This is a genomic window from Ralstonia sp. TCR112, assembly GCF_007997035.1.
In the GTDB taxonomy this organism is placed as follows: domain Bacteria; phylum Pseudomonadota; class Gammaproteobacteria; order Burkholderiales; family Burkholderiaceae; genus Ralstonia; species Ralstonia edaphi.
The window spans coordinates 1-92,015 of record NZ_VOSS01000030.1 but is presented as its reverse complement, the minus strand read 5'-3'; the positions used below and the strand labels follow the sequence as shown (position 1 = coordinate 92,015).

Here is a 92,015-nt window from a genome sequence, read left to right as displayed (position 1 = left end):
CCGATGCGTGGATCGTCGAAGACGATTACGACAGCGAATTCCGCTACGGCAGCCGCCCGCTGCCCTCACTGCAAGGGCTGGATGAAGGGGGGCGCGTCCTCTACATGGGCACGTTCTCGAAAGTGCTGTTCCCGAGCTTGCGGATCGGCTATCTGGTCGTGCCGCCCGCGCTGGCCGATGCATTTACGACGGGCTTGTCGGAGATGTTCCGCGGCGGCCAGATTCTCACGCAGGCGGTGCTGGCGGACTTCATTGCGGAGGGCCATTTCGTCTCGCACATCCGGCGCATGCGCGGTGTGTATGCGGAACGGCGTGAAACGCTGCTGGCTTCCATCAACCGCGAGTTTGGCGACGCGCTGCCCGTGCACGATGGCGCGTCCGGCCTGCATCTCGTGCTGGGCTTGCCGGCCGGCACCGACGATGTGGCCGTGGCGGATCTGGCGCTCGCCAACGACGTCGTCACGCGGCCGCTCTCACGGTATTACCAGGACGATGCGCGCCGTCTGCCTGGGCTGCTGCTGGGCTATGGCCACGTGGAAACGGAGCAGATTGCCGCGCGGTTTCATACCTTGGCGGAAGCGATACGCACCGTGGGCTGACCTACGGCGCGCGCAACAAAAAGCCCCGCATTGCGGGGCTTTCTTTTAGATGATGCGGCTCAGGCCAACAGCACGCGCAACTGCGCATCCGCACCTTCCACCGGAGACTTCCGGAAACCGCTCTTTGCATACCGATGCCAGCGCCCCAGCACCGCGCAGACGAGCAGGTTGGCACGCGACGCGATGTCGGTATCCGCCGGCCAGGCGCCCTGCGTGACCGCCATGCGCAGGCTCTGCTTGAGCGATGCCTCGATGCGATCCAGGCATTGCGCCATGCGCTCGGGCAGGCGCTCGTCTTCGCCGACCAGCGCATCGCCCACCAGCACGCGCGTCATGCCCGGATTCTTGTCGGCAAACGACAGCAGCATGTGCGCGATGGCATGCGCCTGCCGCAGGCCATGTTCTTCACGTAGCGTGATCTGATTGATGAGGCCGAAGACGGTCTGCTCGATGAATTCGATCAGCCCTTCAAACATCTGCGCCTTGCTGGCGAAGTGGCGGTACAGCGCCGCTTCGGACACATCCAGCCGTGCAGCCAGCCCAGCCGTTGTGATCTTTTCACCACGCGGATGCTCGAGCATGCCGGCGAGCGTCTGCAGAATCTGCACGCGGCGCTCGCCTGGGCGGGGCCGTTTGCGTACTGGCGGTGCTTCTATGGCGACGTCCGCGACCGGCTCGGCGGTCGGAAACTCCGTTTGCGCGTTGCTCATGACTTCCTGGCCCCTCTCCCGTTCTGAGCGCGGAGTTACCACTGCCTAGCCGCGTCGAACAAGCCTTCGTTTTAGTTGAAGCACCGATTTTACTTTCACGCTCACATAGCCGGGCCGGTTGGCGAACAAAATCGGTGTGGCGGCCGGTTGATGTGGTGAATTTGCACGCGCGCCAACGGCCGCAGCTTGCATTGGATGCAATGCGTCGGCAGCGGACGTCGGCTGCACGCCGGGCGGCACCCGCCGCAGGTAGCCCGTCACCCACACCGTGCCGATCCCCAGGCGCCGATAGCGTTTGAGGTGAGAAAGCGTGTCTTCGACGAGGATGGCGCGCGATGGCGCAATACGCTCGCGGGCGAGCAAGCGGCGCAGCATCAGCGGATCGGGTTTCGGGCGCAGGCGCCGGTGCACCCACATGTGCTCGACGGCAATTTCGCGCAGGAACGCGCGTTTCAGGCCGATCAGCCGCAGCACCTCGCGCGCGTAGGCAACCGGGGCGTTGGTCAGCAGGATCTTGCGACCGGGCAGGGCGCGCAGCAGTTGGGCGAGGCCGCGTTCGGCGCGCACCATGGCGCGCAGGTCTTCAAAGCGGTGTGCCTCGGCCAGGAAATCATCGGGGTCGACGCCGTGATGGCGGACCATGCCGAGAATCGTGGCGCCGTAGCGGCGCCAATAGTCCACACGCACCTGGCTGGCCGTGGCGTCATCCGTGCCGAGCACGCGCGCCACGTACGCCGTCATCAGCCGGTTGATCTGCGGAAAGATCGCGTGGGAAGCGTGGTGGAGGGTGTTGTCGAGGTCGAACAGCCAGACCGGCTGCCGGGCGGGCGCGGAGCCCGCCGGCACCTCGCGCGGGAAGGTGCGCGCAGCATGACGCACCCGCACCGCCCGGGTGGTTCGCATCAGTGCGAGCGGATCATCGTGCCGAACGCCTGTTCGGTGAGGATTTCCAGCAGCAGCGAATGCTCGATGCGGCCATCGACGATGTGCACGGAGTTCACGCCGCTCTTGGCAGCATCCAGCGCCGACGAAATCTTCGGCAGCATGCCGCCCGAGATCGTGCCGTCGGCAAACAGCTCGTCGATCTCGCGCGCCGACAGATCGGTCAGCAGGTTGCCCTGCTTGTCCATCACGCCCGGAATGTTGGTCATCATGACCAGCTTCTCGGCCTTCAGGATCTCGGCCATCTTGCCGGCCACGACGTCGGCGTTGATGTTGTAGGCCTGGCCTTCGTCAGAGAAACCGATGGGCGAAATGACCGGAATGAACGCGTCGTCCTGCAGCGCCTTGACCACGGCCGGGTTGATCGTCTCGATATCGCCCACGAAGCCGATGTCGATGAACTCGCCCGGCTTCTCCCGGTCCGGCATCTTCAGCCTCTTGGCGCGGATCAGCCCGCCGTCCTTGCCGGTCAGGCCGACCGCCTGGCCGCCGTATTGGTTGATCAGCATGACGATGTCCTGCTGGACTTCGCCGCCGAGCACCCACTCGACCACTTCCATGGTCTCTTCGTCGGTCACGCGCATGCCCTGGATGAAGGTGCCTTGCTTGCCGACCTTCTTCAGGGCTTCGTCAATCTGCGGGCCGCCGCCGTGCACCACCACCGGGTTCATGCCGACCAGTTTGAGCAGGATCACGTCGCGCGCGAAACCGTGCTTCAGCTTCTCCTCCGTCATGGCGTTGCCACCGTACTTGATGACGATGGTCTTGCCATGGAACTTGCGAATGTAAGGCAGGGCCTGCGCAAGAATTTCAGCCTTCAACGCCGGCGCAATGTGTGCGAGTTCGGGGGCGAGGCCAGCAGGGTCGGGGGCAGCAGAAGCGGTCATGACGGTGACATCCGGGAATGGGCGGATTGAGGCGGGTATGATGGAGCGCCGAATGTCGCGTGCCGCACAAAATGCAGCAGCCCATTTTCGGCAGGCGCGATTTTACAAGAAAAGCTAGCGCGGTCCTGGCCGCAGCTTGCGTGCCTGACAAACCGTTGCGGACAAAGAACACCCTGGGGAAACATGGCCATCGCACCCGACCAACTCGACGCGCTGCGCCCTCACCTGCTGCGGTTTGCGCAACTGCAATTGCGCGACACGGCCCTGGCAGAAGACACGGTGGCCGACACCATCCTGGCCGTGCTTGAGCACCCGGAGCGCTTTGCCGGCAACGCCTCGCTCAAGACTTACGTCATCGGCATCCTCAAGCACAAGATCATCGATGCGATTCGCTCGGGGCGCCGCGAAGTGCGCGTCTCGCTGCTTGCGGGCGGTGAATCCGACGAGGCCGGCATGCGGTCCGACGAGGCTGTCTTCGACAGCCTGTTCGCCGCCGACGGCCACTACACCAGCCCGCCGTCCGACTGGGGCGACCCGGATGCCGCGCTGTCGCGGCGCGAGTTCTTCGACGTGCTGCAGATGTGCGTTGATCGGCTGCCGCCACGTGTTGGCCGCGTCTTCATGATGCGCGAGTGGCTGGAGCTCGAAACCGACGAAATCTGTCAGGAATTGCAGATCACCGCGACCAATGCCTGGGCACTGCTTTACCGTGCCCGCATGCGCCTGCGCGAGTGCCTTGATCTGCACTGGTTCGGCAATCAGCCCGCCGCCGCCTGAATCGCCCGTAGGCGCACCTAAGCCGCATCACAGAGAACAACCATGCCGAACCGCTGGGGATTGCCCACCTGCAAAGAAGCCCACCGCATGCTGGTGTCGAAGATGGACCGCGACCTCTCCACAGGCGAGCGGCTGCGCCTGCGCGTGCATCTGTTTGCCTGCGATGCGTGCACGCGGTTCTCGCATCAGATGGGTTTTTTGCGCCAGGCGATGCACAAGCTTGGGCAAGACGAAGACGGGAGCAGCCAAGGGTGACCTCGTCTGCCGCCAACACGGTATGCGCGGTCTGCGGCGCACAGATGCGCTGCGGAGCGATCGGCGACGGTAAGCAGCCCGACGCGACGTGCTGGTGCATGACCGAAGAAACGCTGCCGGCCAGCGCGCGGCGCCCCGGGCAGGGCTGTCGCTGCCAGCGTTGCCTGCGCGAAGCGATTGCGCAGGCGCGGGCAGCGTCTGAAGCGACCTGATCAGTCTTTGTCTTGGCTGTCGTCGTCCAGCGTGCGGAGGGCGCGGCGGACCTCGGCCCGGCCGCGCTGGCGCTCTGCGTGACCGCCTTCGGTGTGGGCGCCGGCCTTGCGGCCGCGCGCGAGCGGCACGAGAACGTTGCGCGGGCGCGCAGTGCCGGCCTTCGTTGAAGGCTCGATGCGGAACGTCAGTCTCTGGCGAGTGCCCAGTGTCTTGTTAGCCATGGGAATGCTTCCTTGCTTGGCTTGAAGCGACACTCGCCGCAAGCCATCAATGTTTGTGTTCGCCGCCGTGGTTCATGGCGGGCATGTTGCCGGCGGTCAGGTCGCGCACACGCGCCTCGACCTTCTGCTCGACGACGCGCTTGTCGGCCAGCTCCACCTTCAGCGTGAGCGGCACGGTGGCGTCCTTGGCGAGCGGCTGCTTGAGGTCCATGAGCATGACGTGGTAGCCGCCCGGCTTGAGCTGCACCGTCTGGCCCTTCGGCAGCTCCAGCGACTGGACGGCGCGCATGCGCATGACGTTGCCTTCCATCTTCATCTCGTGAATCTCGGCCGTGCCGGCCACGGGCGTCGACACGCCCACCACCTTGGCACCGTCGGCCGATTGCAGCGTCATGAACGCGCCGCTGGACGTCTGGCCCGGCACCGTGCCGCGCACCCAGGCGTCCTGCACCGTGACCTGTGCGAAAGCGGCGGCGCTGGCAAGCAGGCCAGCAGCAAGCACAGTCAGGCGAGCGGAAGAACGGATCGATCGGGACGTCATCATCAAGGGCTCCTGTCGGGACAAACGTGCTGCGCATTAAAGCACAGCGTTTGTGGGGAGATAGGTTGGGTGCACAATTGTGCGGCTGATTGACGCATCGCCGCACGGAGAACCGCGCGGTGCGCACGTTTACACTTGTCCACCATGCTTTCCACCCTGTCTCTTGCCGCGCCACTGCTGGACGCATCCAGTCTGCGCCGCCTCTTCTGGCTGCGATGGAGCCTGCTGGCCACGCAGTTGGTCCTGATGCTGCTCGCACCGCTGGTATTTGGCGTGCAACTGCCGGTGGTGCCGCTGCTGAGCGTGATGGGCCTGCATGCGCTGTTCAACCTGCTCACCGGATGGCGGGTGCGGCGCAACCGGCCCGTGCAGCATATCGAGATCACCGTTCAGCTGCTGGTGGACCTGACCGCGCTGTCCGCCCTGCTGTATTTCACGGGGGGCGCGACCAACCCGTTCGTCTCGTTCTATCTGCCGGCGCTGGCGATTGCTGCGGCCATGCTGCCGATCGCGCATGTGGTGGGCCTGACGCTCTACGCGCTGGCCGCCTACAGCATGATGCTCGGCAACTACATCCCGCTGAAACTGGCAAACCAGGCCGATGCGGTGGCGTATCACCTGGCCGGCATGTGGATCGATTTCGTGGCCAGCAGCGCGATGATCGCCGGCTTTACGGCGCGCCTGTCCGCCGCGCTGCGCGAGAGCGAGGCGCAGCTGACCGAAGCACGCGAGCGACTGCTGCGCGAGCAACGCATCGAAGCCTTGATGTCGCAAGGCGCGAGCGTGGCGCACGAGATGGGCACGCCGCTGTCTACGGTGGCCGTCATCACCGGCGAGCTGCAGCACGACGCGAAGCAGCCCGATTCTCCGCTCGGCCCGTACCGCGAAGACCTGCGCGCCATCGAACAGCAGCTCGAACTGTGCCGCGCCGCCCTGGCGCGCCTGCAGCGCAAACCCAGCGACGGCGGGCCCGAACCGCTTGGCCAATGGCTTCCGGATTTCACGCAGACATGGCAGTTGCGGCATCCGGACATCCGCCTTCACACTGAGACGTCGCCTGCCGCGCAAGCGGTGGCGTTGGATGCAGTGAACGTCGGCCAGATCCTGACCATCCTGTTGGACAACGCCGCCCGCAGCCAGCACCACGCCGGGCGCGACCTCGTGCCGCTGCTGCTGACCGCCAAGATCGACGCCAACCCGGACGTGCTCCGCGATATGCCGCCGCAGATCGTGCTGTCGATCGTGGATACGGGGTTGGGTCTGCCGGAAGACCTGCGGACGTCGCTCGGCCGCACACCGGTGCCCAGCCGCCACGGCGGTCACGGCATCGGACTGTACCTGGCCTCGACCACCGCGCGCCGCCTGGGTGGTACCGTGGTGCTGCGTCCGAACCCGCCGCAAGGCGCCATTGCCGAACTCCGACTGCCGGTCGGCGGTCCGATGGAACACGCGGCCGCGCCCATCATGGGCGCGCCCACCCTCTTCACATAACGAGACGGCCTGACGCAGCCCCGTGCGCGTACGGCCCCGGAGAACACCATGCAGCAGCCCGCCCCCTTTCTGATCCTCGACGACGACGATGTCTTTGCGCAGACACTGGCGCGCGCGCTCACGCGGCGCGGCTTTGCTCCGCAGATCGCCCACACCGGCGGCGAGGCGTTGGCCCTGGCGCGCCAGACGCGGTTCTCGTATGTCACCGTCGATCTGCATTTGGCCGCCAGCGACAAGGGCCTGATGCCCCATGGCGGCACGGATTCCGGCCTGCATTGGATTGCCCCGCTGCGCCAGGCGCTACCCGACGCGCGCATGCTGATCCTCACGGGCTACGCGAGCATTGCCACGGCCGTGCAGGCGGTCAAGCTCGGGGCTGACGAATACCTGGCCAAGCCGGCCAATGTCGATTCGATTCTGCTTGCGCTGCAGGTGGGCGTGTCTGAAGCCGTGGCCGAGCAGACCATGGAAAACCCAGCACCGCTGTCCGTCGCGCGCCTGGAGTGGGAGCACATCCAACGCGTGCTGGCTGAACACGGCGGCAATATCTCCGCCACGGCGCGGGCGCTGAACATGCACCGGCGCACGCTGCAGCGCAAGCTGGGCAAGCGACCGGTCGCCAAATAAGCGCCGGCCGCGAGGCTACATCAGCGCGGCATCACCAGCGGGTGTCGCGCTCCCACGCCTTGAGTTCGTCTTCGGCGCGCTCCTTCGTGTAGCCGTAACGTTCCTGGATCTTGCCGGCAAGCTGGTCGCGCTTGCCGCGGATCACGGTCAGGTCATCGTCGGTGAGCTGGCCCCACTTCTCCTTGACCTTGCCCTTGGCTTGATCCCATTTACCTTCGATCTGGTCCCAGTTCATACGTCCTCCGTTGCGAGTGAGAGATTGAAACAAAACATGGGCGACCCGCAGGCCGCCCGTGTCGACCTTTCAGGGTGGCTTACTTCTTGAACTTGGCAGCCACGTCGTTCTGGCACTTCGTCTTGGCATCGCCCGACATGGCGTCGCAGCGCTCCTTCGCGGCCTTGTAATTGGCGTCGTTGGTGTCCTTGACGGCATCGCGGCGCGCTTCGCTGACGTCCTTGGCGTCGCCGGTGGCCTTGGCATGGCTCACTTCGTCGCCGGCCTTGGCACGCGTGTAGGCAGCCTTCGCGTCCTTCACACAGGTGTCCTTTTCGTTGCCCTTCATGGCATCGCACTTCGTCTTGGCGACGTCGTAGTCGGCCTCCGCCTTTTCCTTGGCGGCGCGGTTGCGGGCGGCTTCAGTGCCATCGCGCTCCACCATCGCGTTGGCTTTGGCGACGTTGTAATCGCCCTTGGCCTGCGCGCGGCAGACGTCGCGGTCATTGCCCTTCATCGCATCGCACTTGTCCTTGGCGGCCTTGTAATTGGCATCGGCTTGTTTGACGGCACTGTCGTAAGCGGCGCGCTTGGCATCGTTCGGTGCGGAGGCACCGGCGGGGCCGGTCGGCGCGGGAGTGAGTTGGGCGTGGGCAATGCCCAACGGGGCGCAGGCGAGCACGCAACACAGGGCCAGGCGTTGGATCGGTTTCATACGCTTCTCTCCTTGTCGTGATTGGAATCGCGCACGCCAGGTGCGCGGCGCGCATTGTCTGTGCGGCACCACCTTCTTCAGCAGATAACGGACCCGACCCCGGGTGATTCTGAGCAAACCCTTGCTGCGCCTAGGTTTGCGGCCTCCAAAGAAAACGCCGCATCGTCTCCGATGCGGCCCGAAATGCATATGGAATGCGTTGCTTACATGCTTACAGCACGTAGCGCGACAGATCTTCGTTGCCCGACAGCTCGTTCAAGCGCTCGTCGACGTACGCGGCGTCGATGGTCACGGTCTCGCCTGACGATTTGTGCGCATGGAACGACAGGTCTTCAAGCAGCCGCTCCATCACCGTGTACAAGCGGCGAGCGCCGATGTTTTCGACCTTCTCGTTGACCGAGCAGGCGATCTCGGCCAGGCGGTGGATACCGTCTTCGGCAAACACAAGGTCGACACCTTCCGTCTTCAGCAGTGCCTGATATTGCTTGGTCAGGCTCGCGTCCGTCTGCGTGAGAATCGCCCGGAAATCCTCAACCGACAGCGAATCCAGCTCCACGCGAATCGGGAAACGGCCCTGCAGTTCGGGAATCAGATCGCTCGGCTTGGACAGATGAAACGCGCCCGACGCGATGAACAGGATGTGATCGGTCTTGATCATCCCGTACTTCGTGTTGACGGTCGTACCTTCCACCAGCGGCAGCAAGTCACGCTGCACGCCCTGGCGCGATACCTCGCCGCCGCCGTATTCGCTGCGGCTCGCGATCTTGTCGATCTCGTCCAGGAACACGATGCCGTTCTGCTCGACGTTGGCGACCGCCTTCTGCTTCAGCTCATCTTCGTTCACGAGCTTCGCGGCCTCTTCGTCGATCAGCAGCTTGAAGGCTTCCTTCACCTTCATCTTGCGACGGTTCTTTTTGCCCTGGCCCAGGCCCGCGAACATCGAGCGGATCTGCTCGGTCATGTCTTCCATGCCCGGCGGTCCCATGATGTCCATGCTGGGCACGCCGGCCGACACTTCCAGTTCGATTTCCTTGTCGTCGAGCTGGCCCTCGCGCAGCTTCTTGCGAAAGGTCTGGCGCGCGGTCGAATCCTTTTCTTCCGGCTGCGCAAAGCCGATGTCGCGGGGCGGCGGGATCAGCACGTCAAGGATGCGATCCTCGGCCGCATCTTCGGCCTTGGCGCGCACCTTCTTCATCTCGGATTCGCGCGTCTGTTTGACCGCCATCTCGGCGAGATCGCGCACGATGGTGTCAACGTCACGGCCGACGTAGCCGACCTCCGTGAACTTCGTCGCCTCGATCTTGATGAACGGTGCGTCGGCCAGCTTGGCGAGGCGCCGCGCGATCTCGGTCTTGCCCACGCCGGTCGGCCCGATCATCAGGATGTTCTTGGGCGTGATTTCCTGGCGCAGCGGGTCTCCCACCTGCTGGCGGCGCCAACGGTTGCGCAGCGCCACGGCCACAGCCTTCTTGGCCTTGTGCTGGCCGATGATGTGCTTGTCGAGTTCGGAGACGATTTCCGACGGCGTCATGGTTTCAGACATGGGAATCCTGTCGATGGGGGCGTTCGTTATTCGAGCGTCTCGATCACGAAATTGGTGTTGGTATAGATGCAGAGTTCGCCGGCGATCCGCAGCGATTTTTCCACCACATCGCGCGGGGCGAGGTCGGTGTTCTCCATCAGGGCCTTGGCGGCCGATTGGGCATACGAGCCGCCCGAGCCAATGGCAGCAATGCCGCCTTCGGGGTCCAGCACGTCGCCGTTGCCGGTGATGATGAGCGTGGCTTCGCGGTCGGCGACGATCAGCATCGCCTCAAGGTGGCGCAAGGCGCGGTCGGTGCGCCAGTCCTTGGCGAGATCGACGGCGGAGCGCAGCAGGTTACCCTGATGCTTCTGCAGCTTGGCTTCAAAACGGTCGAGCAGGGAGAAAGCGTCGGCGGTGGCGCCGGCGAAGCCGACCAGCACCTTGCCGTCGTAGATGGCGCGCACCTTGCGGGCCGAGCCCTTCATGACGATGTTGCCGAGCGTGACCTGCCCGTCGCCGCCGAGCGCAACCTGGTTGCCGCGCCGCACGCTGACGATGGTGGTGCCGTGATACTGTTCCATGCGCTTGTTCCTAGGGTCCGGCTTGGCGCGGCCCCCAGCGGGCCGGCCAAAGAACTTCATACTTGACGCCAGCCCGGAGGATTTCAAGCCTGATTTCCGCCACAACGCACACTTTTTGTGCGCCGGAAATCGCTTCTTACGCCGTTTGCTCCCCGCTTAGCGCGTGACGTCGAAGGCGTAAGTGCGCTCATCAAGACGCGGCATCACCGTGTAGCCCTTGCGCGCCGCCCACACGTTGATGTTGAAGTAGAGCGGAATCACACCGTAATCGCGCATGCCGATTTCCGTGGCTTCCTGCAGGAGCCGCTCTCGCTTGCTGTCGTCCAGGGTCTGCAGCGCTTCGGTCAGCTTGGCGTCGAGTGCTGGGTTCGAATAGCGCCCGCGATTGGACGCACCCCAGCCACGCGCCGGGTCGTACGTCGCCAGCAGCGCTTTCAGGCTGGAACTGGCTTCACCCGTATCCGCGCCCCAGCCGGCCTGCAGGAACGAAAAGTCCAGCTTGTTCGCCCGCGTGAAGAATGACGCCGACGGCAGCGTCTCCACCTTGGTGGCAATGCCAACCCGGGAAAGCATCGATGCGACCACCTGCGCGACGCGGTCATCGTTCGGATAACGGTTGTTGGTGGCGTGCAGCGTGATGGCAAAACCATCGGGGTAGCCGGCCTGGGCGAGCAGCTTCTTCGCTGCGGCCGGGTCTGCCGCGGGTGCCTTCAGGCCAGGCACGTGGCCAAACAACGCGCTGTTGACGAGTTGCCCGGTCGGCTCGGCCGCGCCTTCCATCACGCGGTCGACGATGGCCTGGCGCGAGATCGCCAGCGAGATCGCCTCGCGCACGCGTGCGTCCTTGAGCGGATTCTTCGGCAGTGGCTTGCCTGCCTTGTCGGTCACGAACGGCGACACATCGCGGTTCGAATCCATATGCAGATACATCATGCGGAACACCGGCATCTTGAACACCGTCACCGCCGGGTTGGTCGACAGCTTCTTGATGTCGGAACTCGGCACGTTCTCGATGACCTGCACGTCGCCAGCCAGCAGCGCCGCCACGCGCGGTGCGTCCGCCGTCAGAATGCGCAGCGTCACGTGCTGCCATTGCGGCTTCTTGCCCCAGTAACCGTCGAAGCGCGCGAGTTCCACGCGATCGCCCCGGCTAAAGGAGACGAACTTGTACGGCCCGGTCCCGACCATGGCGCGGCCATTGTTGAAGTCGTCCGGGCCAGCTTTTTCAACGGCTTTTTTCGACACCATGTAGATAGTCGACAGGTCGTTCGGCACCAGTGGGTACGGGCCGTTCGTGGTGATGCGCACGGTCAGCTTGTCGACGGCCGTCACCTCCTTGAAGCCCCGCGTGTAGATCGTAAACGGCGACGGGCTGTTCTTGATGGTGGCCGGGCGCGCCAACGAATAGACGACGTCGGCCGAGGTGAACTCGCTGCCGTCATGGAAGTGCACGCCCGGACGCAGCTTCACCTCCCACACCGTATCGCTCAGGGCTTTCCACGACATGGCGAGGCCGGGCTTCATGCGCATCTTCTCGTCCTTGGCGATCAGCGCCTCGAACATATGCTCGGCAACGTTCGAATTGGGCGTGACGTTGTGGAAGTGCGGATCGAGCGATGTGATGTCGCTCGACAGCCCAATCACCAGCGTGGAGGCCGGCTGGGCATGCGACGCGATCGGCGTGAGCGCCGAAAGCGCCGTGGCAAAAGACAGCGCTGCGACCAGGTTTGCGGCGCGCAGCAGACGCAGGACCGGCATGACGACTCCCCGATGGTTCGTGACGAAAGCAAAACGTTCGGGGATTGTCAGGACCGGACGACGCCGGTGTCAACGTCGATGAAGCAGGGGGTCTGCGTGCTCAGTGATGGTGCCCGCAGTCGCAGTCGTCACCGTGTTGGTGATCGTGATCGTCGTCGCCGTCGTCATCGTCGTGGTCGTCGTAGGCCCACGCCGGGAATGGATCGGGCAGCGCGGCCCACGCTTCGGGCCCGGCGGCCAATTCAGCGTCGGTCAGCAGGCAGGTGTCGAGTTGCGCGATGAGCGCAGCTTCGTCCAGGTCCGTGCCGATAAACACGAGCTCCTGACGGCGGTCGCCCCACTGCGCGAGCGCACCGTTGTCGTGCATCTTGTCCGCGATGTCTGCACGGGCTTCTTCCTCGTCGGGCCACTCGGCTTCATCGACCGCAGCCCACCAGGCGCCCGCGCCGCCGTGGCGCATGACGCCGCCCGCCTGCCCCCAGCTGCCCGCCGTGTCCATCCGCGAAGCGAGCCAGAAATAGCCCTTCGAACGCAACACGCGGCCGTGTTCGCGCAGCCACTCGGTATGCATCAGGTCCCACAGGCGCTGCGGATGAAACGGCACCCGGCGGCGATAGACAAAACTGCCGATGCCGAGCGCTTCAGTTTCGGGCACATGTTCGCCGCGCAGCTCGGCCAGCCACGCAGGCGCCGCCGATGCGGCATCGAAATCGAAACGATGCGTATTGAGGATTTCGTCCAACGGCACCTTGCCGAACGATGCCGGCACGATGCGCGCCCGCGGGTTCAATGAATGCAGAATGCCGGCGAGGCGTTCGCGCTCGGCGTCGCTCACGAGGTCGATCTTGTTGAGCACGATCACGTCGCAAAACTCCACCTGTTCGATCAGCAAGTCGACGACGGTGCGGTCGTCGTCTTCGTCGCGTGCCTGGCCGCGATCGGACAGAAAATCAGCGGCGTCGTAGTCGGCCAGGAAGTGCTGCGCATCAACGACGGTGACCATGGTGTCCAGCCGCGCGAGGTCCGACAGCACGTCGCCTTCAGCATCTTCAAACGTAAACGTCTCGGCAATCGGCAGCGGCTCGGCCACGCCGGTCGATTCGATGAGCAGATAGTCAAAGCGGTCTTCACGGGCCAGGCGCGCGATCTCGTCGAGCAGGTCTTCACGCAGCGTGCAGCAGATGCAGCCGTTGGACAGCTCCACCATGCGCTCGTCGGTGCGCGAAAGCTGCGCACTGGTGGCCGTGCCATCACCGACAAGCTGCGCGTCGATGTTGACGTCCGACAGGTCGTTGACGATCACGGCCACGCGCTTGCCCTCACGGTTGGCGAGCACGTGGTTGAGCAGCGTGGTCTTGCCGGCGCCCAAAAAGCCGGACAGCACGGTAACGGGAAGCGGACGGGACATGATCAGCGGCCTCGGTTCGTGGCCAAACAAAGCAAACAGCCCGGTGAGTTACCGGGCTGCCAAATCAAATGAATGCGTCAGACAAATGCGACGCGTGCGTCAGTCACCCATCAACTTCTGGCGCTTTTCGCGGCGCTCCTGCGCCTCCAGCGTCAGCGTGGCCGTCGGGCGAGCCAGCAAGCGCGGAATGCCGATCGGCTCGCCGGTTTCGTCGCAATAGCCGTAGTCGTTGGCATCGATGCGGGCGATCGACTGTTCGACCTTCTTGAGCAGCTTGCGCTCGCGATCGCGCGTGCGCAGCTCCAGCGCGTGCTCCTCTTCGATGGTGGCACGGTCTGCCGGGTCCGGCACGATCACGGTCTCGCGCAGGTGCTCGGTGGTCTGGTTGGCGTTCGCGAGAATTTCGTCGCGCATTTTTACAAGCCGGTCCTTGAAGAAGGCGAGCTGCGCCTCGTTCATGTAATCCTTGTCGCTCATCTTCAGGATTTCGGCTTCGGTGAGTAGTTTCTTGCTGCTCATGGTTGCTGCAGATGATCCTGGTAAATCGCGCGCCGTCTCGGCTGTCGCGTCGTCCTTGCGCGGGGATGCGTCGGACTCATTCTGGCTGGCGGCGGACTTGCCGCCCCGCGCGCCTCCTTTTGCCTCTCCCGCAGCGGCGCCCCCTGCCGCTTTTTTTCGGGTGGCTGGCGCAGCCTGGGCTGCTGCCGACTCCATGATGGACCGCCCGGCACCGCCGTTGGCGCCGCGTCCTTCCTTGGTCTTAGTCACCATCGCCTGCTCTCCTATCGGACGTGCTTCGGACGACGTGCTTCTAAATCGACCTATTGTAGCTGAACGATATTAACTGAACTATCGGAGAAACACGGACAGGAAATCCGGCCCGGATTCTGCCTGAAAGCGCGCGGCGGGGCCACCCAAAAGGAGGGGGAAAGCGGTCGGATCAGGCCAGACAGTTCTCCAATCCTTTCAGAATCGTTTCGCGCGGCAGGTCGACACCGATGAACACCATCCGGTTGGAAGGGGTCTCGCCGTCCCATTTTCCGCCCACATCGCTGCCCATGAGCTGGTGCACGCCCTGGAATACGACCTTGCGGTCGACGCCTTCCATGTAGAGCACGCCCTTGTAGCGCAACAGCTTCTCGCCGTAGATGTTCAGCACGCCGGAGAGAAACTCCTCCAGCTTGGTGTAATTGAACGGCCGTTCGCTGCGGAAGACGAACGAGGCGATGCGGTCGGTATGGTGCGCATGCCCGTGATGGTGGTGATGGCCGTGACCGTGGTGCTCATGATCGTGGTCGTGATCGCAATCGGCCGAGCAGGCGTGGTCATGATCGTGATCGTGGTTGTGATCATGACCGTCTTCGCGCAGGAAGTCGGGGTCGATCTCCAGCTTGGCATTCAGATTGAAGCCGCGCAGATCGAAGATGGTGTCGATCGGCGCGTCGCCAAAATTGGCGGTGCGGATCGGGGCGCGCGGGTTCATGTGCAGCAGGCGGTGGCGCAGCGCGTCAACGTCTTCGGCGGACACCAAGTCGCTCTTGGTGATGAAGATGGCGTCGGCAAAGCCCACCTGGCGCTGCGCCTCTTCCTGCTTGTCGAGCTGCATGTTGCCGTGCTTGGCGTCGACCAGCGTGATGACGGCATCCAGCAGGTAGCGGCTGGCGATCTCGTCGTCCATGAAGAACGTCTGGGCAACGGGGCCGGGGTTCGCAACGCCGGTGGTTTCGATGACGACGCGATCGAACTGGATCTGGCCGTTGTCGCGGCGCGTGAGCAGATCGGACAACCCCTTCACCAGATCGCCGCGGATGGTGCAGCAGATGCAGCCGTTGCTCATCTGCACGATCTGCTCGTTGCCGTCCTGCACGAGGATGTCGTTGTCGATGTTCTCTTCGCCGAACTCGTTTTCGATCACGGCGATCTTCATGCCGTGCTGTTCGGTCAGGATGCGCTTGAGCAGCGTGGTCTTACCGCTGCCGAGAAAGCCCGTCAGGATGGTGACCGGGATCATTTTGGACATGATGCGTTTCCTGTCTTGTGATGAGACGCCAGATGCCCGCAATCCGCGCAAGCGCCCTTGATGGTGAGTTCGGCATGGTCGGCTGCGAAGCCGGCGGGCAGGGCGGCCTTGGGCATGGCCGGCGGCTCGGCACCCTCCAAGCAGAAGTCGCGCCCGCATTGCGTGCAGTGGAAGTGACTGTGCGAGCGGTGCGCCGCTTCGCGCGCGGCGTCGTGCTCGGCCAGGCTGAAGCGGAAGACACGATCGGCCCCGGCCGTCTTGTGGACGATGCCGCCTGCCACGAGCCAGTCGAGCACGCGGTAGACCGTCACGCGGTCGATGCCGGAGTCGTCCGGCAGCGCATCGCATACCGCCTGGTGCGAGAGCGCATCGGCGCCCTGCATCAGCACGGCCAGCACGCGCACGCGGGGCTCGGTCACACGGCTGCCCAGGCCGCGCAAGCGTGCGCGGGCAGCCTCTTCAGGCGAACTGGATTGCGAAGTGGCGAGATCGTCGCGCGGGGCCGGCGTGTTCATGCGCGGGATTGTCCCACGGGGCGCGGGTTGCTGCAATTGAGTTGCAATTGGGCGGCCTTGCACCGCCCAGGGTTTCTTTTCGCGCGGCGGCAGCGCCTATGTCGCAAATGCCAGACACACCGGCGTCGGCACCTTCGCCACCACCGCCGGCTGGTCCAGCTTGCCGGTTTGCCCGTCGATGCGCAGCCGCAGGATGGTGTCGCCCTTCTGGTTGAGCACGTAGAGGTGGCTGCCGTCGGGCGCCATCGTCATCGCCCGCGGAAAGTGCACGCCCTCGCTCCAGTATTGAAGCGGCGCGAGCCTGCCTGAGGCATCGATGCTGAATGCGGCCACGCTGTCGGCCAGCGGGTGGTCGGACTTCAGCTTCCGGTTGCTGGCGTAGAGGAACCGCCCGGACGGGTGCATCAGGATCTCGGCGCCGCTCTTCTGGCCGGTGTAGTCGGCAGGGGTGGTGGAAATGCGCTGACGCTCTTCCTGCACGTGGCCGGTGGCGGGGTCGTAACCGTGACAGGCGACCGAGCCTTCCAGTTCGTTGATGACGTAGAGCAGCTTGCCTTGCGGATGCAATGCCAGGTGGCGCGGGCCGCTGCCGGGCTTGAGTTGCGCACGGTCACGCGGGGCAAGCTTGCCGCCCTCAATGGCAAACACGTTGATGCGGTCGGTGCCCAGGTCGGTGCCAATCACATGCTGGCCGGTGGTGTCGAACAGCATCATGTGCGCGTGCGGCGCCTCCTGTTCGGGGCGGGGGCCGGAGCCGGTGTCCTTGAAGATGCCGGAGACGGTGCCGAGCTTGCCGTCCTCGCCGATCGGCAGGAGGTTGTACGCGCCGCCGCTGTAGATCGACACGCACAGGTGCTTGCCATCCGGCGACACGACCACGTGCGCCGGGTTCGTGCCCGACAGTGACAGCGGCTGGCGGTTCAGCAGCGTCAACCTGCCGTCGCGCGCGTCGATCGCATAGGCCTCGGCGCTGCCGTTCGGCCGGCCTTCGTACACCTCAAGTTCGTTGATGGCGTACAGGAACCGCTGATTCGGGTGCACGGCCAGGAACGACGGATTGGCGCTCTCGACGACCTGCACCTGCGTCCACGCATCGCCGCGCGGTGCCAGCACATAGATGCCGCGCGCGGCCGGGCCACCGGCGGTGCCGCCCGGCGCGTTGAACGTGTACGTACCGACATAGGCAAAGCGGGGAGCGCGTGCATTGCCTGCGGGCTGCGCGCCCGACGCGGCGGGTTGCTCGCCCGCCTGGGCCATGACGGTTTTGGGAAGAGCGCCCAGCAAAGGCAAGCTACCGGTCCACTGCATGAAAGTTCGACGAAGACGATTGGTCATTGGATGGCTCCATCAAACACGCACGGACATGGCGTGGTGGAAGATGTTGTTCGGATCATACCGGCGCTTCACATCCTGCAGAAACGCGTACAGGTCGCCACTGCCGTAGTAGAGCTGCGGCCAGAACGGGTAGGCGAGCATGTCGACGTCGGGGTAGTTGATGTAGCAGCCCTCGTACCGGTCGCCCGGGTACGGCGTGCCGCTGTGCGGCGCGGGCACATCGGGCGCGCCGTAGACGTCGCGATAGAAATCGCTGATCCAGCGCAGGTGGCCGGCGTCATCGGTCGCGGACGTCCAATACGTCTGGTACTGCAGCTTCATGATCGACGCCCGCTGCGGCACGGCGGTGTCGCCAATGCGCTCGGCCTTGTTGACGGCGCCGCCGTATGAATCGACTTGCAGCAACGACTGGCTCAGATCGACGCCCGGCATGGTCCGCGTGAGGTGGGCGTAGATACGCTGCGCCTCGCGCGCCGTGAAGCCGCGCTTCATGTAGGCCGATTTGTACTTGCCGCGCTGATTGGCCCCCGAGCCGTTCAGGTACTGCGTGGCCGTCAGCCAGTCGTATTGCACGATGGTGTGCGGCTTGGAGCAGAGCAGTTGCCCCACGCCCTGCTTGTGCGCAGGGCCGTAGCCGGGCGGGCGCCCCTTGACCGGCGTCGGCGCGCAAGCCTGGAAGCGGCCCAGAAAATCATTGAGGACGGAGAGATCGCGGCACGTGCGTCCGGGTTGCAGAACTGCGTGAGCAGCACGATCTGCCCCGACGATTTGTGCGTGAGTTTGAGCAGCGAGAACATGCCCCACGTGTCCGGATCCTTGCCGCGCGTCTCCCAGTACTCGCCGTAGATGCGCAGCAGTTCGGCAAAGCGCTGCGGCGTCATGGTCGCCCAGTCGAACGCCACGGTGGCGAGCGCCACTTCCTGCGGCGCCTCGGGCAGCTTGGCGAAGGTGTAACCCGTGATGACGCCGAAGTTGCCGCCGCCCGCGCCGCGGCATGCACGAAACAGATCCGGATCGTGCGCCGCGTCGACCGTGCGGGCAGCCGCCTTGCCGGTTTTGTCCACGGTGACGATGTCCACGGCCGAGAGCCAATCCACCGTCAGGCCCTGCAGCCGCGAAAGCAGCCCGTACCCGCCGCCGCAGATATGCCCGCCCGCGCCCACCGAATAGCAGGAGCCGCCGGGCAGCGTCACGTTGCGGCGCTTGTACAGCTCCAGGTAGCCGTTCCAGTTCTGCGTGCCGGCCGGAATGCGCACCGACCCGTCGGCGCGCACTTCGGGCGTGGCGAGCAGGCTCAGGTCGACGATCGTGCCGTCGGGGTTGTTGGAGACGAAATCCTCGTAGCAATGTCCGCCGCTGCGCACGGTCGGGCGCTGGCCCGCGTTGATGATGCGCTGCACGGCGGGCGCCACGTCGTCGGGCTTTTCAATGAGGGCGATGCGGCTCGCGGCCTGCGCGTCCGTCGACGGCCAGCGCAGGTTGAAGCCATGTTTGAGCGTGTTGTAGCGAGGGTCTTTGCGCGTCACATCCAGTGTCATCGACGACTCCCGGTGAGGGCGTTTGCGCAACGCTTGCGCAAACGGAGTTGGATTCGGACGCATGGCGTCCGGCGGTTCCAACTTAGTCGTTCGCGGGCCCGGCTTCCATCAGACGATGTCGAGGCGATCGGCTCATCGCGCCACGTGGGCGAACCAGCCCACACCCGCGTTGCCGTGGCCGCCCACAGCGGCCGCACCAGCCAGCATGCCGCGACCCACGCCAGCGTCACCACGATCAGGTCGCAGCGGCCGCTCTTCCACAGGTTCAGCGAATGGCGCCCCCAGATCCAGGGCACACCCAGCGGATTGGGCCAGTCCGCCAGCAGGTGCATCAGCCCACCGCACGCGAAGCCGAACAGCAGCGGCGCCCACAGGTGCGCATGGCCCAGCGCCTGGTACGACAGAACAAGCACCGCCAGCCAGCCGATGCCCCAATGGGTGGCGGTGCGGTGCGTGATCCAGAGCCGGCGCGCACGGGTCCACCAAGCCACTTCCATCCAGTCGGGCGCGGTGCTGCCGGCCACCGCCGCGCAAAACGCCAGGAGGCTGCCGAGATGTTCGAGGGAAGTGTGCGAAGCCTGTGCGACGAGGGTGGCGGCAATCAGGCCTGCTGCCCAACCCGTCGCGTGATGGGCAGCGTTGGAAGCCATCGACGTGATGCGGAAAGCGAAGGACGGCATCTTCGCAATGGCGGCTTGCCGGGACAAGCCAAAAATTGCGACAAATTGCTAGCCGACTTGCAGCAGCAGGCCCTTGAGGTATTCGCCTTCCGGGAAGCTCGTCAGCAGCGGGTGGTCGACGCCGCCCGCCAGCCGGCGCTGGATGCGCGCCGTCACCTTGGCATCGGCCGCCGCACCCGCGACGATCTTCTGGAACAGGTCTGCGTCGATCGCGCCCGAGCACGAATACGTAAACAGCAGGCCACCCGGGCGCAGCAACTGCATGCCGACAAGGTTGATCTCCTTGTACGCCCGCGCCGCGCGATCAACCTGCTGCGCCGAGGCCGCAAACTTGGGCGGATCGAGCACGATCAGGTCGAACTGGCGGCCTTCCGCGCGGAAGTTGCGCAGCGACTTGAAGACGTCCGCATCCAGCCACTCGGCGCGCGCCGGATCGAAGCCGTTGAGCGTGACGTTGCGCTCTGCCACCGCCAGCGCCTCGCCCGACGAGTCGATCGACACCACCGAGCGCGCCCCGCCCTTGAGCGCCGCCAGCGAAAACCCGCCGGTATAGCAGAAGCAGTTCAGCACATCGCGATCGCGCGCCAGGGCGCCGACGAGCGCGCGGTTGTCGCGCTGGTCCACGTAGAAGCCGGTCTTGTGGCCTTCGCGCACGTCCACGTAATAACGCACGCCGTGCTCGGTGGCGGACAGATCGGCGGGCGGCTCGGCGCCGGCCAGCACACCGGTCATCTGCTCCAGGCCTTCGCGCTCGCGCACGCTCACGTCCGACCGTTCGTAGACGTTCGGGCAACCCGTCTCTTTGATGAGCGCGGCGACGATCGCCTGCTTCCAGTGCTCCACGCCCGCGGCGCTGAACTGGCAGACGAGCTGGCCCGCATCACCTGTGCCGTACTGATCGACGATCAGGCCGGGCAGGCCGTCGGCTTCGCCCATGACGAGGCGCACGGCGTCGGTGTCGTGCACCCACGCGCGGCGGTACGCCACGGCCGCGGCAATGCGGCGCTTGAAGAACGCGTGGTCGATGGGCTCCGATTCATCAAAGCTCCACACGCGCGCGCGAATCTGCGAAACGGGGCTGAACGCGGCGCGCGCCAGAAACTGGCCGTTGTGCGCGCGCACGATGACGGTCGCGCCGGAGGCCGGCTTGCCCTCCACGCGATCGATGGCGTTGGCGAAAATCCACGGGTGCCGGCGCAGCAGCGAGCGCTCCTTGCCGGGCTTCAGAATCAGGGTTTGCATACGACTGGGGATGGGGTGCCCGATGGCTCGGGCAATGCGCTACTTCTTTTTTGCGCGGGGATGCGCCTGATCGTAGATCTTGGCCAGGTGCTGAAAATCGAGCGAAGTATAAACCTGCGTGCTGGCAATGCTGGCGTGGCCGAGCAGTTCCTGTACCGCGCGCAGATCACCGGACGACTGCAGCATGTGCGTGGCAAACGAATGCCGCAGCACGTGCGGATGCACATCCGCCGGAACACCCGCCGCGATGGCGTTGCGCTTCATGCGCAATTGAATCTGCCGCTGCGCCAGCCGCTTGCCGCGCGGCGAGAGAAACAGCGCGTGCGCGTCTTCGGGTGCTGCGTCGGGCTTGGCAAGCTGCTCGCGCACCGCCAGCCATGCAGCCAGCGCCTCCGCCGCCTTGGTGCCCACCGGCACGGTGCGCCGCTTGCTGCCCTTGCCGAGCACCTGTACCTCGCGCGCCTCCAGATCGAGCCAGCTCGCCGATTCATACACGCCGGCCTTCACGTGACGCAGGTCGAGGCTGACCAGCTCAGAGAGCCGCAGGCCGCATGAATAGAACAGCTCGTTGACGGCGCGGTCGCGCACCGTCTCCGCATCGTCGCCGGGCAGTTGCTCCATCAGCGCGACAGCCTGCTCCACGGACAACGCTTTCGGCAGCCGCTTCGGGCTCTTCGGGGCGCGCACGCCATCGACGGGATTGGCGGTGACGGCGGCATCGCGCAGTGCCATCCATTTGAACCAGCCGCGCCACGCCGACAGCGCCCGCGCAATGCTGCGGCCCGACAAACCGTCGCCGTGCAGCTGCGCCATCATGCGGCGGATATGGTGGGACTGCAGTTGCGTGAGATCGACGTTGGCGGCGTGCTGGGCACCGAGGCGCTGCAGCACGGCCAACTCGCGGGTGTAGCTCTCCAGCGTGTGGGGCGAGAGCTGCCGCTCGAACTTCAGCGCGTCAAGGTACGCCGCAATCTGCGGATGCGGCGGCCGAGCGCCATGGTCATCGGCGGATGCAGATTGCGGCATGCGGCGGGCTGCGCTCAGTCGCGCAGGCGGTTGAGCGCGGCAGCGGCCAGTTCGCCGATCTGCGCAAGGTAGGTCGTGCCCATGCCGTCATGGAAGCGACGGGCGTCCGGCGAACCCAACACCAGCAGGCCGAATGCCGGCGCGGCGCTGGCATCGGCATCGCCACGCACCGGCACGCGCAGCGTGACGATCGCGAGCGATTCGATCGGCGCGCCGCCGGTATCCGACGTATCCAGCCAGCCGGCCGCTTCAAAGCCGGCATTGGCGCCGCAATACGGGGCGCGCAGGCCCGCTGCAAACAGGCGCACTTCCTCGCTCACGCCCTGCGCGACTTCCAGGTGTGCAAATTCTTCGCCCACCTGCCACACGCGCAGCGCCACAGCGGGCACGTCAAAGATTTCGCGCAGACCATCCTGCACGGCGTACGGCAGCGCATGCGTGTCAGCCTCGCCGAGCAGGCGCGTCGTCCAGGCGTGCACGCGCTGCTGCGTGCGGTCGTTCTCGTTGCCGTGGCGCATCAGGTCCGACAGCTTGAGTTCGAGGTGCTTGTTCTTGTCGCGCAGGATCTCCATCTGGCGCTCCTGCAGCGACACCGCGCGGTGGCTGTGCGGGCTCGTCAATTGAATGGCGGCCAGCAGCTCGGCGTGCTCTTCAAAGAAGGCCGGATGCGCCTGCAGGTAGTTGGCGACGTCTTGTGCGTTCATCGTGGAGGTGCTCATCAGGCTGCGCCGAGTTTCTTCTTCAGCAGTTCGTTGACTTGTGCGGGGTTGGCCTTGCCGCGCGTGGCCTTCATGGCCTGGCCGACCAGCGCGTTGAATGCCTTCTCCTTGCCGGCGCGGAATTCCTCGACCGACTTGGCATTGGCGGCCAGCACGTCGTCGATGATCTTCTCCAGCTCGCCCGAATCCGACATCTGCTTCAGGCCCTTCTCGGCGATGATCGCGTCGGCATCGGCGCCGTGTTCGCCGGCCCACATGGCGGGGAAGACGTCTTTCTTGGCGGTGTTGTTGCTGATCGTGCCGTCGGCAATGCGCGCCAGCAGCTTGGCGAGCTGCGCAGGCTTGACCGGTGCGGCATCGATTTCCAGGTCGGCGCGGTTCAGGTTCGAGGCGACCTCGCCCATGATCCAGTTGGCCGCGGCCTTGGCGTTGGCAGCGCCGGCATCCGCCACGACGGCTTCGAAATACGCAGCTGTCGCCTTGGTGGCGGTGAGGATGCTCGCGTCGTACTTCGGCAGGCCGTAAGCCGATTCGAAGCGTGCGGCCATGGCGGCCGGCAGTTCGGGCAGCGTGGCGCGCACGCGCTCGATCCAATCGTCGCCAATGACGAGCGGCAGCAGGTCCGGGTCGGGGAAGTAGCGGTAATCCTGCGCGTCTTCCTTGCTGCGCATCGAGCGCGTTTCCTTGCGGTCCGGATCGTACAGGCGCGTTTCCTGCACCACGGTGCCGCCGTCTTCGATCAGTTCGATCTGGCGGCGCACTTCGTAGTTGATCGCCTCTTCCAGGAAGCGGAACGAGTTGAGGTTCTTGATTTCGCAGCGCGTGCCGAACGGCGCATCCGGGCCCGGGCGCACCGACACGTTGGCGTCGCAACGGAAGCTGCCTTCCTGCATGTTGCCGTCGCAGATGCCCAGCCACATCACCAGCGCGTGCAGCGCCTTGGCGTAAGCAACGGCTTCGGCCGCGCTGCGCATGTCGGGCTCGGTCACGATTTCCAGCAGCGGCGTGCCGGCGCGGTTCAGGTCGATGCCGGTCATGCCGGCAAAGTCTTCGTGCAGCGATTTGCCCGCATCTTCTTCCAGGTGGGCGCGCGTGAGCTGCACGGTCTTCTCATAACCGGGCTGGCCGTTCTTGCCTTCCACCTGGATGGTCAGCGTGCCGCCCTGCACCACCGGAATCTCGTACTGGCTGATCTGGTAGCCCTTGGGCAGATCGGGGTAGAAGTAATTCTTGCGCGCAAAGATGCTCTTGGGCGCGATCTTGGCGCCGATGGCCAGGCCGAACACGATGGCGCGCTCGACGGCGCCCTTGTTCAGCACCGGCAGCACGCCGGGCAGCGCCAGGTCAACGGGCGCCGCTTGCGTGTTGGGCGCCGCGCCAAAGGCGGTGGACGCGCCGGAGAAAATCTTCGAGACCGTCGAGAGCTGCGTGTGCGTCTCGAGGCCGATCACCACTTCCCATTGCATGTTGCGTGTGTCCTGTCGATTGTTGTGGTGTGAATGTCTAGGTACTCAGGTGTTCAGGTATTCAGGTGTTCTTGCCTGGCTGCGATCAGGGATGCGCCGCATCGAGCCACGCCGCGAGCTTCGCAAACGCGGCCTCGCGCGCTGCCGGATCGCCGCCGACCGTGACCGTTCCGTAGCGACGTCCCTTTGGGATGCCGTTGCGCTCCTTGACTGCTGCCGTGCCGTCAAAGCCGTGATACGCGCCGCCAAACATGTCCAGCTCGAAACGCGCCTGCGGCTGCCGCGCCAGGACGGCGGTCTGCAGCGCCTGGCAGTGATCGGCCGGCGTCCAGTCGTCGTCGCCGCCAGCCAGCAGCAGCAATGGCGCGTTGAGCCGATAGTCCGGCCGCTTCTGTGCCGACGCACAGCCCGGATAGAACGCCACCGCGCGATTGACGGCAGGCGTATCGGCCGGCCAGGCGCGGCTGGCATCCACCGCCTCCAGCACGGCCTGCGCACCGTTGGACCAGCCGAGCAGCACGATGCGGCGCGCATCCACGCCAGGCTGCCCCGCTACCCAGCGGATCGTGGCCAGCACGTCGGCGCGGCGCACGGCACCGTTGATATCGCGCGTGGCGGTGCGTTCGGTGCAGATGCCGTGCGGTTTGCCGCGCGGGCCGAAACTGTCCGGAAACACCACCGCGTAACCACGCGCGCCAAGCCACTGCGCATAGCCGCGATACCGCGAGCCCAGCGCCTTGGCATCTGCCCCGGCCTGCGTATAGAGGCCGCTGCAGCCGTGCAGCGCGATCACCACCGGCGTGCCGGCCGCTGGCGCCTTGAGCGGCGACGCGACCCAATAGCCGGTCACCGTTTGCGGTGCATCCTCGGCGTCTTTCACAGACGCACGCGGAATCTCCACCGTCTGCACGCCCAGCTCGGCCGACGACGGCGCACGCGCCGCCGGCATATCCGGCAGGGCGCCTTCGGCGTCGGGCGTCGGCTGTGCAGCGGCGTGCAGCGCCAGGGCGCAAGCCAGCGCCGCGACGACGCGAAGCGATAGGCGCATCACCGGGCATTCCGGGCGCATTGGCCCGTTTGCGGGTCGAACATCACCGGCCAGGCTTCTTCATAGATGCCGGGCGTGCAATGCGCTTCGCAGTTGGCATGTGCCAGCGTGACGCGGCGCGGGTCCTGCCAAACCATCAGCGTGCAATTGCCGTAGCGCTCGCGCAGCTCGATGCTGGGGCGGCGCTTGGTCTGCTGGAACGTCGACAGGTCGAATTGACACGAACCGCGCCGGCCGACCCACAACTGCCATTGCATGGCGTTGACGTTGTTGTCGGCCACGGTAAGCGTCGCCTGCTCGCGGAAGCCGTCTTCTTCGGTCTGGCTGCAGTAGCCGTTGATGTCGATGCGGCGGTCGGAAATCGGCGGCGGCTTCGACGGCCGGCTGATGCCCGGAATCGACGGCAGCGGAATCGGCACGCACGCCGCCAGCAGGCCGGCGGCAAGCGCCAGCCCGAGTGCAGTGCGGATGCGGTGGTTCATGCGTGCCTCCTGCGTGGAGCGGTACGTCGGAACTGGCCTCAGGCCGCCGGCTGGCGGTTGTGCCAGTCGGTCGCCTGCTGGAACGCATGCGCGATCTGCAGCATGCGTGCCTCTTCAAAATAGTTGCCGATGATCTGCAAGCCAACCGGCAGAGCGTTTGCGCCGAAACCGGCCGGCACGCTCATGCCCGGCAGGCCCGCCAGGCTGGTCGATAGCGTGAAGATGTCTTCAAGGTACATCTGCACCGGATCATCGCTCTTCTCGCCGATCTTCCAGGCCACGGTCGGGGCGACGGGGCCCATGATCACGTCGCACTGCGCGAATGCGTTCTGGAAATCCTGCGCGATGATTCGGCGGATCTTCTGCGCCTGGAGGTAATACGCGTCGTAATACCCGTGGGACAGCACGTACGTACCCACCAGGATGCGGCGCTTGACCTCCCAGCCGAACCCTTCGGCGCGGGACTTGCGGTACATGTCGGCCAGATCGCGGTATTCCGCCGCGCGGTGGCCGTAACGCACGCCGTCAAAGCGCGACAGGTTGGACGAGGCCTCGGCCGGGGCGATCACGTAATACGTCGGGATCGACAGTTCGGTCTTCGGCAGGCTGATGTCGACCAGCGTGGCGCCGAGCTTTTCCAGTTCGGCCAGCGCGGCGCGCACCGTGGCGCGAACGTCGTCGGCCAGGCCCTCGCCGAAATACTCCTTGGGCAGGCCGATGCGCAGGCCGGCCAGGGGGCGGGTGGCATCCGCGCCTTGCAGGGGCTGGCCGAGCAGGCGGCTGAAATCTTCCACGTCGCCACCGCGGCCGGGTTCCAGGCTGGTGGAATCGCGCGGGTCAAAGCCGGCCATGGCAGACAGCAGCAGCGCGCAATCCTCGGCCGTGCGGGCCATCGGGCCGCCCTGATCCAGCGACGAGGCGAAGGCGATCATGCCGTAGCGCGACACCCGGCCGTACGTCGGCTTGATCCCGGTAATGCCCGAGAACGATGCCGGCTGGCGGATCGAGCCGCCGGTGTCCGTTCCGGTTGCAGCAGGCGCCAGATCGGCCGCCACCGCTGCCGCCGAGCCGCCCGACGAGCCGCCCGGCACGTGCTCGAGGTTCCACGGGTTCTTGACCGCGCCGAACGCCGAGTTCTCGTTGGACGAGCCCATCGCGAATTCGTCCATGTTGGTCTTGCCCAGCGTCACCATGCCGGCCGCGCCCAGGCGTTCGACCACGGTGGCGTCAAACGGGCTGACGTAGTTGCCGAGCATCTTGGAGCCCGCCGTGGCACGCCAGCCGCGGGTGACGAACACGTCCTTGTGCGCGATCGGCACGCCGGTCAGCGGCGCCGCGTTGCCGGCCGCGATGCGCGCGTCGGCGGCCCGCGCCTGGGCAAGCGTCGCCTCGGCGTCGACATGGGTAAAGGCGTTGAGGTGCGCCCCGGCCTCGATGCGCGACAGGTAGTGGCGCGCCAGTTCCTCCGCCGAAACCTCCTTGGCGGCGAGTTGGGCAGACAGGGCTTTGATCGTGGATGCGGTCATCGAATACGTTCGGATGGGCTGCCGGCAGCGGCCGGCGACGTCGAATGGAGTGGGCTCAAGGCGGGCGCAGGCGCGCCGTTTACGCGGATTACCGCGGGTTACTCGATCACCTTGGGCACGAGGTACAGGCCGGCTTCGGTGGCCGGCGCGCATTGCTGGTAGTCGGCGCGGCGGTCGGGCTCGGTGACGGCGTCGTCGCGCAGACGCTGGGCTTGCGCCTGAACCTGCTCGATCGGGTGGGCCATCGGCTCAATGCCGGTGGTATCCACGGCCTGCATCTGCTCGACCAGCGAAAAGAACTGGTTGAGCTGCGTGAGCGTCTGCGCGGCCTCGCCGTCGGAGACTTCGATGCGGGCCAGGTGGGCGATGCGTTTGACGTCGGAGAGTTCGAGTGCCATCGGAGTGGATCAGTGAGTGCAGCGGCGGGCGGGCAGCATGCGCGGCTGCGGCAAGCGACGGGTACTGCGCGCAATGCACGCGCAGCGGGGCCCCGAGTGTGCCGATTGGCCGCAAATTTGGAGGTAAACGCCCGCGAAACGCACGAATTATAAGGTATGATTGCCGACTAAATTTCTAAGTCAGCAGGCGACTTCGTGCAGTCACGGACCCTCTGATTAAGTACCCCGGGAACCTCCCGGCAGTCGCACCGTCAGCATCAGGCGACACTTAATCAAAGGTTCCTTGGGGGCCCCCTCTCCGGGCGGCCCAGCCTCGGCAGGATGGCCAGTGCCACGGCACCCCACCGTCGACCACCACGGAGCCCGCGACATTCCCGGGAGCGCAGTAGCAGGATCGGACCGCATGGCATGCCCTTGCGACGTCCGCGCGTTGGTGCAGCCGTTGCGCCGCAATCCTGCTGCTGGGCCGCCCATGACACGAAAAACAGGATTCATTCGATGTTCGGCTTTTTGCGCAGCTATTTCTCCAACGATCTCGCGATCGACCTCGGCACCGCCAACACCCTGATCTACGTCCGCGACAAGGGCATCGTCCTTGACGAGCCGTCGGTGGTGGCCATTCGCCAGGAAGGCGGCCCGAACGCCAAGAAGACCATCCAGGCGGTCGGTAAGGAAGCCAAGCAGATGCTGGGCAAGGTGCCGGGCAATATCGAGGCGATCCGCCCGATGAAAGACGGCGTGATCGCCGACTTCACCGTCACCGAGCAGATGCTCAAGCAGTTCATCAAGATGGTGCACGACACCAAGCTGCTGCGCCCGAGCCCGCGCATCATCATCTGCGTGCCGTGCGGTTCGACCCAGGTCGAGCGCCGCGCCATCCGCGAATCGGCGCTGGGCGCCGGCGCATCGCAGGTCTACCTGATTGAAGAGCCGATGGCGGCTGCCATTGGTGCCGGCCTGCCGGTGTCGGAGCCGTCTGGCTCGATGGTGGTGGACATTGGCGGCGGCACCACCGAGGTGGGCATCATCTCGCTGGGCGGCATGGTCTACAAGGGCAGCGTGCGCGTGGGCGGCGACAAGTTCGACGAGGCCATCGTCAACTACATCCGCCGCAACTACGGCATGTTGATCGGCGAACAGACCGCCGAAGCCATCAAGAAGGAAATCGGCTCGGCCTTCCCGGGTTCGGAAGTGCGCGAGATGGAAGTGAAGGGCCGCAACCTGTCGGAAGGCATTCCGCGCGCCTTCACGGTGTCGTCCAACGAAATCCTGGAAGCGCTGACCGACCCGCTGAACCAGATCGTGTCGTCGGTGAAGATCGCGCTGGAACAAACCCCGCCGGAACTGGGCGCCGACATTGCCGAACGCGGCATGATGCTCACGGGCGGCGGTGCGCTGCTGCGCGACCTCGACCGTTTGCTGGCCGAAGAAACCGGCCTGCCGGTGCTGGTGGCCGAAGACCCGCTGACCTGCGTGGTGCGCGGCTCGGGCATGGCGCTCGAGCGCATGGACAAGCTCGGCAGCATCTTCTCGTACGAATAACGGGACCATGCGCCACGCCGCTCCGCGTTCCGCTGTTGCGACCGATTTCGTGACCGCCGTTCTGGTCACGCCAGCCGCCTTCGCGGACCGCTGAGATGCGTCTCGCGCCGGTGCGCCGTGCTCCGCCCGTCCAGGGCTCGGGCACCGCACCAGCGCCACACCCAATCTGTTGCCGGCAGGCCGTTGACCTTGACGTTGACCGTCACGCGTCTGCCGTGCCCATTTGAAGCGTCCGGGTCATGGATTACTCCCCGCCGCCCCTCTTCAAGCAGGGCCCGTCCGCCACCGCGCGGCTGGTCGCCTTGCTCGCGCTTGCGCTTGCGTTGCTGGTGATCGATGCCCGCATGTCCGTGCTGGGCGTGGTCCGGCAAGTCGTGTCGGTCATCCTGTACCCGGTCGAGCGCCTGGTGCTGATTCCACGCGATACGGCACGCGCCGCGCTCGATTACACGCAGTCGTCCACCAAGCTGGCCGTCGATAACCGCACTCTGCGCGAATCGGCCGTTGCCCAGGCGCAGCAATCGCTGCGCGCCTCGCAACTCGAAGCCGAGAACCGCAATCTGCGCACGCTACTGAATCTGAAGCAGCACGCGGCGGTGCCGACGGTGGCGGCCGAAGTCCTCTACGAAGCACGTGACCCTTATACGCAGCGCATCGTGATCGATCGCGGCTCGAAGGACGGCGTGCGCGCGGGCTACCCCGTCATCGACGACCGCGGCGTGGTCGGCCAGGTGACGCGCGTGTCGCTGTTCGAATCGCAAGTCACGCTACTGACGGACAAGGACCAGGCGATTCCCGTGGAAGTGGTGCGTAACGGCCTGCGCAGCGTCGCCTTTGGCGGTGCCCGGCCGGGCGCGCTGGACCTGCGCTTCATGGCCGCCTCGGCCGATTTGCAACAGGGCGACCTGCTGGTCACGTCGGGGCTCGACGGCGTCTATCCGGCGGGCCTGCCGGTGGCGCGTATTTCGCAAATCGAGCGCAAGGCCGACACCGCGTTCTCGCGCGTGATCTGCGAGCCGGTGGCCGGCATCCGCAGCAACCGGCATCTGCTGATCGTGAAGTACGAATCGGGCTTCCCGCCGCCGACGGATTTGTCGCCCGCGCCAGCGCCCAAGGGCAAGAACGCTGCCCGCGACGCCCGCGAAGAAAAGGACCGCGCCGCACGCGCCGCCGCCGAAGCCAATGTGCCGGCACCCGCGGCCGCAGCCGAAGAAAACACCCCGCCGCCGCGCCCGACCGACGCCGACGGCAATCCGCTGGACACCGATTCAGCGCAAAAACGTTGAAGCGAGGCCATCGATCATGAACTCGCCTCAATACCTGCTGCGCCCGGTCAACCCCGGCTTCATCGCGTTCAGCTTCGTGCTGGCGTTCCTGTTCAACCTGATGCCGTGGGGCCACATGCAGTGGATTCCCGATCTGGTGGCGCTGGTGCTGGTGTTCTGGAACATCCATCAACCGCGCCGTGTGGGCATGGTGGTGGCTTTCCTGCTGGGCCTCCTGATGGACGTGCACGAAGCGCGTCTGCTGGGCGAACACGCGATGGCCTACACGATGCTGTCGTATTTTGCGATCACGATTCACCGGCGCGTGCTGTGGTTCTCGGTGCTGTCGCAGGCGCTGCACGTGCTGCCGCTGCTGGTGCTGGCGCACGCCGTGCCGATCATCATCCGCCTGCTGATGGGCGCACACCTGCCGGACTGGCAGGTCATCCTGCCGCCGCTGATCGAAGCTGCGCTCTGGCCGTTCGCCAACGCCTTCCTGCTGGCGCCGCAGCGTCGCCCGGAAAGCGTCGACGAAACTCGGCCCATCTAAGGCGGCCGATCTGATGCACCCCGCTATTCGCCTTCACCTGGCATGACCGAAATCCGCAACGTCGAACAGGAGCTGTCACGCTTCCGCCTGCGGCTGGCGGCGGCCGCCCTGTTCGTGCTGATCTGCTTTGGGCTGCTGCTGGCGCGGTTCTTCTGGCTGCAGCAGGTCAAGCACGAGCAGTACTCGGCCAAGGCGGAAGACAACCGCATCTCGGTCGCGCCGATCGAGCCCAACCGCGGCATCATCATGGACCGCAACGGCGTGGTGCTGGCGCGCAACTATTCGGCGTACACGCTGGAGATCACGCCGTCCAAGCTGCAGGACACGCTCGACAACACGATCGACCAGCTTGCCCAGGTGGTCGATATCCAGCCGCGCGACCGCCGCCGCTTCAAGCGCCTGATGGAAGATGCGCGCAGCTTCGAAAGCCTGCCGATCCGCAGCCAGCTGACGGACCAGGAAGTCGCGCGGTTCTCGGCGCAGCGCTTCCGCTTTCCGGGTGTGGACGTGCATGCGCGGCTGTTCCGCCAATACCCGCTGGGCGACTCGGCGTCGCACGTGATTGGCTACATCGGCCGCATCTCCGAGCGCGATCTGGACCGCATCGACAACATGAGCGATGCCAACAGCCAGCCCGGCGTGGCGTACGACCCGCGCAAGGATTCGAACAACTACAGCGGCACGGAATACATCGGCAAGGTCGGCATCGAGCAGAGCTACGAAACCGAACTGCACGGCCTGACGGGTTACGAAGAGGTGGAAGTCAGCGCGGGCGGGCGGCCGATCCGCACGCTGTCGACCTCGCAGGCAACGCCGGGCAACAACCTGATCCTGTCGCTCGACATCAACCTGCAGCGGCTGGCCGAACAGCTCTTCGGCAACCGGCGCGGCGCCCTCGTGGCGATCGAGCCGGAGACGGGCGACATCCTGGCCTTCGTCTCGAAGCCGACGTTCGATCCCAACCTGTTCATTGAAGGGATCGACAGCACGACCTGGAACGAGCTGAACAACTCGCCGGACAAGCCGCTGCTGAACCGCCCGCTGCGCGGCACGTATCCGCCCGGCTCGACGTACAAGCCGTTCATGGCGCTGGGCGCGCTGGAGCTGGGCAAGCGCACGCCGCAGTGGGGCATGGCCGATCCCGGCTCGTTCACGCTGGGCAACCACACCTTCCGCGATGACGTACCGGGCGGGCACGGCTGGGTCGACATGTACCGCTCCATCGTGGCGTCGTGCGACACGTATTACTACCGGCTCGCCAACGACATGGGCGTCAATGCCATCCACGATTTCATGAAGCCGTTCGGCTTCGGGCAGGTCACGGGCATCGACATCGAGGGCGAGCGTACCGGCATCCTGCCGTCCACCGAGTGGAAGCGCAAAGCCTACAAGCGCCCCGAGCAGCAGAAGTGGTACGACGGCGAAACCATCTCGCTGGGCATCGGCCAGGGCTACAACAACTTCACCATCCTGCAGCTCGCGCACGCGATATCGACGCTGGCCAACAATGGCGTGGTGATGAAGCCTCACCTGGTGAAGGCCGTTGAAGATTCGCTGTCCAAGTCGCGCTCGCTGACGGTGCCGACGGAGAGCTACCGGATTCCGCTCAAGCAGGCCAACATCGACGTGATCAAGCGCGCCATGGTGGGCGTGAACCAGGCCGGCACGGCGGCCAAGGCGTTCATCGGTGCGCAGTATGTGTCGGCGGGCAAGACCGGCACGGCGCAGGTGTATTCGCTGGGCAAGAACGAAAAATACAACCACCACGCCATTCCCGAAAACAAGCGCGACCACGCGTTGTTCGAAGCGTTTGCGCCGGCGGACCATCCGAAGATCGCACTCGCGCTGATCGTGGAAAACGCGGGCTTCGGCGCTGCATCGGCCGCGCCGATCGCACGCGCGGTGATGGACTATTACCTGACCGGCAAGTGGCCCGCGGAGCTGGCTGCCACCGCGCCGAAACCGCAGCAGCAACCGCCGGTGGATACGCCGAGCGTGTTCTCGACCGGCAAGACGGCCACCATCGCCAGCGCAACGGCTGCACCGCCGGTGGCGGTTGAGCCGGCATCCGGGGTCGCTGCCGCTTCGGGCGTGGCCGCTTCCGCCGCCGGTGCTGCGACCGCCGCTTCGGCGCCGGCTGCGTCGTCCGTGGCGGCAGGCGGCACGCGCAGTGCGCCGCCGCTGTCGCCGGACCTCGTAGCACCGGCCCTGCGCGAGGCCGGCACCAGCGCCGAGGCCGTCGCCCCGGCCACGCTCGACGCCCAGGTGCTGCAGGCGCTGTCGCATGCGCAACCGGCGCCAGAACTGCCGCCGCGCGGACGAGGCAACGCTGCCGCACCGGCTTCGGCGCCGGCCACCGCCCCCAAGGGGGCGAAGGACGCCAAGCCCGGCAACAAGCCGGCACCGAAGCCCGCGCAGAAACCGGCCTCCAAGCCGGCCGCGCCCTGATATTTGCGCTTGAGGATTTCGCCATGGACAAACTGGACAAGCGCCGCATATTCAACGTCATCAAGTCGCTCTTCACGGGCTTCGATGGCCCGCTGGCGCTGATCGTCTTCCTGCTGCTCGGCACCGGATTGATCGCGCTGTACTCGGCCGCCATCGACATGCCGGGCCGGGTGGAAGACCAAGTCCGCAACATCCTGCTGTCGTTCGTGCTGATGTGGATCATCGCCAACCTGCCGCAGCAGACGCTGATGCGCTTTGCGGTGCCGCTCTACACCGTCGGCGTGGCGTTGTTGATTGGCGTGGCGGCGTTCGGGCTCATCCGCAAGGGCGCGCGGCGGTGGCTCAATATCGGCGTGGTGGTCCAGCCCTCCGAGATCATGAAGATCGCCATGCCGCTGATGCTGGCGTGGTACTTCCAGAAGCGCGAGGGCGTGATCCACTGGTACGACTATCTGGCGGCCGCCTTGCTGCTGCTGATTCCCGTCGGGCTCATCGCGAAGCAGCCGGACTTGGGCACCGCGCTTCTGGTCCTGGCGGCAGGCATCTACGTGATCTACTTCGCCGGGCTGTCGTGGCGGCTGATCGTGCCGGTGCTGGTGGTTGCTGTGACGGCGATCACGCTGGTGGTGTCGTTCGAGTCGCGCATCTGCGCGCCGGGCGTGAACTGGCCGATCCTGCACGACTACCAGCAACACCGCGTCTGTACGCTGCTCGACCCGACCACTGACCCGCTCGGCAAGGGCTTCCACACCATCCAGTCCATCATTGCGATCGGCTCGGGCGGCGTGACGGGCAAGGGATGGCTGAAGGGCACGCAAACCCACCTCGAGTTCATCCCCGAGAAGCACACCGACTTCATCTTCGCGGTGTATTCCGAGGAATTCGGGCTGGTAGGCAACGGTGTGCTGCTGTTCCTGTATCTGCTGCTGATCCTGCGCGGGCTCTTCATTGCCGCCAACGCGGGCACGCTGTTCGGGCGCCTGCTGGCCGGGTCGATCACGCTGATCTTCTTCACCTACGCCTTCGTCAACATGGGCATGGTGAGCGGCATCCTGCCGGTGGTCGGCGTGCCGCTGCCGCTCATCAGTTACGGGGGGACGGCGCTCGTCACGCTGGGCATGGGCATCGGCATCCTGATGAGCATCGCCCGACAGAAACGCTTCGTGCAGACCTGACAAAACGGCCGCCAGAATTTGGCGGCGTTTCGTTTTTCAGGCGGCGATGGCGTCTTCGCGCAGCAACCTTCGCAGCACCTTGCCCGTCGCGGTAGCGGGCAGCGCATCATGGAACTTCACGCGCCGCGGCACCTTGTAGGGCGCCATGTTGTCGCGCGACCAGGCAATCAGCTCGGCTTCCGAGAGCGTCACGCCGCTCATCGGCACCACGTGCGCACAGACGACTTCGCCCTTGTCGGGATCGGGGATGGGCGTCACGGCCACTTGGCGGATGCCCGGGTGGCGCGACAGCAGCGCCTCGACCTCCTCCGGAAACACGCTGTAGCCCGAGACCTTGATCATCTCCTTGATGCGGCCCTGCCATTGAAGGTAGCCGTCGGGCGAGACCTGGCCGATATCGCCGGTCCGCAGGAAACCGTTGTGCAGGACGGCGCGCGTGGCCTCGTCGCGCTGCCAGTAGCCGCGGAAGACGCCGGGGCTGCGGATGGTGATTTCGCCGGCCTGGCCCGGCGGCAGTTCCGCGCCGGTGTGCGGATCGACGATGCGTACCTCGGTCTGCGGGACGATCTTGCCGTGCCAACCCCAGCGCGGGGCATCCGCAGGGGTGATGGCATCGCAGGTGTGCGTTTCCGATAAGCCATAGGCGGCTTCATAGATGCGGCACTGCGGGCCTGCAAAGGCACGCCACCGGTCGGCGATGGCTTCGGTCAGCGTGACACCGAAGCTGGTGCATGGGTTGGCCACCAACGATTCCATGCGGTATTGCGCGGCATCCGGATGCGCCATGACCGCCAGGTTCATTGGCGTCATGCTGTACCAGCGTGTCACGCGATAGCGGTCGATGGCCTGCAGCACAGCCAGGGGATCGAACCGATAAAGCAGGATGGTCGTCGCGCCGGAATACAGCATCACGTTCATGCCCATCAGCATGCCGGCGATATGCGACAGCGGCGCCACCGCCAGCATCACGTCCGATGCGTGGATGCCGCTGACCTGCACCGTGACGGCCGTTTTGTACAGCGCGTTGCGGTGCGTGAGCATGGCGCCCTTCGGGCGTCCGGTGGTACCGGAGGTGTAGACCATCAGCGCAACGTCGTCCAAGTTCACCTGGATGGCGGCCACGGCGTTGCGCTCGGCCACATCCACGGGTTCGGCCATCAGCTGCATGAGGTCGAGCTGCGCGGCGCCCGGCTTGTTCTTGAGCGGCGGCGCAGACGAGGCATCGGCGGCAATCAGCTCGGGCGGCACAGCCAGCGCCTTGCGGCACGCAGGCTGTGAGGGCTGCAGATCGGCATAGCGCGTGGTGATGACGGTCGTGACCGACGTGCCCGGCCGCGCGGCCTCGACAATCGGCATCAGGTCAGCCGCGGCCACCAGAATCTTCGCGCCGCAATCGGCCAGTTGGTCGCGCAGTTCATGCTGACGCGACAGCGGCCCGCACGGCACGACGATGCCGCCCAGCTTGGCCGTGGCCAGATGGGCCACGATGGCTTGCGGACAGTTGTGCAGGAACAGCGCAACGCGATCGCCGCGTGACACGCCCAGCCGCTGCAATTGCACGGCCAGCCGCGTCGACGCCTGATCCAGCTCGCGCCAGCAGATTGTGCGGCCGTACCACAACAGGGCGATGCGCTCGGGCGTTTGCTGCGCATGGTGGGCGCAATACCGGTGCAGAGGCATTTCGCCCGCCAGATAGTGGACCGGTTCGCGATTCTGGATGGTCATGTGGTGTCTCCTCGGCCGTCGGCATCGCGGGGCGATACATCGGCCGTGATGGCTGCCCTCGTTGCGGGGCGCTCATGCGGGTCAGGGTTCGCGGCATCCATCGTTCAAGTATGGCGAGGCCTTCTGACCACCGCCGCACCGATTTGCGCAAGACTGCGTTCCACCCACGATTCGGGCCAAACATGACCTGGCACAAGACGAACCCACGAAAATCTACCGCTCGGTATAGAGTCTCGACGCAAATCTGCTGTTGCGTCAATCGGTGAGAAGTCGGATACGCAGCCTCGGCAACGAAATATCTCAAATGGAGCTGGGGCGGCATTCTCACATGAGCGTGTGCTCACATTCAAGAATTACCCCTAGGCAGTGAATTGCTTCTGACAATATTAAATATTTGCTGTCACGACAGATTTGTTCTATTTTTGACAACAAATTATGTGAGAGGCCGGAATGGATCGTTTGCAGTCGATGCGGGTGTTTTCCAAGGTGGTGGAGCTCGGCAGCTTCGCCCGGGCGGCACAGCATCTGTCAATGAGCAATGCCGTGGTCACGCGTTACGTGGCCGACCTCGAGGCGCATCTCGGCACGCGCCTGCTCAACCGCACCACGCGCAGCCTGTCGCTGACCGACGTGGGCGAAACCTACCTGCAGCGCTGTGCGCAGATCCTGCTCGACATTGACGAGGCGGAATCGCTCGCCACCTCGCGCAGCCAGGCGCTGGTCGGCGGCCTGCGCATCGTCGCCCCCGTCATGTTCGGGCTGCACGTGCTGCCGATGCTGCTCGCGCGTTTCCAGCAGCTCTATCCCGAGGTGACGTTTGACGTGGCGCTGTCCGATCGCCCGATCGACATCGTCGAGGATGGCCGCGACGTCGGCATCATGGTTTCAGAACTCGGCCTCGGCTCGCACCTCGTCGCACGCCGCATGATTTCCGCCGAGATGGTCATGGCCGCCACGCCGGCCTACCTCCGCCAGCATTCCACGCCGCAGCGCGCCGAAGATATTGCCGAGCACCGCGTCATCGCCATGTGGCACCCGCAGCTGCGTCACGAATGGGAGATGAGCACGCCCGACGGTCAGTCGATTTCGGTGCCGGTGCAGCCATCGCTCGTCACGAGCAATGCCGAACTGATGCACCGCGCCGTGCTCGCCGACATGGGCATCGCGATTCTGTCGTCGTACATGGCGCGGCCGGATCTGGAATCCGGACGACTGGTGCGCGTGCTGCCGCAATACAAGCTGCCGCATCGGTCGCTGTCGCTGGTGTACCCGAGCCGCAAGTTCCTGCCGACGAAGGTCCGCACGTTCATCGATTACATGCTGGCCCAGGCGATGGAAGTGAAGCACAGCGAGGCGCGCGCCGGCCGTGGCCTGAGCGAAGCCGCATAAGCCGAGCCGCATCGCCAAAACAAAACGGAGGACAGTGTCCTCCCGTTTGCATTGATGCCTGCGAAACTGCGTTCAGGTTTCGCTGGTGCTTTCCTCGTCGGCCTCGGCTTCAGCGGCTTTCTTGCGCGCCGGGGTCTTCTTGGCGGCCGTCTTGCTTGCGGTCTTGGCGGGCGCCTTCTTGGCAGCGGGCGTCTTGGCAGCGGCCGTGGTCTTCTTCGCCGCGGTCTTGGCGCCGGGCTTGCCCTTGCCTTCGCCACGCGGCTCGAATTCGAAGCCGATCTTGCCGTCCGGCTGCTTGACGAGGAACGCCTTGAAGTTGCGGCCGGTGCGCGCCGACTTGAAGCCTGTCAGCAGGTCGGTCTTGCCTTCGGTCAGCAGCTTGGCCAACTGCTCGCGGCTGATCTCCTGCTGCAAGATGATCTTGCCGGTGGTGAAGTCGCAGGTCTTGGGCTGCGCCACGGCGTTCTCGCACACGTACTTCAGACCGTGCTCGTAGACATTGCCGTTGCACTTCGGGCAGTGACCGACGCTTTCCTGGCCAGAGAAATCGACCGGCTCGCCGTCGTCTTCGTCGTTCTGGCCGAAGTCGAACTCCATCTTCCAGTGACCGTCTTCCTGCGCCAGCTTGAGGATGGCCGCAAACGGCCGGCCCATCTTGCTGCGGAAGCCCTGCAGCGGGCCGATGGTCTTGTTGGTCAGCAGCTCTTCCACCTCGTCCAGCTCGAACTGGCGGCCGCCCGGAATCTTGCTGATCGAGAAGTCGCAGTGGCTGCAGGCGAAACGGCGGTAGTTTTCTTTGACCACGTGGCCGCACTGCGGGCACGGCGTGGAGAGCGTCGCGTAGTCGCCAGGGATGGTGTCGCTGTCGTATTCCTTGGCGCGCTTGACGATCTGCTGCGTCATCTGCGCGATCTCGCGCATGAATTCGTCGCGCTCCAGCTGACCACGTTCGATCAGGGAAAGCTTGTGCTCCCAGCCGCCGGTCAACTCGGCTTGCGTCAGTTCTTCCACGCCGAGGCCGCGCAGCAGCGTCATCAGCTGGAAGGCCTTGGCCGTTGGGATCAGCTCGCGGCCCTCGCGCACGAGGTACTTTTCCGTCAGCAGACCTTCGATGATGGCCGCGCGTGTGGCTGGCGTGCCCAGGCCCTTGCCGGCCATGGCTTCGCGCAGCGCGTCGTCGTCGACGAGCTTGCCGGCACCTTCCATGGCCGACAGCAGCGTCGCTTCGTTGTAGCGTGCGGGCGGCTTGGTGGTCAGGCCGACCGGCTCGACCTTGTCGGTCTTGACCTTCTCATCCTTGGCGACCGGCACGAGGTTGGCGTCTTCGCCCTGCGCCTCGCGGCCGTACACGACCAGCCAGCCCGGATTCACCAGCACCTTGCCTTCGGTCTTGAAGTGATGCCCGGCCACCTCGGTAATCCGCGTGGTGACCTGGTATTCGGCGGCCGGGAAGAACACTGCCAGGAAACGGCGCACCACCAAGTCGTACAGTTTCTGCTCGGGCTCCGAGAGGTTCTTCGGTGCCTGCAGCGTCGGGATGATGGCGAAGTGATCGCTGATCTTGCTGTTGTCGAAGATCCGCTTGTTCGGCTTGACCCACTGGTTGGCGAGGATCTTCTTCGCGTGCGTCAGATAGTTGGGCGAGCTTTCGCCCAGCATGTCCAGCGTCTGCTTGACCGTGCCCATGTAGTCTTCGGGCAGCGCGCGCGAATCGGTACGCGGGTAGGTCAGCACCTTGTGCTTTTCATACAGCGCCTGCGCCAGGCCCAGCGTGTTCTTGGCCGAGAAGCCGAAGCGGCCATTGGCCTCGCGCTGCAGGCTGGTCAGGTCGAACAGGGCCGGCGACATCTGCGTCGACGGCTTCGATTCTTCCGTCACGGAACCCGGCTTGTCGCGGCACGCAGCCACGATGCTCTTGGCCTCGGCCTCGCTCCACAGACGCGAATCGCGCTGCTCTGGATCGAACTCGTTCTTCTTGAACTTCGGGTCAAACCAGCGGCCTTCGTACAGGCCGGCCGCGGCGATGAACTCGGCGCGCACTTCCCAGTAATCGCGCGGGACAAAGCGTTTGATCTTCTCTTCGCGCTCCACCACGATCGACAGCGTGGGCGTTTGCACGCGGCCCACGGTAGTCAGGAAGAAGCCGCCGCCCTTGCTGTTGAACGCGGTCATGGCGCGCGTGCCGTTGATACCGACCAGCCAGTCGGCCTCGGAACGGCAGCGGGCAGCATCGGCCAGCGGGATCATCTCTTCGTCGCTGCGCAGCTTGGCAAAGCCGTCGCGAATCGACTGCGGCGTCATCGACTGCAACCACAGACGCTTCACCGGCAACTTGGTGTTTGCGTGTTGCGCGATCAGGCGGAAGATCAATTCACCTTCGCGCCCCGCGTCACATGCGTTGATCAGGCTGGTGACGTCCTTGCGCTTGATCAGGCGTGTCAGCACCTTCAGGCGTGATTCCGACTTGGCGATCGGGCGCAGGTCAAAGTGCGGCGGGATCACGGGCAGATGCGCGAAGCTCCATTTGCCGCGTTTGACTTCGTATTCATCCGGCGCGGCAATCTCGACCAGGTGGCCAACCGCCGACGAGAGGACGTAGTCGTCGCTCTCAAAGTACTCGTCGTGCTTGGTGAAGCCACCCAGCGCGCGCGCGATATCAGCGGCGACCGACGGTTTTTCGGCAATGATGAGAGCCTTGGACATGTGAGCGGATCCTGGCGATCGCAAGTAATCGGGTAAAGAAGAAGTCGCTTTTCTATAACGACCGTTCGCGTGTTTTTTTAGAGTCTTATGGCAACGCCTGCCGACTTCAAGTGCCGGCGACGCTTGTCAGCGCGCCCATTTGGGCGTCCTCAATGTTCGGCCGGCCCAAATTTGGCCGCCAATCATAAGCGCGGTTCCTTTTCAGGCGCAATAGAGTGGCGCATGCGGCGCTTGGCGTTGTCAAGGCCTGCAATCACGCCGATTCCAGCAGCCAGCCTCGCAAGTCGGGGGCCGCAACTACCGCGGAAGCCGTGCTCAGATCACGCGAAAGCAATCCCTCAACAACGCCCGCATGAGGCAAGACGGGGCCGAAAAACAACACATCGCTCCCTCGCTGCACCAGCAGGGTCGGAAAGTTTTCCACGTCGAAATCGCCCAGCGCGTCGGCATGGTCTTCCACATCGACCCAGACAAAGCAGCACTCCGGATGCCGCTGCGCCAGTTCAGTGAAGGTCTTGCGATAGGCGCGGCACGTGCCGCACCACTCCGCGCACAGGCACGCGACCAGCAGTTGCCCGGAGCGGATGCCCGCGTGCAGCGCAGCGGCGTCGGTGTCGGGCGAGAGCAGTGGCATGAAAAACGGGGCTGAACGATCAGCGGAGTGGCGGACGGGTCGCGCCTATTGTAGGCACGCTTTCACGGAAGCCGCAGGAAGCGTCCGCCCGGCTGACGCTCGACGCGGCCATCCAGCTCCAGCGCCAGAAGCTGTGCGGAGAGCGCGGCCGCTGCCTGGCCGGTGCGCTCGCACAAGGTATCCAGATCGACAGGGTCAAAGCCAAGCGCGTCGAGCAATGCGGTTTCGGCAGCACTTGACTCTTGGCGAACGGGGACCGATGCGGCCGCGGACGCCTCGGCCGCTACCCCACGCGTCGCCCGTTTGGCCGGCGCTGCAGCACGCCCCCAGCCAAGTTCGTCGAGGATATCGGCGGCGGTTTCCACCAGCTTGGCGCCTTGCTTGATCAACAGATGGCAGCCCTTGGCCAGCGGCGAATGGATCGACCCGGGAATCGCAAACACATCGCGCCCCTGCTCGGCCGCCAGCCGCGCCGTGATCAGCGAGCCGGACTGCGCCGCCGCTTCCACCACCAGCAGCCCGCGCGCCAAGCCGGAGATGAGGCGGTTGCGGCGCGGGAAGTTCTCGGCCCGCGCGCCCATGCCGAGCGGGTATTCGGAGATGATCACGCCAGCCTCGGCAATGCGATGCGCCAGCGCCCGGTTGCGGGCCGGGTAAACAATATCCAGCCCCGTACCCACGACTGCGATGGTGCTGCCGGGGCCGGCCAGCGCGCCTTCATGCGCCGCCGCATCGATGCCGAGCGCCAGGCCCGACACGACCGTCACGCTTGCCGCCGACAGCGCCTGGGAAAATGCCCGGGCGTTGTCGATGCCGGCCGCCGTGGCGCTGCGCGCACCGACCACGCCCACCGCGGCCGCGCGCAGCAGGGAGGCGTCGCCCTTGGTGTACAGCAGGGTCGGCGGGTCCGGCAGTTCGAGCAGGCGGGGCGGGTAGCCCCGATCGGCCAGTGTGAAGATGGCATTGCCCGGCTCGTTCACCCAGGCGACGGTGCGCTCGATCAGCGCTGACAGCGTCTCGTCGGGCTCGGCGAGCACCGCACGCGCCTGACGCTCGGGAAGCACCTTGGCGAGCGCGGCATACGGCTGGGCGAAGATGTCTTGCGGCAATCCGAAGGCCGCCAGCAACTGCCGCGCGGCCACAGGCCCAACGCCCGGGGTTTCAGTCAGACGCAGCCACGCGGCCAGTTCAGCCGGATCGCGCGTACAGGAAAGGGAAGCAGTGGAATCGGCCGCAGCGGACGCCGCGGCCTGGGATGCATCGGTCAAATCGAGGACTGCGGTAGCGCGTAGTTCAGGGTTGCTGCGACATCGGGTTGCTGACGCTGTCGCCCACTTCCACGGCGTTCGACGCGTCCGTCACCAGCGCATAGGCCACGTGCGGGAACACGCGGAACACAAAGGCGAGGCCGTAGCGCTCTGCGGGCAGTTGCACGGCTTCGTTGCCAGCGGTGGCGTCTTTCACGAGTGCGCCAGCGCGCGCCAGCGACAGCACGTGGCCAGGCTCCAGCCCCTGCTGACTGCCGATGTTCAGCACAACCACCTGGTCGGTGCCGCCGAAGCGCACACCGCCGGTCACCTTGGCGACCGCGCCGTGCACGTCACCTTCCGGCGCATGCGGCACATAGCGCACCGGCACGCGCGGCGGCAGCGGCATCAGTTGCGAGCCGACGCCCATTTCTTCCTTGGACGACAGCACCTCCATCTTGGTCACCGCCTGCGGGCCGGTCGCCGCACGCACCACGCGCAGCGTGCCGAGGAAGTCGGCTTCGTAGCCGAGCACGTTGCCCGTGACCGGATCCTTGAGCGGACGGACTGGGCGATACGCCTGCCATTCGGTGCCAGCCTGCCCGCCTTCGCCTTCCGGCAGGCCGCGGGCGTAGGCGTTTTCGCCCTTGCCCAGATAAACGCGGCCTTCGGGCAGCGAGAAGATGCGCGCCGGCGTGGCCAGCGTTTCTTCATCCACGACGATCGGCTGGGTGAGGAACGGCTCGATGGCGGCGGCGGGAATGCTGGAGATGGCGTCACCGTCCTGCCCCGACACGCGGGTATGCGGCGACAGGCGCACCGTGCTGCCATCCGCCGACGCCGGCGAACTCGACAGCCACGCGCGGCCATTGGCGTGATGCAGATACAGGATCTGGCCCGGATAGATCAGATGCGGGTTGCGGATCTGCTCGCGGTTCATGCCCCAGAGTTCGGGCCAGCGATAGGGCCGCTTGAGGTACTTGCCGGAGATCGCCCAGAGCGTGTCTCCACGGCGCACGGTGTACTGCGCAGGCGCGGTGGGGGACAGTTCGGATTCGGGGATGCCCGCTTGGGCAGCCGTCGCGGCCTGCGCCTGTTGTGCCGGCGTCACAGTGCGCTCGGCAGCGTGGGCGGCGCCCATGCAGAAAAGCGCTGCCGCGGCAACCGCCGACAGGGCGCAAACGTAAGACTGGCGCGCTTTCATGGCGGTTTGCATGGCGGGCTGGGAGTGCATCGGTGTGTTACGATGGCGCATTATTCTATGAAGAATCGGCGAGTGGTCCGCGGGCCTGTTCGACGCCTCACCGCCGCAGCTGTACGCAGTTCTGCGCTGCAGCAAGAGGGGTATGGCATCCAACATTCGTCAGGCTTTTTCCTAAGCCATGTGGCGGATAGCGCCCCCGATTCTGCATGACATTCCAAGCGATCGCAATTGAAGGCAACCCCTCGTTAGCGTGGCCTTCTGCAACCGTTGTTGCCAAGCATCATGGCCCTACTGAATATCCTGCAATACCCTGATCCGCGGCTGCACAAGGTCGCCAAACCGGTCGCCGTGGTGGATGACCGCATCCGCAAACTGGTGGCCGACATGGCCGAGACCATGTACGAGGCGCCGGGCGTCGGCCTGGCCGCCACGCAGGTCGACGTGCACGAGCGCGTGATCACCATCGACGTGTCGGAATCGCGCGACGAGCTGCGCGTGTTCATCAACCCGGAAATCATCTGGGCCAGTGATGAGCACAAGGTCTGGGACGAAGGCTGCCTGTCGGTGCCTGATATCTATGACAAGGTCGACCGCCCGGCCCGCGTGCGCGTGCGCGCACTGAACGAGAAGGGCGAAACCTTCGAGCTGGAGGCCGACGATCTGCTGGCCGTGTGCATCCAGCATGAGATGGATCACCTGATGGGCAAGGTCTTCGTCGAATACCTCTCGCCGCTCAAGCAGACGCGCATCCGCTCCAAGCTCAAGAAGCATCAACGCGACGCCGTGCCCCAGCGTTGAACGTGTTCCCATGCCTGGCGACGCCGACGCGCGCACCCGCTCCATCCCGCTGATGCCGATCGCTCCCGCCGACGCAGGCGCTAACGTAAGCCCACGCCGCCTGTCGGCGCTGCTGGTGCGGCACTGGCGTGCCGTCGTCGTGCTGATGCTGTGCGCGTATTTTGTGGCGGGCACGTTCTGGCGCGCGCCATGGAAGGCGGACGAGCCGTATTCCTTCGGCATCGTCATCAACATCATCGAGCGCGGCGACTGGGTCGTTCCCAACGTCGCCTTCGAGCCGTTCGTCGAAAAACCCCCGCTGATGTACTGGACGGGCGCACTCGCCGCGCTCGCGCTGCCCGACATGCCGCCGCACGAAGCCGTACGCGTGGCGGTGCTGTTCTGGATGGCGCTGACGTGCTGGGCCGTCTGGCGCACGGCGCGCCTGCTGCGCAGCGAAGCGCGCGACTGGCGCTTGCGTGTGGGCGCAGACTTGGCCCGGGGGCGCCCCGGGCTGACGTTGGCCGCACGCCGTGAAGCCGGCCTCGACGCCGGCGGCGCGGCACTGCGCGACTATGCGCTGGGCGCGCTGCTGCTGTTTGCCGGCTGCGTGGGACTGGTCGAGCACGTCCACAAGTTCATTGCCGATGTCCCGCAACTGGCCGGCACGGCGCTAGCGCTGTACGGCCTCGTGCGCTTCGTCAAGGAGAGCGAAACCGGCGGCGCCAAGGGCGTCGACGTCCTGCGACCCGCACTGTGGTTCGGTACAGGCATCGGCGTGGCGTTCCTCGGCAAGGGCGTGCTCGTACCGGGGCTGTTCGCGATCACCCTGTTGGCAGCGATTGCGCTGCTGCCAGATTTCCGCAACCGGCAGGCATGGCGCTTCTATGGCCTCTCGCTGCTAGTGGCACTGCCATGGCTGGCGATCTGGCCGGCCATCTTCTGGCACGAATCGCCGGATCTGTTCATCGAATGGTTCTGGGTCAATAACCTCGGCCGCTTCTTCGGCTTCTCGCATCTGGGCGGCGAGAAAGGTGCGCTGACAACGACCATCCGCTCGATCTTCCTGACCGGCACGCCGGCTGTGTGGCCGGCGGTGGCCGTGCTCGGCGTGTCGCTGTACAAGCTCGTGCGGCAGCGCGGGCATGGCGCGCGCACGGCGTGGCTGTTGCCGTATCAAGGGCACCTGGTCGTTGCGCTGTTCGTGTTGGCGACGATTGCCGTGGTGCTGCGCTCGGCGGTGCTGCGCGATGTCTACCTGATGCCGCTGCAACCGGCGCTGGCCCTGCTCGGCGCGCCGATGCTGCTGCTGATCGCGCCAGCGTGGCGCGCGCGCGCATGGGGCGCGGCGGTGGCGTTGTTTGGCGTGGTGGGTCTGGTGGTGTGGGCCGTGTGGGGCGCGCTCGTGACGAGCGGCGGGCAGTTGCTGCCGGGCTGGCTGGCCAAGATGCTGGGCCGCGTGCTGCCATTGCCGTACGACATGCTGGTCCACCCGTTCGCCGTCTTGGCGGCGGCTGCCATCACGGCGCTATGGGCCGCCTGCGTCTGGCTGCGGCCGGCGCGTTCCGGTGTGGTCGCATGGGCGGCCGGTCTGGGGATGGTGTGGGGTCTGCTGGGCACGCTTTTGATGCCCTGGGTGGACGACGCCCGCAGCTACCGGCCGCTGTTCCAGGCCATCAAGCCCGTGCTCGAATCCGCGCAGATCTGCGTCGCCACGCGCGGCATGGGCGAAAGCGAGCGCGCACTGATGCACTACGAAACCGGCGTACGCCCCGTCAAATGGCTGCTCGGCCACAGCGGTGCCGGCGACGATCACCGCCCGAACCCGACCGCCCGCACCTGCGACCTGATACTCGTGCTCGAAAAACGCCCGGAACACGCCCGGCGACGCCCGCACGGCAACAACTGGGAAATGGTGTGGCGCGGCAGCCGTCCGGGCGACACCAACGAAACCTTCTCGCTGTTCCAGCGGCGCGGCAATGGCGTGCCCGAGGCACTGCCGTCGCCGGAGCCCATCGTGCCGCTCACCGACACGCCGCATCGCGGCCGTCGCTAAGCCAATGCGCTACGCTGTCGTGTAGCGCGCTTCCCCTCGATTTCGGTTTTCCATCCATGACGTCCACCCTTCGCGTAGCGTTTGCCGGCACGCCTGAATTTGCGCAGATTGCCCTGGCGGCGATCCACCAGGCCGGCTTTCCCGTCGTTGCCGTGCTGAGCCAGCCCGATCGCCCCGCAGGCCGCGGCATGCAATTGCAGGCAAGCCCCGTCAAGCAATACGCCGTCACACATGGGTTCGCGCCGATCCTCCAGCCGCCGTCGCTGCGCCGCACGGGCAAGTATCCGCAGGAAGCCGCGGAAGCCATCGACGCCTTGGCCGCCCAACGCCCCGACGTGATGGTCGTCGCGGCCTATGGCCTGATCCTGCCGCAGGAAGTGCTCGATCTGCCGCGCTTTGGCTGCATCAACATCCACGCGTCGCTGCTGCCGCGCTGGCGTGGCGCCGCGCCCATCCACCGTGCAATCGAAGCGGGCGATGCCGAATCGGGCATCACGCTCATGCAGATGGATGCAGGCCTGGATACCGGCGACATGATCGCCATGGAGCGCGTGCCCATCGGCCTGACCGACACGACCGGCACGCTGCACGACACGCTGGCCGCGCTCGGCGGACGCATGGTCGTGGAGGCGCTCACCAAGCTGGCGCAAGACGGCAAGCTCGACGCCACGCCGCAGCCCGCCGAAGGCATCACGTATGCCGAGAAGATCGCCAAGGACGAAGCCGCGCTCGACTGGTCGCGCCACGCCGCCGCGTTGCTGCGGCAGGTGCATGCGTTCAATCCGTTTCCCGGTGCATCGGCTGCGCTGGATGGCGTGGCGATCAAGTTCTGGCAGGCTGAGGCGCTGGCCGATCGCCCGGCTGACGCAGAACCCGGCACGGTACTCGCCGCCAACGCGGAGGGCGTCACCATCGCGTGCGGCGCCGGCGCGCTGCGCGTGACGCAGTTGCAGAAGCCGGGCGGCAAACGCCTGCCGGCGCGCGAATTCCTGCAAGGCCTGGCGATCCAGCCCGGCCAGCGCTTCGCATCGCGCAGCTGACCACGCCATCTATATAGAAGAGGATTTCGCCATGACCGCGCTGGGCATCGTCAATCTGCCGCTCTTCATGCTGGCTGTGTTTCTGCTGAATGTGACGCCAGGGCCCGACACGGCCTATATCGTCGGGCGCAGCGTTTCGCAAGGACGCGCGGCGGGGCTGCTGTCGTCGCTGGGGGTATCGGCGGGCTGCTGCGTGCACGTGCTGGCGGTCGCCTTCGGCCTGACGGCGCTACTGGCAGCATCCACCGTCGCGTTCACAGTCATCAAGGTGGTGGGCGCGGCGTACCTGATCTACCTGGGCGGCCGCATGCTGCTGGCGCCGCCCGAACGCGAGGACGCCCCGGCCGAAAAAACGGAAACGCCCGCCGCCAAGCGCCCGCGTCCGCTCAAGTCGCTGTTCATGCAGGGCTTTCTCACCAATGTGCTGAACCCCAAGGTGGTGCTGTTCTTCCTGTCGTTCTTCCCGCAATTCGTCGATCCGCACGCCGCCCACAAGGCGCTGGCATTCCTGGCGCTGGGCGCGGTGTTCATCGTCATGTCGACGATCTGGAATAGCCTCGTGGCGTGGGTGGCCGCCAGCGTCACTCGCAGCGTGGCGGGCAAACCTGGCATCAAGCGCTGGCTCGATCGCGTGGTCGGCACGGCGTTCATCGGGCTGGGCGCTCGGCTGGCGTTCACCACCCGTTGATGCGTCAAGCGTCATCTGCGGCGAAATATCGCGCAACTGCCGCGCAAACCCTTGAATTTTCAGCGATTATCGCGATCTAACGAACTCGCAAAACCCAACACCCACAGGAGCCACACCCCCATGTTCAACTGGATCAAGACCTTCATGTTGATGGCAGCGATCACCGCGCTGTTCATCGTCATCGGCGGCATGATCGGCGGACGCAGCGGGATGATGCTGGCGCTGCTGTTCGCGCTGGGCATGAATTTCTTCTCGTACTGGTTCTCTGACAAGATGGTCCTGCGCATGTACAACGCGCAGGAAGTCAACGAGACCAGCGCGCCGCAGTTCTATCGGATGGTGCAGGAGCTTGCCGGCCGCGCCGGCCTGCCGATGCCGCGCGTCTACCTCATCGACGAAGCCCAGCCGAATGCCTTCGCCACCGGCCGTAACCCCGAGCACGCCGCCGTGGCCGCAACCACCGGCATCCTCAACATCCTGTCGGAGCGCGAACTGCGCGGCGTGATGGCGCACGAACTGGCCCACGTGCAGCACCGCGACATCCTCATCTCGACCATCTCGGCCACCATGGCCGGTGCGATCTCGGCGCTGGCGAACTTTGCCGTGTTCTTCGGCGGCCGCGACAGCGAAGGCCGCCCCGCGAATCCGATCGCCGGGATTGCGGTGGCGATCCTCGCGCCGCTGGCGGCGTCGCTCATCCAGATGGCGATTTCCCGCGCACGCGAGTTCGAAGCCGACCGCGGCGGCGCGACCATCAGCGGCGACCCGCAGGCGCTGGCTTCGGCGCTGGACAAGATCCATCGCTATGCGGCCGGCATTCCGTTTGCCGCGGCTGAAGCCCACCCGGCCACCGCGCAAATGATGATCATGAACCCGCTGCATGGCGGCGGCCTGGCCAACCTGTTCAGCACGCACCCGGCCACGGAAGAGCGCATCGCGCGCCTGATGCAGATGGCGCAGACGGGGCAATATCCGGCGTAAAAGCGGCAGCCCGGCCGGGCGCTTCCTTTATACTTCCGCAGTCCGCACGAGCCCGCCCATCGCGGGCTCGTTGCATTTTGTCCGCCTGATTTCCTGTTGCCCGATGCGCCTGCCGCCCGATTCCCTCGCCCACGCCTTGTCGCTTGCCGCCGCCGCCCTGGGCAAGCTGCGGCAGGGCACGGCATTGCCGCAGGCCATCGATGCCGTCTGCCAGGGCCAAGCCGCACCGGTGCGCGGCGCCGTGCAGGATCTCGCCTACCGCGCCACGCGCTGGCTGGGCAGCACCGACTGGCTGATCCGCACGCTGATCCCGCGCCCGCCCGCCGAAGGCGCCGCCAATCTGCTGCGCGTGGCGCTTGCACAATTGCTGGACGAACCGCTGCCGTACGCGCCGTTCACCGTCGTCGACCAGACCGTCACGGCCGCCTCGGCCGACCCGAAGCTTTCGCACGGCAAGGGCATGATCAACGGCGTGCTGCGCCGCTTCCTGCGCGAGCAACAGGCGCTGGTCGCCAACATGCAGGCGGACCTACCGGCCGCCACCAACTATCCGATGTGGTGGATCGACGCCGTACGCAGCGCGTATCCCGAGGCATGGCAGTCCATCCTGGCCGCCGGCAACCGCCGCCCGCCGATGATGCTGCGCGTGAACCCGCACCGCATTGCCGTCGACGCGTATCTCGCGCGCCTGGCCGAAGCCGGCATCGACGCCGAGCGGATCGGCGAGCAGGCCGTACGCCTTGCGCGCGCCGTGCCCGTTGCCGAACTGCCGGGTTTTGCCGACGGCGATGTCTCCGTGCAGGACGCCGGGGCGCAACTGGCTGCAACGTTGCTCGACGTGGCCCCCGGCCAGCGCGTGCTCGATGCCTGCGCCGCGCCGGGCGGCAAGACCGGCCATCTGCTGGAGCTGGCCGACGGCCTGGACGTCACGGCGCTCGAGTCGGATGCCGCGCGCGCCGTGCGCATCACCGAAAACCTCGCACGCCTGGGCCAGACCGCTACGCTCTGCGTCGGCGACGCGGCAAAACCCGACACCTGGTGGGACGGCCGACCGTTCGACCGCATCCTGGCCGATGTGCCGTGCTCGGCCGCGGGCATCGTGCGGCGCCATCCGGACATCCGCTGGCTGCGCCGCCCCGCCGACCTCAAGGCGCTGGCCGGGCTACAGCGCGACATCGTGCGCGCCCTCTGGGCATGCCTGAAGCCGGGTGGCAAGTTGGTTTATGTCACGTGTTCGATTTTCCCGACGGAAGGCGAGGACCAGGCCCGATGGTTTGAACGCCATCTGGAAGATGCGATACGATTGCACGCGCCCGGCCAGTTGCTGCCGGTCTCGCCCGACGCGGCGCAGACCAGCGGATTCGCCGCCGGCGCGTCGCCCTTGCCGCTCGATCACGACGGCTTCTTTTACGCGGTTTTCCAGAAACGGCCTTGATGCACCGACCGTTGTGACTGTCATCCTTCGCCCATCGATCCGGCTGCTGCAAACCCGGTTCCGGCAGATTCTGCAACGGCTGGTCGCGCTGGTCGCATTGGGCATGCTGCTTTGGTGGCCGGTCGCGGCGCCCGCACAGTCCATCGAAATCAACCGGGCCCAGCTCGAATACGCCGACGGCGGCTGGAACCTCTCCGCCGATTTCGATTTCGACCTGCCCAGCAACCTCGAAGACGCAGTGAACAAGGGCATCGCGCTCTACTTCCTCGTCGAATTCGAGCTGATCCGCCCGCGCTGGTATTGGTTTGACGACCACGCCATCAGCGCCACGCGCGTGGTACGGCTGTCGTATCACCCGCTCACACGCCAATACCGGGTATCGACCGGCGGCCTGCAGGTGCCATTCTCGCGGCTGAAAGACGCCGTCGATTTCATGCAGCACGTACGGGGCTGGCGTGTGTTCGAGCAGCGCGCAGTCAAGGCCGGCGAAACCGTCCAGGCCGAAGTGCGCATGCGCCTGGACGTGACGCAACTGCCCAAGCCGTTCCAGATCAATGCCGTCAACACGCGCGACTGGAATCTCAGCTCGGAGTGGAAACGCTTCAGCCTCCTGGTGCCGAACGAGCCCCCGCCGGCTCCAGCACCCGCGCCCGCTGCGCCGCCGGCCAGCGCACCGGCATCGACCCCGCCCGCTTCGGGCTCGGCCGGCCTGACGCCCAATCCAGGCTGGGGCATGAGCGCCGGCCCGTCGAGCGCAGGCACGTTGCTGGCGCCCGCCAAATGATCTTCGATCGCAGCTACAAGCGGCTGCTCTATCAGGTGGTGGCCGGCACCATCGTCTTTCTGGCCATCGTGCTGGTCGGGCTGCTGGCTGCCGCATCGGCCAACACCGAATTCTTCGACCGGTATTTCGCGCTGCTCTACAAGATCAACCTCGTCATCGGGGTGCTGCTGGTGGTGATCATCGGCGGGCTGATGCTGGCGCTGGCGCTGCGCGCGCGGCGCGGCAAGTTCGGCACGCGGTTGATGACCAAGCTCGCGGTGTTCTTCGGCGTGGTCGGCGTGCTGCCGGGGGTGCTGATCTACCTGGTGTCGCTGCAGTTCGTGTCGCGCAGTATCGAATCGTGGTTCGATGTGAAGGTCGAGTCGGCGCTGGAGGCCGGCCTGAACCTTGGCCGTTCGACCATGGATACGGCGCTGGCCGATCTGCAGAACAAGGGCCGCCTGATCGCAGAGCAGGTCGGCGATGGGTCGGCCTCAGCCACGGCCATCACGCTCAATCGATTGCGCGAGCAGTTCGGCGTGCAGGAGGCGACCATCTTCACGGCGAGTGGCCGCGTGATCGCCACCGCGTCAAATAGCTACGACACGCTCGTCCCCAACCTCCCCGACCAGGCCGTGCTCGAACAGGCCCGTGCGCCGGGAGGCTATGCCAGCCTGGAAGGCGGCAGCGATAACGATACCGGCAGCGCCTCCGCGCTGGCCGCCTCGGCGCCAGCGGCACGCAACACTGGCCGCCGCAACGATCTGTACCAACTGCATGTGGTGGTGGCACTGGGCACATCTTCCCGCGACGAGCCCGGCCTCGGACTGAACACGCCCGCACGCAAATGGGCCGGCACCGGTTTGCTCGCAGACCGCCGGCCGGAAGATGGCAGCACCTCGCGTGGCTTCGGCCTGATCGGCGAAACCGGTCGCGACGAGCGCTTCCTGCAGCTCGTGCAGCCGGTGCCGCAGGCGCTCGCCCGCAACGCCGACGCCGTCCAGCGCGCCTACCAGGAATACCAGGAGAAAGCGCTCGGCCGCACCGGCCTGCGCAAGATGTACATCGGCACGCTCACGCTCACGCTGTTCCTGGCGGTGTTCATTGCGGTGATGCTCGCGCTGCTGCTCGGCGCCCAGCTGGCACGGCCGCTGCTAATGCTGCTCCAGGGCACGCGCGAAGTGGCCGAGGGCGATCTCTCGCCCAAGCGCGAACTGCATACGCGCGACGAACTCGGTGTGCTCACCCAGCAGTTCAACCAGATGACGCGGCAGTTGGCCGACGCGCGCCGCGCCGTGGAGCAGAATCGCGCGGCACTCGAGCAATCGAAGGCCTATCTTGAGAGCGTGCTGACCAACCTGACCGCGGGCGTCTTCGTGTTCGACCATCGCTTCGTTCTGCTGACCGCCAACCCGGGTGCCGAGCGCATCTTCAAACAGCCCTTCGGCGCGTGGGTCGGCCAGTGCCTGACCAGCATCACGCCGGTGGCGGCCTTCGCGCCGGTGGTCGAACAGGCCTTCGCCGAACAAGACGCAAGCACGGCCGCCGGCGGCGCGGTGGCCCACTGGCAGAAGCAGGTCGAAATTCCGCTCGAAGACGAAGACGAGCCCCTCACGCTGCTGGTGCGCGGCACGCGTCTGCCCGGCCCGTCGGTGGGCGCGCATGGCACCGAGCGCGGCTACGTGGTGGTGTTCGACGATATTTCCGACGTGATCTCGGCGCAGCGCTCCGTGGCGTGGGGCGAGGTTGCGCGGCGCCTCGCGCACGAGATCAAGAATCCGCTCACGCCCATCCAGCTCTCGGCCGAGCGCCTGGAGATGAAGCTTTCGCCCAAGCTATCTGAGGCGGACGCCGACGTGCTGCGGCGCGGCGCCACCACCATCGTCAACCAGGTCGCGGCGATGAAGCGCATGGTCGACGACTTCCGCGACTACGCCCGCACGCCGCCCGCCATGCTGCAGGAGCTGGACCTGAACGCCCTGGCCGCCGAGGTGCTCCACCTGTACGGCATCGATCACCCTGACCGCAGCGACCACCCCGTCATCGAGGCCAGGCTGGGCGCCAATCTGCCGCTCATCAAGGGCGACCCGACGCAGCTGCGCCAGGTCATCCACAACCTGCTGCAGAATGCGCAGGACGCCGTGGCAGAGAACGAAGCGGCCGGGCGACCTGCTCCGCATGTCATGTTGCAAACTGACACGGTAGAATACGACGACGCCTCGGGCGCGCGGCGGCAGGCCGTGCGGCTTGCGATCGCGGACAACGGCGGCGGGTTCTCTTCCCGCATCCTCAACCGCGCCTTCGAGCCGTACGTCACGACCAAAGCCAAGGGCACAGGATTGGGCTTGGCCATGGTGAAGAAAATCATGGACGAGCACGGGGCACGCATCGAATTGCGCAACCGCCAATCCAGCACAACATCGGGCACATCGGGTACCGACACCGTCGGCGCCCAGGTTTCCATACTGTTCGTAAAACTCGCGTAGCGCGGACGGCAATCCCGCCGCACATAGAGGAAAAGCATGGCCACCATCCTCGTTGTCGACGACGAAATGGGTATCCGGGAGTTGCTCTCCGAAATCCTCGGAGACGAAGGGCACGTTGTTGAAGTCGCCGAGAACGCGCAGCGCGCGCGCGAATACCGCGCGAACGCAACGCCCGACCTCGTCCTGCTCGATATCTGGATGCCGGATACCGACGGCGTAACGCTGCTCAAGGAATGGGCATCGCAAGGTCTGCTGACCATGCCCGTCATCATGATGTCGGGCCACGCCACAATCGACACCGCCGTCGAGGCGACCAAGATCGGGGCGCTGAATTTCCTGGAAAAGCCGATCGCGCTGCAAAAGCTGCTGACGGCGGTGGAGCAGGGCCTGTCGCGCAGCAAGGAAAAGCCGCGCTCGGCAACACCTGCAGCCGCACAGGCGGCGGGACTCGCCGGCGCCATGCCAAGCGCCGCAGTCGCAGGCACGCCCGCCGCGCTCGATCGGACGGATATCAACGGCGCGCCCGCCCGTGCAGCGGAAGGCGGTGGCATGCAGTTCTCGTTCGACATGCCGCTGCGCGAAGCGCGCGACCTGTTCGAGCGGGCCTATTTCGAATACCACCTGCAACGCGAAGGCGGCAGCATGACGCGCGTGGCAGAAAAGACCGGTCTCGAGCGGACCCACCTGTATCGCAAGCTCAAGCAGCTGGGCGTCGAACTCTCGCGCAACAAGGGCGAGCCGGCGGCCTGATCATCAAAGTGCTTGAAGGTACTTGACGACTGGGCGCACACCCTGTCATACTTGCTTTTCTTTGCTTGGCCCGGTAGCTCAGTTGGTAGAGCAGCGGATTGAAAATCCGCGTGTCGGTGGTTCGATTCCGCCCCAGGCCACCAAAATTCTTCGCCCTTCAAGATCAATCGATTTTGCAGGGCAACAAAAAAGACCTCCTCGCGAGGTCTTTTTTCATTTCTGCGACGCCGTTCGCGCGTCCCGTCATCTCCCATTTGTCGCGCCACACGCCGATCTGCGGCGCAGTGTCGCACGCACAAAAAATGTACCCGAGCCTCTTGACGCAGCGCAGCTCAGGGTATACCTAGCGGCGCAAACTGCGCCAAACTGTCGCAGGTCTCGGTATAGTGACTCAACGCTATCAAACGGCAAGCACAAGGAGATTCTCCATGGCACTCGTTGGCACCGGTCACCACCACTTCCATTTCCACGCTTTCGACGGCATCAGCCGCAAGACGCGGTTGACGTGGTTGCGCAATGCCGCCGCGCTGACGTGTTTGATGGCCCTGGTCGCGGCGATGTGGGTAGGCGGCAATCTGTCGGCCCTGACGCACACGCCACTCATGAGCGGGGTTTCGTCGGTAGGTGCGGTGATGATTCTGGCCTGCACGTGCATGGCGCTGAGCCTGCTGGGGCTGATTGGCGCCGGCTTCTTCCAACTTCGCATGGAACAGCTCGACGCGCCGGCAACCTGAGACGCACGCATCACACACAGGACGGAGGCTTAGGCCTCGTTTTTATTTGCCGAGACGGCCGCATTCCTGGGATGCGCGTTTTTGCGTTCGCCCAACGACTGAGGTCAATCTGATCTTGACTCATTTGTTTCAATTACGTAGTTTACGAAACAGTTGAATCACCTCGGCCACCTCATGACGTTCGATGGGCTCATGCAAACGCTGCGCGACCGCGCCGGCGATCTGTCTCCGCAACTGCAGCGCGCCGCCATGTTGCTGGAGACGCACCAGCACGACATCGCCCTGCTCTCGATGCGGGATCTTGCGCGCCGCTGCGACCTGCCGCCGGCCACGTTTTCGCGCCTGGCACGCGCGCTGGGCTTTGACGACTTTGCGGCGCTGCGCGACATCTGCGTGAACCACCTACGCCAGCAAGCCGATGGCTTTACCGGCCGGGCCAACGCGCTGCAAGGCGACGATGCAGCGGGCGCGTCGGAGGCCGAGCGCATCGGCCTGGCGATCGGCGCGCATGTGCAGTCGGCGTTTTCGCCGGCCAACCTGGCGGCACTGGACACCGTGGCCAGCGCCCTCTGCAAGGCGCGCCGTGTCTTCCTGCTGGGCGCACGCAGTTGCCTGGCGCTGACGCATGCATTCGGCTATGCCGCCCAGTTGTTCGACGACAAGGTCACGCTGTGCGCCGGCAGCGGCAACACGTTGGCCGACCCGCTGCGCTTTTGCGGCGAGGGCGACATCGTCGTGGCCGTCACGTTCGATCCGTACACGCGCGAGGTCATTGAAGCGATGCAGTACGCGCATGCGCGCGGGGCGCGCCTTGTGTACGTGACCGACAGCGCCATCGCCCCCGGCGCTGAACTGGCGTGGCAACACCTCGTCGCCCCCGTCGCCATTCCTTCGTTCTTCCATTCGCTGGCGGCGCCGATGGCGCTGCTCGACGCGCTGCTGATGACGTGGTTCCGCCACGCCGGCCCGACCGCGCTCGCCCATCTGGCCGACAGCGACGCCCAGCTCAAGCAACAAGCCGCCTACGTGCGCAGCGCCCGCCGCAGTGAAGCGGCTGTCGCCGTGCCGCCCACCCAACGTTGACCGTTCACGACCGCTCATGACACCGTCCACCACATCCGTCTTCCACCGCGACCCGCGCAAGACGCTGCCCACCGCTGTCGGCGGCGAAGGCATGACCCTCATCGACTCCGACGGCAAGCGTTACCTCGACGCGTGCGGCGCGCCGCCGTTTCGTGCCTCGGCCACGGCCACCCGCGCGTGGTCGACGCCATCTGCAAGCAGGTGCGCGCGCTGGCGTATGCGCACACATCGTTCTTCACCACGGACGTGGCGGAGGAACTGGCCGCGCGCCTGGCCGCGGCGGCGCCGGGCGATCTGGACCACGTGTATTTCGTCTCCGGCGGTTCGGAAGCAATCGAAGCGGCGCTGAAACTTGCACGCCAATACTTCGTTGAAATCGGACAGCCGCAACGCCGGTACTTCATCGCGCGGCGTCAGAGCTATCACGGCAACACGCTGGGTGCACTGGCGATTGGCGGTAACGCATGGCGCCGCGAGCCGTTCCTGCCGCTGCTGGTGCCGGCTCACCATGTTTCGCCGTGCTATGCGTATCGCGAGCGCCTGGATGGCGAGAGCGACGCGCAATACGTGCAGCGCCTGGCCGACGAGCTGGCCGCGAAGATCGTCGAACTCGGCGCCGAAAATGTCGCGGCCTTCGTCGCCGAAACCGTGGTGGGCGCCACGGCCGGCGCGGTGCCGCCGGTGGGCGATTACTTCCGTAAGATTCGCGCGGTGTGCGACCGCCACGGCGTGCTGCTGTTGCTCGATGAGGTGATGTCCGGCATGGGGCGCACCGGCTACCTCTTCGCATGCGAGGAAGACGGCGTGGTGCCCGACATGATCGCCATTGCCAAAGGCCTCGGGGGCGGGTATCAACCGATCGGCGCAACGCTGGTGAACCGCCGCATTGTCGACGCGATCACGAACGGCAGCGGCTTCTTCCAGCATGGCCACACCTACATTGGCCACGCCACGGCATGCGCGGCGGCGCTGGAAGTGCAGAAGGTCATCGCAGAAGAGAACCTGCTCGCCAATGTGCAGGCGCGTGGCGAACAACTGCGTGCAGCGCTGCGTGCGCGCTTTGCCGACCACGCACATGTGGGCGACGTGCGCGGCCGTGGGCTGTTTGTCGGCGTGGAGCTGGTGGCGGATCGCGCCACCAAGGCGCCGCTGCCGCCTGCCCGCAAGACGCACGCACGCGTGAAGGCCGAAGCGATGCAGCGCGGCCTGATGGTCTATCCGATGGGCGGCACGATTGACGGCCAGCGCGGCGACCACATCTTGCTCGCGCCGCCGTTCATCGCCACCGCGCAGGACATCGACGCCATCGTCGAACGCCTGGGCGACGCTGTTGACGCCGCCACCGCCGCCACGCTGGAGGCCGCGTGGTGACCCAGCCCATCGCCATCGCCGTTGCGCCCAACGGTGCGCGCAAGACGCACGCCGACCACTCCGCATTGCCGATCACGCCCGACGAACTGGCCGCCTGCGCGCGCCAATGCGTGGATGCCGGCGCCGCGATGCTGCATCTGCACGTGCGCCGCCCCGACGGCACGCATAGCCTGGAGCCCGACGACTACCGGCCCGCCATCGCCGCCGTGCAACAAGCCGTGGGCGATGCGCTCGTGATTCAGATCACCACCGAGGCCGTCGGCATCTACACGCCCGAACAGCAGATGGCATCGGTGCGCGCGCTGCAGCCGGAAGCGATTTCCGCCGCGCTGCGCGAGCTGGCGCCCGATGCCGCGCACGAGGCGGAAGCCGCGCGCTTCTTTGGTGAGCTGGCCGCGGCGCGCACGGCCATCCAGTACATCCTGTATTCCGCCGACGACGTGGTGCGCTACCGCGACCTGCGCACACGCGGCGTGTTGCCCGATACGCCGCACTGGGTGCTGTTCGTGCTCGGCCGCTACAGCGCGGGTCAGCGCTCCGACCCCACCGACCTGCTGCCGTTCCTGCAGGCGTGGGCGGAGGGCGGCGACATCACCGCCAACGTGCCCTGGGCGATGTGCGCATTCGGCCCGCGTGAAGCCGAATGCGCGCTCACCGCAGCGCTGCTCGGCGGCCATGCGCGCCTGGGATTCGAAAACAACATGGCCCTGCCCGACGGCAGCACAGCGCCCGACAACGCAGCGCTCGTCACCAACCTGCGACGGCATCTCGAGGCGCTGCACCGGCCGCTGGCCAGCGCCGCCGATCTGCGTAGCTGGTTCGGCCGTTAAGACGTTCCGCATTCATCGCCACGAAGCCAAAGCACAGACGGCCGCAACACAACAGGCCGCGCACCACAACCATTGGAGGAAGTATGCGTTTGACCACCCGCTGTATCCGGATCATCCCGCTGGCGCTGACGAGCCTGCTCGCGATCGGCGCGCACGCGCAAGCCCTGGACGGCACGCTCAAGAAGATCCAGGACAGCAACACGATCCTAATCGGCGTGCGCGAATCGTCGATTCCGTTTTCTTACCGCGACAGCAAGAACGAGATCGTCGGTTTCTCGGCTGACCTCTGCTCCCGCGTGATCGACGCCATCAAGAAGAAGACGGGCAAACCCAACCTCGACATCAAGCAGATTCCGGTGACGTCGCAGAACCGGACGTCTCTGGTGCAGAACGGCTCGGTCGATCTGGAGTGCGGCGTGACCACGCACCTGAAGTCGCGCGAGCAGCAGACTGCTTTTTCGACGACCTTTTTCATTGCCGGCACGCGCCTGCTGACCAACGTGAAATCCGGCGTGAAGGATTTCCCCGACTTGGCGGGCAAGTCGGTCATCACCAACGCGGGCACCACGTCGGAACGCATCCTGCGCAAGATGAACGACGAGAAAAAGATGAACATGAACGTGATCAGCGGGAAGGATTACGGTGAATCGTTCCTCACGCTGCAGAGCGGCCGCGTGGCGCGTTCATGATGGATGACGTGCTGCTGGCCGGCGCACGCACGCTGGCGCAGAAGCCCGACGACTGGGTCGTGACCGGCACGCCGCAGTCGTTCGAAGCGTACGGCTTCATGCTGCGCAAGGACGATCCCCAGTTCAAGAAGCTGGTGGACGACACCATGACCGGCGTGATGAAGAGCGGGGAGATCAAGACGCTCTACGCCAAGTGGTTCGAAAAACCGGTGCCGCCCAAGAACCTGAACTTCAACTTCCCGATGAACGATCAGTTGAAGGCGCTGTACGCCAATCCGAACGACACGCCGTTCGAGTGAGGGGCCGCACGGCCGGCGCTGGATGCCAACCTAGACGCCGGCCAGCGCGACAGCTTCGATGCGCGCCTGATGCACGGCCTGCTTGATGTGCGCCGGGTTGTCGGCATAGCGCTTGGCGACGGCGCCGGCATCGATGGACGATGCAGCCGCCAGCGCGCGCAGCAGGCGTTCCGTCTGCGGATAGCTGCGATCTTCAAACCCGAGCCGGCCACGTGCGTCGGCCTCGCACGCCTGCAGGGCCTGACGGAAACGGTCCGGCTTGCGCAGCGCATCGCAACGCTCGAGCAGACGCACCAGCGCCGCCGCATCAAAGCCCTCGCAGCGATGGATGTTGCCGTGCTCGCGCGCCACCACCAAGGCCAGCTCGCGGCACTCGGTCGGCACGCGCAGACGCTGGCACACCGCTTCGATCAGCGGCAAGCTGCGCTCTTCGTGGCCGATGTGGCGGGGCAGGATATCGTCGGGCGTGGTCCCCTTGCCGAGGTCGTGCACCAGCGCGGCAAAGCGTACCGGCAACGACGTCGCCATCGCTGCAGCCGTTTCGATCACCATCATGGTGTGCACGCCGGTGTCGACTTCGGGGTGGTAGTCGGCGCGCTGCGGCACGCCCCACAGCCGGTCGAGTTCGGGTAGCAGGCGCACCAGCGCCCCGCAGTCGCGCAGCACGGCAAACATGCGCTGCGGATGGGCTTCCATCAGGCCGCGCGCAATCTCCTGCCACACGCGCTCGGGCACCAGCGCATCGACTTCGCCGTCCTGCACCATGCGCCGCATCAGCGCGTTGGTTTCGGGCGCGACGTGGAAGTCGGCAAAGCGCGCAGCAAACCGCGCCAGCCGCAGGATGCGCACCGGGTCTTCCATGAACGCATCCGACACATGCCGGAACGTGCGCGACGCCAGATCGGCCTGCCCCCCGTACGGATCGACCACCGGGCCGACCAGCGCACCGTCCTCCGCCACGCGCTGCGCCATCGCGTTGATGGTCAGGTCGCGGCGGATGAGGTCGTCTTCGAGCGTGACGTCGGGCGCGTAGTAGACCGAGAAGCCCTTGTAGCCGGCGGCCGTCTTGCGCTCGGTGCGGGCGAGCGCGTATTCGGCATGCGTAGCGGGGTGCAGGAAGACCGGGAAATCCTTGCCGACGGCACGAAAGCCACGCGCCTCCATGGCTTCGGGCGTGGCCCCGACAACAACGTAATCCCGGTCCTGCACGGGCAGCCCGAGCAGCGCGTCACGAATGGCGCCGCCCACGGCATACACATCCAGTCCGTGCGTGGCTGGATCGACGATGGCTTCAGTCTGCGCTGCGCGTTCCGTCATTGATTGGCGGCATGGTCGGCAACAACCAGCGTGTCTTCGTCCGGCGCGGTGCGATACGGCTCGTCGTCGGCGAGGAAGTCATGCTCGGCGCGCGCACCGTCGATCCACTCCTGCATGGCGGGCAGGTTGAGGATGTAGTCGGCATAAGCCTTGGCGGCCTCGGGCAGACGCACGCCGTACGTGGCGAAGCGGCTGACGACCGGCGCGTAGAACGCATCGGCCACGGTGAAGTGGCCGAAGAGGAACGGGCCTTCTGCGGCGTACTTCTGACGCAGCTCGGTCCACATGGCGGCAATGCGGTCGATGTCGCGCTGCACGGCCACGTTCCAGCCCATGCCGGGCAGCACAGCCGTCACGTTCATCGGCATGTTGTTGCGCAGGTTGGTGAAGCCGCTGTGCATCTCCGCACAAATCGAGCGGGCGTGTGCGCGGGCCTTCGGATCAGCCGGCCACAGTTGCGCGCGCGGAAAGCGCTCGGCCAGCGTCTCGCAGATGGCGAGCGAATCCCACACCGTCATGTCGCCGTCCACCAGCACCGGCACACGGCCCGCCGGCGAGTAGCGACGAATCTCAGTGGAAAACCCTTCGACAAAAAGACGCACGCGAATCTCTTCGAACGGAATGCCGGCCTGCTTGGCGAGCAGCCACGGGCGTAGCGACCACGACGAATAGTTCTTGTTGCCGATGACCAGTTTCATGATTCCCGTCCTTGGAGAGTGCACAGCAATTATTGTGGGAGTCCGCCGGCATCGCGCGGGAATGCCGGGGCGCTCTGGTGTTGTTGTAGCGGAAACGGCGAGCGGCAGCGCGAAGGCGAACGAACCATTCTAGCTTCGCGCTGCACCGCCACAAAACGAATCCGATTGGCCACGGTTGTGAAGTGGATTCACAAACGGGGTAAATCCTCCGCGTTTTCGTAGCGGCTAGCGATGGACCCGCGTACGTGCAGCACGCAATCCGCGGTCCGGCCCAAAGCCAGCCAGGGCTGGCAGCATCACGGCCTCCATGCCGAGCGGGTGGATGCCGAGTTCCGGCGCGACCGGTTCCATGCTGACGTTGTCCACGCGCATGGAGTCGAGGTTGTCCCGCGAGATGGGCGCGCCGGGCAGGTGCTCCAGCAGCGCGGCCTGCATGCGGCCCAGGCCTTCTGGAAGCGGCACGATCCAGCGCGGGTGGCCGCTGGCACGCCCCGCAAAGCGCATCAGTTCCGCCAATGTGTAGATACGTGGCCCCACCAGCGGATACGCGTGCCGGATCGTCGCCGGCTTCTTGAGCGCGTTGATGAACGCAGCGGCAACGTCATCCACGTACACCGGCTGGAAGCGCGCATCCGCACAGGCCAGCGGCACAAACGGCGCCATGCGCTGCATGCTCGCAAACAGATTCAGGAAATGATCCTGCGGGCCGAACACCACGGAGGGGCGGAACACCGTCCAGTCAAGCTCGCTGTTCATGACCACGCGCTCGCCGTCGCCCTTGCTGCGCAGGTACATCGATGGGCCCGCCGGATCGGCACCCAATGCGCTCATGTGCAGCAGCCGGTTCACGCCATGGCGCCGGCATGCCGCGACGATGCGGCGTGGCAGATCGACATGCACGCGCTGGAAGTTCGGGCCGTACGGCATGTCGCGCGCATCCTGCAGCACGCCGACGAGATTAATGACGGCGCAGTGCTCGCCGCCGCGCTCGGTCAGCGCCAGGAACAGCGCGTCGAGGGCATCGTCCGCGTAGATGTCGGCGTCCATCACGTCGACGCGCGGCAGCAGCGTGAGGTTGTGCGCGCGGGACGACTCAGGATCGCGCGTGGGCACGATCATGCGGCCTTCGGGCATGCCCGGCGCGGAAAACGTCTCCGTGACCAGCCGAGACAGCAGTTGCGAGCCGATAAAACCGGTACCGCCAAAGACGAGCAGATTGGAGGGCTGCATGGAGGCATCTCCAAGACGGGTGGGGGGCAACACCACAATACATCCCGAACGGGATTGCCCCCAAGGTATGTCGACACGGCGTGCTGCGTGCGGCACAACTGTGCGCCAGCCAGCGCACGCGCGCATGAAAAACGCCCGCGTTGCGGCGGGCGTCGGGTGACAAAGGAATGACGATCAGGCGCTTACGGAAGATCGTCCGGCGTGACCGATTCCGGCACAACCTTGCCCAGGCGGTCCTTCAACGACTGCGGGCGGCCAGTCAGCAACGCGCTGTAGTACGTCGCGTTCGACAGCACGTTTTTCACATACGTGCGCGTCTCGTTGAACGGGATCGTCTCGGCGAAGATCGCCCCTTCCACCGGCCGCGTGAGCGTCGAACGCCAGCGTTTCGGGCGGCCAGGGCCGGCGTTGTACCCGGCGGTCGCCAGTGTGACGGAGCTGTCCAGATTCGTCAGGATCATCGACAGGTAGGCCGTCCCCAGCAGCACGTTGGTATCGATGTCGCTCATCTGCGAAACGCGGAACCCCGGCAGGCCGATCTTCTTGGCGATGTGCTTGGCGGTTTCCGGCATCACCTGCATCAGGCCCGAGGCGCCCACCGACGAACGCGCGTCCATGATGAAGCGCGATTCCTGGCGGATCAGGCCGTAGGCCCAGGCAATGTCCAACCCCACGGCATCGGCGTTGCGCTGCACCACATTGAGATACGGCGTCGGGAAGCGCAGCGCAAAGTCGTGCTCCGCCTTGGTCTTGTCCGCGGAGTTGACGGTGCGATCGAGCAAGCCGAGCTTGCGGCCATATTCGGCTGCGGCCAGCAACTCGCGGTCGCTCATGTTGCGCAGCTCCCAGTTCCACTCGCGGTTGCCTTCGAAGCGCAGGTTCAGGTCGTACAGTTTCTTGGCGCGCGCAAAGCCCGGGTGGTTGCGGCCCATCACGTCGATCTCGGCGTCGGTCACGGTCGTGCGCGGCGGCACGCTGATGCGCTGGCCGAGTTCTTCCTGGGCCAGTTGGCCGTAGAAATTGAACTGGCCGGCAATCGACTGGAACTGCTGGCGGGCCTCGTCGTTGCGGTTGTCGGCCTTGAGCGCGCGGCCATACCAGTACGTCCAGGCGGGGTCCCGATCGCGCAGGGAGGGGCGCATTTTCTCAACGGCCTGACGCACCATCTTCCAATCCCCGGCGCGCAGGGCCGTGCGCACACGCCATTCCTGCGACTCGTCGGAGAGGTAGGCATCGCCCCCGAGCGTCAGCTGGCGACGGTAGGCGTCCAGCGCATCGGGCGTCTGCTTCTTGGCGGCGTACTGGCCAATGACGCCCCAGCCTGCGCCTTGCTCTTCGCGCGACAGGCTGCCGCTTTGCGCCAGCAGATACGCCGTCGCCTGCGACGGATCGTTGCGCGCCATGCGCGTCACGTTGGCCAGCGTGTCGTTGTCCACGCGATCGCCGTCCGGCAGCACCGCCCCAATGCGCGACGCCTGCGTGACCAGGTTCTGCTCCAGCGACAGCCGCGCCGCAAAAGCCACGTCCGCACGGGTGAACTGCTTGGACTGCGCCAGATAGCCGATCAGGTCGACACAGCCTTCGCCATAGCCCTTGGGATCCGACAGCGTGTTGCGTGCTTCGGCGGCCACGTTCTGGCCCTTCATCGCGCGCGAGAGCAGGGCATAGCACTCGACCTGCGTGTCGTCCTTCAGCACGAAGTTCGGGTACTCGGCATCGAAGGTCGCCCAATCGCGCTTCTTGCCCAGCACGAGCAGCCAGTCGTTGCGCAGCCGGTCGGCAATCGCCTCGCCCTTGTAGCGTTGCAGGAACGAGCGGATCTCGTCTTCCGGTGCATCGGTACGCGCGTAGCCGCTGGCATCAAACAGCTGCGGCTTGATGCGGAAATACTGCACGTAAGACTGGATCGGGTAGTCCGAGAGGCTGTCAGCCAGCTCCCAGCTGCGCGACACATCGTTGCGGCGCGCCGCGTTGCGCAACTCGACAAACGCATCGTCCGGATTGGCCGGAATGCCTTGCGGCGCCTGGCGCTTTGCAGCCACCGCCAGCGGCGTCGGGCCGACCACGCTCATGCCCACCACACCCGCAAAAGCCAGCGCGACCGCGCGATATACTGCCTTGGCCTTCAATGTCATCTCCTGCCCCATCCAATCACTGTTAGGTCTGCCGAATTATCCCACGCCAGCCTTAGCGCCAATCCACCGGCGAGAGGCCATATCCAATGAGCACGCACGATCCGGCCCATCCCACCACGCCCATCGAATCGCGCCGCACGCTGCGCACCCTGTTGCTCGATGCACGCGCCGCGCTGCCGGATCGCATCGCCCACGATGCCGCGGTGGCGCATCACCTGGCCGGGTTGCTGAACGCACTGCCCGTCAAACGCCTGGCCGCCTACTGGCCAACGCAGGGAGAGTTCGATGCGTTGACCGTGCTGGGCCACTGGTTGGCGGCGACGCCACGCGCCATGCACTGCTGCCTGTAGTGACTGACAAATTCTCGCCCTTGCAGTTTCGGCGATGGACGCCCGATTGTGAAATGACGCCCGGCGCGTACAACATCCCCATCCCCCGCTCGGGTGAGATGGAAACGCCCGATGCCTTGCTGATCCCGTGCGTGGGCTTTGACGCGCAGCGCTACCGCATCGGCTACGGCGGCGGCTTCTACGACCGCACGCTCGCTGCGTTGCATGCCGCCGGACACCGCCCGCGCACGATTGGCGTGGCATATGAAGTGAACCGCGTGGAATCGGTCGCACCGCAATCGCACGACATCGCGCTCGACTGCATCGTCACCGAGCGCGGCGCGTTTTAATCCGCCACAGGAAACCCATGTCCCACACGCTGAAAACCGTTGCCGACCTCGAAGCCGTGTACGGCGCCCCGAACCCGCGTTCGCTGCTCAAGGAGATCGACCACCTGAACGTCGACTACCGCGCGTTCGTGGAGGCTTCGCCGTTTATCGTGCTGTCGTCCGTGGGTGCCGGCGGCACCGATGCCTCGCCCAAGGGCGATGCGCCGGGCTTCGTCCGCATCCTGAACGAACGGCTGCTGGCGATTCCCGACCGGCCCGGCAACAACCGCATCGACAACCTGCGCAATATCGTCGAAGACGGGCGCGTGTCGGTGCTCTTCATCGTGCCGGGCGTAGGTGAAACCTTGCGCGTGAACGGCACGGCGACCATCTCGGCCGATCCGGAATTGCTCGTGTCATTTGCGGTGCAGGGGAAGCTGCCGCGCAGCGTGATCCTCGTGCAGGTGCAGACGGTGTACTTCCATTGCTCGAAGGCGCTGGTGCGCTCAAAGCTGTGGGAGCGCGGCGCGCAGGAAACCAAGCCGGCTGTGCCCACCGCAGGCAAGATCCTGCAGCACATCAGCGGTGGTGCGTTTGATGGAGAGGCCTACGATCGCGAGTTGCCGGAGCGGCTGAAGACAACGCTGTACTGAACGTTCAGCGCTTGGCAGCTTTCTTTGCTGCAGCCTTCTTGGCAGGCACTTTCTTGGCGGCGGCCTTTTTGGCTGCCGTTGTTTTTGTTGCCTTGGGCGCCTTGGCAGTCTTTGCTGCGGCGCGCTTCGGCTTGGCGGCCTTGGCATTGGCGCCACGCAGCGCGGCTTCAATGGCTAGCCGCGCCCAGTCGCGCAATGGCTGCCCACCATCAAGCGCCTCCGCCGGCGTGCTCAGATAACCCGTCATGCTGATGGTGCGGCCGTTGCGCTCGTAACTGAACGGCGTGCATTTTTCAGCAAGGAAACGTTCGCGCGTGAGGTCGTCCACGCGCAGGTAAGACGTGCCGCGCAGCACCAGCGCAAACACGATGTCGTCGTAATACAGCGCCGCACCGCTGAACATGCGGCGGGCGCGGATCTCGCCGATCTGTGCCGCCAGCGGCCGGAGTTCGTCAAGCAACCAGGCGATCAGCGGATCGGGTGCGGCGGCCATGACGATCTCCTTTGCTGTGCGCGTTCTCTTTACAGGCCCAGTCGCTGCCAGATCGCCCGCGTGGAGCCGGCGGCGTTCAGCGTGTAGAAGTGCAGGCCCGGCGCGCGCCTTGCAGCAGGCGGTCGCACATGGCCGTCACCACGTCCAGGCCGAAGGCGCGGATCGACTCACGATCGTCGCCAAAACCTTCGAGGCGCTTCGCGATCCAGCGCGGCACTTCCGCACCGCACATCTCGGAAAAGCGCATGAGCTGCGACGAATTCGTGATCGGCATGATGCCGGGCACGATGGGCACGTCCACGCCGAGCTTGCGTGCGTCGTCGACGAACTGGAAATACGCGTCGGCGTTGAAGAAGTATTGCGTGATGGCAGAGTCCGCACCGGCCTTCACCTTGCGGGCGAAGTTCTCCAGATCGTGCCGCGCCGAGCGCGACTGCGGGTGGTATTCGGGATACGCCGCCACTTCGATGTGGAACGCCTCGCCGGTTTCCTGGCGGATGAACTCGACCAGCTCGTTGGCGAAGCGGAATTCACCGATCTCGCCCATGCCCGACGGCATGTCGCCGCGCAACGCGACGATGCGGCGGATGCCGTGTTCGCGATACGTATTGAGAATGCCGCGGATGCTCTCGCGCGACGAACCTACGCACGACAGGTGCGGCGCCGCTTCGATGCCTTCACGCTGGATTTCCACCACGGCGTCGAGCGTGCCCTGTTGCGTGGTGCCGCCCGCGCCGAACGTCACGGAGATGAAGCGCGGCTTGAGCGGCGAGAGTTGCGCGCGCGTGTTGCGCAGCTTCTCGGCGCCTTCCGCCGTCTTGGGCGGGAAGAATTCGAAACTGAATTGACGGTCTTGCATGACAGAAACCTTAAGCCTCGCGCAGCAGCAGGCTCGAGAGCAGCCACGAGATCACGCTGTACAGGATGGAACCCAGCAGCGCGGCGCCAAAGCTGGCCACCTGAAAGCCCGCCAGCAGGTTGCCGACAAACAGGAACAGCAGCGCGTTGATGATGAAGATGAACAGCCCGAGCGTGAGCAGCGTCACCGGCAGGGTGAGGATCACCAGGATCGGGCGGATCAGCGTGTTGACCAGACCCAGCACGAGCGCCGCGATCAGCGCGGAGCCGAAGCCGTTGACGTGGATGCCTTTGAGCAGATAGGCGACAAGAAGCAACGCCAGCGCGTTGATGACCCAGACAGCGAGCAGTCTCATGGAGGAGTCCTCGGTTGGAGAGCCGGCGGCGGGGAATGCCGCCGACAGGTACGGCTTAGTAGCGGTAGTGGTCAGCCTTGTACGGGCCTTCCTTGCTCACGCCGATGTAGGCGGCTTGCTGGTCCGTCAGCTCGGTCAGTTGCGCATTCAGCTTCTTCAGCTGCAGGCGCGCGACCTTCTCGTCCAGGTGCTTGGGCAGCGTGTAGACGCCCACCGGGTACTTGTTCGAGCCCTTCACCGCTTCGGTCCAGAGTTCGATCTGCGCGATGGTCTGGTTGGCGAACGAGCTGCTCATCACGTACGACGGGTGGCCCGTGGCGCAACCCAGGTTCACCAGGCGGCCCTTGGCCAGGATGATGATCTTCTTGCCGTCGGGGAAGATCACGTGATCGACCTGCGGCTTGATCTCTTCCCACTGGTACTTCTCGACGGACGCGATGTCGATCTCGTTGTCGAAGTGGCCGATGTTGCAGACGATGGCCTGGTCCTTCATCTTGGCCATGTGGTCGTGCGTGATGACGTGGTAGTTGCCCGTGCAGGTCACGAAGATGTCGCCGTGCTCGGCGGCGTAATCCATCGTCACCACGCGGTAGCCTTCCATGGCGGCCTGCAGCGCGCAGATCGGGTCGATTTCGGTCACCCACACTTGCGCCGACAGTGCGCGCAGTGCCTGTGCCGAACCCTTGCCCACGTCGCCGTAGCCGGCCACGACCGCCACCTTGCCGGCGATCATCACGTCGGTCGCGCGCTTGATGCCGTCGACCAGCGATTCACGGCAGCCGTACAGGTTGTCGAACTTGCTCTTGGTGACCGAGTCGTTCACGTTGATGGCCGGGAAGCGCAGCTCGCCGCGCTGGGCCATCTGGTACAGGCGATGCACGCCCGTGGTGGTTTCTTCGGTCACGCCCTTGATGGCGTCCAGGTTGCGGCTGTAGAACGTGGCGTCCTTGGCCAGCTTTTCCTTGATGGCGGCAAACAGGAAGGTCTCTTCTTCGCTGCCCGGCTTGGCGATCACGGAAGCGTCTTTCTCGGCGCGGGCGCCCAGGTGCAGCAGCAGCGTTGCATCGCCGCCGTCGTCCAGGATCATGTTCGGCGTGCCGCCGTCGGCCCATTCGAAGATGCGGTGGGTGAAGTCCCAGTATTCCTTGAGCGATTCGCCCTTGAAGGCGAACACCGGCGTGCCCGATGCGGCAATCGCGGCGGCAGCGTGGTCCTGCGTCGAGAAGATGTTGCACGAGGCCCAGCGCACGTCGGCGCCGAGTGCCTTGAGCGTCTCGATCAGCACGGCGGTCTGGATCGTCATGTGCAGCGAGCCGGCAATGCGTGCGCCCTTGAGCGGCTGGCTGGCGGCAAATTCCTCGCGGATCGCCATCAAGCCGGGCATTTCGGTCTCAGCAATGGCGATTTCCTTGCGGCCCCAGTCGGCCAGCTTGATGTCGGCGACGAGGTAATCGTGTTTCAGTTCGGTGACAGCGTTCATTGGATCACTCCGGAAAAGAAGGGTGACCGCACGCGGGGAGATGACCACTGAGACGGGGCCCATGCTGGGGCCCCGGATAGATGCGTTCTCGCCATCGTGTCAGCCACGATACTGCGAGCGCCGTTTGAACTTCCGAGCCTGGCGGTTGGGGCAGTGCCCACCCGTTGCAACGCTCCTCGGAATGGGCTGGATTGTAGCGGATTCGGCCGACCGCCACCACGGCAGTTCATTGCTCCAGCAGCATGTTCAGCATCCGTTGCGGATTCGCCAAAAAGTCCCGCGTGACCTGAAAGTGCTCGGTCTCCTCATAGGCGATGCGCCGAATGCCGTCGCCGTCACATTGATAGATCCAGGCGTCGGGATAAGCCATCAGGATCGGCGAGTGGGTGGCGATCACGAATTGGCTTTCCGCCTGCACCAGGTCATGCAGGCGCGTGAGCACTGCCAGCTGCCGTGGCGGTGACAGCGCCGCCTCGGGTTCGTCGAGCAGGTACAGGCCGTTCGGGCCGAAGCGGTTCATCAACAGCGCGAGAAACGATTCGCCGTGCGATTGCGCATGCAGCGATTTTTCGCCGTAGTAATGGCCGACATTCAGCCGCTCGATCTCGCTGGCAACGTTATAGAAGCTCTCGGCGCGCAGGAAGAATTCGGTGCGGGGCTTGCGAAAGCCGCGTGCGATGCGCAGATGCGCGTGCAGCTCCGAGTGCGACGCGTGCGTGCTGAAGTTGAAGTTGCGCGAGCCGCCCTCGGCGTTGAAGCCGAGCGCCACGGCAATCGCCTCCATGAGCGTGGATTTGCCCGAGCCGTTTTCCCCGACGAGGAACGTGACCTTGGGATGCAGCTCCAGCGTCTCAAGCGCGCGCACGGCGGGCAGGCTGAACGGATAGGCGTCGAAGGCGGCAACGGTGTCGCGCCGCAGCGTGACGTGGCTGACGAACTGGCGGGTGAGCATGGGCGGCGCAGGGCAAATCGCAGATGCCGCATCGTATCGCGCCGCATACCGGCTCGCGAGGGGCTACCTGCTCAGGCAACGGAACCGCCGTAACGCGCTTCACGCGGCACTGTCAATGCGCTGTCACACGCCAACCTTGCGATCCGGTTAGGAAGTGGCGCACCCGCATCACGTACGTGCAACACACGGCCACCAAAGTGCCCGGCATCGTTCAGGGAGCCAACGATGCACAACCATAAACTCACGAAGTACGCCGCCGCCGCGGCCGCTGCACTGGCCATGGCTGCGTGCGGCAGCGACGGCACATCGAGCAATGCCGGCACCGCCGCGCCGGATACCGGTACGCCCGCCACCACCCCGACCAAGAACGTGGTGTTCTTCCTGGGCGACGGCATGGGCCTGACCACCATGACCGCCGCGCGCATCTACAAGGTGGGCGAAGACGGCGAACTGACCATGGACACGCTGCCCGAAACCGGCTTCGTGCGCACGTATTCGAACAACGCGCAGGTGACGGATTCCGCGCCGTCGATGTCGGCCTACATGACCGGCGTGAAGATGAACAACGAGGTCATCTCGATGTCGCCGGACACGATGGCGTATGACGCGGGCGGCAAGGATTACCTCTCGGGCGCCGACAGCACCTGCCCCAGCGGCAACGGCAAGCCCGTCACGACGCTGCTCGAATTGATGAAGGCTGCGGGCTACGGCACGGGCGTGGTCACCACCACGCGCATCACGCACGCCACGCCGGCCGCCACGTATTCGCACATCTGCCACCGCGATGGCGAGAACACCATCGCCGCGCAGCTCACGCCGGCCGGCAAGGGCTTCAACGCCGCGCTGGGCGATGGCGTGGACGTCGTCTTCGGCGGCGGCCGCAAGCACTTCCAGCCGACCACCGCAGGCGGCGCACGCACCGACGGCCGCGACCTGATCGCCGAACTGAAGGCCGGCGGCTACCGCTATGCCAGCAACAAGGCCGAATTCGACACGCTGCAAGCCACCGACGGCAAGGTCGTCGGCCTGTTCACCAGCAGCCACATGTCGTACGACCTGGATCGTGATCCGAGCAAGGAGCCGAGCCTGGGCGAGATGACCAACAAGGCCATCGACGTGCTCGCCGCCAAGAAGAAGGGCTTCTTCCTGATGGTGGAAGGCGGCCGCATCGACCACGCGCTGCACGAAACCACCGCCCGCAAGGCGCTGCAGGACACCGTGGCATTCGACTCCGCCATCCGGGGCGCGATCGACAAGCTCAACACGATCGACCCGGGCCTGAAGAACACGCTGATCGTCGTGACGGCTGACCACGACCACACGCTGGTGCTCAACGGCTACGCCAAGCGCACGGGCCCGACCAGTGACAGCAACCCCGGCGTGCTGGGCCTGCTGAAGAACTACGTGACGGGCGCCAACGCCACCGACACGGGCGGCAACCCGTTCACGATCATCGGCTTCGGCACGGGCGAGAACCGCCCGGCCACGCGCGGCGCACTGACCGATGCCGCCGTGTACGACAAGAGCTACCACCAGGAAGCCGTGATCCCGGTTGCACCGGGCGGCGAAACGCACGGCGGCACCGATGTCTTCATCGGCGCACGCGGCCTGGGTGCCGAGCGCTTTACCGGCACGATGGACAACACCGAGGTCTTCGGCCTCATCAAGCAGGCCGTGGGTCTGTAAGAGGGAGAGGGCACATCATGAACACGCAATCGAACCGTATCCTGCGCGCCACGCTGCTGGCGCTGGCAGCCGGTGCCTGCGCCCAAGCGCACGCCGCCGGTGAAGCCAAGAACGTGATCTTCTTCCTGGGCGACGGCATGGGCCCGACCACCGTCACCGCCACGCGCATCTACAAGGTGGGCGAGGCCGGCCGCCTGACGATGGAATCGCTCAAGCGCACGGCACGCATCAAGACGTATTCCAACGATGCGCAGACCACCGACAGCGCGCCGTCGATGTCGGCCTACATGACCGGCGTGAAGATGAACAACGAAGTCATCTCCATGTCGCAGGACACGAAGGCCAGCGATGCCACCGGCAAGGGCTACGTGAGCGGTGCAGACAGCACGTGTCCCGCCAACAACGGCACGCCTGCCGTCACGCTGCTGGAGCTGGCCAAGGCCGCCGGCAAGTCGGTGGGCGCGGTGACGACCACGCGCGTGACGCACGCCACGCCGGCCGCCACCTACTCGCACGTCTGCCACCGCGACGGCGAGAACACCATCGCCGCGCAAGGCACGCCGGGCAACACGCTGTACAACGCCGCGCTCAAGGATGGCCTGGACGTGCTGCTCGGCGGCGGCCGCCGTCATTACCTGCCGCAAGGCACGACGGGCAGCAAGCGCACCGACACGACCGACCTGATCGCCCAGTTCCAGGCGGCCAACTACACCTATGTGTCGACCGGCACGCAACTGACGGCCGTCAACCCGGCCACGACGACCAAGCTGCTCGGCCTGTTCAACCTCGACCACATGAACTACGAGCTGGACCGCAAGAAGAACAATGTGGACGAGCCCAGCCTGGCGGACATGACCGAGAAGGCCATCCGCGTGCTGCAGAAAAACGGCAAGGGCTACTTCCTGATGGTGGAAGGCGGCCGCATCGACCACGCGCTGCACGGCACCAACGCCAAGCGCGCACTGGAAGACGCGGGCGCATTCGACGAAGCCATCAAGCGTGCGCTGGGCACGGCGGATCTGTCGAACACGCTGATCGTCGTCACGGCCGACCACGATCACACGATGACGATCAACGGCTACCCGCGCAAGGGCAACCCGATCCTGGGCGTGTCGAACGACATCAAGACCGGCCAGCCGCAATTGGCTGCCGACGGCCTGCCGTACACCACGCTGGTGTTCGGCAACGGCGGCACGACACGCAAGGCCACACGCGACAACGTAGCCTCGGTCGACACGGCTGCAGACGATTACCTGCAGGAAGTGGGGGTGCAGCTCGGCACGCCTGGTTCGGAAACGCACGGCGGCGGGGATGTGATGCTGTTCTCCTCTGGTCCGGGCAGCACACCGCTGAAGGGCACGCTGGACAACACGAAAGTGTTCGGCGTGGTCAAGACGGCCATGGGCCTCTGATTCCTGCGTTTCCATTGACGCGCATGCCGAGGCAATCGGCATGCGCTTTTTTCGTTTCAGCCTGACCGACTTCGTATGACCCGATCTGCCCGCATTCTGTTTTCGTTCGCCTTCGCCGCCCTCGCTGCTACGGCGCAGGCCGCCGGCCCCGCTTCGTCCAACGCGCTGACCGCCTTGCGCGTCGAACACCAGATGTCGTCGCTCGGCACCGACGGCATCCAGCGCGACGTCCGCTTTGCCGAGCGCGTCTACCGCCAGGGTGACCGCGTCTGGATCGCCCGCGAACTGCCGCCCGCTTCGGCGCACGCCGAGCACGACCACGCCAACGCCCATGCCGGCCACAAGCACGCCGATACCGACACCGCCCCGCGCTGGATCGAACGCGACGCCAAGGGCGCGCTGACCGTGCGCGTGGTCAGCGAATCCCAGCAGAAAAACTACGCCGTGGAACCGGCCGAATATTCCAACATCGGCTTTGATGGCTCGTGGGCGACGGCGTATCACCTGCTCGACCCCGCCGCACTCAAAGGCATGCGCGCCGAAGGCCCGGTACGCAACGGCGTGCAGACCTACCGCTCGACGCAGGGCGAGCGCACCGTCACCGTCGATTGGGACGTGGCCGGCCAATACCCGCGCCGCGTGGAATCGCGCAACGCCACCGGCACGCAACGCAAGCTCACGCGCGTGACAGCGTTGCCGGCGCCCGCCGCCGCACCGTGGGAACGCGCCCAGCGCTACGCCGCCGCCGATTACACCGACCTCATGGACTGACGCGCCGACGTCTGCGGCCCGAGCGCAAGGCACAAAGCCTCGCGCTCCAAGCTCGGACAGCCGATCGCCGGGGTCCAAGGCCCGTGCTCCGCTCTCCGAGCTTCAAATTTTCGACCTCGGACGGCCGCCTTCCACGCTCCAACCCTCACGCGCCAGCCTTGGAGGGTGGCGAACGGCGCTCGGAGCCCCACCCGCGGCTCTCCAAGAGCCAACAAAACGGTGCTTTGACAGCGGTGCGCCGCACTCTGAGCCCCGCCTTCGACCCTCACAGGGTGACGCTCCACGGTTTAGGCCTCGTGATCGAGGGTAAGGGGGTCGCGCTCCACGGTCTGACGCTCGCATTCAGGCCGGAAACGATCGCCGCTCACGGTTTGAGCCTCGCGCCCGAACCAAAAACCGTCGTGCTTCACGGTTTTCGCTTCGCGCTTGGCCCTGAAACAGGCGCCTTCCGGGCTCAGAGGCCGGCGCGTCGATCCGGCCGCGATAGCGCTATAGTGCGAAACACCCCCCAACGCTCGCGCTTGCCATGACGATCACCGACCCGACCCTCGCTGCGTTTGCCGCTCCTGCCTCGCACGTGCCGCGCGTGCTCACCATCGCCGGTTCGGACAGCGGCGGCGGTGCGGGCATCCAGGCTGACCTGAAGACGTTTGCCGCGCTCGGCTGCTACGGCATGTCGGCCATCACGGCCATCACCGCGCAGAACACGCTGGGCGTGACGGCGGTGGAATCGCTCACCCCCGATATCGTTGCCGCGCAGATCGACGCCGTGGCAAGCGACATTGGCGTCGATGCCGCCAAGACCGGCATGCTCGGCACGCCGCAGGCGGTGGAGGCCATTCTCTCCGCGCTGGACCGCCACCCGATCGCCAACCTCGTCGTCGATCCGGTCATGGTCAGCACCAGCGGCGCGCAGCTCGGTAGCGACGCCACGGTGCAGGCGATGGCGAAATGGCTCTTCCCGCGCGCGTTGGTCGTCACGCCGAACCTGCCGGAAGCCAGCGCGCTGCTCGGCCGCGAGGTGCGCACCGCCGAAGACATGCTGCCCGCCGCGCGCGACCTGCTGGCGCTTGGGCCCCGCGCGGTGCTGCTCAAGGGTGGGCACCTGAGCGCCACGTCCAATGCCGGTGAAGACGGCGTGCTGCAAGACGTGCTTGTCACCGCCGATGGCACCGAGCGCGTCTACGCGCATACCTACATCGACACGCCGCACACGCACGGCACCGGCTGCACGCTGTCTGCCGCCATTGCCGCCCACCTGGCGCGCGGCGATGCGCTGGAAGTCGCCATCGAAGCCTCGCTCGATTACCTGCTGCACGCCATCGGTGCCGGCCGCCACCTCGCGCTCGGTCGTGGCGCCGGTCCGTTGAATCACGGTTTCGCGCCGCGCCCGCTCGCCGCACCGCGTTCGCTTGAAGTGGATGTCGAGGAAGACTGATCAGGAGCTGCCATGAAACGCCTGCCGCTCATGCTGGTTCGCTGCCTTCCGGTGGCTGTGCTGTGCGCGCTGCTCGGTGCCTGTAACGGCTACATCAGCCTCGGCTCGCCCATCGGCAGCGCCTTCTCGATTGGCGGTACGTTGTCCGGGCTGCCCGGCGGCCAGTCGATCGTGTTGCTCAACAACGGCCGCGATTCGCTCACGCTGGCCGCCAACGGTCCGTTCGTGTTTGGCGGGCTGGTGCCCTTCGACGACAGCTATGTGGTGACGATCAGCTCGCAGCCCGCATCGGCCAACTGCGTGGTGACCAATGGCAGCGGCACGGTCAATGGCGATGTGAACAATGTGCAGGTGACGTGTCAGGCGCGTTGAGCGATCAACTCAGGCAAAAAAAAGCGCGGCTCTCGTCCGCGCTTTTTTCTTTGCACCGCCGATGTCAGGCCGATGCCGCCGCCTGCTCCTTCGTCCACTTCTCCATACGCCTGGCCATCTCATCAGGCGCCACGTCTTCGACATGCGTGGACACGGTCCACACGTGGCCGAACGGGTCTTTGAGCGTGCCGGAGCGGTCGCCGTAGAACTGGTCCACCACGGGGCGGACTTCCGTGCCGCCGGCCTTCAGCGCATTGGCAAACACGGTGTCGACGTTGGGTACGTAGATCATCATGCCGACCGACGTGCTCTGCAGCGTGTCGGGACTGGCGCAAGCCATGTTGGGGAATTCATCGGCCAGCATGATGGGCGAATTGCCGATGCGGATTTCTGCGTGCGCGATGGTGCCGTTGGGGCCGTTCATGCGCATGATCTCGGTGGCGCCGAAGGCCTGCTTGTAGAAGTCGATGGCGCGCGCGGCGCCTTTGATGCTCAGGTACGGGGTGACGCTGTGGTAACCCTCGGGGATGGGCTGGACCGCCATGTCTTGTCTCCTGCAGCGTGTGTTGGAAAGCCGCTGCGGCAGCAACCGCAGCGGCGCACGAACAGGATAGGTCAGCAAAAACCCGGCTGGGCGGCGCCAGCGGGCATGACGTGCGGCGGACGATGCTTACGCGCGCACGTGCGCCGCGAACGTCGCTTGCAGTGCGTCCACCGCAGCCGGCACATCGGCCGCCTGGGTGATGGCGCGCACCACCGCCACGGAGCCCACGCCGGATTCCAGCACGCGGGGCATCGCTGCCAGGTCGATGCCACCGATGGCGACCAGCGGCGGCGCCGGCACGCGCGTGCGCATGGCCGCCGCGTACGCGAACAGGCGGCCGAGGCCCTGCGGCACGGTCGGCATGGTCTTGGTGGGCGTGGCGAACACGGCGCCCAGCGCAAGGTAGCTCGGGTTCAACGGTGCGACGCGCAGCATTTCAGCAAAGCCGTGCGTGCTGATGCCAAGGCGCAAACCGGCCGAGCGGATCGCCACCAGGTCGGCATCGTCGATGTCTTCCTGGCCGAGGTGAATGCCGTAGATGCCGCTGCCCTGCACCTGCGCATGCACGTCGAGCGCGACTTGCCAGTGGTCATTGATGAACAGGCGCGTGGCGCTGCCACGTGCGGCGGCTTCTGCGCGGCGCACCTGGTCCACCACGGCTTGCGCGTCGTCCGACTTGAAGCGCAGTTGCACCGTCGGCACCTTGAGGGCGACGAGGCGCGCCACCCAGTCCGCATCCGGCACGACGGCGTAGATACCGAGCTGCGTCGGGCACGGCGCAAAGGCAAGGTCAGCTGCGGTCGGGCACGGCAACGCCGGTTCAAGCACGCGAGGCAAGGCATCGAATTGCGTGGGCCAAGCGAGGGCATCGGCATTGCCTTCGGCAATCCACGCGCGTGCCACGCACAGCGCATCACGCGGCTCGAACGCCAGCGCAAGTGCCGCACCGAAGATGGCGACGAAGCGCGCGTCTAGCGCATCTCCATGTACCGCGGACGTGAAGCGATACATGCCGAGGCGATCGTGCACCGTGTCGATGCGCTGGTCGCCTTCCACTGCAGTCAACACAACAGCGGCGCCAGCAGAGCGCGCACGTTCGGCTTGCGCCGTATCGGTCGTCAGCAGGACCGTGGCGGCGCTCGTGGCTTCGTCGGCGCGGTCGGTCACGCTCCAGGCGTGCGGTGCGCGACCGAAGGCTTCGGTATGGCGGTCGATGATCTGTGCGGAAAAAGCAGCCGCTTCCGGCCACGCGGCGGAAAAACGCAAGGCGGATGCACTCATGCCTGCTTCTCTTCCGCATGCCAGAACGGCAAGCCTACAACCGGCGTGCTGGCCTGCGCGACATCACGCTCGGGCATCGGGCCAGACAGCCGCGCAAGGCGGCCGGCCTGCGTGGCCATCGCAAACGCCTGCGCCATCGCCACCGGGTCGCCGGCTTGGGCGACGGCGGTGTTGAGCAGCACGGCGTCGTAGCCCCATTCCATCACCTGCGTGGCATGCGACGGCACACCCAGGCCCGCATCGACGATCAGCGGTACGTTGGGCAGGCGCTCGCGCAGGAGGCGTAGGCCGTACGGGTTGGTGGGCCCGCGGCCGGTGCCGATGGGTGCGGCCCACGGCATCAGCGCCTGGCAGCCGACGTCGAGCAGGCGGCGGCACAGCACGAGGTCTTCAGTGCAGTACGGCAACACCTTGAAGCCGTCGCGGATCAGGCGTTCAGCAGCGGCCGGCAGCGCGAGCGTGTCAGGCTGCAGCGTGTAGTCGTCGCCGATGACTTCGAGCTTGATCCAGTCCGTCTCGAACACTTCGCGCGACATCTGCGCGAGGGTGTAGGCCTCGTCTGCGGAATAGCAGCCGGCGGTGTTCGGCAGCACGGGCACGCCGAGTTCGCGCAGCATCTTCCAGAAGCCCGCACCGCCTTCGGGCGAGCCCGCGCTCTGGCGGCGCAGCGCCACCGTCAGCATGGCCGGGTTGGACACGCGCACGGCGTCTTCCAGCGATTGCGGTGACGGATAACGCGCCGTGCCGAGCAGCAGGCGCGAGGCGAAGCTCTCGTCGTAGAGGCGCAGCGGGTCCGCCACGGCGGAAAGATTCGTAGTGGTCATCGAAGACTCCTAGCCGCCCACGACGGGCTGCACGAGTGCAATGCGGTCGCCTGTCTTGAGCGCGTGCTGCGCATGGCGCGCCTTGGGCACAAAGTCGCCATTCACGGAGGCGGCAAACGGCGGCGCGATCTGCAGTTGCGGCGTGGCAGCACCAATGGCGTCGGCCAGCGTGCTGCCCGCAGGCAGCGCCAGTGACAGGTCGTTGAGGGTGACGTTCAGCGTCATGACAAAACAGGTTCGGGGGATGCGGCGTCAGCAAACAGCGCGGGCCATTCGCAGTCGTCCGTATCGAAGGCACAGCCGTCCAGCACATCGCACGCCGCGGCCACCGCGGCTTGGGTGACGGCGGGCGCGATCATGTAGCCGTGCCGGTACAGGCCGTTGACCGACAACGTGCCAGCGCCGTCCCAGCGGATGGCCGGACGGTGGTCGGGCAGCGTCGGGCGGCACTGCGTATTCAGTTCCAGCACACGCGCCTCGCCAAACGCGGGGTGCACGGCGTAGGCAGCGGAGAGCAGTTCCAGCGTGGAGCGCACGCTTGCCGGCGACATATCGTCGGATTCCAACTCGGTCGCGCCGATCACGTACACGTTGCCCGGCTTGGGCGCGATGTACAGCGGGTAGCGCGGATGCAGCATGCGCACCGGCCGCGTGAGCGACACGTCCGGCGCATGGATGCGCGCCACTTCGCCACGCAGACCACGCAGGCGCGGCCATTGCGGCTTGGCACCGAGGCCGCGGCAATCGAGCACAAGGCGCGCGCCAAGCCCTGCAGCGGCAAGCGCGTCGGGGCTCGGATCAGCAACTTCCGTGTTCCAGCGCAATTGCACGCCCAGCGCTTCCAGCTCCGTCGCCAGCGCATCCAATACGCCGCGCGGGTCAAGCTGGCCTTCGCCTGCCAGATACAGCCCCTGCGTGAAGCGTTGCGCGAGCAGCGGCTCGAGCTGGGCGATGCCGGATGCGTCCACAGCACGCAGATCGGCGGCCACGCGCTCGGGCGGCGCGGCATTGCGCACGTGGTTGGCAAACAGCGATGCCTCACCGCGGTCTGCCGCATGCCACACGACGAGCGTGCCGGCCTCCTGGAAGAACACCGGCGTGCGCAGCTTGGGCAACCAATCGCGCCACAGCGCCAGGCTTGCCAACCCCAAGTCCACGACAAAACGATCGGCCACGGCGGCTTCGGCCAGCGGTGCCAGCATGGCCGCGGCGACGTAGGCAGCAGCACCGCTGCCGTCGCGCGCGCCGCGCTCCACCACGCAATGCGCGCGGGGGGCACTCCCGTTTGCGCGAGTTGCCAGGCACACAGGCGGCCAGCGAGGCCGCCGCCGAGGATCGTTACGTCAAAGGAAGTGGAAGTTGGCATTGCACCGGTTGTGGTTAGCTGTAGATCTTGCCGCCTGTCTTGCGGAACTCGATCGACTTCTCTTCCATGCCCTGGACTGCGGCTGTGGCGTTGGAATCGAGCGTGGCCGCGTAGTCGCGCACTTCCTGCGTGATCTTCATCGAGCAGAACTTCGGACCGCACATCGAACAGAAGTGCGCGATCTTGGCGCCCTCGGCCGGCAGCGTTTCATCGTGGAAGGCGCGCGCCTTCTCCGGATCGAGGCCGAGGTTGAACTGGTCTTCCCAGCGGAATTCGAAGCGGGCCTTCGACAGCGCGTTGTCACGCAGCTGCGCGCCGGGCCAGCCCTTGGCAAGGTCCGCTGCATGCGCGGCGATCTTGTAGGTGATGATGCCTTCGCGCACGTCTTCCTTGTCCGGCAGGCCCAGGTGTTCCTTGGGCGTGACGTAGCACAGCATGGCCGTGCCGTACCAGCCGATGTTGGCCGCGCCAATGCCGCTGGTGATGTGGTCGTAGCCCGGGGCGATGTCGGTCACCAGCGGGCCCAGCGTGTAGAACGGGGCTTCGAAGCAGTGCTTCAGCTCTTCGTCCATGTTGGCCTGCACGCGTTGCAGCGGCACGTGGCCCGGGCCTTCGATCATGACCTGCACGTCGTGCTCCCACGCCTTCTTGGTCAGTTCGCCCAGCGTGTGCAGCTCGCCGAATTGCGCGGCGTCGTTCGAGTCGGCAATGCAACCCGGGCGCAAGCCATCGCCCAGGCTGAACGACACGTCGTACGCCTTCATGATTTCGCAGATCTCGTCGAAGTGCGTGTACAGGAAGTTTTCCTTGTGATGCGCCAGGCACCACTTGGCCATGATCGAGCCACCGCGCGAGACGATGCCGGTGATGCGATCGGCCGTGAGCGGCACGTAGCGCAGCAGCACGCCGGCGTGGATGGTGAAGTAGTCCACGCCCTGCTCGGCCTGCTCGATGAGCGTGTCGCGGAACATCTCCCACGTCAGGTCTTCCGCCACGCCGCCGGTCTTGTCCAGCGCCTGGTAGATCGGCACCGTGCCGATGGGCACCGGCGAGTTGCGCAGGATCCATTCGCGCGTCTCGTGAATGTGCTTGCCGGTGGACAGGTCCATGATCGTGTCGGCGCCCCAGCGGATCGCCCACACCATCTTTTCCACTTCCTCTGCCAACGACGACGTGACCGCCGAGTTGCCGAGGTTGCCGTTGATCTTCACGCGGAAGTTGCGGCCGATGGCCATCGGCTCCAGCTCGGTGTGGTTGATGTTGGCGGGAATGATTGCGCGGCCGGCGGCCACTTCGGCACGCACGAATTCCGGCGTGATGTCTTCCGGGCGCTGCGGCAGGTTCGCGCCGTACGAGAAGCCCGGGTGCTGCTTGAGCAGCTGGCGGTACTCGGGCTTGTCTTGCAGCGCCTGCAGGTTCAGCGATTCGCGCAGCGCGACGTACTCCATTTCCGGCGTGATGATGCCGCGGCGCGCGTAGTGCATCTGGCTCACGTTGGCGCCAGCCTTGGCGCGGCGCGGCTTGGAGATGTGCGAGAAGCGCAGGTGCGCCGTGGCCGGGTCGTTGGCGCGCGTCTGGCCGTATTCCGACGACAGGCCCGAGAGGATTTCCGTATCGCCGCGCTCGTCGATCCACTTGGCGCGCAGCGGGGCCAGACCGGCCTTCAGGTCGATGTGCACGTCGGGGTCGGAGTACGGGCCCGAGGTGTCGTACACCGGCACCGGCGGGTTCAGCATCTCGCCCTTGTCGGTGCGCGTAGCGGTCTGCTTGATGGTGCGCATCGGCACGCGGATGTCCGGGCGGCTGCCGACGATGTACGTCTTGCTGGAGGCCGGATAGGCGAACTTCTGGTCGAGCTCGGACTGCAGCGAGTCGAACGATGCGGCGGGGGCGTTTTTGGCTTGGGGCATGGTCTCGTCCTTGATTCTGTGGCCTGGTGGAGCAGGCAGTGGACGAAACCGGGAGAGGTGGCGGACCCGAAGAAAACTGATGGGTGGCTGCCAGAGACTACGCGGTGTTCTGAAACTTCCCACGCCGGTACGAACCGGATCGGGTGCGAAGGGACTCTCTCAGCCGCACGGCCCATCCGTACGGCACCCCTGTTTCATCCAACGAGGCTGAATTTAAGCACAGGGCTGCCGGCGTTGCCAGCACGAAAACCGGTGACGTGACGGTCGACGGGTCATTTCAGTCCAAACCGCCACGCAATGTGCGGCGGCGCGCACCGGCGCAGCCTGCCTTGATCTTGCGCAACCCCGCCGCGTTTCACCTATGCGACGCTCAATCCCTTTTCTATTGCATTGCGGCACGGCCGCTGGGAGTTGTCATGCTGGAGCGTCGGTTCACACTCGCGGGGCGCAGCCTCGTACCCATCGTGCAGGGCGGGATGGGCGTGGGTATTTCGGCGCACCGGCTGGCCGGCGCCGTGGCGCGCGAAGGCGGCGTGGGCACCATCGCCAGCATCGACTTGCGGCATCACCATGCAGACCTTGTTGCCGCGACTGAGAAATCGCGCGACAAGGACGCGATCAACGCCGCCAACCTCGTCGCGCTGGACCGCGAGATTCGCGCCGCGCGTGAAGGCAGCCAGGGCAACGGCATGATTGCCGTGAACGTGATGAAGGCCGTGGAATCGCACCCGGCGCTGGTGCGGCAGGCGTGCGAGAGCGGTGCCGATGCGATCGTCATGGGCGCGGGCCTGCCGCTCGATCTGCCCGAGATGACGGCGGAGCATCCGAATGTGGCGCTCATCCCGATTCTTTCCGACTCGCGCGGCGTGGGCGTGGTGCTCAAACGTTGGATGAAGAAGTCGCGGCTGCCGGATGCGGTGGTGATCGAGCATCCGACGCATGCGGGCGGGCACCTGGGCGCGGCGCGCATTGAAGATCTGCGCGACGAGCGCTTTTCTTTCGCGCGCGTGCTGGACGAATGCCGTGAGTTGTTCATCAAGCTGGGGCTGGCAGCGGAGCAGATTCCGATCATCCTGGCGGGCGGCATCGATTCGCATGCCAAGGTGAAGCACTGGCTCGACAAGGGCGCCGCTGCGGTGCAGCTCGGCACTGCATTTGCCGTGACGGAAGAGGGTGATGCGCACGTCCGCTTCAAGCGGGTGCTGACGGGTGCGGAGCAAGGCGATATCGGCGAGTTTGTCAGTGTGGCCGGTCTGCCGGCGCGGGCCGTGATGACGCCTTGGCTGTCGCGTTATCTGTCGCGCGAGAGCGCGCTGCAGGCCAAGGCCAAGGTGCGGGATTGCCTGCAGGGGTTCGATTGTCTGCAGACGTGCGGGCTGCGGGATGGGATCGGCAAGGTGGGGCAGTTCTGCATTGACCTGAAGCTGGCGCAGGCGCTGCGGGGCGATGTGGAGCGCGGGTTGTTCTTCCGCGGTGCGGGCAAGCTGCCGTTTGGGGAGGCGATTCGGCCGGTGCGGGAGTTGATGCATTACTTGCTGACCGGAGAAAAACCGGCGGCGTCCTCGACGGCAAGCTGATGCGCTGAGATCGCGTCCGAAAGAAAAGCCAGCCCCAAGGCTGGCTTTTTGTTGGGCGCTGACCGCGTGTTGCCTCAGAACGGCGCAGCAAACGTCAACCGAATCCCCTGCTGCAAACCGCCCATCCCGGCCATCACGCTGTAGTCCAACCCAAACGTGAGCGGTCCGGTGCGGAACTTCGTTCCCAACCCGATCTGCATGCGATCGCGCCCAAACGGCGTACCGGGCACGTAATAAGCAGGGCCCGCCGATGCCAGATCGGCATACGCCAACCCTGCGTTGCTCTGCCCATTGAAGTCGTGCTGGTACTCCACGCGCGCGAACGGCAGGAACGTGCCCCACTTGGTCTTCTGGATGTATTCCGCACGCAGGCCGAGCGTGCCGGATACCGTCGTCACCGTCTGGTCGAAATACGTCAGCGCGTTGAGGCCGGCGCCCGATTCGCTGAACTGATCCAGCGTCGATTGCGAGACCGACAGGCGGCCGTAGGGCGAGATCAGCCAGGTGCGATCGCGATGCTCATAGCCGGCCGACACGGACGCGAACATCTGCTTGCCGTTGCGCTTGCCGGTGGCGAAGTCGTTGGAATCCGTCACCCAGCGGCGCGAGTCGAAGCTGAGCGTGCCGAAGCCCGCCACGCCATCGACGAACAACGATGGCAGCGGACGATAGCTGCCGTAGAGCGCGAGGCTATAGCTGTCGCCGGTGCTCTTGGTGCCCGCGTTGCCGATGTCGGTGGAATCGCGCCCGTAGCCGAAACCGGCACCGATCGAGAGCTGATCGGACACGCGGTAATCCGCGCCGGCCGTCACGCCGCCTGTGGTGAAGCGGAAACCAGAGCGTTGCGAGCCAGCGTTGGCGAAACCGAAGTCCAGCGTACCGGCGCTCCAGAACGCGAGGTTCGGGTCGGTGTTGTCCTGGCCCACGCCCGCCACGTCGGCACCGGGCAGGTCAGGGCCGGCATCTGCGTTCGACTTGTCGGCGTTGCCGTTGGCCGCATCGGTGGTGCGCTTGGCCCGTGCGAATGGCCGCACGCCCTGGCCCTCACCGCGCATGCACGCATCGTGCGCGGAAATGCCGACCACATCCTGGCAACGCGCCTGCATGTCCACGCGCTGGCCCGGCATGGCGACTGTCAGACCGTTGCTTGACGGTGCCCGGCCCGTGCCATGCAGCGCTTCAAGGCGACGGTTGTAGTTGTCGATCTGCGTGGTGGCAAAGCGGCGCGCGGCCTGGACTTGCGCGTTGACCAGGCCCGCCACATCCGGGTCGGCGGAGGGGTCCTTGCGCGGAGCAACGTTCACCTGCACGGTTGCCGGCGCCGAGGTGGCAAACGCGTTGGACAGCGTGTAGGTGATGGCAGCTTGACCGCTGTAGGTGCCCGACGGAGTGAAGTTCAGCACGTAGGTCGATGCCGCCGCAGCCGGGCTCCTCACGCCTGCCGGCGTCTGCACGGCCTTCTGCACGATCGTGGCCGTACCGGCGTTGGCTGGCACCACCGACACCAGCGTCGCCGCCGTGAAGGGGCCACCCGTGGCGCCTTCGGTCAAGTCCACGCTCACCCCCTGCCCCGACGACGTGATGGCCTGTTTCTGCGCCACGGCAATCGGCACCGCGTTCACGTTGACCGTCACCGGAATCGGCGCGGAAGTGCCGGCCGTATTGATCAGCGCATAGGTGAAGTTGACGGCGCCAGAGGTGGTCGGGGTTGGCGTGTAGACGATGTCCAGACCGTTGACGACGGCGGTGCCGCTGGCAGGCGGACTGACAATCGCGATGGACGTGAACGGACCGCCCGTTGCATTGGCCGTTGCATGCAGCGTGATCGGCGTCGTCGACGGGGTGGTGGCCGTGATTGCCGGCGCGGTGCCGATCACCTGGCCGACCGTGATCGTGTAGCTGCGAGTCCCGCTGTACGGGGCGCCGGTGCCGGTGCTGCTGTCGGTGGCCTTCACAGTGAACGTGCTGCTGCCCAGTGTGGTGGGCGTGCCCGACAGAACGCCTGTGCTTGCGTTCAGGCTGAGGCCCGCGGGCAACGTACCGGTGGTGACGGCGTACGTGTAAGGCGCGGTGCCGCCCGTGGCGCTGAAGGTCTGGCTGTAGGCCGTGGTGATCTGGGCCGACGTTGCGGCGGCGGGATTTACCGTGACAGTGGGCGCGCCGATGGTGACGCTGTAGGCACGGCTGGCCGTGAAGCTGTTGGCGTCGGTAGCCGTGATGGTGAAGTTGAAGTTGCCGCCTGCGGTGGGCGTGCCCGACAGCACGCCGGAGGTGTTCAGGCTCAAGCCAGCCGGCAATGCGCCCGCCGTCACAGCATAGATGTACGGCGCGGTGCCATTGGCGGCCGTCACGGTCTGGCTGTAGGCCGTGGCAATGGCTGGATTGGGCAACGTGGCGGGTGACACCGAGATGCTGGGTGCCGCAAAGGTCAGCGTGTAGGTTCCGGTTATCGAATACGGTCCGCTGCCCGAGCTGCTGTCGGTAGCCACCACATTGAAGGTGACGGTCCCCGCCGAAGTGGGCGTGCCCGACAGCGTGGCGGTGGCGATGTTGAACGACATGCCTGCGGGCATCGTGCCTGCGGTGATCGTCAGCGCGTAGGTGTAAGGACTGGTCCCGCCGCTGGCCGTGAAGGTTCGGCTGTAGGCCGTGCCGGCCGTACCGCTCAGCGAGCCCGATGCCGGCGTGATCGCCAACGTGGGCACCCCAACCGTCAGCGTGTAGGCCCGGCTACCCGTGTAGGGGCCGCTTCCGGTGCTGCTGTCAGTCGCAGTGACAGTGAAGTTGAATGCGCCGCCCGCCGTGGGCGTACCCGAGAGCGTGCCGTTGCTGGACAGCGACAGCCCCGTCGGCAGCGAACCTGCCGTGACGGCGTACGTGTAGGGACCTGTGCCGCCGCTTGCCAAGAGGGTCTGGCTGTATGCCGTGGCGATGGTGCCGCCCGGCAACGTGCTCGGGCTGACCGAGATGGTGGCTGCGTTGACCGTCAGCGTGTACGCGCGCGCGCCGGTATAGCTGTTGGCGTCGGTGGCCGTGACGGTGAAGTTGAAGTTGCCCCCCGCCGTGGGCGTACCGGTGATTGCGCCGGTGCTGCCGTTCAAGGTCAGGCCAGCCGGCAGCGCACCAGCCGTCAGCGCGTAGCCATAAGGCGCGGCACCCCCGCCGGCCGTGGCAGTCTGGCTGTAGGCGACGCCCACAGTCGCCGCAGTCAGCGTGGCGGGCGACACGGTAATGGTGGGCGCCGAGGTGGTCAGCGTGTAGGTACCAGACGTGCTGTACGGGCCCGTGCCCGTTGCGTGGTCGGTGGCAGTGATCGTGAAATTGACCACGCCCGTGGTGATGGGCGTACCGGACAACACGCCGGTACCGGTGTTGAACGAGAGACCGGTCGGCATCGTCCCGCTATTGACCTCCAGGCTATAGGTGTACGGCGTCAGGCCGCCGCTCACCGTGAAGCTCTGGCTGTACGCCACGCCGGCTGAAGCGCTGAGATGCCCGATGCCGGTGTGATCGCCAACGTGGGCGCATTGACCACCAGCGAATAGGCGCGGCTACCGGTATACGGACCGCTGCCGGTACTGATATCGGTCGTGGCCACGGTGAAGTTGAACGTGCCGCCTGCCGTGGGCGTCCCCGACAGCACGCCGCCAGAACTGAGCGTGAGGCCGGCCGGCAACGCTCCTGACGTGATGGCGTAGGTGTAGGCCGCCGTACCGCCGCTGGCCGTTATCGTCTGGCTATATGCCGTCGCAACCGTGGCATTGGGCAGTGCGGACGGCGAGAGCGTGATCGTCGGCGCGGCGATGGTCAGCGTGAGCGTGCCGCTGGTCGCTGTAAACGGGCCGGCACCCGTGCTGCTGTCGGTGGCCGTCACGGTGAAGTTGAACGTACCGCCTGCCGTGGGCGTGCCCGACAGCGTGCCATTGCTGGCCAGCGAGATGCCCGCTGGCAGCGCGCCCGACGCGACCGTATAGGTGTAAGGCGCCGTGCCGCCGCTGGCCGAAGCCAGCGTTTGGCTATAAGCCGTACCCACCGTGCCCGCCGCAGGAGACGACGGCCCGTACGTGACGGTCGGATTCGACACGGTGACAGTCACGGTGGCCGGCGCGGACGTGCCACCCGCGTTGGTCGCCGTGTACGTGAATGAGTCCGAGCCAGAGTACGACGCGTTGGGTGTGTAGGTGATCGACGTGCCCGACGCGGTCGCTGTGCCGTGCGCTGCCTGCGTTCCGACAGCCACGCCGGTCGGCGCGCCGCCGGTGATGTTCAGCGTGACGGGGTTGCTTGTGCTGCCGTGCGCAACGGTCGCGCTGACCGCGTTCGCGACGGGAGGCGCCACAAAGGTGTATTGGTCGGCGGCGCCGGTGGGGCTGGTTCCGTTAGCGTTGGTGACGGTGACATCAACCGTACCGGCCGCACCCGCGGGCGCGGTGGCTGTGATCGACGTGGCGCTGTTGATGCTGAAGCCGCTTGCGTTGGTCGCGCCAAACTTGACCGCCGTGGTGCCGGCGAAATTCGTGCCGGTGATGTTGACCGAGGTGGCACCGGCGGTCGTGCCTGAGTTCGGCGAAATGCTCGTCACCGTCGGGGCGGTTGAGATGACAGTGATGCTGACGATACCGTTAGGCACCCAAGTGGCGCCGTCATTGCTCGTGTAGAACATGGCGGTATCGGTGCCACTGAAGTTGTTCGGCGGGGTGTATACGAAACCACTGGTAAACGGATCGCCCGAGGGCGGTACCGAACCGCTGTAGATGGCGATTGTGCCGCCTTGGGCGGTTCCCTTAAGAACGGCCGAGCTGGATGAATTGTTCATACCGCCGGCAGCATCGTAAGCAATACCGGCCAGGAAGGGGTCGCAGTTGCTCGTGTCCGCGCCCGTAAAGACATAGGACTTCTGCACATTCATGTTGGTCGCGAATGTGACGGTGCAGGCGGCGGCGAGCGCTGCTTGCGACAACACCGCCAGCCAGATCGCCAGCACAGCCAGCAAGCCCCGGCGCAGCCATGCCCGACCGTGCGCCTGCAGACAACGGAACATTGACCATCCGGCGACCCCACGCCGGTCAAACGGGCTGTTTTGTGTCAGCACGCGCATTTCTCCCTCGTTCCGGCCCGCTGTCTTGCGAGCTTTTTCTCTCGAGCGTTCTTGTGAAATTCAGAGCCTGGCTGCTGCCAGGCACTCCCCCTTCACAGGGGAATAGCGCGTGGGATTTGCACACCGGCACTCCATTGCATGCCGATAATCTGCGCAATGGCTGCGTGTTATCCCTTGGAAATCCCCCGTCAGATCAGCGCAGTCTTTCTTATTTATTTTGACTGACACATTGATCCGGACGGGATGCTAAGAAAAGCCTCCCCTTCCGTCAACACCGGCCGGCGGACAAACCGTTGCCAGACAAGGATTTTCTGGGATTTTTCCCCTTCATATCGCGGCCGCGTCTCCTTAAAAGAACGCATATTGAGACGGCATGACCGGGCAGTGAGACACAGAGACCATTCATCACCAAAAATATCGGACACCGATCATTTTTGAATTTTCGAATTAGAAAGCGCCAATGAGTCTTGGGCTAAATAAATCCGGCTCTTCGAATTTTCCACCAGGAGGATGGGGCGGCCCTGCAAGCGGAATGAGGACCGCGTATGGAAATCCCCCTCCACCCACCCCAGCGCGCGGTGGTCTACCATGGCCCACACACCAAAAGCACCACGCCAGGAGACTCCCAATGCCCACAGAGGCCACCCACCGCGTCTTCAACCAGGTCCCGGACCTGACCGGCTTCAACCCATTCACGTCCGACACCACGCTGCAAGGCGCGCTCGAACGCCTGGGCGGCGGCTGGAACGCCAGCGCGCTGCATGCCTTCGGTGACCAGCTCGGCGCGCCGGAGACGCTGCAGTGGGCCGCGGAGGCCAACACCTATCACCCCGAACTCCACACCCACAGCCGCACTGGCGAGCGCATCGACGCCATCCGCTTCGACCCGGCCTGGCACGCGCTGCTCGGCCTGATGCGCAGCCAGGGGCTGCAGGCGCTGCCGTTTGCCGACCCGCGCCCGGGCGCCTGGGCCGCGCGCACCGCCGGTTATTTCATGCAGGCACAGATCGAATCCGGCACGCTGTGCCCGGCGACGATGACGTTCGCCAGCATTCCCGTGCTGCAGAAAGAAACCGCGCTGTTTGCCGACCTGGGGCCGCGTCTCTACGCCCGAGAACACGACGCACGCGATCTGCCGTGGCGCCAGAAAACCGCCATCCTCGTCGGCATGGGCATGACCGAAAAGCAGGGCGGCTCCGATGTGCGCAGCAACACCACGGTGGCAACGCCCTTGCGCGGCGAGGGCCGTGGCGCAACGTACGCCATCACCGGCCACAAGTGGTTCTTCTCTGCGCCGATGTGCGATGCGCACCTGGTGGTCGCGCGCATGGGTGCGGAAGACGGCCCGCTGTCGTGCTTCTTCGTGCCGCGCTTTCGCGATGACAGCAGCAAGAACCCCATCCAGATCCAGCGTCTGAAAGACAAGCTCGGCAACCGCTCGAACGCGAGCAGCGAAGTGGAGTTTCGCGGTGCCGAGGGCATCCTCATCGGCGAGGAAGGGCGCGGCATTCCGACCATCATCGAGATGGCGACGCACACGCGGCTCGATTGCGTGATCGGCAGCGCGGCCATCCTGCGCCATGCGCTGATGCAGGCGCTGCACCACGCGCGCCATCGCATGGCATTCGGCCGCCTGCTGGCCGACCAACCGCTGATGCGCAACGTGCTGGCCGATCTGGCCCTGGAATCGCAAGCCGCGACCTTGCTGATGATGGAACTGGGCAATGCGTTCGAACGCGCCGATGTCGATCCGTTGGCCGCGGCGTGGAAACGCATCGTCACGCCCGCCGCCAAGTTCTGGGTCTGCAAGCGCACCATCGAAGCGACCGGCGAGGCGATGGAGGTCTGGGGCGGCAACGGCTACGTGGAAGAAGGCCCGATGGCGCGCCTGTATCGCGAAGCGCCGGTCAATTCCATCTGGGAGGGCTCGGGCAACGTGATGTGCCTGGACGTGCTGCGTGCCATCGCCCGCACGCCCGACGATGCGCTGCGCCTGGTGCACGACATTGGCGAGCGCGCGCAGGGCCATCGTGCCGTGCGCGCCGAGCTGGCCGCGCTGCAGGCGATGCTGCATCAGCCGGGCGATATCCAGGAAACGTCAGCGCGCCGCATCGCGCAGGGGCTGGCGCTCACCGCGCAGGCGGCGCTGATGCTGGCCCACGCCCATCCGGACGACGCGGAGCGCTTCATCGCCAGCCGCTTCCATCATCAGCATGGCCGTGTGTTCGGCACGCTCGATGGGCACGCGCAGGAGCTTGGCGCGGTGCTGCAGCGCGCTTGGCCCGTGTAGCGCAAACGCGGGATGCAGCTCTACGTGAGCGCACGCTTTCGCACAACGCCCAAAGCTGCGGGCCGGCGTCCGGCCGTTTATCCACGCACCGAACAGGTGCTTGAGGGTATACCCGCAAGCAGCGCATAATGCGCGCCCATGGCGGCGCGTGACATTGCTTCACGTTTTGGCATTCCCCGGGGGGAGTGACGGCGCGCCCCAGCCAATGCTGCGCAGCCGGGCGGATGTCGCCCGGCAATCGATTGCGCGCACGGCCGCGTCGATAGGGCCCCGATGCGGTCGGCTGGCCATTAGAAGCCCGAACCTCTCCTAGGACTTTGACGATGCCGTTCCCCGCGCGCACGTGGCTGCTGGCCGCGCTTGCCGTTCCCACTGCCGTTTCCGCCACATTCTTCTCTCCCGATGTTGCTGCCGCCACCCCGACGCTCGATCGCATCCGCGATTCCGGCACGGTGCATGTGGCGTATCGGGAAGACTCCATTCCCTTCTCGTACCTCGACGGCAGCAAACCGGTCGGCTACACGATCGACATCTGCTCGCGACTGATCGATTCGATCAAGACCTCACTCAAGCGCCCGGACCTGAAAGTGCAATACGTGCCCGTCACGGCCGCCAACCGCCTGGACGTGATCGCCACGGGCAAGGCCGACCTGGAATGCGGCTCGACGAACAACTCGCCGGAGCGCCGGCAGAAGGTGGCCTTCACGATCCCGCACTACATCACCAAGGGCCGCATGCTGGTGAAGGCCAGCTCGCCGATCCAGCAATGGGAAGACCTGAACGGCAAGACTGTGGTGGCCGCGCGCGGCTCGACCAATGCCGACCTCGCACGCAAGCTCAACGAAACGGGCATGACGATGCAGGTGGTGGATGCCAACGACCTGCGCAGCGCGTTTGCGATGCTGGCCGATGGCCGCGCCAATGCGTTTGCGGGCGACGACATCCTGCTCTCGGGCATGCGCGCCACGGCCAAGAACCCGGCTGACTACCGCCTGGCGGGCAAGACGCAGCTCGTGTCGTCGTACGCCATCATGCTCAGCAAGCAGGACCCGGAGTTCAAGAAGCTGATCGACCAGTCGATGACGCGGCTGATTGTCGACGGCGAGGTGCCGAAGCTCTACAAGAAGTGGTTCCAGCAGCCGATTCCGCCGAATGGGGTGAATCTGGAGGTGCCGATGAGTTATTTGCTGCGGGATTCGTTTAATACGCCTACGGATAGTGCGGGGAACTGAGGCGGGCACTGTTTCCCCTGGCGGGGTGGGCGTTTGTGGTGCATCCCTTGTTTCATCCCCT

At 65.7% G+C, this 92,015-nt stretch carries 74 protein-coding genes, 1 tRNA gene, 8 pseudogenes and 2 riboswitches; of the genes and pseudogenes, 37 read left to right on the top strand and 46 right to left on the bottom strand.

Annotation, left to right across the window (positions count from 1 at the left end):
• Positions 1-599 (top strand): PLP-dependent aminotransferase family protein (locus FUT88_RS10945; protein WP_147215069.1); only part of this gene is annotated, 599 nt, incomplete at its 5' end.
• Between the two features lie 59 nt (positions 600-658).
• Here FUT88_RS10945 and slmA read toward each other — a convergent pair.
• Genes slmA through argB form a run of 3 tightly spaced genes read right to left on the bottom strand, consistent with a single transcriptional unit; the run spans position 659 to position 3,138 of the window.
• A complete protein-coding gene (slmA, locus tag FUT88_RS10940) occupies positions 659-1,309 on the bottom strand; it encodes a nucleoid occlusion factor SlmA (RefSeq protein ID WP_027678656.1) in 651 nt (216 codons plus the stop codon).
• Positions 1,310-1,354: 45 nt separating this feature from the next.
• Complete coding sequence (locus FUT88_RS10935) at positions 1,355-2,212, bottom strand: HAD-IA family hydrolase (protein WP_147215067.1); 858 nt, start codon at positions 2,210-2,212, stop codon at positions 1,355-1,357.
• On the bottom strand, positions 2,212-3,138 hold the full coding sequence (argB, locus tag FUT88_RS10930; RefSeq protein WP_147215065.1) for an acetylglutamate kinase: 927 nt from the start codon (positions 3,136-3,138) through the stop codon (positions 2,212-2,214). Before argB ends, FUT88_RS10935 begins: the two co-directional genes overlap by 1 nt.
• A 183-nt stretch (positions 3,139-3,321) precedes the next feature.
• Between argB and FUT88_RS10925 the strand changes: the two genes are divergently transcribed.
• Genes FUT88_RS10925 through FUT88_RS10915 form a run of 3 tightly spaced genes read left to right on the top strand, consistent with a single transcriptional unit; the run spans position 3,322 to position 4,382 of the window.
• Complete coding sequence (locus tag FUT88_RS10925; RefSeq protein ID WP_004628241.1) at positions 3,322-3,915, top strand: sigma-70 family RNA polymerase sigma factor; 594 nt, start codon at positions 3,322-3,324, stop codon at positions 3,913-3,915.
• 42 nt (positions 3,916-3,957) lie between these two features.
• Positions 3,958-4,170 carry a zf-HC2 domain-containing protein gene (locus FUT88_RS10920; protein ID WP_147215063.1) on the top strand — a complete coding sequence of 71 codons (213 nt, stop codon included), beginning with the start codon at positions 3,958-3,960 and terminating at the stop codon, positions 4,168-4,170.
• On the top strand, positions 4,167-4,382 hold the full coding sequence (locus tag FUT88_RS10915; protein WP_147215061.1) for a cysteine-rich CWC family protein: 216 nt from the start codon (positions 4,167-4,169) through the stop codon (positions 4,380-4,382). Before FUT88_RS10920 ends, FUT88_RS10915 begins: the two co-directional genes overlap by 4 nt.
• Here FUT88_RS10915 and FUT88_RS10910 read toward each other — a convergent pair whose 3' ends face one another.
• Positions 4,383-4,604, bottom strand: coding sequence for a hypothetical protein (locus FUT88_RS10910; protein WP_147215059.1), 222 nt, complete (start codon positions 4,602-4,604; stop codon positions 4,383-4,385).
• A 46-nt stretch (positions 4,605-4,650) separates the two neighbouring features.
• Entirely contained in the window at positions 4,651-5,145 is a 495-nt protein-coding gene (locus FUT88_RS10905) for a copper chaperone PCu(A)C (protein WP_147215073.1), read from the bottom strand.
• Positions 5,146-5,289: 144 nt separating this feature from the next.
• On the opposite strand from FUT88_RS10905, the gene FUT88_RS10900 reads away from it, so the two are divergent.
• Both FUT88_RS10900 and FUT88_RS10895 read left to right on the top strand, forming a co-directional pair.
• Positions 5,290-6,636 (top strand): ATP-binding protein, encoded by a 1,347-nt coding sequence (locus tag FUT88_RS10900; protein WP_147215058.1) that lies wholly within the window; start codon positions 5,290-5,292, stop codon positions 6,634-6,636.
• A gap of 48 nt (positions 6,637-6,684) precedes the next feature.
• Positions 6,685-7,263, top strand: coding sequence for a response regulator transcription factor (locus FUT88_RS10895; protein ID WP_024977037.1), 579 nt, complete (start codon positions 6,685-6,687; stop codon positions 7,261-7,263).
• Between the two features lie 31 nt (positions 7,264-7,294).
• Here FUT88_RS10895 and FUT88_RS10890 read toward each other — a convergent pair whose 3' ends face one another.
• The 20 genes and pseudogenes from FUT88_RS10890 to gatC form a co-directional block, all read right to left on the bottom strand.
• Positions 7,295-7,498 (bottom strand): CsbD family protein, encoded by a 204-nt coding sequence (locus tag FUT88_RS10890; RefSeq protein WP_024977038.1) that lies wholly within the window; start codon positions 7,496-7,498, stop codon positions 7,295-7,297.
• A gap of 79 nt (positions 7,499-7,577) precedes the next feature.
• Entirely contained in the window at positions 7,578-8,192 is a 615-nt protein-coding gene (locus FUT88_RS10885) for a hypothetical protein (protein WP_147215056.1), read from the bottom strand.
• 211 nt (positions 8,193-8,403) lie between these two features.
• Entirely contained in the window at positions 8,404-9,735 is a 1,332-nt protein-coding gene (gene hslU / locus FUT88_RS10880; protein ID WP_102064171.1) for an ATP-dependent protease ATPase subunit HslU, read from the bottom strand.
• A 26-nt stretch (positions 9,736-9,761) separates the two neighbouring features.
• A complete protein-coding gene (gene hslV, locus FUT88_RS10875; protein WP_015856093.1) occupies positions 9,762-10,298 on the bottom strand; it encodes an ATP-dependent protease subunit HslV in 537 nt (178 codons plus the stop codon).
• A 156-nt stretch (positions 10,299-10,454) separates the two neighbouring features.
• Positions 10,455-12,056, bottom strand: coding sequence for an ABC transporter substrate-binding protein (locus FUT88_RS10870; protein WP_147215054.1), 1,602 nt, complete (start codon positions 12,054-12,056; stop codon positions 10,455-10,457).
• 100 nt (positions 12,057-12,156) lie between these two features.
• Positions 12,157-13,464 (bottom strand): zinc metallochaperone GTPase ZigA, encoded by a 1,308-nt coding sequence (gene zigA, locus FUT88_RS10865; protein WP_147215053.1) that lies wholly within the window; start codon positions 13,462-13,464, stop codon positions 12,157-12,159.
• 99 nt (positions 13,465-13,563) lie between these two features.
• Complete coding sequence (gene dksA, locus FUT88_RS10860) at positions 13,564-13,983, bottom strand: RNA polymerase-binding protein DksA (protein ID WP_024977044.1); 420 nt, start codon at positions 13,981-13,983, stop codon at positions 13,564-13,566.
• A 421-nt stretch (positions 13,984-14,404) separates the two neighbouring features.
• Positions 14,405-15,484, bottom strand: a complete 1,080-nt coding sequence (locus tag FUT88_RS10855) for a CobW family GTP-binding protein (RefSeq protein ID WP_147215051.1) — start codon at positions 15,482-15,484, stop codon at positions 14,405-14,407.
• A complete protein-coding gene (locus FUT88_RS10850; RefSeq protein WP_147215049.1) occupies positions 15,472-15,999 on the bottom strand; it encodes a Fur family transcriptional regulator in 528 nt (175 codons plus the stop codon). Before FUT88_RS10850 ends, FUT88_RS10855 begins: the two co-directional genes overlap by 13 nt.
• 96 nt (positions 16,000-16,095) lie before the next feature.
• The gene (locus FUT88_RS10845) at positions 16,096-17,334 is read right to left on the bottom strand and encodes a lactonase family protein (RefSeq protein ID WP_147215047.1); all 1,239 of its coding nucleotides are present in this window, start codon (positions 17,332-17,334) and stop codon (positions 16,096-16,098) included.
• A 12-nt stretch (positions 17,335-17,346) separates the two neighbouring features.
• A pseudogene (locus FUT88_RS10840) lies at positions 17,347-18,872 on the bottom strand (FAD-dependent oxidoreductase).
• A 152-nt stretch (positions 18,873-19,024) separates the two neighbouring features.
• Positions 19,025-19,522, bottom strand: a pseudogene (locus FUT88_RS10835) (metal-dependent hydrolase); the annotation flags it as partial.
• Between the two features lie 78 nt (positions 19,523-19,600).
• Positions 19,601-20,794 carry a class I SAM-dependent rRNA methyltransferase gene (locus FUT88_RS10830; RefSeq protein ID WP_147215045.1) on the bottom strand — a complete coding sequence of 398 codons (1,194 nt, stop codon included), beginning with the start codon at positions 20,792-20,794 and terminating at the stop codon, positions 19,601-19,603.
• A gap of 39 nt (positions 20,795-20,833) precedes the next feature.
• Positions 20,834-21,820 carry a tyrosine recombinase XerC gene (gene xerC, locus FUT88_RS10825; protein WP_147215043.1) on the bottom strand — a complete coding sequence of 329 codons (987 nt, stop codon included), beginning with the start codon at positions 21,818-21,820 and terminating at the stop codon, positions 20,834-20,836.
• A gap of 14 nt (positions 21,821-21,834) precedes the next feature.
• On the bottom strand, positions 21,835-22,524 hold the full coding sequence (locus FUT88_RS10820; RefSeq protein WP_045787719.1) for a DUF484 family protein: 690 nt from the start codon (positions 22,522-22,524) through the stop codon (positions 21,835-21,837).
• 14 nt (positions 22,525-22,538) lie between these two features.
• Positions 22,539-24,005: an Asp-tRNA(Asn)/Glu-tRNA(Gln) amidotransferase subunit GatB gene (gene gatB, locus FUT88_RS10815; protein WP_147215041.1), complete on the bottom strand. Its 1,467-nt coding sequence runs from the start codon at positions 24,003-24,005 to the stop codon at positions 22,539-22,541.
• An 85-nt stretch (positions 24,006-24,090) separates the two neighbouring features.
• Complete coding sequence (locus tag FUT88_RS10810) at positions 24,091-25,053, bottom strand: dienelactone hydrolase family protein (protein ID WP_147215039.1); 963 nt, start codon at positions 25,051-25,053, stop codon at positions 24,091-24,093.
• Positions 25,053-25,535 carry a hypothetical protein gene (locus tag FUT88_RS10805; protein WP_147215038.1) on the bottom strand — a complete coding sequence of 161 codons (483 nt, stop codon included), beginning with the start codon at positions 25,533-25,535 and terminating at the stop codon, positions 25,053-25,055. The genes FUT88_RS10810 and FUT88_RS10805 overlap by 1 nt, the downstream gene beginning before the upstream one ends.
• Before the next feature lie 38 nt (positions 25,536-25,573).
• Positions 25,574-27,061, bottom strand: a complete 1,488-nt coding sequence (gene gatA, locus FUT88_RS10800) for an Asp-tRNA(Asn)/Glu-tRNA(Gln) amidotransferase subunit GatA (RefSeq protein WP_147215036.1) — start codon at positions 27,059-27,061, stop codon at positions 25,574-25,576.
• Positions 27,062-27,159: 98 nt separating this feature from the next.
• Entirely contained in the window at positions 27,160-27,459 is a 300-nt protein-coding gene (gene gatC, locus FUT88_RS10795; RefSeq protein ID WP_147215034.1) for an Asp-tRNA(Asn)/Glu-tRNA(Gln) amidotransferase subunit GatC, read from the bottom strand.
• Between the two features lie 498 nt (positions 27,460-27,957).
• Between gatC and FUT88_RS10790 the strand changes: the two genes are divergently transcribed.
• The 5 genes from FUT88_RS10790 (at position 27,958) to rodA (ending at position 34,439) form a co-directional block, all read left to right on the top strand.
• Complete coding sequence (locus tag FUT88_RS10790) at positions 27,958-29,001, top strand: rod shape-determining protein (RefSeq protein WP_004628293.1); 1,044 nt, start codon at positions 27,958-27,960, stop codon at positions 28,999-29,001.
• Between the two features lie 239 nt (positions 29,002-29,240).
• The gene (gene mreC / locus FUT88_RS10785) at positions 29,241-30,287 is read left to right on the top strand and encodes a rod shape-determining protein MreC (protein WP_147215032.1); all 1,047 of its coding nucleotides are present in this window, start codon (positions 29,241-29,243) and stop codon (positions 30,285-30,287) included.
• Positions 30,288-30,303: 16 nt separating this feature from the next.
• Positions 30,304-30,816 carry a rod shape-determining protein MreD gene (gene mreD / locus FUT88_RS10780; RefSeq protein WP_147215030.1) on the top strand — a complete coding sequence of 171 codons (513 nt, stop codon included), beginning with the start codon at positions 30,304-30,306 and terminating at the stop codon, positions 30,814-30,816.
• Between the two features lie 42 nt (positions 30,817-30,858).
• Entirely contained in the window at positions 30,859-33,264 is a 2,406-nt protein-coding gene (mrdA, locus tag FUT88_RS10775; RefSeq protein ID WP_147215028.1) for a penicillin-binding protein 2, read from the top strand.
• 23 nt (positions 33,265-33,287) lie between these two features.
• Positions 33,288-34,439, top strand: a complete 1,152-nt coding sequence (rodA, locus tag FUT88_RS10770; RefSeq protein WP_037026347.1) for a rod shape-determining protein RodA — start codon at positions 33,288-33,290, stop codon at positions 34,437-34,439.
• Between the two features lie 36 nt (positions 34,440-34,475).
• Here the strand turns inward: rodA and FUT88_RS10765 are convergent, their stop codons facing one another.
• Complete coding sequence (locus tag FUT88_RS10765; protein WP_147215026.1) at positions 34,476-36,164, bottom strand: AMP-binding protein; 1,689 nt, start codon at positions 36,162-36,164, stop codon at positions 34,476-34,478.
• Positions 36,165-36,614: 450 nt separating this feature from the next.
• On the opposite strand from FUT88_RS10765, the gene FUT88_RS10760 reads away from it, so the two are divergent.
• Positions 36,615-37,553, top strand: coding sequence for a LysR family transcriptional regulator (locus FUT88_RS10760; protein WP_009239399.1), 939 nt, complete (start codon positions 36,615-36,617; stop codon positions 37,551-37,553).
• 72 nt (positions 37,554-37,625) lie between these two features.
• Here the strand turns inward: FUT88_RS10760 and FUT88_RS10755 are convergent, their stop codons facing one another.
• From FUT88_RS10755 to FUT88_RS10740, 4 genes are all read right to left on the bottom strand, one after another.
• Positions 37,626-40,256: a DNA topoisomerase III gene (locus FUT88_RS10755; RefSeq protein WP_147215024.1), complete on the bottom strand. Its 2,631-nt coding sequence runs from the start codon at positions 40,254-40,256 to the stop codon at positions 37,626-37,628.
• A 253-nt stretch (positions 40,257-40,509) separates the two neighbouring features.
• Positions 40,510-40,890 carry a thioredoxin family protein gene (locus FUT88_RS10750; protein WP_147215022.1) on the bottom strand — a complete coding sequence of 127 codons (381 nt, stop codon included), beginning with the start codon at positions 40,888-40,890 and terminating at the stop codon, positions 40,510-40,512.
• A 62-nt stretch (positions 40,891-40,952) separates the two neighbouring features.
• Positions 40,953-42,158 carry a DNA-processing protein DprA gene (dprA, locus tag FUT88_RS10745; protein ID WP_147215020.1) on the bottom strand — a complete coding sequence of 402 codons (1,206 nt, stop codon included), beginning with the start codon at positions 42,156-42,158 and terminating at the stop codon, positions 40,953-40,955.
• 25 nt (positions 42,159-42,183) lie between these two features.
• Positions 42,184-43,371: a LysM peptidoglycan-binding domain-containing protein gene (locus FUT88_RS10740; RefSeq protein WP_147215019.1), complete on the bottom strand. Its 1,188-nt coding sequence runs from the start codon at positions 43,369-43,371 to the stop codon at positions 42,184-42,186.
• A 252-nt stretch (positions 43,372-43,623) separates the two neighbouring features.
• Between FUT88_RS10740 and def the strand changes: the two genes are divergently transcribed.
• The 15 genes and pseudogenes from def to FUT88_RS10665 all read left to right on the top strand — a co-directional run bounded on the left by def (position 43,624) and on the right by FUT88_RS10665 (position 59,323).
• Positions 43,624-44,139 (top strand): peptide deformylase, encoded by a 516-nt coding sequence (gene def, locus FUT88_RS10735; RefSeq protein ID WP_092974019.1) that lies wholly within the window; start codon positions 43,624-43,626, stop codon positions 44,137-44,139.
• 10 nt (positions 44,140-44,149) lie between these two features.
• Positions 44,150-46,174: an ArnT family glycosyltransferase gene (locus tag FUT88_RS10730; protein WP_147215017.1), complete on the top strand. Its 2,025-nt coding sequence runs from the start codon at positions 44,150-44,152 to the stop codon at positions 46,172-46,174.
• Between the two features lie 56 nt (positions 46,175-46,230).
• The gene (gene fmt / locus FUT88_RS10725) at positions 46,231-47,214 is read left to right on the top strand and encodes a methionyl-tRNA formyltransferase (RefSeq protein ID WP_147215015.1); all 984 of its coding nucleotides are present in this window, start codon (positions 46,231-46,233) and stop codon (positions 47,212-47,214) included.
• A 31-nt stretch (positions 47,215-47,245) separates the two neighbouring features.
• Complete coding sequence (locus FUT88_RS10720) at positions 47,246-47,902, top strand: LysE family translocator (protein WP_147215013.1); 657 nt, start codon at positions 47,246-47,248, stop codon at positions 47,900-47,902.
• A gap of 120 nt (positions 47,903-48,022) precedes the next feature.
• On the top strand, positions 48,023-48,883 hold the full coding sequence (htpX, locus tag FUT88_RS10715; RefSeq protein WP_009239408.1) for a zinc metalloprotease HtpX: 861 nt from the start codon (positions 48,023-48,025) through the stop codon (positions 48,881-48,883).
• 103 nt (positions 48,884-48,986) lie between these two features.
• The gene (rsmB, locus tag FUT88_RS10710) at positions 48,987-50,318 is read left to right on the top strand and encodes a 16S rRNA (cytosine(967)-C(5))-methyltransferase RsmB (RefSeq protein WP_147215011.1); all 1,332 of its coding nucleotides are present in this window, start codon (positions 48,987-48,989) and stop codon (positions 50,316-50,318) included.
• Positions 50,319-50,331: 13 nt separating this feature from the next.
• Positions 50,332-51,102, top strand: coding sequence for a DUF4390 domain-containing protein (locus FUT88_RS10705; RefSeq protein ID WP_147215009.1), 771 nt, complete (start codon positions 50,332-50,334; stop codon positions 51,100-51,102).
• Positions 51,099-53,567 carry a sensor histidine kinase gene (locus tag FUT88_RS10700; RefSeq protein ID WP_147215007.1) on the top strand — a complete coding sequence of 823 codons (2,469 nt, stop codon included), beginning with the start codon at positions 51,099-51,101 and terminating at the stop codon, positions 53,565-53,567. The genes FUT88_RS10705 and FUT88_RS10700 overlap by 4 nt, the downstream gene beginning before the upstream one ends.
• A gap of 36 nt (positions 53,568-53,603) precedes the next feature.
• Entirely contained in the window at positions 53,604-54,317 is a 714-nt protein-coding gene (locus FUT88_RS10695) for a response regulator (RefSeq protein WP_147215005.1), read from the top strand.
• A gap of 67 nt (positions 54,318-54,384) precedes the next feature.
• A tRNA-Phe gene (locus FUT88_RS10690) sits at positions 54,385-54,460 on the top strand.
• 285 nt (positions 54,461-54,745) lie between these two features.
• Positions 54,746-55,051, top strand: a complete 306-nt coding sequence (locus tag FUT88_RS10685) for a hypothetical protein (RefSeq protein ID WP_147215003.1) — start codon at positions 54,746-54,748, stop codon at positions 55,049-55,051.
• A gap of 174 nt (positions 55,052-55,225) precedes the next feature.
• Complete coding sequence (locus FUT88_RS10680) at positions 55,226-56,134, top strand: MurR/RpiR family transcriptional regulator (protein WP_147215001.1); 909 nt, start codon at positions 55,226-55,228, stop codon at positions 56,132-56,134.
• 16 nt (positions 56,135-56,150) lie between these two features.
• Positions 56,151-57,505, top strand: a pseudogene (locus FUT88_RS10675) (aspartate aminotransferase family protein).
• Positions 57,502-58,335 (top strand): 3-keto-5-aminohexanoate cleavage protein, encoded by an 834-nt coding sequence (locus tag FUT88_RS10670; protein WP_147215071.1) that lies wholly within the window; start codon positions 57,502-57,504, stop codon positions 58,333-58,335. Before FUT88_RS10675 ends, FUT88_RS10670 begins: the two are co-directional and overlap by 4 nt.
• A gap of 83 nt (positions 58,336-58,418) precedes the next feature.
• A pseudogene (locus FUT88_RS10665) lies at positions 58,419-59,323 on the top strand (glutamate/aspartate ABC transporter substrate-binding protein).
• A gap of 30 nt (positions 59,324-59,353) precedes the next feature.
• Here the strand turns inward: FUT88_RS10665 and FUT88_RS10660 are convergent.
• From FUT88_RS10660 to FUT88_RS10645, 4 genes are all read right to left on the bottom strand, one after another.
• Positions 59,354-60,640, bottom strand: coding sequence for a multifunctional CCA addition/repair protein (locus tag FUT88_RS10660; RefSeq protein WP_147214999.1), 1,287 nt, complete (start codon positions 60,638-60,640; stop codon positions 59,354-59,356).
• The gene (locus FUT88_RS10655; protein WP_147214997.1) at positions 60,637-61,338 is read right to left on the bottom strand and encodes a glutathione S-transferase family protein; all 702 of its coding nucleotides are present in this window, start codon (positions 61,336-61,338) and stop codon (positions 60,637-60,639) included. Before FUT88_RS10655 ends, FUT88_RS10660 begins: the two co-directional genes overlap by 4 nt.
• A 225-nt stretch (positions 61,339-61,563) precedes the next feature.
• Entirely contained in the window at positions 61,564-62,568 is a 1,005-nt protein-coding gene (locus FUT88_RS10650) for a complex I NDUFA9 subunit family protein (protein ID WP_147214995.1), read from the bottom strand.
• Between the two features lie 182 nt (positions 62,569-62,750).
• Positions 62,751-64,703, bottom strand: a complete 1,953-nt coding sequence (locus FUT88_RS10645) for a lytic transglycosylase domain-containing protein (protein ID WP_147214993.1) — start codon at positions 64,701-64,703, stop codon at positions 62,751-62,753.
• An 86-nt stretch (positions 64,704-64,789) separates the two neighbouring features.
• Here FUT88_RS10645 and FUT88_RS10640 point away from each other — a divergent pair.
• Both FUT88_RS10640 and FUT88_RS10635 read left to right on the top strand, forming a co-directional pair.
• Positions 64,790-65,382: pseudogene (locus FUT88_RS10640) on the top strand (5-formyltetrahydrofolate cyclo-ligase).
• A gap of 17 nt (positions 65,383-65,399) precedes the next feature.
• On the top strand, positions 65,400-66,014 hold the full coding sequence (locus FUT88_RS10635) for a pyridoxamine 5'-phosphate oxidase family protein (protein WP_147214991.1): 615 nt from the start codon (positions 65,400-65,402) through the stop codon (positions 66,012-66,014).
• A 4-nt stretch (positions 66,015-66,018) separates the two neighbouring features.
• Here FUT88_RS10635 and FUT88_RS10630 read toward each other — a convergent pair whose 3' ends face one another.
• The 5 genes and pseudogenes from FUT88_RS10630 to FUT88_RS10610 all read right to left on the bottom strand — a co-directional run bounded on the left by FUT88_RS10630 (position 66,019) and on the right by FUT88_RS10610 (position 70,153).
• On the bottom strand, positions 66,019-66,507 hold the full coding sequence (locus FUT88_RS10630; protein ID WP_147214989.1) for a TfoX/Sxy family protein: 489 nt from the start codon (positions 66,505-66,507) through the stop codon (positions 66,019-66,021).
• A 29-nt stretch (positions 66,508-66,536) separates the two neighbouring features.
• Positions 66,537-67,366: pseudogene (gene metF / locus FUT88_RS10625) on the bottom strand (methylenetetrahydrofolate reductase [NAD(P)H]).
• A gap of 10 nt (positions 67,367-67,376) precedes the next feature.
• The gene (locus tag FUT88_RS10620) at positions 67,377-67,721 is read right to left on the bottom strand and encodes a phage holin family protein (RefSeq protein ID WP_004628357.1); all 345 of its coding nucleotides are present in this window, start codon (positions 67,719-67,721) and stop codon (positions 67,377-67,379) included.
• Positions 67,722-67,776: 55 nt separating this feature from the next.
• Entirely contained in the window at positions 67,777-69,201 is a 1,425-nt protein-coding gene (gene ahcY / locus FUT88_RS10615) for an adenosylhomocysteinase (protein WP_102064133.1), read from the bottom strand.
• Positions 69,202-69,309: 108 nt separating this feature from the next.
• Positions 69,310-69,385, bottom strand: a riboswitch (S-adenosyl-L-homocysteine riboswitch).
• Between the two features lie 42 nt (positions 69,386-69,427).
• Positions 69,428-70,153 carry an AAA family ATPase gene (locus FUT88_RS10610; protein ID WP_147214988.1) on the bottom strand — a complete coding sequence of 242 codons (726 nt, stop codon included), beginning with the start codon at positions 70,151-70,153 and terminating at the stop codon, positions 69,428-69,430.
• Between the two features lie 225 nt (positions 70,154-70,378).
• Between FUT88_RS10610 and FUT88_RS10605 the strand changes: the two genes are divergently transcribed.
• The 5 genes from FUT88_RS10605 (at position 70,379) to FUT88_RS10585 (ending at position 75,832) form a co-directional block, all read left to right on the top strand.
• On the top strand, positions 70,379-71,839 hold the full coding sequence (locus FUT88_RS10605; protein WP_147214986.1) for an alkaline phosphatase: 1,461 nt from the start codon (positions 70,379-70,381) through the stop codon (positions 71,837-71,839).
• A 17-nt stretch (positions 71,840-71,856) separates the two neighbouring features.
• Complete coding sequence (locus tag FUT88_RS10600; protein WP_147214984.1) at positions 71,857-73,251, top strand: alkaline phosphatase; 1,395 nt, start codon at positions 71,857-71,859, stop codon at positions 73,249-73,251.
• 75 nt (positions 73,252-73,326) lie between these two features.
• Positions 73,327-74,022, top strand: coding sequence for a hypothetical protein (locus tag FUT88_RS10595; protein ID WP_147214982.1), 696 nt, complete (start codon positions 73,327-73,329; stop codon positions 74,020-74,022).
• A 526-nt stretch (positions 74,023-74,548) separates the two neighbouring features.
• Entirely contained in the window at positions 74,549-75,460 is a 912-nt protein-coding gene (gene thiD, locus FUT88_RS10590; protein WP_147214981.1) for a bifunctional hydroxymethylpyrimidine kinase/phosphomethylpyrimidine kinase, read from the top strand.
• A 12-nt stretch (positions 75,461-75,472) separates the two neighbouring features.
• On the top strand, positions 75,473-75,832 hold the full coding sequence (locus tag FUT88_RS10585) for a DUF4369 domain-containing protein (protein ID WP_147214979.1): 360 nt from the start codon (positions 75,473-75,475) through the stop codon (positions 75,830-75,832).
• 64 nt (positions 75,833-75,896) lie between these two features.
• Here the strand turns inward: FUT88_RS10585 and FUT88_RS10580 are convergent, their stop codons facing one another.
• From FUT88_RS10580 to thiC, 6 genes and pseudogenes are all read right to left on the bottom strand, one after another.
• Positions 75,897-76,376 (bottom strand): VOC family protein, encoded by a 480-nt coding sequence (locus FUT88_RS10580; RefSeq protein WP_147214977.1) that lies wholly within the window; start codon positions 76,374-76,376, stop codon positions 75,897-75,899.
• A 126-nt stretch (positions 76,377-76,502) separates the two neighbouring features.
• A complete protein-coding gene (locus tag FUT88_RS10575; protein WP_147214975.1) occupies positions 76,503-77,657 on the bottom strand; it encodes a thiamine phosphate synthase in 1,155 nt (384 codons plus the stop codon).
• Complete coding sequence (locus FUT88_RS10570) at positions 77,654-78,481, bottom strand: thiazole synthase (RefSeq protein ID WP_147214973.1); 828 nt, start codon at positions 78,479-78,481, stop codon at positions 77,654-77,656. Before FUT88_RS10570 ends, FUT88_RS10575 begins: the two co-directional genes overlap by 4 nt.
• Before the next feature lie 9 nt (positions 78,482-78,490).
• Positions 78,491-78,706 carry a sulfur carrier protein ThiS gene (gene thiS / locus FUT88_RS10565; RefSeq protein ID WP_027678722.1) on the bottom strand — a complete coding sequence of 72 codons (216 nt, stop codon included), beginning with the start codon at positions 78,704-78,706 and terminating at the stop codon, positions 78,491-78,493.
• Positions 78,703-79,847: pseudogene (locus tag FUT88_RS10560) on the bottom strand (FAD-dependent oxidoreductase). The gene thiS and the pseudogene FUT88_RS10560 overlap by 4 nt, the downstream one beginning before the upstream one ends.
• Before the next feature lie 14 nt (positions 79,848-79,861).
• A complete protein-coding gene (gene thiC, locus FUT88_RS10555; RefSeq protein ID WP_147214971.1) occupies positions 79,862-81,757 on the bottom strand; it encodes a phosphomethylpyrimidine synthase ThiC in 1,896 nt (631 codons plus the stop codon).
• 99 nt (positions 81,758-81,856) lie between these two features.
• Positions 81,857-81,958: riboswitch (TPP riboswitch) on the bottom strand.
• A 215-nt stretch (positions 81,959-82,173) separates the two neighbouring features.
• On the opposite strand from thiC, the gene FUT88_RS10550 reads away from it, so the two are divergent.
• A complete protein-coding gene (locus FUT88_RS10550; protein ID WP_147214970.1) occupies positions 82,174-83,334 on the top strand; it encodes an NAD(P)H-dependent flavin oxidoreductase in 1,161 nt (386 codons plus the stop codon).
• A 74-nt stretch (positions 83,335-83,408) separates the two neighbouring features.
• On the opposite strand, the pseudogene FUT88_RS10545 reads toward FUT88_RS10550, so the two are convergent.
• Positions 83,409-88,432: pseudogene (locus FUT88_RS10545) on the bottom strand (putative Ig domain-containing protein).
• A 628-nt stretch (positions 88,433-89,060) separates the two neighbouring features.
• Between FUT88_RS10545 and FUT88_RS10540 the strand changes: the two are divergent.
• The gene (locus FUT88_RS10540; protein WP_147214968.1) at positions 89,061-90,722 is read left to right on the top strand and encodes an acyl-CoA dehydrogenase family protein; all 1,662 of its coding nucleotides are present in this window, start codon (positions 89,061-89,063) and stop codon (positions 90,720-90,722) included.
• 323 nt (positions 90,723-91,045) lie between these two features.
• Positions 91,046-91,954, top strand: a complete 909-nt coding sequence (locus FUT88_RS10535; protein WP_147214966.1) for an amino acid ABC transporter substrate-binding protein — start codon at positions 91,046-91,048, stop codon at positions 91,952-91,954.
• The last annotated feature ends 61 nt before the right edge of the window (positions 91,955-92,015 follow it).

Bases quoted from the DNA above. Each gene is read 5' to 3' on its own strand.
- slmA (WP_027678656.1), bottom strand. From the start codon at position 1,309: ATGAGCAACGCGCAAACGGAGTTTCCGACCGCCGAGCCGGTCGCGGAC.
- FUT88_RS10935 (WP_147215067.1), bottom strand. From the start codon at position 2,212: ATGCGAACCACCCGGGCGGTGCGGGTGCGTCATGCTGCGCGCACCTTC.
- argB (WP_147215065.1), bottom strand. From the start codon at position 3,138: ATGACCGCTTCTGCTGCCCCCGACCCTGCTGGCCTCGCCCCCGAACTC.
- FUT88_RS10925 (WP_004628241.1), top strand. From the start codon at position 3,322: ATGGCCATCGCACCCGACCAACTCGACGCGCTGCGCCCTCACCTGCTG.
- FUT88_RS10920 (WP_147215063.1), top strand. From the start codon at position 3,958: ATGCCGAACCGCTGGGGATTGCCCACCTGCAAAGAAGCCCACCGCATG.
- FUT88_RS10910 (WP_147215059.1), bottom strand. From the start codon at position 4,604: ATGGCTAACAAGACACTGGGCACTCGCCAGAGACTGACGTTCCGCATC.
- FUT88_RS10905 (WP_147215073.1), bottom strand. From the start codon at position 5,145: ATGACGTCCCGATCGATCCGTTCTTCCGCTCGCCTGACTGTGCTTGCT.
- FUT88_RS10900 (WP_147215058.1), top strand. From the start codon at position 5,290: ATGCTTTCCACCCTGTCTCTTGCCGCGCCACTGCTGGACGCATCCAGT.
- FUT88_RS10895 (WP_024977037.1), top strand. From the start codon at position 6,685: ATGCAGCAGCCCGCCCCCTTTCTGATCCTCGACGACGACGATGTCTTT.
- FUT88_RS10890 (WP_024977038.1), bottom strand. From the start codon at position 7,498: ATGAACTGGGACCAGATCGAAGGTAAATGGGATCAAGCCAAGGGCAAG.
- FUT88_RS10885 (WP_147215056.1), bottom strand. From the start codon at position 8,192: ATGAAACCGATCCAACGCCTGGCCCTGTGTTGCGTGCTCGCCTGCGCC.
- hslU (WP_102064171.1), bottom strand. From the start codon at position 9,735: ATGTCTGAAACCATGACGCCGTCGGAAATCGTCTCCGAACTCGACAAG.
- hslV (WP_015856093.1), bottom strand. From the start codon at position 10,298: ATGGAACAGTATCACGGCACCACCATCGTCAGCGTGCGGCGCGGCAAC.
- FUT88_RS10870 (WP_147215054.1), bottom strand. From the start codon at position 12,056: ATGCCGGTCCTGCGTCTGCTGCGCGCCGCAAACCTGGTCGCAGCGCTG.
- zigA (WP_147215053.1), bottom strand. From the start codon at position 13,464: ATGTCCCGTCCGCTTCCCGTTACCGTGCTGTCCGGCTTTTTGGGCGCC.
- dksA (WP_024977044.1), bottom strand. From the start codon at position 13,983: ATGAGCAGCAAGAAACTACTCACCGAAGCCGAAATCCTGAAGATGAGC.
- FUT88_RS10855 (WP_147215051.1), bottom strand. From the start codon at position 15,484: ATGTCCAAAATGATCCCGGTCACCATCCTGACGGGCTTTCTCGGCAGC.
- FUT88_RS10850 (WP_147215049.1), bottom strand. From the start codon at position 15,999: ATGAACACGCCGGCCCCGCGCGACGATCTCGCCACTTCGCAATCCAGT.
- FUT88_RS10845 (WP_147215047.1), bottom strand. From the start codon at position 17,334: ATGACCAATCGTCTTCGTCGAACTTTCATGCAGTGGACCGGTAGCTTG.
- FUT88_RS10830 (WP_147215045.1), bottom strand. From the start codon at position 20,794: ATGCAAACCCTGATTCTGAAGCCCGGCAAGGAGCGCTCGCTGCTGCGC.
- xerC (WP_147215043.1), bottom strand. From the start codon at position 21,820: ATGCCGCAATCTGCATCCGCCGATGACCATGGCGCTCGGCCGCCGCAT.
- FUT88_RS10820 (WP_045787719.1), bottom strand. From the start codon at position 22,524: ATGAACGCACAAGACGTCGCCAACTACCTGCAGGCGCATCCGGCCTTC.
- gatB (WP_147215041.1), bottom strand. From the start codon at position 24,005: ATGCAATGGGAAGTGGTGATCGGCCTCGAGACGCACACGCAGCTCTCG.
- FUT88_RS10810 (WP_147215039.1), bottom strand. From the start codon at position 25,053: ATGCGCCTATCGCTTCGCGTCGTCGCGGCGCTGGCTTGCGCCCTGGCG.
- FUT88_RS10805 (WP_147215038.1), bottom strand. From the start codon at position 25,535: ATGAACCACCGCATCCGCACTGCACTCGGGCTGGCGCTTGCCGCCGGC.
- gatA (WP_147215036.1), bottom strand. From the start codon at position 27,061: ATGACCGCATCCACGATCAAAGCCCTGTCTGCCCAACTCGCCGCCAAG.
- gatC (WP_147215034.1), bottom strand. From the start codon at position 27,459: ATGGCACTCGAACTCTCCGACGTCAAACGCATCGCCCACCTGGCCCGC.
- FUT88_RS10790 (WP_004628293.1), top strand. From the start codon at position 27,958: ATGTTCGGCTTTTTGCGCAGCTATTTCTCCAACGATCTCGCGATCGAC.
- mreC (WP_147215032.1), top strand. From the start codon at position 29,241: ATGGATTACTCCCCGCCGCCCCTCTTCAAGCAGGGCCCGTCCGCCACC.
- mreD (WP_147215030.1), top strand. From the start codon at position 30,304: ATGAACTCGCCTCAATACCTGCTGCGCCCGGTCAACCCCGGCTTCATC.
- mrdA (WP_147215028.1), top strand. From the start codon at position 30,859: ATGACCGAAATCCGCAACGTCGAACAGGAGCTGTCACGCTTCCGCCTG.
- rodA (WP_037026347.1), top strand. From the start codon at position 33,288: ATGGACAAACTGGACAAGCGCCGCATATTCAACGTCATCAAGTCGCTC.
- FUT88_RS10765 (WP_147215026.1), bottom strand. From the start codon at position 36,164: ATGACCATCCAGAATCGCGAACCGGTCCACTATCTGGCGGGCGAAATG.
- FUT88_RS10760 (WP_009239399.1), top strand. From the start codon at position 36,615: ATGGATCGTTTGCAGTCGATGCGGGTGTTTTCCAAGGTGGTGGAGCTC.
- FUT88_RS10755 (WP_147215024.1), bottom strand. From the start codon at position 40,256: ATGTCCAAGGCTCTCATCATTGCCGAAAAACCGTCGGTCGCCGCTGAT.
- FUT88_RS10750 (WP_147215022.1), bottom strand. From the start codon at position 40,890: ATGCCACTGCTCTCGCCCGACACCGACGCCGCTGCGCTGCACGCGGGC.
- FUT88_RS10740 (WP_147215019.1), bottom strand. From the start codon at position 43,371: ATGCACTCCCAGCCCGCCATGCAAACCGCCATGAAAGCGCGCCAGTCT.
- def (WP_092974019.1), top strand. From the start codon at position 43,624: ATGGCCCTACTGAATATCCTGCAATACCCTGATCCGCGGCTGCACAAG.
- FUT88_RS10730 (WP_147215017.1), top strand. From the start codon at position 44,150: ATGCCTGGCGACGCCGACGCGCGCACCCGCTCCATCCCGCTGATGCCG.
- fmt (WP_147215015.1), top strand. From the start codon at position 46,231: ATGACGTCCACCCTTCGCGTAGCGTTTGCCGGCACGCCTGAATTTGCG.
- FUT88_RS10720 (WP_147215013.1), top strand. From the start codon at position 47,246: ATGACCGCGCTGGGCATCGTCAATCTGCCGCTCTTCATGCTGGCTGTG.
- htpX (WP_009239408.1), top strand. From the start codon at position 48,023: ATGTTCAACTGGATCAAGACCTTCATGTTGATGGCAGCGATCACCGCG.
- rsmB (WP_147215011.1), top strand. From the start codon at position 48,987: ATGCGCCTGCCGCCCGATTCCCTCGCCCACGCCTTGTCGCTTGCCGCC.
- FUT88_RS10700 (WP_147215007.1), top strand. From the start codon at position 51,099: ATGATCTTCGATCGCAGCTACAAGCGGCTGCTCTATCAGGTGGTGGCC.
- FUT88_RS10695 (WP_147215005.1), top strand. From the start codon at position 53,604: ATGGCCACCATCCTCGTTGTCGACGACGAAATGGGTATCCGGGAGTTG.
- FUT88_RS10685 (WP_147215003.1), top strand. From the start codon at position 54,746: ATGGCACTCGTTGGCACCGGTCACCACCACTTCCATTTCCACGCTTTC.
- FUT88_RS10680 (WP_147215001.1), top strand. From the start codon at position 55,226: ATGACGTTCGATGGGCTCATGCAAACGCTGCGCGACCGCGCCGGCGAT.
- FUT88_RS10660 (WP_147214999.1), bottom strand. From the start codon at position 60,640: ATGACGGAACGCGCAGCGCAGACTGAAGCCATCGTCGATCCAGCCACG.
- FUT88_RS10655 (WP_147214997.1), bottom strand. From the start codon at position 61,338: ATGAAACTGGTCATCGGCAACAAGAACTATTCGTCGTGGTCGCTACGC.
- FUT88_RS10650 (WP_147214995.1), bottom strand. From the start codon at position 62,568: ATGCAGCCCTCCAATCTGCTCGTCTTTGGCGGTACCGGTTTTATCGGC.
- FUT88_RS10645 (WP_147214993.1), bottom strand. From the start codon at position 64,703: ATGACATTGAAGGCCAAGGCAGTATATCGCGCGGTCGCGCTGGCTTTT.
- FUT88_RS10635 (WP_147214991.1), top strand. From the start codon at position 65,400: ATGTCCCACACGCTGAAAACCGTTGCCGACCTCGAAGCCGTGTACGGC.
- FUT88_RS10630 (WP_147214989.1), bottom strand. From the start codon at position 66,507: ATGGCCGCCGCACCCGATCCGCTGATCGCCTGGTTGCTTGACGAACTC.
- FUT88_RS10620 (WP_004628357.1), bottom strand. From the start codon at position 67,721: ATGAGACTGCTCGCTGTCTGGGTCATCAACGCGCTGGCGTTGCTTCTT.
- ahcY (WP_102064133.1), bottom strand. From the start codon at position 69,201: ATGAACGCTGTCACCGAACTGAAACACGATTACCTCGTCGCCGACATC.
- FUT88_RS10610 (WP_147214988.1), bottom strand. From the start codon at position 70,153: ATGCTCACCCGCCAGTTCGTCAGCCACGTCACGCTGCGGCGCGACACC.
- FUT88_RS10605 (WP_147214986.1), top strand. From the start codon at position 70,379: ATGCACAACCATAAACTCACGAAGTACGCCGCCGCCGCGGCCGCTGCA.
- FUT88_RS10600 (WP_147214984.1), top strand. From the start codon at position 71,857: ATGAACACGCAATCGAACCGTATCCTGCGCGCCACGCTGCTGGCGCTG.
- FUT88_RS10595 (WP_147214982.1), top strand. From the start codon at position 73,327: ATGACCCGATCTGCCCGCATTCTGTTTTCGTTCGCCTTCGCCGCCCTC.
- thiD (WP_147214981.1), top strand. From the start codon at position 74,549: ATGACGATCACCGACCCGACCCTCGCTGCGTTTGCCGCTCCTGCCTCG.
- FUT88_RS10585 (WP_147214979.1), top strand. From the start codon at position 75,473: ATGAAACGCCTGCCGCTCATGCTGGTTCGCTGCCTTCCGGTGGCTGTG.
- FUT88_RS10580 (WP_147214977.1), bottom strand. From the start codon at position 76,376: ATGGCGGTCCAGCCCATCCCCGAGGGTTACCACAGCGTCACCCCGTAC.
- FUT88_RS10575 (WP_147214975.1), bottom strand. From the start codon at position 77,657: ATGAGTGCATCCGCCTTGCGTTTTTCCGCCGCGTGGCCGGAAGCGGCT.
- FUT88_RS10570 (WP_147214973.1), bottom strand. From the start codon at position 78,481: ATGACCACTACGAATCTTTCCGCCGTGGCGGACCCGCTGCGCCTCTAC.
- thiS (WP_027678722.1), bottom strand. From the start codon at position 78,706: ATGACGCTGAACGTCACCCTCAACGACCTGTCACTGGCGCTGCCTGCG.
- thiC (WP_147214971.1), bottom strand. From the start codon at position 81,757: ATGCCCCAAGCCAAAAACGCCCCCGCCGCATCGTTCGACTCGCTGCAG.
- FUT88_RS10550 (WP_147214970.1), top strand. From the start codon at position 82,174: ATGCTGGAGCGTCGGTTCACACTCGCGGGGCGCAGCCTCGTACCCATC.
- FUT88_RS10540 (WP_147214968.1), top strand. From the start codon at position 89,061: ATGCCCACAGAGGCCACCCACCGCGTCTTCAACCAGGTCCCGGACCTG.
- FUT88_RS10535 (WP_147214966.1), top strand. From the start codon at position 91,046: ATGCCGTTCCCCGCGCGCACGTGGCTGCTGGCCGCGCTTGCCGTTCCC.